Source organism: Actinosynnema sp. NPDC023587, from assembly GCF_040640215.1.
Lineage (GTDB): Bacteria > Actinomycetota > Actinomycetes > Mycobacteriales > Pseudonocardiaceae > Actinosynnema.
Window position 1 is genome coordinate 169908 of the sequence record NZ_JBFABG010000001.1, and the last position, 112639, is coordinate 282546.

Here is a 112639-nt window from a genome sequence, read left to right on the forward strand (position 1 = left end):
CCTTCACCCGCCCGGACTCCACCAGCAGCACGCAGTCCCCCGGTTCTCCCTGCCGCATGAGGTGCTCCCCGGCGGCATAGCGGACCCGCCGCCCGGATTCCACCAAGGCCTGCAAATCCGCGGTCCGCACCCGGACCGCGAATGCTTTTCCGGCCACCAAGCCACCCCCGCCCACGGCCCCACCCGCCGACGTCGCACTCCAACGCTATCGCCGCCACACAATGCACCGGACGGCCCCGGATTTCCAGTCGCCCCGTCGAGAAGTGCCCGGGTATTTCCCGAATCCGCACTATCCGGGAGAAGCGCGGCCCGGAGTCGCGCAGACTCCGGGCCAGGTCACCGTTCCCGCTTGGGCACGTAGACCCACGCGGAGCACCGGGTGCCCTTCACGGACACCTCGACCGGGCGGAACGGGACCCGGTCGAGGCCACGTTCGCCGTTGAGCACCACCCCCGCGCGGAAGCGGTCGGACACGATCACGCCGAAGTCCTCCTCGGGCGCGTCGACCAGGGCCTGCCGGAACGGCTCGGCGTCGATCAGCCGGGCCGTGCCGACCACCGGTGCGCCCGTGATGTGCGGCGGGTCGATCACGGTGGGCCCGTCGTCCACCGCGATCCGCACCCGCAGCCGGTAGCGGTCGATGAGCGGCTTGTTGACCTCGCCCAGCGCGAGGTCGAACTCGCGCAGCACGAGGTCCGACAGCACCCACGCCTTGGCGATGTCGGCACCGAACGCCAAGGTCGCGCTGTCGCCGTCCGCGCGCTGGAAACGGCGCGCGGACGCGTACAGGTTGTGGTGGTCGAGGGTGGTCAGCGCGATGTCGAGCATGTCGGTCAGCGCCTGGTCGAGGTGTCGCTGGCGACGCCTGCCGCCGGACCCCGAGTCGACCACGTCCAACCGCGCTACGGTGCAGTCGGTGGCAAGGGAAGCGTTCACGGTGCCTCGCTGGATGGGTTCGTCGCGGAAAACGTTGCCGTCACCCTTCAGGGCACGAACCGGCCCCGCCACATCCGTTGATACTTCCGGGCAACTTCCCGTACTTCTGCGTTGACAAGGCGGCTCGCCGCAGGCAGGCCAAACAGGGGATGAGCACCGAACCCTTGCGCGCGCGGGCGTCCACGACGCGCTGGTCGCGCAGGACCTTCATCCCGCGCACCACGGACAGGTCGGAGATCCCCGCGAGACCGCCCAGCTCGGCCTGGGTCAGCGGCACCAGCAGCGGACCGGTGGTCGGGTCCTCGGCGAACCCCTCGGCGGCCTGCGCCAGCGCCCGGACCAGCGCCGCGCCCGAGGACGCCTTGGTGCGCCGGGACTCGGCGGTCCGCAGCTTGGCGATCGCGAGCCGCAGCAGGTCCCGTTGAATCCTCGGGTTCGCGTCCAGGTAGGCCAGGAAGTGCCTGCCGGGGATCTTCACCACGGTCACGTCGTCGTGCGCCCGCACCGAGGCGGTGCGCAGTCCGTCCTGGAAGAAGGCGAACTCGCCGAGCAGCTCGCCCCTGCGCCGGACGGCCATGAGGCCGTGGTCCCCGCTGTGGATTGTCACGTGGCCGTGCAGCAGCACCATCACGCAGTCGCTCGGCTCCCCCTGCCGCATCAGGAAGGCCCCGGCCGGGTACCGGGCTTTGTGCCCCCGACCGACCAGGTCCTCGAATTCATCGGGACGCACTCGCGTCTCGAAGGTGTGCATACTTCGATCCGCCCCTCGCCAGAAATTCCACCCGACCCCGCCATGAATCCCGCCGCCAAGATCGATTCGATCCACCCCGAACCCGGTCGATCATTGACTCCGGAGGTGCACAGAATGCCTCGCGAACGCGCCGGATTCCAGTCATTCCCGCAAAGGGGGCTCAATGCAACGAAGACTCACAAGTATTTCGCCGTCCCGACCCGTGACGCGGAGGACGAGCACGGGGCCGGGCGCGGCGGGACGTGCCCGCGCGGGGGCGGGGCGGGCCGGCCGGCCGGCCGGCCGGGAGGCTGTGTGCCGGACCGGAGGTCGGCGTCCCAGGTGGACGGACTCGCCACTCTCGGGGCCGCACAAGCAAAAGGGACGAATCCCGGTTCGCCGGAATCCGCCCCCGATGGGTTCGTGCACGTTGTTCTCTGGTGGAGCTGAGGGGAATCGAACCCCTGACCTACTCGATGCGAACGAGTCGCGCTACCAACTGCGCTACAGCCCCAGTGTTCAGTTGTCGTTCCCGTGGTGCGGGGAGAAGCATATCAGGAGTCGGGGGGTGGTTCCGCCACCCCCCTCTACTCGCCCGAGGCCCGCCGGTACGGGAGGGCCTCCGGGCCGTCGAGCTCCACGAACACGGGGTCTTCGTCGTCCGCGTCGACCACCACGGTGCCGGGGCGGACGTGGTGCTGGAAGCGCGGCTGCGGTGCCAGACCGGTGTCCTCGAACTCCTCCTCGGCCTCCTGCCCGCCGGCGGCGGGAGGCGCGACCGGACGCCGCCGGGACTGGGCGAGCCGGGCCAGCCTGCGGGCGCGGATGTCCTCCTCGATGCGGACCTGGCGGCGCAGGTACACCAGGTACCCGACCAGGGCCAGGTCGACGGCCGCGTGGCCCCACCACACGAGCGGGTACAGCACGCCCGCGACCACGCCGGTGACCAGGGCGGCCAGCAGCAGCGCACCGACCACGCGGCGGCGGAAGGCGTACTTCGCCTGCGCCACGACGGCCGCGGTCTCCGGGTCGTAGCCGCCACGACCGGGCCGGTAGGGCCGGCGGGCGCGCTCCTCCTCGAAGTCCTCGACCTGGTCGGCGAACTCCTCGTAGTCCTCGTCGAACTCGGCATCAGGCATGGCGTCGTACTCCTCCTCCATGCTGTTCCGCGCATCGGCGCGCTTGCGCACGACCATCGGGACGAGGACGACCAACCAGGCCACGACCAGTCCCACGACGATCAGCGAGCTCGGCATCCCCGTCACCTCCCCCTGCCCCGCGGCACGCGAACTGCGTACGCCACGCTAGTCACAACAGTCACACCTGTCTCGGAGGCTCGCCGTCCGGCATACGTACCAAAGTGTGGTCTATCACCCACTTTCGGCTGAGCCGACTCGTCCGCTCGGCCCGCTGGTCAGGCGCTTCGGACGTGCCCCTGTGCGGCCAAACGGCCTACCAGTCCTTCGGGTGGTGTTTCGTCGGCGGTCATCGCGAAGCACAGGTGGTCCCGCCAGTCCCCGGCCACGTCGAGGTACCTCAGGAACAGGCCCTCTTCGCGGAAGCCGGCCTTCGCCAGCACGCGCAGGCTCGCGGTGTTCTCCGGCCGCACGGTGGCCTCCAGGCGGTGCAGCCCGGCGTCGCCGAAGCAGTGGTCCACGACCATCGCGAGGGCCGCCGTGGCCACCCCGCCGCGCGCCCGGTCGGCCGCCACCCAGTAGCCCACCCACGCCGACCGCAGCGACCCGCGCACGATGTTGCCCACGGTGATCTGCCCGGCCAGGTCGCCGTCCACGGTGATCACGAACGGCAGCGCCAGCCCGCGCCGGGCCAGCGACTTCAGCGACGACCACTGCGCGGGCCACGCCATGGCGGCGTTGCGCTCGGGCCAGCCGTCGGCCGCCGTCGGCTCCCAGTTCTCCAGGTAGGCCTGGTCGCGCAGCCGGATGCGGGACCACGTGGAGGCGTCGAACAGCTTCGGCGGGCGCAGCGCGACCAGTCCGGCCTCGACCCGCAGCGGACCGAGCCGCACGGGCCAACCGGGGTGCCTGCCGACCTCCCACGCCAGACCCGCGCCCATCGGTCCCCTCTGCCCCGTCCACACCCGGCGCGCCTGGTCGCGCACCCGCCGGACTCTTCCGGCCTTGACTCTTCTGCGTCTGACTCTTCTGCGTCTAACTCTTCTGGGCGAGGAAGCTGACCAGCACTTCCTCCCCCACGACGACGTCCGTGACGTCCTCGTCGATCATGATCAGGCAGTTCGCCTCGGCCAGCGACGCCAGCAGGTGCGAACCGGAGGTGCCCAGCGGCTGGACGAGGTACTCGCCGTTGTCGGCGTCCCGCAGGAGCTGGCCGCGCAGGTAGCCGCGCCGCCCCTTGGTCGAGGTCAGCGGCGACAGCAGCCGCGCGTTCACCGCCCGCCGGTACGGGTTGCGCTTGCCCAGCGCGGCCCGGATCAGCGGGCGCACCAGCACCTCGAAGACGACCAGCGCGCTCATCGGGTTGGCGGGCAGCAGGAACGTCGGCACCGCGTCCGGCCCGAGCCGGCCGAAGCCCTGCACCGAGCCGGGGTGCATGGCCACCCGGGTCGGGTCGACGTCGCCCAGGTCGGCCAGCGCGGCGCGCACCTCGTCGCCGATCACGCCGCCGACACCGCCCGCGACCACGACGATCTCGGAGAGCAGCAACCGGCCCTCGACCACCTCGCGCAGCCGACGCGGGTCGGTGGACTGGATGCCGACCCGGCTGACCTCCGCGCCCGCGTCCCGCGCGGCGGCGGCCAGCGCGTAGGAGTTGACGTCGTAGACCTGCCCCTGGCCGGGGGTGCGGTCGACGTCGACCAGCTCCTCCCCGACCGAGATGACCGACACCCGAGGCCGGGGGTGGACCAGCACCTTGTTGCGCCCGACCGCGGCGAGCAACCCCACCTGGGCCGCGCCGATGGTCGCGCCGCGGCGCACCGCGACGTCACCGGTCTGCACGTCCTCGCCGGTCCGCCGGACGTACCCGGCGGACGGCACGGGGCGTCGCACGGTCACCTTCGCCGGGTGCCCGTCGGTGTACCCGAGGGGCACCACGGCGTCGGCCAGCGTCGGCAGCGGCGCGCCCGTGGCCACCCGGACCGCCTGGCCCGGTTGCAGCCGTCTCGGCTGGCGCGACCCCGCCGTGATCTCGCCGACCACGGGTAGCTGCACCGGTTCGTCGTTGGCGGCCTGCACGTCCACGCTGCGCACCGCGTAGCCGTCCACCGCCGCCTGGTCGAAACCGGGCAGGGCGCGTTCCGCGACGACCTCCTCGGCGCAGAGCAGGCCCTGCGACTCGGAGATCGCCACGCGCACCGGGGCGGGCCGCACGGCGGCGGCGATCACCCTGGCGACCTGCTCGTCCACTGACCTCATGTGTTGACCCTCGTTCAGGAGTTTCCGAGGCGTTCCCGCAACCACTCCCCCAGCTCGGGCCCGTAGTCCGGGTGCTCAAGTGCGAAGTCAACCGCAGCTTTGAGGAATCCCCCCGGATTGCCCAGGTCGTGTCGCCCACCCCGGTGGACGACGACGTGCACCGGGTGGCCCTCGTCGATCAGCAGTGCGATGGCGTCGGTGAGCTGGAGCTCGCCGCCGGCACCGGGCGTGATCCGCTTGAGCGCGTCGAACACCGCCCGGTCCAGCAGGTACCGGCCGGCCGCCGCGAACGTCGACGGGGCGTCCTCGGCGGCGGGCTTCTCGACCATGCCGACGACCCGCTTGACGTCGTCGTCGCCGATCTCGCGCACGTCGAACACGCCGTACGCGGAGATCTGGTCCTTGGGGATGTCGAACGCGCACAGCACGCTCCCGCCGAACCGCTCGCGCACCGCCGCCATCCGGGACAGCACGCCGGTCGGCAGCACGAGGTCGTCCGGCAGCAGCACGGCCACCGCCTCGTCGTCGCCGGTCAGGTTGCCCTCGGCGCAGCCGACCGCGTGACCGAGGCCGAGGGCCTTGTCCTGGATCGCGGTCTCCACGTCGAGCAGGCCGGGTGCGCGCCGGACCTTCGCGACCAGGGCGGACTTGCCGCGCGCTTCGAGCGTCCGTTCCAGCTCGGGCTGCGGTCGGAAGTACTCGGCGACGGCGTCCTTGCCGGGGGAGGTGACGATCACCAGCTTCGTCGCGCCGGCCTCGGCGGCCTCGGCGGCGACCAGCTCGATCCCGGGGGTGTCCACGACCGGCAGCAGCTCCTTGGGCACCGCTTTGGTGGCGGGGAGGAAGCGCGTGCCCAACCCCGCAGCGGGCACGATTGCTGTCTGGAAGGCGCTCATGGGGAGCGAGCGTAACGGCGCGCCTAGGGTGACCTGCCATGACGTCCGATCTACGTAACCGGAAGACGACTCTGCGCACACGGTTGCGGGCCGCTCGGCGTACGGCGGACCCCGCACCGCTGTCCTCCGAGGTGCTCAGCGCGGTGCGGGCATTTGACGTCGTTCCTGGTCAGACGGTGTGCGCGTACCTGGCGATCGGGGGTGAACCGGGGTCCCTTGCGATGATCGACACGCTTAGGTCCGGGGGTTACCGGGTACTGCTGCCGATCGTCGTCGGGCCGGCCCCGCTGGAGTGGGCTTCGTACGACGGTTCGTTGCGCGCGGGACCCTACGGGTTGCGTGAGCCCGCCGGGGAGCCGCTGGGCGCGTCGGCCATCGGTTCGGCGGCGTTGGTGCTGGTACCGGCGTTGGCGGTGGATCACCGGGGCGTGCGGTTGGGGAAGGGCGGCGGGCACTACGACCGGTCGTTGCCGATGGCCACGGGACCGTTGGCGGCGGTGGTGCGCGATGAGGAGTTCGTCCCGGTCCTCCCGGCGGAACCGCACGACGTCCGGATGGACGCGGTCCTGACCCCCGGGGCGGGTGTGATCCGCCTGCCGCTGTGACGTTGACCTGTGTTGTTTGCGCCGCGTGTGCCGGCCGGCGCATCATCTTCGTTGGCACTCGCGACGGTGGAGTGCCAACTCATGGGACCCGTGGAGGGGCGAACCGTGCCTACCTACCAGTACGCCTGCACCGAGTGCGACCACCGGTTCGAAGCGGTGCAGTCCTTCTCCGACTCGGCGTTGACCCAGTGCCCGGAGTGCGAGGGCCGGTTGCGCAAGCTCTACGGAGCGGTCGGCGTGGTGTTCAAGGGCAGCGGTTTCTACCGCACCGACAGCCGCTCGTCGGCGTCCTCCTCGCCCGCGAAGAGCGAGACGACCTCCACGAAGAGCGAGACGTCGACGACCTCGTCGTCGTCCACCTCATCGTCTGATTCGTCTTCCTCGTCTTCCTCGTCTTCCTCGTCGTCGTCGTCGTCGAAGAGCAGCTCGACCCCGGCTGCGGCAGCCTCGTAGTACCCAAGTTGTCCACAGGCCCCCGAGTTGATCCACAGCTCGGGGGTTCGTGCTTCCCCCACCCCGCCAAGGTCCCTACCGTCAACCCCGTGAACCTCATGCGAAAGATCTTGGCAACGGTGTTGGCCCTGCTCGCAGTGCTGGTGGCCGCCTGGCCCGCCCCTGCCGGGACGCCCTTGGCGGTGGCCGCGCGCGACCTCGCCCCCGGCGTCCCGCTGACCTCTGCCGACCTCAGAACCATCCACTGGCCACCCGAGTTGTCCCCAGCCGGCCCGGTGACCGCGACCGAGGCGGCCGGGCGCACCCTCCTCTCGGCGGCCCGAGCCGGCGAGCCGCTGACCGACGCCCGCCTGGCGAGCCGGGACCCGGACGCGGCGTCGGTGGCCGTGCGCCTGGCGGACCCGGCGGTGGCGGGCCTGCTGCGCACGGGGAGCCGGGTGGACGTGGTGGGCGCGGAGTCGCACGTGCTGGCCGAGGACGCCTCGGTGAGCGCGGTGCGCGACGGTGAGGTCGTGGTCCTGGTGGTGAGCCGGGAAGCCGCGACGACGGTGGCCGCCGAAGCTCTGACCCAACCCGTGACGGTGACCCTGCGCTGACCCGCTCCCACCCCGGAACCCCCCCGTTCGCCCGCACGCCACCCGCCCGCTCCGGGAGCGCGCGACCGGGGCACGCTGCCACTGGACTCCGGCCTCGACAGCGAGGGCTCCGACTCCGGGCCGAAACGATCCCCGTACGCGCCACACAATCGACGAACACTCATCATGGGACCGCTCGGTGCCGGTTCGAATCGACGCTGCACCGGACCTACCGCGACCCCCGCCCGCCCCTGCCCCTCCCCTACCCCTTTTCCGCCCTGCCCTTCCGTTCTGCCCTTTTCCCGCCCCGCCTCTTTTCCCGCCCTGCCCCTGCACCGTCCCGAGGAGAACACAGTGGACTGGAAGCTCGAAGTAGTGATCGTCCCCGTCACCGACGTCGACCGCGCCAAGGAGTTCTACGCCGACAAGCTCGGCTTCCGAGTGGACACCGACCACCGCGCCGGGGACGCGTTCCGCGTCGTGCAGGTCACCCCGCCCGGTTCGGCGTGCTCGATCGTCTTCGGCAAGGGCATGGGCGAGGGCGAGCCCGGTTCGGTGAAGGGCAACCAGTTCGTCGTCGCCGACATCGAGGCCGCCGCCGCGCACCTGGACGCCAACGGCGTGCAGCACTCCGGCATCCAGCACTTCGAGCAGGGCGTCATGGCACCCGGCCTCGACCCGCAGCTCGCCGACTACGGGAGCTTCATCTTCTTCCAAGACCCGGACGGCAACACGTGGGCGGTCCAACACGTCGGCACCCGGTCCAGTTGACGGACCTCGACAACGCGATCCGGGAAACGTCAACCTGATCCGGGCAAAGGTGGCCTTGAGCCGGGAGACCAGCGGGCATGCCTCGCCCCTTCAGGCCCTGCCACCCCTGCCGTTGGCCTTCCGTTGGCCTGCGCGCGCCGCCACGGGCCGACACCGGCCCACGACCCGAACGCACAGGGGACACGCACACCGCTGTGTCACGGGAAGTCGACCAACCCGTTACCCTCCGCTAGCCCCACCCGTCCCCCCGAATGGAGGTACCCGCCGTGATCAAGGGCTTCAAAGACTTCCTCATGCGCGGCAACGTGATCGACCTCGCGGTCGCCGTCGTCATCGGCGCGGCGTTCAGCGCGATCGTCACCGCGTTCACGAACAACCTGATCAACCCGATCATCGCGCTGCTCGGCGGCAACAACGTCAACGGTCTCGCGGTCAAGCTCGGCGAGAGCGACAAGACCATCATGGACTTCGGCGCGATCATCACGGCGGTGCTCAACTTCGTGATCGTGGCGGCCGTCGTCTACTTCATCTTCGTGCTGCCCATGAACAAGATCAAGGAGCGCCGCGAGAAGGGCAAGGAACCCGGCCCCTCGGAGCCGACCGACATCGAACTGCTCAAGGAGATCCGCGACCTGCTCGCCGCTCAGCAGCGCAACGGCTGAGCCCGACCCAGCCGCTCACACCGCAAGCCGCCCGTGCCACAAGCCTCTTGCCTCACAAGACGGTCGTGTAGCGGATGGGTCGTGTAGCGGACGAGTCGCGCACCGAGCCGGTCGCACACCCAACCGGTCGAACACCCCTGCGGGGACTAGCCGTGGTGGGGTGGGCGGTTGTCGAGGTACCACTGGTCGTCACGACCAGCGGCGGTCGGTTCGTCCGGCGCTTCGGGCAGGACCTCGCCGAACACCTCGGCCAGCCGACGACGCCGCGCCGCCTCCTTCGCCGCCTCTTCGGCAGCGACGGTCGCGGCGTCGTCAACAGGCTCGCTCATGCTTCGTCGAGCCCGGAGAGCTGCTCGATGACGTAGGGCACCAGTGCGGAGAGGGTTGCCATGCCGTCCCGCACCGCCGACCGCGAACCCGCCAGGTTCACCACGAGCGTGCTGCCCGACACCCCGACGAGGCCGCGCGAGATCCCCGCGTCGACCGCGCCGGCGGCCAGACCCGAAGCCCGGAGGGCCTCGGCGATGCCCGCGATGGGCCGGTCCAGCACACCCTGCGTGGCGTCGGGTGTGACGTCGCGCGGCGACACACCGGTGCCACCGACGGTGACCACCAGGTCGACACCACCGATGACCGCGGTGTTGAGCGCGGCGCGGATACCCACGACCTCGCCCTCCACCGCGACGGTGCCGTCGACGATGAATCCAGCTTCCTCCAGCAGCTCGGTGACCAGCGGTCCCGTGCTGTCGTCGTGCTCACCGTGCGCCACCCGGTCGTCCACGATCACGACAAGGGCGCGTCCCAGGCGTTGCGCGCTGCGTTCCATGCGGATCACCGTAGCCAATCGGTGGTTCCGACGGTTCCGTGACGTCAGGCTGTCACCGACTGCTACCCATCAAGCCCCCTGCCGATCCGGAAGTCGGGGCGGGTTTTCCGGGAGCGGGAACGCCCACGCGGCCACGCGCACGCGGGGCGAGCCCCCGTACCGCACCGCTGCGCACCCCTGACGCCGCGCCTGACCCCCGAAACCGCTCCACTGGACCTCCGGGCCAGTGCACGGGCCGCCGCGCCCATCACGCGGGAGCCCTGCGGCCTCCGGGACGAGGGTGCCGTTCCCATCCCTGTCGGGCACGAGGGGTTCGGCGCAGCCCACCGCCTCGATCCGAAGCGCGGCCCGCGCTCAGGTGCACGGTGGAGTCGGGCGGTTCGATGTCGTCGAGGGGACGAGGGACGCCGCACCGAACACCGCGACGGCGGCCAGACAGGCGTTGACGGGAACGGCGCGCATACGGGGTCCCGCAATCAGGACCTGCGCGCAGGCGACCAGCGCTGCCTGGATCGGCAGCCGTTCCGGCCGGGGCCCCGTGGCCGCGCGCTGGTTGTCAGGCAGTGAACGCCTGGCGACGACGAATTCGTCGTACTGCTCAACGGCCCGGTACTCCTCCGTGCCGTCGCGGTCGGCCTCGGGCTGCCGGTACCTCTTGGCCCGCAATCGGCGCGGGCGGGCGGATGTCGACGAACGAGGAATCGGTTCGCAATGCCACAGCGAGGACGGCGTTTGTGCAATAGCCGCCCGGATTTCACCCGATCGTGCTCACGAACTCCCGTCGAGGGGCGGGTCCCAGGGGAAATGAAGTGAGGCCGCACACCGGCAGGTGAGGGGCGGCCTGCCGGAGTGCGGCCTCAGCACCGGCTCGGGGCACGCGAGCCGGGGTTCATGGGGTTACCTGATGTGGACGGGCTACCCGATCTCGACGGGCTACCCGATCTCGACGGGTTTCCGATCCCGAGGGGGTTACCTGATCTCGACGGGCTGGCTGCCGAGGGTCACCTCGGCCGTGCGGCCACCGGTCAGCGTGAGCCGCACCTTCTCGCCCGGTGCCCGGGACCGGACGGCGGCCACGACGGCGTCGGAGCTGTCGATGGCGCGGTCGCCGAACTTGGTGATCACGTCACCGGCCTTGAGGCCCGCCTGTTCGGCCGGACCGCCCGGGGTCACCTCGCGGACCTCGGCACCGCCTTCGCGGTTGTCGGTCACCTGCACGCCCAGGACGGTCTGCGTGGCCTTGCCGGTCTCGCTGAGCTCCTTGGCGGTGCGGCGGGCCTGGTCGATGGGGATGGCGAAACCGATGCCCACCGAGCCGCCCTGGGACGACTGGGTCGTGTTGGGGCTGTAGATGGCCGAGTTGATCCCGACGACCTGCCCCTTCATGTTGACCAGCGGCCCGCCGGAGTTGCCGGGGTTGATCGCCGCGTCGGTCTGGATGGCGTTCAGCACGGTCGCCTGGCTGCCGCCCCCGCCGCCGGCCCGCACCGGGCGGTTCAGCGAGCTGACGATGCCCGAGGTCACCGTGCCGTTGAGGTCGAACGGCGAGCCCACGGCCACGACCTGCTGGCCGATCCGCAGGTCGCCGGAGTTACCGAGTTCGGCGGTGGTCAGGCCGGACACGCCGTCGGCCTTCACCACGGCCACGTCCGAGGACGGGTCGCGGCCGACGATCTTGGCGTTCGCGGACCTGCCGTCCTGGAACAGGACCTTGATCGCCCCGCCGTTCGCGGCCGACTCGACCACGTGGTTGTTGGTGACGACCAGGCCGTCGGAGCTGATCACGAACCCGGAGCCGGCACCGCCGTTGAGCTGCACCTGGACCACGGTGGGCAGCACCCGCTGCGCCACCTGCTCGATGGAGCCGTCGGGAGCGTTGGCGGTCTGCTGGGCGGGCGGGCCGACGCTCAGCGCGTTGGTCACCGGCCCGGACCCGTCGGCCGCCTGGTAGCCGAGGTAGCCACCGACCCCGCCCGCGACGCCACCCACGGCGAGCACGAGCGCGGTGACTCCCGCGACGACTTTCCCGCGGCCCCGATTCCGCGGCACGGCGACCGGAGATCCGGGCGGTGCGTAATAAGGCCCCGACAGACCGGGCGTCCCGTGTAGGACGCCCGGCCCGCCCGGGACTTCCGGCTGGGCACTCCCCCAGCCGGGATGAGGTGCGCCGGAGCTGCCCTGCACAGCTCCCGGCACACCGGGGTCCGATGGCGCGGCGCTCCCCTGCGAAGCGCTCGGCGCACCGGCGGCCGGCGTCGTGGGGCTCCCCTGCGAAGCACCCGCGACACCTTCGTGCGGCACGGCGTCTCCCTGCGAAACGCCCTGCGCGCTCGTCGGGGGCACCGGACCGCCCTGCACGGTCCTGTGCTCACCGACGACCGGTTGCCCAGCACCCTGTTGCTGGAAACCGGCGTAACCGTGACCGGAGGCGGCGCTGTCGCGGGCCCAGGGGTTGGGCTGCTGCGGCTGAGGCTGCTGCGGCGGCTGCGGCTCGTTCTCGGTCATGTCCACCACTCTGGGGTGCGCGCCTGAGAGGAGCCTTAAACAGACCTGGGGATCACTTGTGAGAGTGCGAACGCCGCGACGCGCACGGCCGACCCGGCTTGTCCGGCGTTCGGCCCAGCGCCGGCTCAGGCGACGGCGTCGCGCAGCCGTTGCGCGATCTGCTCGGGGGTCGCGTCGTTGATCCACACGCCCATGCCGGACTCGGAACCGGCCAGGTACTTGAGCTTGTCGGGCGCGCGCAGCACGGAGAACACCTCCAGGTGCAGCCACGCCAGGTCGCGCCCGGTCCGCACCGGGGCCTGGTGCCACGCCGCGATGTAGGGCAGCGGGCGCTGGTAGAGGGCGTCCAGCCGGGCCAGGACCGCCAGGTAGAGGTGCGCGAAGTCGTCCCGCTCGGCGGCGGTGAGGGCGGGCAGGTCCGGCACCTGGCGGTGCGGCACCACGTGCACCTCGACCGGCCAGCGGGCGGCGGCGGGCACGTAGGCGGTCCAGTGCTCCGACGTGCCCACGACCCGTGTGCCCGCAGCGCGCTCGGCGGCCAGCACGTCACCCATCAGCGCACGGCCGTGCGCCGCGCGGTACTCGGCGGCCACGGCCAGCATCCGCTCGGTCTTCGGCGTCACGAACGGGTAGCCGTAGACCTGCCCGTGCGGGTGGCTCAGGGTCACCCCGATCTCCTCGCCCCGGTTCTCGAACGGGAAGACCTGCGCCACGCCCGGAATCGCGCCCAGCGCGGCCGTGCGGTCGGCCCACACCTCCACCACGGTCCGCACCCGCGAGGGCTCCAGCGACCCGAACGACGTGGTGTGGTCGGCGGTGAAGCACACCACCTCGCACCGGCCGCGCCCCGCCGCGCGGGCCACCATCGGCATTCCGTCCACAGTGGACGGAAGGTCCGGGACGCCTTGCGCGAACGAGGGGAAGCGGTTCTCGAACACCACCACGTCGTAGTCGGACTCGGGGATCTCGGTCGGCCTGCCCGGCGCGGACGGGCACAGCGGGCACAGGTCCGCCGGCGGCTTGTACGTCCGGGTCTGCCGGTGGGCCGCCAGCGCGACCCACTCGCCGGTCAGCGGGTCGCGGCGCACCTCGGACAGCGGTTGCGACGGCGGCAGGTCCCGGGTGTCCACCGCGGTTCGCGGCGGCGCGCCCGGGGTGTCGTCGAAGTAGATGATCTCCCGGCCGTCGGCCAGTTCCCGCACCGTGCGCTTCACGCGAGCCCGTCCTCTCCCCGGCCCGGCACGGGTGCCAGGACCAGCTCTCCGACCTGGTCCCCGAGCACGGCGCGCGCCTGGTCGGGCAGGCCCTCGTCGGTCACCAGCACGTCCGCCTCGTCGAGGTTCGCGATGGTGGAGATGCCGACGGTGCCCCACTTGGTGTGGTCGGCGACCACGACGACCCGGCCGGCCGCGTCGAGCAGGGCGCGGTCGGTCTCGCTCTCGTCGAGGTCGGGCGTGGTGAAGCCGGCCCGCTCCGCCATGCCGTGCACGCCGAGGAAGACCAGGTCCAGGTGCAGGGAGCGCAGCGCCCGCACGGCGACCGGTCCGACCAGCGCGTCGGACGGGGTGCGCACCCCGCCGGTGAGCACCACGGTCCGGTCGGTGCGCCCGCTCCGCTGGAGCACGTCGGCGACCCGGGTGGAGTTGGTGACCGCGGTCAGGTCCGGGACGTCGTCCAGGAACCGGGCCAGCGCCCGCGTGGTGGTGCCGGCGGACAGCCCGATCGCGGTGCCGGACCGGACCAGGCCCGCCGCCCGCGCGGCGATGGCCTCCTTCTCCGGCAGCCGGCGCGCGGACTTGGCCTCGAACCCGGGTTCGTCGGTGCCGCAGCCGACCACGGGCGTGGCCCCGCCGTAGACCTTCTCCACCAGCCCGCGAGCGGCCAGCACGTCGAGGTCGCGGCGCACGGTCATGTCCGAGACACCCAGCCGTCCGACCAGGTCGCTCACCCGCGCCGCCCCGGTCCGCCGGACCTCGTCCAGGATCACCGCCTGCCGTTGCCGCGCCAGCACGTCACACCTCTTCCCCGAGGGCGACCGCGCGACCGTCCGACGGCACCGTGGTCAGGCCCGATCGGCGCACTGGTCATGGCCGCCAGCCTGTCCGGACCCCACAGGCCAAGTCAACAGAGTCGAACAGAACCGATCGTTCGAGTCGGCCCGGCGGTACCGTTCGTGGACCGGGTGACCGGCGCAGCCGCCTCGTCAGCGCCGAGCTCGTGGTCAGGGACGGCCGGGGAGCCGGACCGTGAACAGCGCCCCGCCCTCGGGCGCACGGCCCGCGTAGGCCACGCCGCCGTGGCGTTCCGCCGCCTGCTTCACGATCGCCAGGCCCAGCCCCGACCCGGGCAGGGTGCGGGCCTCGGAGGAGCGGTAGAAGCGCTCGAACACGTGCGGCAGGTCGTCGTCCGCGATGCCGGGGCCGGAGTCCGCGACCTCCAGCGCCACGCTGCCGTCGCCCACCTGCCGCAGCTCCAGCCGCACCACGCCGTCGGGCGGGCTGAACTTCACCGCGTTGTCCAGCAGGTTGAGCACGGCGCGCTCCAACGCGCTGGAGTCGCCGAGCAGCGCCCACGGCTGCAACCGGACGTCGAACCGCACGTCGCCGGGAGCCCGGCGGCGGGCCCGGTCCAGCGCCCGCTCCACGACCTCGACCAGGTCCACGGGCTCGTGCACCACCTGCGGCGCGTCCTCGCGGGCCAGCTCGACCAGGTCGCCGATCAACGTGGTGAGCTCGTCGAGCTGGGCCCGCACGTCGGTGTTGATCTCCGCCTTGTCCTGGTCGGACAGCGTCGGCAGGTCGGGCCGCTCGGACGCGAGCAGCAGTTCGAGGTTGGTGCGCATGGACGTCAGCGGCGTGCGGAGCTCGTGACCCGCGTCGGCCACCAGCCGGCGCTGGCGCTCCTGGGAGTCCGCGACCGCGCCGAGCATCGCGTTGAACCGCTGGGTGAGCCGGGCCAGCTCGTCGTCGCCGGTCACCGGGATCGGCCGCAGGTCGCCGGTCATCGCCACCCGCTCGGTGGCCTCGGTCAGCCGCTGCACGGGCCGCAGGCCGGTCCGCGCCACCGCCGTGCCCGCCGCCGCCGCGACCAGCACGCCGATGCCGCTGATCACGAATAGCACCACGGACAGCTTGCCCAGGGTGGTCTCCAGCGGCTTCATCGACTGGGCGATCACCATCGCCCGGCCGTCCTCGTACTGCACCGAGATCACCCGGAACCCGCTGCGCGTGTCGCTCCACAGGTTCTCGGTCTTCTGGCCGCGCGCCACCTCCAGGTCGCCCGACGACGACGGCGGCGCGACGGTGCCCTTCGGGTAGAGCATCTGACCGTCTTCGGTGAGCAGGCCGATCCGCACGTCGCCCGCCGCGAGGAACGCGCCGGGGATCTCGGTGACGTCGGTGTTCACCCTCGGCGCGATGACCGCGGCGTCCGCGCGCTGCTTCAGGCCCAGGTCGAGCTGGCCGTCGAGGTTGCTGCTGACGGTCATGTAAGCGCCCAGCGACACCACGCCCACCACCCCGGCGACGCAGAACGCCGCCAGGAGGGTGACCCGGGCCCGCAGGGAAACGCGCTGGAACCGCCCGTTGGCGGTACTGATCACGGAGGGGTCTCCCGCAGCACGTAGCCGACGCCCCGGACGGTGTGCAGGAGGCGGGGCTCGCCCTCGGCCTCGGTCTTGCGGCGCAGGTACCCCACGTAGACCTCCAGCGCGTTGCCGGAGGTCGGGAAGTCGTAGCCCCAGACGTCCTCCAGGATGCGGCCCCGGGTCAGCACCTGCTTGGGGTGCGCCAGGAACAGCTCCAACAGGGCGAACTCGGTCCGGGTGAGGCTGATCGGGCGCTCGCCGCGGCGGACGTCCCGGGTGCCGGGGTCCAGTTCGAGGTCGGCGAACCGGAGCACCGCGCCGGCGGGCTCCTCGGCGTCCGAGACCGCCCTCCGCAGCAGCGCGCGCAGCCGGGCCAGCAGCTCCTCCAGCGCGAACGGCTTGGGCAGGTAGTCGTCCGCCCCGGCGTCGAGCCCCGACACCCGGTCGGACACCGCGTCCCGCGCGGTGAGCACCAGGATCGGCAGGTCGTCGCCGGTGCTGCGCAGCCGGCGGCAGACCTCCAACCCGTCCAGCCTGGGCATCATGACGTCGAGCACCATGGCATCGGGACGCTGGGAGACGACCGATTCGAGGGCCTGCTGACCGTCTCCGGCCAGATCCACCTGGTAGCCGTTGAACTGCAGTGAGCGGCGAAGCGACTCACGCACGGCCCGGTCGTCGTCGACAACGAGGATGCGCATGGGGATCAGTGTTGCTCCTGCTCCTGAGAGCCGCCTGAGAAGGCGGTGTGAGCTAGCCGTCAAGTTTGCGGGCGACCGGGGCGTTCCACTTCCGCCACAGCGCCAGTACGCGGACCCCGACGATCAGGACCGCCGCGACGGGCGTCACCACCCCTTCGGGGAAGCCCAGCCAGTCGCCCACCGCGACGATCACCGCGCCGCCCAGCGCCGCCACCGCGTAGATCTCCCGGCGCAGGACCAGCGGGATCTCCCGCAGCAGCACGTCGCGCAGCGCGCCGCCGCCGATGCCGGTGGTCATCCCCACCAGGCACGCGGCGTACGGGGGAGCGCCCAGCGAGAGCGCGGTGGAGGTGCCGGCGGTGACGAACAGACCCAGCCCGACCGCGTCCAACAACAACACGGACCGGCGGAGTCTGGACACCGTCGGGTGAAACCAGAAGACGATCAGCCCGGTGCCGGCCGCGACCGCCAGGTACGGCCAGTTCACCAGGTTCACCGGCGGGTGCACGCCGAGCAGCACGTCCCGCATGGTGCCGCCGCCCAGCGCCGTGGTGAGCGCGAGCACGATCACCCCGAACAGGTCCAGCCGGGCGCGCACCGCCGCCAGCGCGCCGGAGGCGGCGAAGGCGGCGATGCCGACCAGGTCGAGGACGATCAGCACGGTCGGTCCGGCGGGCGCGCGGGCGGGTCGGCGGTGGTCACGCCAGGCAGGCTAGAAGAAGTCCGCCAACCGGGGCACGCCCGGCGCGCCGACGAGCTGGTCGAGGAGCGCCGCGTCACCGGTCAGCAGACCGGCGCGGCGCAGGGCGTGGCTGTCCTGCATCCCGCTGAACCACGGCCCGAGCGCCCGCGCGTGCAGCCGCACCGCGCCGGACCCGCCCGGCTCGACGCGCACGGCCCCGTCCTCGACGACCAGCCGCTGCCGGCCCGCGTGCCACGGGGCGTGCTCGTCCACCACGTCCAGGTCGACCGCGGCGGACCGGAGCCACCGCGCGGCCGGCCAGCCGCGCGCGGCGACGGCGGCGGGCAGGTCCACCACCCGCAGCAGCCACTCGGAGGTGTTCACGGTGTGCCGGATGCCCTGGTTGGTGAGCAGCCCGGTGACCGCCGGGTCGACCACCCGCAGCGAGAGCCGGTCCAGCAGGCCGCCCCACGAGGCGAGGCCGCCGAGCAGGCCGAGCTGGGTCTCGGCGTCCCGCCCGATCAGGTCGAACACCCGCAGGCCCTCGCGGTCGCGCTCGGCGGTCAGGTAGCCGCGCACCTCGCCGTCGTGGCCGGGGACGACCGACGTGATGTCGAGCCGGCGCACGTCGGCGACGTCGATCGCGGGCGGCGACCGGTCCAGCAGGCCGTTCACGGTGGACGCCACGTCGTTGTAGCAGGCGTGCAGGCCGGCCAGGTCGTCCTCGCCGACCGGGCGGGTGGCGAGCTTCGGGCCGGGTGCCACCCGGTCGACCGTGAGGTCCAGCCACTCGAACACGCCGGCCCGCTCCCAGCCGCGCGAGCGGTAGAGCGCGGGGACGGTGGCGTAGAGCGCGGACAGCGGCTGCCCGTGCTCGCGCAGGTCGGTCAGGGCCCGGTCGAGCAGGCCGGTGGCGACGCCCCGGCCGCGCGCGTACGGGTCGACGGCGACGCCGCCGATGCCGCCCAGGGGCACCGGAGCGCCGCCGTAGTACTGGTGGAACTCGTTGATCGCCAGCGTGCCGGCCGGGCGGCCGTCGAGCTCGGCGACGAGGCCGCGCCGACCGGGGCGCAGCGGGTTGTCCTCGGACGTGCTGCCGAACGCGACCTTGCGCAGCCCGCGCACGTCGTCGGCGTCGTGGTCGGTCTGTTCCCTGATGAGCACGACGTCCTGCCTACCAGGCGAAGAACCCCCGGCCGGTCTTGCGGCCGAGTTCGCCCGCCGCGACCTTGGCGCGCAGCAGGGCGGGCGGTTCGAAGCGCGGGCCCAGCTCGGCGGCCAGGTGCTCGGCGATGGCCAGCCGCACGTCCAGGCCGACCAGGTCGGTGAGCCGCAGCGGGCCCATCGGCCAGCCGTAGCCCAGGCGCATCCCGGTGTCGATGTCCTCGGCGGAGGCGACGCCCTCGGCCAGCAGCCGGATCGCCTCCATGCCGACCGCGACGCCCAGCCGCGAGGTGGCGAACCCCGGCGAGTCGCGGACCTCGATCACGGTCTTGCCGAGCTGTTCGGCCCAGGCGCGGGTCTTCGCGAGGACGGCGGGGTCGAGCCGGTCGTGGTGGACGAGTTCGACCAGCTCCCGCACCGGGACGGGGTTGAAGAAGTGCATCCCGATCACCCGCTCGGCAGGCAGGCCCTCGGCGAGCTCGGAGATCGACAGGGAGGAGGTGTTGGACGCCAGCACGGCGTCGGGACACGCGCGCGCGGCGTTGCCCAGGACCCGGCGCTTGAGCTCGGCGTCCTCCGGGACGGCTTCGATCACCAGCTCGGCGGGCACGTCGGCCAGGTGCTCCACCAGGGTCAGCCCGCGCAGCAGCTCGTCCGGGTCGCGGTCGAGCTTGCCGCGCCCGGCCGCGACCGCGAGCGACTTCTCCACGGCCCGGCGGGCGGCGGCGACCCGGGACGCGCCGTGCTCGGCCACCACGACCTCGTGCCCGCCCGCGAGCAGCAGGTGCGCGATCCCCGCGCCCATCGTGCCGCCGCCGATCACCACCGCGATCATCCCTCGACCACTTCCGCCACGAACATGGCGACCAGGTCCGCGCCGCCGATCTCGCTCAGGTTCGCGCCGGCGGCCTGCCACTCGGGCGAGGCGAAGGCGACCTTCAGGTCCTGCTCGGACCCGAAGTACAGCTCGGCCACCAGGTGCGGCTCGGACTCGCCGAGGAAGCCGGGCACGAACACCTGGCTCACCTTGGCGACCTCGGCCCTGAGCAGACCGGGCGTGCGGCGGACGAGCGGCAGGTGGGAGGTGAGGTAGGCCTCGTCGAACCCGTCGACGTCGTCCGGTTTCCGGTACAGCGCGATGTACTTGATCATGTGACACCTTCCGTCCGGTTTCGCCGCCGGACTGTAACACCGGCACGATGGCGGGGTGCGGATCATCCTGCTGCGGCACGGGCAGAGCCTGGGCAACATCGACGAACTGGCGTACTGCCGGGTACCCGATCACGCCCTCCCCCTCACCCCGCGCGGCGAACAAGAGGCAGCCGAGGCCGGACCTCGGGTGAAAGCCCTGCTCGGCGACGGACCGGTGGCCGTGTACGTGAGCCCGTACGTGCGGACGCGGTCCACGTTGCGGGGGCTGGCGCTGGGCGGGCGGGCCGAGCGGGTGATCGCCGAGCCCCGGTTGCGGGAGCAGGACTGGGGCAACCTCCAGGACCCGGTGCGCCAGGAGGTGCTCAAGCACCAGCGGCACGCGTTCGGCCACTTCTTCTTCCGCCTGCCCAACGGCGAGTCGGGTGCCGACGTGGACGACCGGCTGGCGGGCTTCCTGGTCGACCTGGAGACCCGGATGGCCCACGACGACCACCCGTCGACGGCCCTGCTCGTCTCGCACGGCCTGACCATCCGCCTGCTGTGCCGGCGGCTGTTCGGGTGGAGCATCGAGCTGTTCGAGTCGCTGTCGAACCTGGAGACGTGCGAACACCGCGTGCTCACCCGCGAGGGCACCCGCTGGTCCCTCGACCGGCCGTTCGACCAGTGGCGCGACTCCCCGGACGGCGAGACCCAGGGCTGACCGGCCCCGGTCGCCACTCACCGTCCACTGAGGACCATCCGGCCACCACTGCCAGGAGTGACCACTGTGGACTGAGAGGATGTGTTGCTACCGCGCGGATTCGTGCCCGGCCGCCATCAGGAACGCGCGGGGGACGGCGCTGGTGCCCTCCCCCGCGCGAGACCGCCGAGCGAAGCGGTGCCGGCCGCCGCCAGCACCGCCAGCGCGGGCCAGTCCAGCACGAGATAACCCGCGGACGACACCACGAAACTGGCGTACAGGCCCCAGCACTGCACGACGGTGAGCGCCGCGCCGAGCGGCGTCGTCATCAGCGACACCACCAGCACCACCAGGGTGAGCAGGGCGAGCGCCACCAGCGGCCAGTGGCTCGACACGACGGTCGCGGCCACTCCCCCGGCGAAACCCGACGCGGACCCCGGTGCGGTTCCGATCCTCGGCATGGCGGTCTATTCAACGCCCGGTCGAAAGCCACGCCACCGCCCATCGGCGGAGTTCACCGGATCGCGTGAGGCCCGGTCGTGGGAACGAGCTCCCCGCCGGTCACCCGGGCCCGGTCGACGCCCTGTCCCGCACCCGGCCCGGAGCGCCACGGTCTGCCCTAATGCACCCCTCTTGAAGGCGTGCCGCACCAAGAGCGGTGCACCCGGCGTCCGTCCCGGTAGCCTGAGAAGGCCGTGCCGCTGGCGGACGGGCTCGCGTACCCGTCCCGCCGAGTCGGAATGGAGTGTCAGCACGAGTGGAGCAGCGAGATCCGCTGGTAGCGGTGCCCCGACCGGACCTGGAGGTCAAGGCGTTGCTGAACGCCGGCCGCCTGGCGGAGGCGAACACCCTGTTCGACCAGGTGGTGAGCCGGACCCCGCCGGGCGCGGACCGCTGGGTGCGCTCGGCGGTGCTGGTCAACCGGGCGAAGCTCGCCTGGCGGCTGGGTCGCATCCCGCTGGCGCTGGAGCTGGCCGCCGAGGGCTGGACCGACCTGGACGCCGAGCACGCCGACAGCCCCGCCGCCGCGCAGGCCATGCACGCGCTGGCGTACCTGCTGGAGGGCATCGGCAACCGGCGGGCGGCGGTGGACATGCTGCGGCTGGCCGTCCAGGTCGCGCGGCGGGCGAACGTCCCCGAGGTGCTCGGCCACAGCCTCCAGGGCCTGGGCGGCACGTTGAACTTCCGCGCCATCTCCTCCCCGCCGGAGCTCGCCCCGGGCATCTTCGCCGAGGCCCGCGACCACCTGCGGGAAGGTCTGGGGCTGGTGCACGAACCGGAGATGCGGCTCGCGCTGATGGGCGCGTACAGCCGTTCCCTGGCCGGCGTCGGGGACCTGGTCGCGGCCGAGGAGGCCGCCACCGAGACGCTGCGCCGGGCCACCGAGGTCGGTGACAAGTGGGCGCTGGCGGTGGCGGACTGGGTGCTCTCGGTGGTGCGCCGGGACCAGGGCGACCTGGTCGAGGCGCGCACGTTGGCCAGCCGCGCGGTGGCCGCCGCCGAGGCGATCAACGACACGTCGCTGCTGCTGCGGTTCTCCCTCGACCTGGCGGACATCTGCGCCCGGATGAACGACCCGGTGGGCGAGTCGGCGGCGTTGCGCTGCTCGGTGGCGGCGGGTCGGACGGCCGCCGAGACCCTCCAGGAAGGACTCGCGCAGGCGTTGGAGCAGCGCCGCGTCGCGGTGCAGGCGCAACGGCTGGCGGTGGCGGCGCAGGAGGCCGCCGCGCGCGACCCGCTGACCGGCCTGGCGAACCGGCTCGGGCTGGAGCGGGCGGCGGCCGGCCTGCTGGAGAGCACGGCCGCGCGCGGCCGGGTGCCGTGGCTGGTGCTGATCGACGTGGACTGGTTCAAAGGGGTCAACGACGACGCCGGGCACGCGGCGGGCGACGCGGCGCTGCGCGAGATCGCCCAGTTGCTGCGCCGCGAGTGCCGGGCGGACGACCTGGTGGCGCGGTGGGCGGGCGACGAGTTCGTGGTGCTGCTCGGCGACTCCGGGAGCACCGCGCACGACGTGGGCCCGACCGTGGCGGAACGCATCCGCGCGGCGGTGGACGGGCACGACTGGACCGTGGTGCTGGGCACGGTCCGGCGGCCGACGGTGAGCATCGGCGTGGCGGCCGGGCCGGCCAAGCTCGACCAGTTGTTCGCCGCCGCCGACATGGCGCTCTACCGCGCGAAGCGGCGCGGCCGGAACCGGGTCGAGGTCGAACCGGCGGTCGAGATCCCCGAAATCGTCAGCGGCGGGTGAAGGGCGAATCCGGCGACGGTGCGTGACCGAAAAGCCGGAGCGGCGGGAACCACTAATGCGTTCGCGTTGCATAACGGCGAAATGATTGCGGCGCGTAACCGGAAAGCGGGAAAGAACGGGTACCGCGCAGATTCCTGAAACATTTTCAGGTTAACCTCGGGTGCATTGTCCCACCGAGGCCCGACATTCCGACCGGAGCACCCCCGGGGCTCATCGTCCCACGGGGCACCGACAAATCCCGGGGAGCACTCCGACCGCGTCTCGGGCGGGTCCGCCGACTCAGGCGATCAGACCGCCCCGGAAGGCGACCAGGGCCGCCTGGACCCGGTTGACCGCACCGATCTTGCCCAGCACCGAGGACACGTAGCCCTTCACGGTGGCCTCGGACAGGTGCAGCGTGCCGCCGATCTCGGCATTGGACATGCCCTGTCCGATGAGGACGAGCACCTCCCGCTCGCGTTCGGACAGCGACGCCAGCAGGCGTCGGGCGGGTTCCGCCGCCCGCTCGCCGTCCGCCACCGCCGCCAGCACCCGGGCCGCCACGCCGGGGTCCAGCACGGCCCCGCCGACGGCCAGGTCGCGCACCGCGCGCACGAGCTGTTCCGGCTCGGTGTCCTTCAGCAGGAAGCCCGACGCGCCCAACCGCAGCGCCTCGGACACGTATTCGTCCACGTCGAACGTGGTGAGCATGGCGATCTTCGGCGGGTCCGGCATGGCGCGCAGCCTGCGCAGCGCCATCAACCCGTCCGAGGACCGCATCCGGATGTCGAGCAGCACGACGTGCGGGCGGTGCTGGCGGGCCAGGTCGGCCACCAGGTGCCCGTCGTCGCATTCGGCCACAACCTCGATGTCGCCGGCGCTGCTGAGGATCATGCGAAGGCCGGACCGGACGAGGTCTTCGTCGTCGGCCAGCATCACCTTGATCACGACGCCTCCCCGCGTTGGCGTTTCGTGTTCGTACTCGCTCAGCATCGCGCACGAACACGCAAGCTGACGTTAATTCACCGTTATCTCACCATGGAACAGCGCCGGAACAGCCTGTTCACAGTTGCCAGGAAATACCGGCAGTGGGCGGTGGACCCGCGCAACTTCCTGGCGCGGATGCGGCAACAGGGCGCAGGGCTTGTCGTCCGGACAGCGCGCGGCGCACTGGTCACCACGGTCGAAGCCGGCCATCGGCGGGTTGCCGCACTGGGCGCGGTCGTTTGCGTTCACGTTCACCGCGCGCGTTCACCGGTGAACGTGAACGGGCGGACCTGGCGGCACGGGTTCGGTCCGATCGGCACAGTCGCGGATGGACAGGACGGTCGATCCGGCCGGCTTGGATCGGCGGCGGTGCGTTACCGAAGCAGGACACACGGTCAACAGGCAACGAGTCGCGACCCAGGCCCGTCGACTGAATGCGAAGGTCTTTCGCGAATTCCTACCTGTGAGTAGCGTGCGGCACCCGGCTCCTTCCCGGAAGGAGCTTCGCGTCATGCGGAAACCCGCCCATCCGGAAGTCGACGACTGGCCGTGGTCACCCTGATCGCCGGCGTGCCCACTTCAGCACCGGCGCTGAGCACCCGTCCGGCGCACGCCGCCAACCAGGTGAAGAGCATGATCAAGCCGCGCGCGGACGTCACCATCATCTGCGACAAGGCGTTGGGGATACCGCACGTCTACGGCACCACCCGGTCCGGCACCGAGTTCGGCGCGGGCTACGCCGTCGCGCAGGACCGCCTGTGGCTGATGGACCTGTTCCGCCACCTCGGGCGCGGCCAGCTCAGCGGTTCGCGGGCGGTGGCGGCGAGGTGCAGAACGCGCTGGTGAAGCCGGCGACGCAGAACAAGTACGACGCGGAGGTCGGCGGCCGGGTGTGGCGGACGTTCCGAGAGTAGAACGACCCGGAGGCCGTGCTCACCCTGCGCGACGGGCAGCGCTTCCCGTACGCGTCGACGCCGACGTCCCCGCAGGGCGTGGCGTTGCCCGATGGCGGCGTGGTGACGCCGGAGAAGATTTCTGCGACCGGACGTCCACCCGACAGTCCACTGTGGATTTCCTCCCGAACTCCGCGCGGTGCGGGGATTTTTCGAGGACCGCGTGCTGCCGGTCGACCTGCTGACCAGGAAGCACGGGGTGTCGTTCGCGGGCGCGAGCATGTACGTGCAGCTCGGACGCGGACTGGACTACTCGTGGAGCGCCACCTCCGCTGGGCAGGACATCACCGACACGTACGCCGTGGAGCTGTGCGGGCCCGAAGGGAATCCCGCTTCGGCGACATCTCAGCACTACCACCACCGATCGGAATGCCAGGCCAAGGAACGGATCGAGCGCAAGAACGCGTGGAAGCCGACCGTCGCCGATCCCACGCTTGCCTGTTCATACACGTTGGCCGTGCACCGCACCAGGTACGGGCTCGTGCAGAGCCAAGCGCAGGTCGACGGCAAGCACGTGGCGTACACGTCGCTGCGCTCGACGTACCTGCACGAGGTGGACTCGATCGTCGGGTTCCAGGAGTTCAACGACCCGAACGCGATCCGCTCCGCGCAGGACTTCCAGCGCGCCGCCGAGCACGTCGAGTACACGTTCAACTGGTTCTACGCCGACGCGAAGGACACCGCGTCCTACACGCCGTTCCCACAGCATCCGAACTCGGTGAACCAGGACTACTGCATCTCGTGGAACAACAAGCAGCCACGAACGCGGCCGGCACCACTCGCCGCCCGCGAACGCCGTGGACGGCGAGGCGGACATCCGGCGGGCAAGACCTGGTTTCGTTCACCCCGACCGCCGCACGATTCGTACGAATGACCGGTATCCAACGCGCTGCGGGATACGGATACTCGCTGTACGAGCTTGAGGTCTACGCAACGTAGACCGGTCCGCAGGAAGACCCCGGTCCACCCCCAGGGACCGGGGTCTTCCGCCTTCCGGCCCCGGACCCGGTCCCTCCACTGTGGACACTTCAGTCCGGGCTCGTCGTGCTCGCCTCGCCCGTCAGGAAAGTGGCTTGATCCCGTTCTGGTGCGGGAGGCCGACCTGTTCGGCGAACTCCGTGGCGACCGTAGCGCCGCCGTAGATGCCGAGCGCTTTGGCGAGGTGCAGGCGCAGGTCCGTCCGGTGGCCGTCGGTCAGGCGCGGCAGGGCGCTCTCGAAGCTGGTCACCAGGGTTTCGGCCCAGTGCTGGTCGCGGCGCAACGAGGCGATGCGGACGAGCTCGGCCAACTGCTGCGCCAGCCCGATCGCCTGCTCCACCTGGTAACCGTTGCGGTGCAACCACCAGATGGTCGCGGTGGACAGGTCGGTCAGCACCTCGTCGCGCAGGTACCGGATCTCCGCCCGCTCCGCATCCCGTTCCGCTTGGCGGACGGTGGTCGTCTGGAGCAGCTCGATGTGCTTGCGCGCCATTTCGAGGTCGGAGTCGTCCACGCCGAGCTCGACACCTTCGGCGCGCGCCCAGACGTGCGTGCCCTCGACCTGGCGCTCAGCGGCCAGTTCGTCGCCGAGCTGGTGTTGCAGCGGGGCGTGGTGCACCAGCATGGCCCGCTCGGTGACCGCGCGAGCGCGGCTCACGATGTCGTTGATGGCGGCGCTGCGCGGCACGTTGTGCCGTGCGCCGGTGGTCAGGTCGAGCCGCCAGTGCACGGTGAAGCGAGCCCGGAAGTCCAGCCCGTACACGGCGCTGGGCAACGGCGTCTCGAACGCCTGCTGGTGCGACGAGGAAGGAGGTTCGAAGGTGAACTCCTCCGCACGCCGCACCCACCGACGACGCCACCAGGCCCCCATCGCGCCCAGGGGTCCGGGCCGGAAGTCCGGCCATGGTCTACCGCTCATGGAAAATCTTCCGCCGAGGTCCGAAGAGACGCCTCTCTCACTACCCGAACCCCTAACGGGCGGGAAGGTGACCCGCGCCACTTCCCCCCAACAGCGCAAACCCCAGACCCCTGAGCCACCCAAATCCACACGCACCGCTACCCCGCACGGCACTCAGGTGACCCACCCACCCCCGCCCCCACCGCACGGGCCCGGTACTCTCCCCGTTGCGCCCTCGTAGCTCAGGGGATAGAGCATCGGTTTCCTAAACCGTGTGTCGCAGGTTCGAATCCTGCCGGGGGCACTCACCTTTCGCCGGGTGAATCAGGCCCTGAGCAGCGGAAACGCGCTCAGGGCCTGATCTTTTCAGTCAGTCGCCGTCAGCCGGAATCCGCCCCTGCCTGCCGCCCTCCGCGAAGCCACTGCGGAACGATGTCGGCCCCTCGGAGTCGCTCCGAGGGGCCAACGTGGTCGTCAGGGCTCAGCGATGCGACTTCGCACCCTTGGGGTGGACCTTCCCTTTGACGAACTTGCCAGTCAACGTGCGACCACCAGCCAACTTGCGGACCATGCCACTGGGTTGCCGGAGAGCGGCTGCGGCAACCTTTCGCGTCTGCTCACGCCGTGAAGCGGGCGCACGCTTCTCCACCACCACCGTCTCCGCGACTACCTTCTCGATCTTCGCGAGACGTCGATCGATGCTACGTACAACTTCTTGACCAGCAGTTACGTGGGCTCCGGAGATGGCTTGCTCGATGATCTCCCTCACCAGGGCGGTGTACCGCTGCCCCTGGGCTTGAGCGAGCGACTTGAGCGCGTCTACGACATCGGATGGCAGACGTAGCGAAGTGGTCTTCATCGGCCGCGGGTCAACCCACTCACCGTGCTCCATCTCGGCAGACGTGTCATGGGTGTCGTAGTACTCCGCTAGAGCTTCAAGCTCTTCGGCCGGCCTCGGCAGGGCACTGCTCTTCGTCGTCCTCGTCGTCCTGACCTTCATCGTCACCGTGCCTTCCGCTGGAAGGTCTTCTTTTCGTCGAACGTCATGTCTCGGGCTGTCACGACGAAGGCTTCACTCTGGTCGTCAACAGCCACAACGAACAAGTAGCGCCCCGAGTAGGTACGGCCGTAGATCAAGAACTTGCCGTCTCCACCCTTCACTCGGTAGTAAGGACGCTCAAGGATGGCCTCTCGCACCTCGTCGAGTGTCACGTTGTGGCGTGCGATGTGCTCTACCGACCATGGATGGTCCTTGACGTCCCGGAACACCATCCAAGTGTAATGCGATCGCATTGCGTTGTCATCAGCACTATGCGCAACGAACTGTGACTATCTGTAGTTATAGCTGCTCCGGCAGCATGTCAGTCTTTTTGTGGATGACTCTCGTTGCTCGTCGACGCACTTCGCGTACACCTTGGGCAGCACGTCCATCGAGTGCCCACCCCTCCGCCACCTCAGTGGCCGAGACACCGCCGTTGAGCATGAGCGCCACTGCGGCGTGCTGAAGCGGGATTGCGGTGTGCGTGCACCCGGCGCACCGGGTGAGCCTGCCGGTGATGGCCGAACCCGTTGACGTGCTGGCAAAGGTGTACGGCGGCAAGCCCGCTGCCGTGGCCGGAGTGCACAACCGGGCGGCGGTGCCGAGGGGCGGATGACCGCATGCATTGGCGCGGTGGTTGCGCGACCAGGCGGGGATCGTGGTGTCGTCGGTCGTGCCCTACGAACGATCATGGCGGCGTTGGCGGACGTGGTTCCGTGGCCGTGCATTCCGGCCAACACCGACCGCGCGAGATGACGCGCACGTGCTCGACGCGGGACGGTGGCTCACTCGCAGGCGGTGCCGTCCTTGTCGTTGTCCAGGCGGTAGACGTCTGCGCCACGGACCTGGATCGGGCCGCTGACGTAGGCCGGGCCGTCGCCGCTGCCGCCGGCGCAGTCGACGTCGGACGCGATGGGCACGCAGCCGCTGTAGTTGGGGTGACACGCCGGCTCGGGCACGGCGGCCGGTGGCGGGGCGGGCGGCTCGGTCTTCGGCTGCACGGCGGGCGGCTGCGTTACCTGGGGCGGTGGTGCGGGAGCGGCGGTGGTCGTGGTCGTCGTGGCGGCAGTGGTTGTGGTGGTCGTCGTGGTGGTGGTGGTGGTTGTCGTCGTGGCGGTAGTGGTGGTTGTGGGGGCCGTGGTGGTCAGGTTTGCGGCTGTGGGGGTTGTGGGGCTGCCCGCGTTGGCGATGGCCGCGATGAACACCACGGCCGCCACGGCGGCACCGGCGATCCACGCGGGGCGGTTCTTCGCGAACGGCGACGGGCGGGCCTGCGCCGCGTAGGCCGGTACGGCGTGGGCCCCCGTGATCTGGGCTCCAGCGAGCTGGGCTCCTACGACCTGGGCTCCCGTGGCGTGGGTCGGTGCCTGCGGCGGGAACGTGGCTGTGGGCGGGTCCAGCGGGAGGGTCAGGTTGCCCTCGTGGGGCAGGCGGAGGAGGACTTCGGCACCTCGGACACCGGCCTGGATGAAGGCTTCGCACCCGGCGCGACCGCCCCGGGCCGCGAGCTGCACCAGCAGCGGCGCGTACCGCTGGGACATCAGGTGGGTGAGCTCGCCGACCCGTTGGCCGTCCAGCCGGACCTCGATGGCGCGCTCGCCGCGGTACTTGCCGGCCGAGATCGTGGTCCACGCTAATTCGACCGCCACGTGCCTGCGCATCCCCGGTGCGACCGGGTACCGGGACAGCTCGGCCTGGTGGTCCTCCTCGCGGGTCACGGTGACCGCGGTTTCGGAGCCCAGCATCACCAGGCCATGGGACGAGTTCTCGATCACGGCGTGCTCCAGACGCTCAGGACGTGTGGTCTGAGCATCGGCCGACCGGGGGATGACCGTTACGCCGCCGGACACGAAGCGGTAACGACGGGCGTGACGGCACGGTGGAATCCGGCGGCAGGAAGCCAAAAGGCCCCCGGACGTCTCCGGGGGCCTTTCGAGACTGAGCGGGACGGCCGTCGCCGTCTCCCTCGGCGCGACGCCGGGACTGCTGCCGATGGCAGGGTCTGGCGCGATCGGTGACCGGGCCGCGCGGCAGTCAGATCAGCCGACGCGCCACAGGGCGGGCACGTTCGGCGGCTCCCAGCCGGGCTGGGCGGTGTGCGCTTGGAGGCACACGTAGCTGACGCCGCCGTAGGTCACTGCCGTGCCCGCGGTGTAGCCGCTGCCCGCCGCCCACGTGCCACCAGGGGGAACCGTGGTGGTCGTCGTGGGACCGGTCGGCTTGGTCGTGGTCGACGTCGGCCGGGTGGTGCTCGTCGACTGCTGGATGTTGAGCACGAAGTCGTACTGACCTTCGCGGCCCTGCCCGACGTTGCGCATCGTCATGAGGAGGCGCGGGTCGTAGATGGTGTCCGTGTTGTTGCGCGGCTCACCGGGGAAGTACAGCTGCGTGGTCAGCACGCGACCACCGGGGGCCTGCGCCTTGACGTGGATGTGCCGGGTGCGGCCGGGGTACAGGCCGGGCACGATCGTGGTCAGGGTGAACTTGCCCGACGCGTCGGTGAACTGGTGGCCGCGGAACTTGAAGCCGGTGTTGTCGTACACACCGTTGTTGTCCGCCTGCCAGAAGTCCAGGAGCACGTTCGCGATCGGCTGGCAGCGCAGCCCGAACACGTAACCGGTGACCGTCAGGCGGGTGCCGACCGTGCCCGCGTCGACCAGCGACGAGCGCTGCGGCGAGTTCGGCTTGAAGTACGGCCCCTCGGTCTGCGCCGGCGTCGGGTCGTCGCCGTCGTCGCACTGGGGGGTCGGTTCGAGCTGTCCGCCCGTGCTGGGGATCGTGCGTGCCAGAGCGGGCACACCCATCAGCGCGGCGGGCACCGCGACGCCGGCCGCGAGGGCGGCGCGCAGGACCGGCCTGCGGCTGAAGCTCCGGGAATCGGGTGATTCCTCGGTCGTGCTCTGGTCGCCGTCCATAGGCGTATTCATGCCTGCTCCTCGTGGGGGATGGGCGGTCTCGGGAATTCATAACGAACCTATGGAGACGCTCCGGCGCGGACGATGGACTGGGACGGTGGGTCGTGGTGTATCTCGTGGTCGGTCATAACTGTGAACGGCGTCACCCCCTGCCGGAGTGCGCACATCGCCGGTGCGCCGGAAGTCCCCGGGGCTCACCCCGGTCTCCCGGCGGAAGAACCGGCAGAAGTACGCGGGATCGGCGAAGCCCACCCGGCCCGCGATCTGCCGCACGGTGAGGTCCGTCCGGGCCAGCAGCCGCTTCGCCTCGCTGGCCCGCGCCTCGCGGACGAGTTCCGAGGGCGTCCGGCCGGTCGCGGCCTTGACCGCCTCGGTGAGGTAGCCGGGGGTGACGCCGATCCGCTCCGCGTACGCCCGCACGGACCACAGGTCGACGTCGGGACGGCCCGCGAGGCGGGCGAACTCCTCGGCCACCGCGCCGGTCCGGGCGGGCGGCGACGCGCTCGGCGTCTCCGGCAGCCGGGCCGCGCGCACGATCAGCACGTGCAGCAGGGACCGCAACACGGACTCGACGCCCTCGGCGCGCTCCCGGTACTCCTCGTCCAGTTCGCGGACCAGCTTCACCAGGCCGGCGTGGGTGGCGTCCTCCAGGGTGAGCCAGGGCCGTTCGCTCAACCGCCGCAGCAGCTCCCGGTCCCCCGGGTGGTCGATCAGGAAGTCGTCGGTGAACAGGATGACGAAGCCTTCCAGCTCCCGCGTGTCCACCCAGTGGTGCACCTGCCCCGGCGCGATGGCGCACAGGTGGGGCGGTCGCAGCTCCCAGCGGGCCAGGTCCACGACGTGGGTGCCGACGCCGCCGGTGACGAGCACGATCTCGTGGAACGTGTGCCGGTGCGGGAAGTTCGCGCTCGACATCGGCCCGATCGAGTCGAAGGTGCCGATGGCGAACGGCAGGGCGTTGGGCACCGGCACCTCCAACCGGTGCATCGGCAGCTCACCCACCCGGGGCGTCTGGCAGGGCGTCCCCGGTAACACGGTGGTGCCACGCATTTTTCGTCCTTTCGCCACCGGACCGAAGGTCCAGACCAATCGTTGGTGAAAACACGATGGCATGACGGAGGCCCACGGGGAACACAACGGGGGCAGCGGGTATCTCCGTGCCTGGTGGGGTGTCCGGTTGCCGGACGGCGACCGTCTCGAAATGCGCGCACCGGGCGTGAAGGTTGTTCACCTCACCCCCGGCGCACCGGTTCAGCCCCCCATCCGCCGGCGCAGCTCGGCGATCAGCTCCTCGTCGCTCAACTGGCCGGGATCGGGCCTCGTCCGGCGCAACGCGGCCTCCTCCCGGGTGATCAGCCCGGCCGCCACCATCACCTCCAGCGGACCGGCGTCGAACAGGGCCGCGATGGCCCGCGCCGACTCCAGGGACGCCTTGCCGCCGCGCTTCCAGTCGCTCAGCCGGCTGCGGTCGACCCCCGCGCCGCGCGCCAGGTCGCCGGTCGTCAGACCCCGGTTGGCGAGGTTCTCCTCCAGGTAGGTCCACCAGGCCGACGGGCCGTTCTCGGGTTCGGTCATGCACGCCATGTTAGTCGCGTGCACGCAACGTTCGCAACGCACCCCAAACCCCTCCGACCTCGCCCGGAGAACAGGACGGCCGCCGCGTCCACGCAACCGCACTAGGGTTGTGCACACATGACAGACGTCCGGTGCGCACACATCACAGCGGAGGCGGCGATGCCGAAGACCATCAGGCTCCGCGCGCAGGCCTTCGCCAAGGCCGCGCGACTGGCGGGGTTCCACTCGGACTACGCGCTGGCCAAGGCCATGGAGGTGAACCGCTCCACGGTGGCCCGGGTGCTCAACGGGGAGCTCCAGCCGGGCCCGGCGTTCATCGGCGGCGCGCTCGCCGCGCTGACCCCCATGCAGTTCGACGACCTCTTCGAGGTGGTGTCGCGGACGGACCGGGATGACTGAACGTCACCCCGGGGCCGGCGATTCGGCGGTAGTCGCGAGTACCCCCACCGGGGGAGACTGCGTGATCATCAGAGACGGATCGGCGGCGTGACCCGAGGTGACCGGCGGCCGGTGCACGACGATCGGCCGACGCCCGCGCGGCGGACCGGGAAGGACGGCGGCAGGTGAGCGAGCAGGGCAGGCGGTTGCTGCGGGACGTGCTGCGGGCGCGGCACGTCCTCGGCCACGACGTCCCGGACCCCGGGCCGCCGAACGGACCACTGCCGCTGGAGGACGCCGACGACGTGCGGCGGTGGTTCGCCGAGCACCGGGACGACGTGGTCGCCGCGATCCGGGTCGGCGACGACACGGCGGTCGAGCTGCTGGCCCACGCGTGGCACGCGCTGCCGGCGGACGTCGACGGGCGCTGGCCGCTGGAGCTCTACGACCGCGCCGCGCCGCTGGCCGCCGCGCTGCCCGCGTCCGGACCGCTGGCGGCGGCGTTCCGGGCGGGCGCGGAGGTGTTGCGGGGCCGTGGGTCGCTGCGCCCGGCCGCCGCGCTGGGGATGCGCGAACTGGCCGTCTGGCGGCACCTGGACGACCCGGAGCCGACCGTGGACGCCCTGCACGCCCTGGCCGCCACCTACCGCGCCCAGGGCCGGTTGCACCGGGTCGTCGGTTGCGCGGACGAGGTGCTGGAACTGCGCGTGCGCCACGGCGACCAGGACGCCGTCGCCCGCGCGCTGACCGACCTGGGCTCGCTGATGATCGAGGCGGACCGGCTGGGCACCGCGGTCAACTACCTGACCCGGGCGGTCAAGGCGTGCGAGGGCGGGGGGCCCGTCCCGGACCGGGCCCGCGCGCAGGTGCTGCTCGGCCGCGCGCTGTGGCTGTCCGGCGACGAGGGCGCGGGCCGTCGGTGGCTGCGCCGGGTGCTGCCCGACCTGGCCGACGACGACGCGCGCGCGGTCCGGGAGCTGCTCGACCTGCCCGTCGGCGCGCCGCCCGGGTCGGTTCCGGAGCAGGGCCACCAGGAGCGGGGTCAGCGGGCCGAGCGCGGGCTTCGCCCCTGACGTGCACCGGGGTCGCGGGTCAGGGCAGCGCGGTGGTGTCCGGGTTGTCCACGAGCAGGCGCAGCACGTCCCGGCACACGAACACCCGCCGGTAGTCGCGCGAGTCCCACGGGACGAGGATTCCGCGCTCCACCAGCCGGCGGGTGAGGTCGGTGGCGGCCTTCGTGGTCACCTGGTGGCGCTCGCGCAGCGCCCGGTGGTCGACCACGGGGAAGCCGATCAGGTCGGCCGCCACCTCGGGCAGCACGCCGGTGCGCGGCAGCAGCCGGGCGTACCGCTCGGCGAGGTCCGCCAGCAGGCCGACCAGCCGTAGCTGCGCCAAGGCCTGGTCGCGGACCGCGCACGCGAAGAACTCGACCCAGGGGTGCACCGACCCGGTGTCGACCACCGCGCGGATCTCCTCCTGGTACTCCGGCAGCGCGTCGTCCAGCCACACCGACAACGGCAGGAGCTGGTCGCGCAGCAGCCCGGCGCGCACCACCTCCAGCACCGAGAACGCGCGGGCGACGTGCCCGCTGACGGACGAGAACGGTTGCAGCACTTCGAGTTGGTAGTGCGCGAGCGCGATCTTGGCGATCCTCGGCTGCTCGCGCTCCTCGCGCACCCACGTGGACCACTGCTCCAGGTGCGCCACGAGGTGCGCGTTGGGCGCGGTGAGCAGGTACGCGCGTTCGCGGTTCACGCCGAGCACGCCCGGTTCGCGGCGCAGCACGTCGCGCGGGGCCGCGTCGGGGCGGCCGACCGTGATCGCGGCCAGCCGGCCGAGCAGGTCGGCGTCCACCGCGCCACCCCGCCGGACGTGCTCGGTGCCGTGGTCGTAGGCGGCCAGGTGGGGTGCGAGCAGCTGCACCGGCGCGGACCGGTCGGTCGGCGGCGGGCCGTGCGCGGCGACGAGGTCGGCGGCGAACGCCTCGCGCAGCCCGATCACCGTCCCGGTCAGGCCGGCGGACGCCGCCGCGTCGCGGACCTGGGTGGCGCGGACCAGGCCCGGCCGGACGCGGAGCCGGTCAGCGGCCTCGTCCAGCCGGCCCAGGGCGTGCTCGGCCTCGGCCACCAAGCGGTAGGTCACCGCCGGCAGCGGCAGGTGGGACGGCAACGGGGGCGGCAGGTACGCGCCTTCGCGCCGGAGGTGCTCGGGGATGCCCGGGAGCTCGGGGACCGGAGCCCACTGCCCTGGCGGCAGGGGTGGGGCGTTCATGGCGAGCAGCATCTACCAAGTGAAGTGAATGCGCAATACGCTTCACCTGCTCAATCACGATCAATGGACGGAATTCCGGCGGGCTTCCGTTCAGGCCGGTCGGTACTATTCCTCGACAGCTCGGTTATCGCCCTGACGGACCACCCGGTCGTACCGCCGAGGACATTCCGCAGAGCTGCGGCCGACCATTCGAGGCCCCTTGTGCCGGACTGTGCCGAGGACGACGAGGGGCGGCCTCGCTGCGCGAAGACCCTTGTCCCCTCGGCTGGTCCTCCGCTCGCTGCCCGACCGGACGCGCCCGCGGGCTCCATTCGGCCCCTCCCCGCACCGTTGCCGAACTGCGTGACCGAGGTCACTCATTACCTCTGGGTACGACTCGTACCAGCGACGTCGCCGACGGCACCGACATATTCCGCAGGTCTTTGTTCACAGTCGGGAGAAATACCTCGAAAAGCCAGGTGAGCGGCTGTTAACGTCGTTTCGGACGCCACCCGCCAGGCGTCGTTACGGTCGAATCCGACATTCTGGGGAGAACTGCCATGACGAAGCTCGCCCGTGTCCTGACCACCGCCGCAGCGGCTGCCGCGGCCACCCTCTCGCTCGGCGCGGGTGCCGCGCAGGCCGCCGCCGACCCGGTCTACCTGATCACCACGGATTCCTCGACCTGCCACCAGATCGGCACGAACGGCGTCGCCGGCAACGTGTTCGTCAGCTACGAGTGCCGGAGCGGCGTGGCCGGCTACAGCGTGCTGGTGCAGCCGACCCACGCCACGTTCTCCAGCGTCTACCTCGCCACGCTGTCGTCCGCGCAGTGCAACACCCTGGGCAACAACGGTGTGAGCGGTGGCGTCTGGTCGTCCTTCAACTGCCAGCTCGGCGTGGCCGGCTACAGCGCGCAGGTCACCAACTGAATCACCGGTCGCGCCCCGGGCACCTCTCGTGCCCGGGGCGCGACCGCGCGCGTCGGGTCCACCGAGGGGCGCTTCGCCGGCGGTGCGCGCTGCTCGGCGTGAGTGGAGCGGAGTCGGGGCTCAAAAGCGTTGGCACAGGCCGGTTCCCGCGTGGCGCGGAGCGACCGGGGGGTGGCCGGCGCGAAGGTCGGATGCGGCCGACCTTCGCGCCAGAGGCGACGAACACGGAGTTCCGCTTTGAGCGTCACGGAACCGGCAACAGGCGCGGAGCCGGTTCCCGCTGCGTCTCCAGGTCAGGTTCGTCGGCGAGGGACACGTGCCGCCCCTCATCCCGTTCCGGAGAACGGGCCGTCGGTTCAGGCGATCCGGTCGTCGGGCAGTTCGAGCAGCTCGTCGAGCACGCTCGTCGCCGGCCCGCGCCGTCGCCAGGAAAATCTGGTGGGGGACAACACATTCATCTCGTCGGCCGGCATCCGCATCGCCACCACGTCGTCCTCGGTGTGCAGGCGGACGACGTCGATCACCGCGTCGTGCGCGCGGACGCCGACCACCGCCGCGAGCTCGCCCCGCGCGTCCCGGGGGTGGAGGAACTGGAAACCGCGCTCGATCAGTTGGCGCAGTTGGAACGAGGTCCGCACCGCGACGTCAGCCGGCGAGGTCATCGAATTCCCCGTCCCTGGCACCGGCCACGAAGGCCGCGATCTCCGCTCGGGTGTAGACGAGAGCGGGACCGTCCGGGAACCGGGAGTTGCGCATCGCGATCTCGCCGTTCTCCAGCGCGGCGAGTTCGACGCAGTTGCCATAAGCTCCGCTGCGCGCGCTCTTGCGCCAGGTCACGTCCGGCAGCTTGGCCGCGGACATGCCGTTGCGGGCCTTGAAGGCCATCGACATCACCTACCCCACGCGACGGGATGCATCTGCACGTGCATCTGGCTGTGCACGGACCGTAGCACTCCGTGAAGCACGGGTAAATGCACGTGCAGATGCAGACGGCGAATCTCCCCCGGACGGAGGAGTGCTACAGGGCCGCTCGGACCTTCAACAGCATCTGCCTACTGCGGTCCGGCGTCTCCGCGTCGACGGTCAACCGGTCGAAAACCCGGCTGTAGACCTCAAGTTCTTCCAGTTTGTCCAGGTAGAGCGCGCCGGCCAGGTGTTCGAGGTAGACGATGTCCGGCAAATCGGGTTCGCCGAACCGGAGCATCGTGAAGGGGCCTTCCGCCGCGTAGCCGCTCAACTGGTACGGCACGATCTGGAGGGTGATCGGCGCTTCCTTGGTCACGGAGAGCAAGTAGTCGATCTGGTCGAGCAGCACCTGACGCCCGCCGATCGGGCGGTGCAGCACCGATTCGTCGATCACCGCCCACAGTCGTGGGGCACCGGGCCGGAACATCACCTTCTGCCGCTGCATCCGCAGCGAGACCCGGCGCTTCACCGGCGGTCCGGCCAGCTCGGGCCGGCCGTGGCTGGCGATCGCCATCGCGTACGCCTCGGTCTGGAGCAACCCCGGCACGAACTGCGTTTCGTAGGTCAGGATGCGGGACGCCGCCTCCTCCAGGCCGACGTAGTCCTGGAACCAGTCCGGCATCAGGTCGGTGTACCGGTGCCACCAGCCGGGCGCGTTCGACCGGCGGACCATCGCGAGGAACTTGTCCCGCGCGTCCGCGTCCGTCATCCCGTACATGGTCAGCAGGTCCGAGACGTCGCGCTCCTTCAGCCCGACCCGGCCCAGCTCCATCCGGCTGATCTTCGACTCCGAGCCCCGGATCGCGTAGCCGGCGTCCGCGCGGCTGATCTCCGCGCCCTCCCGCAACCTGCGGAGCTGCGAGCCGAGCACGATGCGGAGCGCGGTGGGGCCGCTGTCCCGCTCGGCGGCCGAACCCTCGGGGTCACCAGTGGCCATCGCTGATCCTCCCGATCGTTCTCACTCGTGCGAAGCCCGTCCACCCGAACAGCGGTTGCGCCCGGACGGCGCGAAATCGCATCGTCACTGAACGTACACCGCTGATCTTCCTCCGTCCGCCGCACACCGCCCACTCACACGTTGAGCCCAAGCGCTTACGCTGAGTGCGCTGTGTCGCGGTGCACCACCACCGCCCTCTCCCCTCCCCACTGCGAGGTCACCAATGCCGGGACCGTCCTCGGACATCGCCGCCCCCGTCTACATCGACACCACCAAAGCCAGCATTGCCAGGGTCTACGACGCTTTCCTCAACGGCAAGGACAACTACGAGATCGACCGGGAGGTGCTGCGCCGGGTCCAGCAGGTCGCGCCGGAGGCCGCCACCCTCGCGGTCGACAACCGGTCGTTCCTCATCCGCGCCACGCGGTTCGTGGCCAGCCAGACCGGCATCACCCAGTTCTTGGACTGCGGTTCCGGCCTGCCCACCGCCGAGAACACCCACCAGGTGGCGCAACGCATCCAGCCGGACGCCCGGGTGGTCTACGTCGACAACGACCCGGTGGTGCTGGCCCACGGCCGCGCGCTGCTGGAGGAGAACGACCAGACCCACTTCTCCGCGGCGGACATCTTCAACCCCCGGCAGATCCTCCAGGACCCGGTGGTGCGCAAGCACATCGACTTCAGCCAGCCGCTGGCGCTGTTCCAGCTCGGTACGCTGCACCACTACACCGGCACGTCACCGACGCCGACCGAGATCATGGCCGAGTACATCGAGGCGCTGCCGTCGGGTTCCTTCGTGGCGATCAGCCACTTCATGGACCCGGAAACCGAGGAGCACTCGGCGATCGCGCGCCGGATGGAGGAGACCTTCCTCCACTCCCCCATGGGTTCCGGCCGGTTCGCCACCCGCTCGGAGCTGCTCGGCTTCTTCGACGGCCTGGAGCTGGTGGACCCCGGCCTGGTGATCTGCGCGGACTGGTGGCCGGACGGCCCCCGGCTGCGGAAGCTCGACGCGGTGTCCTACTGCATCGCGGGAGCGGTCGCCCGCAAGCCGTAGCGGTCGCCACGAGGGGCGGTGGCCCCGCGTCGAGCGTCGTGCCATGTGCGGATGGCACGACGCCCCCGCAAGACCCGCCGACCTTCCGTCCACAGTGGACTGCCGATATACCCGGGGACGCCACCGCGTCGCGGCAGCGCCCCGGACCTCACCGGGTGAGGAAGTCGACCAGGACCGGAGCGGTGACGTCGGCCTTCACCATGTGCGTCTGGCCGTCGAGCACCTTCAGCTCCCCGTCGGGCAGCGCCGACGCCAGGAACGCCTGGGAGTTGCGCAGCCACTCCGGGCTCTTGCCGCCCGCGATGACCAGCCCCGGTGCCGTCGCCCCGGCCCACCGATCGGCGGCCGGCACGACCCCGCGCTGGAGCTCCCCCACCACCGCCAGGTCGTGGGACAGCGTGTGCGCCACGCCCTTCAGCTTCTTCCACATCGGCAGGACCGGCATCAGCGCGACGAAGAGGCCGGGCGTGCCGACGAACTTCATGAACATCTTCACCGCGTCGCCCGGACGGCCGTCGGCCACCGCGCGGCTCGTCCGCTGCCGGAAGTCGGCGGGCAGCGGGTCCCGCGTGCCGTCCACGATCATCGGCGACTCGTAGACCGCGAACCGGTCTGCGGCGACGCCCCGGTGCACCGCCTCGGCGACCAGCGCGCCGCCGGACGACATGCCGAACAGGTGCGCCCGACCGCCCGCCGCCCCGATCAGCGCGGCGATGTCCTCGACCTCCCGCGCCACGTCGTACGGCCCGGTGTCGCCGCTCTCGCCGCGACCGCGCCGGTCGTAGGTATAGACCGTGAAGTCCGGCGCGAGTTCCCGCGCCAACCGCGCGGCGGGGCCGAACCGCCGGTAGCACATCGCACCGTCCACGATGATCAGCGCGGGCCCGGCACCCGTCCTGGTGTAGGCGATGGTGGTGCCGTCGGCGGACGTGACCTGTCCCATGTTCGTGCTTCTCCCTCAGATCTCGGCGCGCAGCTTCAGCGCGATCGCGGACACCCAGAGCCAACTCACCACGGCCACCGCGTACAGCAGCACCGTTCCCCACTCCGAACCCAGGAACGCCACGGGCACCACCGACAGCACACCGGTCGCCGCGCAGTACCACGACCACCCGCCGTGGAACCGCCGGGCGAACACGAAGCACGCCGCGACCAGCGCCGGGAACGCCGCGAAGAACGCCACGCCGTGCAAGGTCCCGTGCCACGACAGGACTTCCGGCGGCCCGTCCGGCGCGCCGACCGGGAACCCGAACGCCGGGTCGGCCACGAACACGCCGCCGCCGACCATCCCGATCGCGAAGATCCCCAGCAGGACCGGGCCCCCCGTGCCGCCGCGCTGCCCGGCGAGTGCGCGCCGCACCCCGAAGGCCATGGCCAGGAACAGCAGTCCGGTGAGGACGAAGTTCGCGATCTGCACCCAGCCGCCCTCGCCGAGGGAGAGGAAGCTGAACGGGTGCCGCGCCAGGTCGAAGCCGTCCCGGGTGAACGCCTGGGCGAACCCGGTGACCAGGTACAGCGGCCCGGCGAGCGCCCCGCAGCCCAGCAGCAGCCCGGTGACGCCGGTACGCGAACCGGTGCGCGGCCCGGGGGCCGGCGCGGTCATGACAACCCGCCCAGCCAGGAGGACCAGGAGCGCTCGTCGCGACCGTCGTCGGTGAAGACGTGGTGCATCGCGATCAGCCCCCCGTTGAAGCCCTGGAAGAACCGGTACATCGCGTCGGGCGTGCGAATCCCGACCGTCTGCGCGTTGGCGTAGTAGACGACGCCGGGGATGCCGTCGACCGCCACCGCGTCGCCGCGTCGCGGTGCGTCCGCCAGGCCCAGCTCGCGGTGCAGCGCGGTCCACAGCGCGGGCCAATCCCGGACCGGCGGGCCGAACGCGGTCACCGGGCGCGCGGTGCGGCCGGTGAAGTGCTCCAGGTACTCGACCAGGGTGCGCCGGAACATCGTGCCGCCGGCCAGCATCGCCTCGAACTCGTCGTGCCAGTCGTCGCCGGGCAGGAACCCGCTGGTGACCACGCGGAGCACGGTGCTGCCCCGCTCCCGGCCCTCGACCAGGAACTCGTAGGCCAGGAACCGGCCGTCGGGCTCCCGTTCGCCGCCGAAGGCCAGGTGCCGGCCCGGTTCCCACGCGGTGACGCCCTGCCGGGGCTCGTAGTGGCCGAACGCGCCCTTGACCGCGACGCCGGCCTCGACCTCGTTGCTGCCCATGAACCACGAGTCGATGCCGGGCCCGGTGGCGATGGCCTCCCAGACCTGCTCGGGCGTGACGCCCGCCAGTTCGACCTCGTCGGTCTCCTCGAACGCGTGCCCCATCAGGACTCCTTCGGAATGCTGGGGTGCACGGCGACGACGACGCGGTGCGCCCGTCCACCCCCGGTCGTCTCGTCGTGGTACTTCGCGACCAGCCCGGTCACCGCCGCCGCCAGTTCCTCGGCGAAGGCCGCCCGGTCCGTCGCGGTGGCGAACCGGACCTCGCCGTCGAGGGCGAAGGTCGCCACCCTCCGGCCCGCCTTGGCGGACCCGGTGAGCAGGTTGCCCACGTCGCGCACCAGCCGCGCCGCCACCGCGAGCAGCCACCGCGCCGAGAGCCGGTCCGGTGACCGCTCCGGGTCGGGCTGCACGGCGGCCAGCGCCATCGGCGAGATCACGTAGGACGCCGCCGTGGCGCGCATGACCCGTTCGGTCATGTTGCCCTTACGGCGCTCCTCGGCGAGCTCGACCAGGCCGTGCCGCTCCAGCGCGCGCAGGTGGTAGTTGACCTTCTGCCGGGGCAGCCCCACCTTGGCCGCCAGCGTGGTCGCCGAACCCGGCTCGACCAGCTCGGCCAGCAGCCGGGCCCGCACCGGGTCCAGCGTCACCTCGGCCGTGGCCGGGTCTTCGATCACCGCTACGTCAAGCACGGGGCAACCCTCGCACCGACGAATTATTTTGTCAAGACAACTCGATTTGTCGGTGAGGACGGCGCGGGCCGCGTGGTCAGCGTTCGGTGCGGGGTCGGTCAGCGCGGTCGGCGAAGGTCGGCGCATGGTGGAAGCACAGGTCAAGCGGAGTTGGTGGCGGCGGCATTGGGTGCTGCCGCTGGGGGTCCTGGTCGCCGCGTTCGTGGCGTTCTCGCTGCCGAGGTACCTGACGCTCGACCCCGCGCGGACCCGGGTGCCCCAGCCCGGCGACCACACCTGGCACTACCCGTTCCTGGTCGGGCACGTGGTGTTCGGGTCGATCGCGATCCTGGCCTGCGTGCTCCAGATCTGGCCGTGGCTGCGGCGGGAGCACCCCGTCTGGCACCGGCGCGCCGGCCGCGCCTACGTGTTCGCGGGCGTGCTGCCCGCCGGCGTGCTCGGCGTGGCGATCGGCGCGGTCAGCCCGTTCGGCCCGGTGAACCAGGCCGGCAACGTCCTGATGGGGCTGCTCTGGCTCGGTTTCACGATCACCGGCCTCCGGATGGCGCGACAGCGGCGCTACGCCGACCACCGGCGCTGGATGTTACGCAGCACCGCGCTCACCCTGTCGATCATCAGCAACCGGTTCTGGGCGGCCGGGCTGGGGCTCGTCCTGCCCGACCGGCTGGACACCACCTTCGGCGGCAGCGAAGTCGCCCTGCTCCAGGCCATCGCGGGCACCTCCGCGTGGCTGGGCTGGGTGCTGCCCCTGCTGGCCGTCGAGTGGTGGCTCGACCGCAGCCGGCCGGGGCGGCGTCAGCCGGTGAAGAGCCCCGGCAGGCCCGGGGTGGACGGCTGAGACTCGAAGTCCAGCAACTGCCGCTTGCGGGCGATCCCGCCGCCGTAGCCGGTCAGGTCGCCGCCGGAACCGACCACCCGGTGGCACGGCACGATGATGCCGATCGGGTTGTGCCCGTTGGCCAGGCCGACCGCCCGCGCGGCGGTCGGCCGGCCGAGGGCCACGGCCACCTGGCCGTACGACCTCGTCTCCCCGAACGGGATCGAGCGCAGCGCCGTCCACACCGAGCGCTGGAACGGCGTGCCCAGCAGGTCCAGCGGCACGTCGAACGCGGTCCGCGCACCCGCGAAGTACTCCGCCAACTGCTCGACCACGTCGCCGAACAGCGAAGCGTCCCGCGCCCCGAAGCTCTCCTCGGCCGGCCGGTACCGCTGCTCCGTCATGTACAGCCCGGACAGCACGCCGTCCCGGGCCACCAACGTCAACAGCCCCACCGGGCTGTCGACCACCGTGTGCGCCACCACCGCGAAGTTCCTCTCAGGCCGGCAACCGGTTGACCGCGTGGTCCCCGGTCGCCCACAGGTATTGGACCGCGTACGCCCGCCAGGGACGCCACGCGCGTGCTCGGGCGACCAGCGCGCCCGGTGTGTCCGGCATCCCCGACGCCCGCGCGGCGACCCGCACGCCGAGGTCGCCGGGGATGAACGCGTCGGGGTCTCCCAGTGCGCGCATCGCGATCATCTCGACGGTCCACGGCCCGAACCCCGGCAGCGCGTGCAGCTCGGCGCGCGCCTTCGCCCAGTCCGCGCCGACCCCGAGGTCGACCGCGCCGGAGGCCAACGCGCCCACCAGCGCCGAGAACGCCGCCTTGCGCGCTTTCGGCATGGCCAGCACCGCCGGGTCGAGCGACAGCAGCTCCTCGGGCGTGGGGAACAGGTGGGTCAGGCCGACGTCGGTGATCGGCGTGCCCGCCGCCGCCACGATCCGCCCCGCGTGCGTCCGCGCCGCCGCCGTGGACACCTGCTGGCCCAGCACCGCCCGCACGGCGAACTCCGCCGGGTCGGGGGTGCCCGGCACCCGGCGGCCGGGGTCCTCGTCGACCACGGCGCGCAGGTCCGGGTCGGTCCGCAGCCGGTCGTCCACCGCGACCGGGTCGGCGTCCAGGTCGAGCATCCGCCGGCACCGGGCGATGGCGATCGACAGGTCCCGCAGGTCGGTCAGCGCCAACCGGCACGCCACGTGGTCGGGCTGCGGGCTCAACGCCACCACGGCGTGCCCGTGCGGCAGCCGCAACGTTCGCCGGTACGCGCCGTCCCGCCACTCCTCCACCCCCGGCACGGCGGTCGCCGCGAGGTGCCCGAAGAGGTTGTCCGGGCACAGCGGCGCGCGGAACGGCAGGCGCAGCGACAGCACGCCGGGCGTGTCCACCACGGTCCGCCGCCGCGTCCGCAGGTCCGTGGGCGAGAGGGCGAACACCGAGCGCACGGTCTCGTTGAACGCCCGGATGCTGGCGAAGCCGGCCGCCAGCGCCACCTCGGCCATCGGCAGGGTGGTCGTCTCGATCAGCAGCCGCGCGGTCTGCGCCCGCTGCGCGCGGGCCAGCGCGAGGGGTCCCGCGCCGAGTTCCGCGAGCAGTTGGCGTTCGACCTGGCGGACGCTGTAGCCGAGCCGGGCGGCCAGTCCCGGGACGCCCTCCCGGTCGACCACCCCGTCCGCGATCAAGCGCATGGCCTTGGCCACCGAGTCGGCGCGGTGGTTCCACAACGGGGAACCCGGACTGGCGTCGGGTCGACACCGCTTGCACGCCCGGAATCCCGCTTGTTGGGCCGCCGCCGCGCTCGGGTAGAACCGCATGTTCTCGACCTTGGGCGGGGCCACCGGACAACTCGGGCGGCAATAGATGCGCGTGGTCAGGACGGCGGTGAAGAACCACCCGTCGAACCGCGCGTCTTTGGACCGCACGGCCCGCACGCACCGTTCCGCGTCTTCGTGCACGTGATCCAGCATCGGTCAACGCCAGGCCGTTGGCCGGCGGAAATTCGACATCGAGGGGTCTCCCGGTCAGGTCGCACAGCGCTGTGCCGACCCCGTCCGGGCGGGCGGCGGGACGGCGGGCGGGAGCCGGCCTCACCTCGGCCCGATCCCGGCCGTGCCCGTCGAGCACGGTCCGCGGGATCGGGCAGGCCCGCACCGCACCGGCCCTCACGGGCCGTGACCGGCACGGGACCGGTCACACCGCGGTCGAACCCGGCCGACGTGGCAGGTCGCCGCGCCGTTCCACCGACCCGGCCGGCTCGGAGCACGCCGCTGAGAAGACCCCCAGGACCCCTCAGCGGCGGGCGGTGCGGCTCGTGCGCCGGTGGCCGGCGAACCCACTCGGACCGGTCCCTCCGCACAACCCGACGACCTCGGCGGAACGTCCTGGGCAGCTTGGCAGCGCGAGTCGTTAGGGTGGACCGCCTGGTGCTCCACCGGTCGACAAACGACCTGTTCACGCGCTCACATCCGGTTTTCCGGTCCGGAAGGCCGGACCCGAGGAGGTCAGCCGCGAATGGCTGGTTCTGGTCAGGGGTCGGGGCCCCGCGCCATTTTCGCCGAGCGGTTCGCGCTGCTCTACGCGGAGGCCGGCGACCCTCCCCTGAAGCGGGTGACCGAGTCGGTGGGGCGCGCCCGGCGGACCGACGAGCGGGGCCGCCCGGTCCGCGCGACGGCGCAGCGGGTCAGCGACTGGCGGCGGGGCCGCAACGTGCCCGCCCGGTTCTCGGCACTCTCGGTAGTCCTCGAAGTCCTCATCGGCGAGGCCCGCAAGACCCGGCCGCAGCCGCCGGCGGCCGGTTTGTACGACCTGCGGGCGTGGCGCGCGCTGTGGGAGGAGGCGCTGTCCAGCCCGGCCACCGCGCCCGACGACGAGGAGCCGCCGAGCTCCGACGAGATCGGCGTCTGCCCCTACCGGGGCCTGGCCGCCTTCCAGCCCGAGGACTCGTCCTGGTTCTTCGGCCGGGAGCGCAGCACGGCCGCGCTGGTGTCCCGGTTGAGCGCGTCCGCCGATTCCGGTGGAATAGTCGTGCTGGTCGGCGCGTCGGGTGCCGGTAAATCGTCCCTCGTCCGCGCCGGGGTGATTCCGGCCATTCGCGCCGGCGCTGTGGCGGTACCCGGCTCGGAACGCTGGCCGGCCATCGTGGTGACACCGGGGGCGGACCCGGTGAAAGAACTGGTGCGCCAAATCCCGGAATTGTCCGAGGCGCTCGGGAGAACGCTGGAGGAAATCGCCCACCACCACCCCCCGGACGGTCCGGAGACGTTCCTCGGGCAGGCGTCGCCGGCGGTGCCGCGGTTCGCGGCGCAGATCCGGGCCGCGTTCGCCGACCACGCGGCCCGGCACGGCGGCGAGCGCGTGGTGGTCGTGGTGGACCAGTTCGAGGAAGCCTTCACGCTGTGCGGTGACGAGACCCTGGTCCAGGTGTTCGTGCAGGCCCTGCACGTGGCGTGCACGCCCGCCGGGCCCGGTGACGTCCCGCCCGCCGTGGTCGTGCTGGGGGTCCGGGCCGACTTCTACGGCCGCTGCCTGGCCTTCCCGGAGCTGGCCGACGCGCTCCAGGAGCGCCAGATGGTGCTCGGCCCGATGACGTCCGCCGAGCTGCGCGAGGCCGTGTCGCGCCCGGCCAAGGCGGCGGGCCTGCAACTGGAGCCGGGGCTGATCGAGCTGATGTTGCGCGACCTCGGCGTGCGCAGCGGGCGGGCGCAGGGCCGGACCGGCCAGGGCGCATACGACGCGGGCGCGCTGCCGCTGCTCTCGCACGCCCTGCTGGCCACCTGGCAGCGCCGCGCCGGCGGCAAGCTCACCATCTCCGGCTACCGCGCGGCGGGCGGCATCCAGGGCGCGGTCGCGGCGACCGCCGAGCGCGCGTGGGCCGACCTCGCCCCGGACGCCCAACTGGCCGCCCGCCCGCTGCTGCTGCGCCTGGTCCGGGTCGGCGAGGACACCCAGGACACCCGCCGCCGGTCCACCCGGCACGAGCTGGTCGACCAGGCCGCGAACCGGGCGGCCGGCGAGGAGGCGCTGGAGGTGCTGGCCCGCGCCCGGCTGGTCACCCTGGACGCGGGTTCGGTGGAGATCACCCACGAGGCGCTGCTCCAGGCGTGGCCCCGGCTGCGGAGCTGGATCGACCAGGACCGGGAGGGCCAGTTGCTGCGCCAGCGGCTGGAGGAGGACTCGGCGACCTGGGCCACCCAGGAGCGCGACCCGTCGCTGCTCTACCGGGGCGCGCGGCTGGAGACCGCCCGGCACTGGGCGGACGCGGCCGGTCCGGGCGGCCTCACGGGGGTGGCGCAGGACTTCCTGTCGGTGTCCACGCAACACCGCCGGCGCGCGCTGTGGGGCCGGCGCAGCGCGGTGGTGGTCGTCGTGGTGCTGGCGATCATCGCCGCCACGGCGGCCGTGCTCGCCGTGCGGCAGCGCGACGACGCGGTGTTCCGGCAGGTCGTCGCGGAGGCCGACCGGCTCCAGGAGACCGACCCGTCGCTGTCGGCGCAGCTCGACCTGGTCGCGCAGCGGATCCGACCGGACGACCAGGAGGTCTACACCCGCATCCTGTCCACCCAGGGCACGCCGCTGGCCACCCAGCTCGTCGGCCACGAGGGCGCGGTCTACCTGACCTCGTTCTCCGCCGACGGCGACACCCTGGCCACCGCGTCCTACGACTCCACCGTGCGGCTGTGGGACCTGCGCGACCGCGACAACCCCAAGCCGCTGGGCCCGCCGCTGCGCGGGCACCGGAGCTGGGTGAGCTCGGCGGTGTTCAGCCCGGACGGCGGCACCCTGGCCACGGCCGGCGACGACGGCACGGTCCGGCTGTGGGACGTCGCCGACCCGAGCCGCCCGCGCGCCCTCGGCCAACCCCTGGTCGGCGACCACGGCACCGTCTACCTGGTCGCGTTCACGCCGGACAGCAAGACCCTGGTGACCGCCAACGAGGACCACACCGCCCAGTTGTGGGACGTCACCACGCCGGCCGCGCCGAGCCCGCTGGGCGCGCCGCTGGGCCTGCACTCCGGCCAGGTGCGGTCGGTGGCGTTCAGCCCGGACGGCCGGGTGCTCGCGGTCGGCGGCGACGACCGGACCGTGGTCCTGTGGGACGTCGCGGACCGCACCCGGCCCCAACCGCTGGGCCCGCCGCTGGCCGGGTTCGACGGGATCGTCCGGTCGGTGGCGTTCAGCCCCGACGGCCGGGTGCTGGCCACCGGCAGCGACGACCGCACCATCCGGCTGTGGGACGTGGCCGACCCGGCGGCGGCGCGACCGCTCGGCCGTCCGCTGACCGACCACGACGGCCCGGTCTGGTCGGTGGCGTTCAACCGGGGCGGTCGGGTGCTGGCCAGTGGCAGCAGCGATGGCACGGCCCGGCTGTGGAACGTGACCGACCCGGTCCACCCGCTGGCCATCGGCCAGCCGCTGACCGGGCGCAACGGCACCATCTACGCGGTGGCGTTCAGCCCGGACGGGTACCGGCTGGCCACCGGCAGCCAGGACACCGCGGTGCGGCTGTGGTCGCTGCCCAAGACGGTGCTGATCGGCCACTCCGGGCGGACCGTCGGCCCGGTGTTCACCCCGGACGGGCGGCGCATGGTCACCGGCAGCCGCGACCGGACCATCCGGGTGTGGGACCTGGCGGACCCGCACGAGCCGCACAGCGCCGCGTCGGCGCGGACCGACGACGACGCGGGCGTGTGGGGGCTGGCGATCAGCCCGGACGGCCGGACGCTGGCCAGCGTCAGCGACAAGGCCGTCCGGCTGTGGGACCTGTCCGACCCCGGCCGGGTGCGCCCGCTGGGCGGACCGCTGGAGCTGCGCACCCGGTACAGCGCCCCGGTGGCGTTCAGCCCGGACGGCAGGGTGCTGGTCACCGGGTCGAACGACGATTCGGTGCAGTTGTGGGACCTCACCGACCGGGACCGGCCCCGGCCGCTCGGCGGACCGCTGGTCGGGCACAGCGGGTACGTGCACTTCGCGGTGTTCACGCCGGACGGGAAGTCGTTGATCACCGGGAGCGCGGACCAGACGGTGCGGCTGTGGAACGTGTCCGACCCGGCGGCGGCGCAGCCGCTCGGCCACCCGCTGGGCGGGCACGCGGGCGCGGTGCGGGCGGGCGCGGTCAGCCCGGACGGGACCGTGCTGGCGACCGCCGGCGACGACAAGTCGATCCGGCTGTGGGACCTGTCCGCGCCGTCCCGGGTCCGCCCGATCGGCACGCCGATGACCGGGCACGTGGAGGCGGCCGTGACGATCGCGTTCAGCCCGGACGGGAGGACGCTGGCCAGCGGCGGGGACGACCGGGCGGTCCGGCTGTGGGACGTGCGCGACCTGCTCCGCCCGCACCCGCTGGGGCAGGCGCTGACCGGGCACGACGCCGGGTTGCAGGACGTCCGCTTCACGCCGGACGGGCGGATGGTCGCCTCCACCGGCCTGGACGGCACGGTCCGGCTGTGGGACCTGGACCAGCAGCGCGCGATCGGCCGGGTCTGCGCGAAGACCAAGGGCGTGCTGCCGGAGGAGCTGTGGCGCAAGCACCTGCCCCAGTTGGACTACGAACCGGTGTGCCCGTAGGGGGTCCGAACCGTTGACGGCGGCCGACGTCCGCGATCGGCCCCCCGGGCGCTTCCCGCCGTGGACTTCCCGCGGATCGTGGCTAGGTTCCAGTTCATGCGTTTACTCGGCCGGGTGGGCAGCCCGCAGGCGGTGCTGGCGGTGCTCACCGCGATCACCGGCGTCTACATGGGGCTCGTGGTGTGGGGGAACGTCACCGACTACGAGACCAACCGCGCGTTCGTCCAGCACGTGTTCGCGATGGACACGACCTTCCGCTCCCCCGGCACGATGTACCGGGCCGTCACCGACCAGACCGCCGTCACCGCCGCGTACGCCCTGATCATCGCCTGGGAGGCGCTGACCGCCGCCGTGCTGCTGGCCGCGCTGGTGGCGTGGCTGCGCGGCCGGGCGGCGGCCCGAGCGCTGTCGGCGGTCGGCTGGGTCATGCAGGTGCTGCTGTTCGGCGGCGGGTTCATCGTGGTCGGCGGCGAGTGGTTCCTGATGTGGCAGTCGGCGGAGTGGAACGGGCTGACCGCCGCGTTCCAGAACTTCGTGATCGCCTCGGTCGGGCTCATCCTGGCCCGGCTGTCCACAAAGGACGCGTGACCACCGGCGGCGGTGGCCGCCCGGTCAGCCGAGGATCTGGCGGAGCTGGTCGAGCAGCTCGGCCCGGCTGGTGCAGCCCAGGCGCTGCCGGATTCGCGCCACGTGGTGCTCGACGGTCTTGGCCGAGATGAACAGCCGGTCGCCGACCTGCCGGTAGGTCGACCCGCCGATCACCAGCTCGGCCACCTGGCGCTCGCGGTCGCTGAGCTTGCCCGCGTCACCGAGCCTGCCGGTCTCGACGGGCTCGGCGGCCGGTTCGGCGGGCTTGCGCGTCGCACCGGCCGGGCGGCCCTGCAACAGCCGCGCGCAGTCCAGCAGGCGCACCATGGCCTGCCGGTCGGAGGTCCTTATCGCCGCCTGGCCGGCCAGGCGCGCGGCGTCCCACCACTGGCCGACGGCGTGCAGGCCGCGAGCCGCGCTCTCCACCCGGTCCGCGTCGACCTTGCCCGCGAGCACGTCCAGCCAGCTCTCCGCGGCCGTCGACACGAGGGCGCTGTACCGGCCGCTGGGCGCGCACGCGGCCAGCGCCGCCGCGTGCTCCTCGGCGGCCGACGTCTCCTCGGCGATGATCGCCGCGTGCAGCAGGCTCCAGTGCAGCGGCACCGCCCACAGCGGCGGATCTCCCAGCCGCCGCACCAGGTCCCGGGCCGCGCCCAGGTGCGGCGTGAGCCGGTGCTGGTCGCGCAGCCGGGCCGCCGCGGCGGCGAACTCGCCCAGCGGCAGGAACGTGTAGAGGTCCACCGGGTGCCGCAGCACCGCTTCGCAAGCCTGCTCCCAGGTCCGCTTCAACGTCGCCAGGTCGCTGGTGCGCCGGGCGACGCCGACCTCCAGGGCCACCGCGAAGATCCAGTCCCGGGGTTCCAGCGGCCGGCCCGCCCTGCGCAGCGAGATCAGGGTTTCCCTGGCCTGCACCAGGTTCCCCCGGACCATCGCGATCCACGCCCGCAGCAGCCCGTGCCGGACGGTCATCAGCGTGCCGCCCAACGACGTGGCCAGCGCCCGGTCCAGCACCGACTCGGCCACCGCGAGCTCACCGCTGTGCAGCGCCACCAGCCCGGCCAGCGCGGCGGGCGTGTCCGGCAGCAGCACCGCCCGGCCGGCCGGTTCCAGCAGGCCGACCGCGCGGACCAGGGTGGACAGCGCGGTGGTCGGCGTGTCGCCGATCGACTCCAGGACCCCGTGCGCCATCAGCGACGCGCCGCCGTCGAGCAGGGTGGGCGGCGCGACCGGCAGCGGCCCGGCCGGCACCCGCCCGGTGCCGACCTGGCCGACCACCGCGAACGCCGTGGACGTGGCGCTGGGCGACCAGCGGTGCAGCTCGGTGCTGCGGGCGAGCTGGCCCCGGTGCGCCAGCGCGATCGCGGCGACCTCGGCCGCCGCGCCCCGGTGCGCCCGGTCCCCGGCCGAGAGCACCCGGTCGGCCAGCCGCAGCGCGGCGTCCAGGTCACCGGACAGGGCCGACGCGGCGGCCTGCCGCACCGCCACCTCGTCGTCCGGCGTGCCGACCGCGGCGAGCAGCCGGGCGGACAGCGCCGGGTCGGTGGGCAGCGCTTCCCTGGCCGCCGCCTGGAAGGCCTCGGCCGCGGCGGGTCCGCCGACGCCGGTGCCGAGCAGCGGTCGCACCAGGTGCAGCACCGGACCGCCGGACCGCATCTCCAGCTCGGCCAGCCGCTGCCGCACGGCGATCCGCCGGTCGGTGCGGCTCAGCGCCGCCACGGCGGTCCGCGCGATCGGCAGCAGCGTGCCGTCCGGGGCGAGCAGCCCGGTGGCCCGGCCCGCCTCGATCACCTCGCCCACGGCGTCGGAGTCCTTGTCCAGCAACGCTCCCAGCAGGTCGAGCCGGAGCGCCGCACCGGCCTCGGCGGCGAGCAGGAACTTCTGCACGGCCGGTTCCAGCCAGTCCAGGTCGGCCCGGAACGACGCGATCACCTCGGCCGGCACCTCGGCGGTGGTCACCCCGGCCAGCCGGGCCACGAACCGGGGCACCCCGCCGGTCTGCCGGTGCACGAAGTCCGCCAGCCCGCGCCCGGCGGCGGGCAGCACGGCCCGCACCTGCTCGCGGGTGAACGCCGCGGGCATCAGCGGCGGGCGCACCCGGCCGAGCGCCTCGGCCAGCGCCGCCAGCGCCCGCGACCGGGGCCACGGCCGGTAGGCGACGACGACCCGGGCGTCCCCCCGCTCGACGAGGGCCCGGAGGGACCCCAGCTCCGCGTCGCCGAGCAGGTGGGCGTCGTCCACGATCGTGGCCGCCACCCCCGCCTCCCGGTAGGCCCGCTCGACCTCCCGCAGCACGGTGGTCTTCCCGTACCCGCCGGGCGCGAGCACGCCCAGCCGGAGCACGGCGTCGGGTGCGGCGGCGATCTCCGCCGGCACCCGGCCGGCCGGGTCGGACAGCAGCGGGCGTTCGGTGGTCATGCGCGGGCTCAACGGCCGTCCTCGGCTGGGTCGCGGTCACGGGACCGCCCGGTGGCCGCCAGCCCGCGCACGACGCGCTTCACGGAGCGCCGTTCCGGCAGGTCCAGCGGCGTGATGTCGATCGGGGGGCGGGGCGGCGGGGCGGTGAACTCCTCGTCGGCGGGGGAGGTGGACCCGCCGACCGGGAAGCGCAGCAGCGGGTCGTCGTCGCGCACCAGCACCGACGTCTCGCTCGGCTCGGGCTCGTCCGGGCCGAGCAGCAGGTGCCGCCCGGCCAGCGCCGCGCCCTTGACCGCCGACGTCTCCGGCGCGGCCTCGAACACCACCCGGCCGGGCAGCAGCGACGAGATGAGCGGGATGCGCGCACTGCCGCCGACCAGCGCGGTCACCTCCAGCGGGGTGCCGCCGACCACCCGCTCGAACACGGCCACGGCGTGCTCGACGTCCGGCCGGATCAGCTCCTCGAACCGGGCCCGGGTCAGCGGCACCTCCACCACGCCGGACGGCAGGTGCACCGGGATGGCCGTCTCGACCGCGCCGGACAGCACCCGCTTGGCGGCCTCGCAGTCCCGGCGCAGCCGGGCGTGCAGACCCCGGGTACGCGGGTCGTCCGGGTCGAGTTCGGTGAACGGCCGCCCGAGCACCGTGCGGACGTGCTCGAACACCAGGTCGTCGAAGTCCGCGCCGGCCGCCTGGTCCACCCCCTCGGTCCGGGCCACCAGGTCGAACGGGGGCCGCACCACGGCCGCGCCGAACGCGTGGCTGCCCAGGTCGAACACGCCGACCGGGCCGCGCCCGAAGGACGCGGCGGCGGCCAGCGGTTCGGCCAGCAGGGTGACGTCCGGCAGGCCGACCGCGTGCAGAGCGCGGTGCGCGAGACCCTTGGCGTGCGGGCCCCACCCCGCCGGGTGCGCCAGCACGATCCGCGCGGCGGGTTCACCCTCGCGGTCGGCGACCTGGCCGGCCACCCACATCACCAGCAGGGCGGTCAGCTCCTCGGCCGGGTACCGCTCGGAGCCGAGCGCGACCGGCACGTCGTCGCCGACCCGGCGGGCGAAACCGGTGGCCGTCCAGCGCGGGTCGCCCGGCTCGCCCACGGCGAACGCGCCGTCGGCGGTGAGCTGCAACGACGACGCGACCCCGCCGCCGGGCCCGCCGAGCCCGACGAGCTCGGGCTCGGCCCGCCCGGCCCCGCCGAGCCGGCACACGGCGGCGGCGGTGCGGGTGGTGCCCACGTCGACCCCGAGGACGTACGGCAACTCGGAGCCTCCTCCACTCGACCGGTCGCGGTAACGGGTCCCAGTACGTACACGGGGCTACCGAGGAGTCACAAGCAGATCCCCTAATCCCCTAGGGAGTGAACGAGAACCACACCATCGTGGTTGCGGGATCTACTGGGAGTAATCCCCGATGGCGGCACATCCCCCGCTCACTACCTTGATCGTCATGGCCGGACCCACCCCTGCCGGTCCTGCCCACCTCGACCGATTCGACCAGGAGACACCCATCATGGGCACCAGCCCCGCCACGCTGCACGACTTCGTCCTCGACCTGCTGGGCAACCCCGCCCGGTTGGCCGACTTCCAGGCCGACGCCGAGGGGACCCTGGCCGACGCGGGCCTGGGCGACATCAGCGCCCTGGACGTGCAGGAGGTCCTGCCGCTGGTCCTCGACTACGTGCCCGCCGGGAGCCTGCCCGCCCTCGACGGCTCGGTGCTCAACGACCTCCCGCTGGACGCGGTGGACGCCCCCGGTGCCATCGGCCAGCTCCAGGCCGTCACCCAGCAGCTCTCCTTCGCCGGCGTGTCCGGCACGTCCGACGTGAACCTGGCGGCGGCGGGCGCGCTGAGCGCCGACGCCAACGGCCTGGAGATCTTCGGCGGCCTCGCCGGCTGGGGCCTGGTCGACACCGTCGCCTCCGCCGACGCGTCCGTGGCGGGTGACTTCTCGGCGGTCGGCGACGTGGCGCACACCCTGGACGACGCGCTGCCCACCACCCCGGTCAGCGACCTGGCCGGCACGACGTCCGGTTCCCTCGACCTCGCCCAGGCGGGCGGGGTCACCGGCGCGCTGCCCGGCGCGGACGGCCTGACCAGCCCGGTGTTCGGCACGGTCGACTCGCTCACCGGCGTGGTCGACGGCGTGACCGGCGGCCTCGCCGGCGACCTGACCCACGGCGCGCTCGACGTCGGCCACCTGGGCAACACCCTGAACGTGGACGGCCTGGGCGCGCTGCCCGAGCGCGAGCTGGGCCCGGAGACCGTGGTCGACACGGTCGAGGACTCGGCGGGCCGGCTGTCGCACGGCACGGGCGTGAGCGACATCACCGACCACGTGGGCGCGATCGACGTGCCGCTGCTGGGCGCGGGCCTCGACGACGTGCCGCTCCTCGGTGGTGGCGACATCAGCGACTCCCTGTTCTAGACCGCTGCCGATCGGCGCGGTCCGCGGGAGCGGTTGTGCCCGACCCCGGTCCCGGGGGCCTGCGGGCCGGGTCGGGCGTGGCGAGAGGGCCGGTGCCGTCCGAATGGACAGCACCGGCCCTCTTTCACCTCACCGAGTGAATACAGCAGACTCTTCCGGGTGATGTCCGCACCCTGGCTCGACGTGCTCGACGACACGATCCGGTCCTGCGCCGCCCACAACCGGCCCGACCTGGCCGAACGGCTGCGCGAGACGCGGAGCCGGCGGCTCGACCCCAAGCTGCGGGTGCTCGTCCTCGGCGAGCCCAGGCAGGGCAAGAGCCAACTGGTCAACGCGATGGTCAACGCGCCGGTGTGCGCGGTCGGCGACGACGTGACCACCGCCGTGCCGACGTTCGTGCAGCACGCCGAAACCCCCCACGCCGCCCTGGTCCGCACCCTGGCGAACACGCCCACCGAGCGCATCCCGGTGCCGCTCGACCAGCTCGCCGACCAGGTCAGCGCGGGCCGCACCGGCGAACTGCTCAGGGCCGAGGTCGGCATCCCGCGAGCCCTGCTCACGTCCGGCCTGGTGCTGATCGACACGCCGGGCGTCGGCGACCTGCGCCCCGCGCACACCGCCAGCACGTTCGCCGCGCTGCTCCAGGCCGACGCCGTGCTGATGGTCTCCGACGCCACCGCCGAGCTCACCGCGTCCGAGATCGAGCTCCTCAAGCAGGTCATGGCGTCGTGCCCGAACGTCACCGTGGTGCTGACCAAGATCGACATCGCGGCGCAGTGGCGGCGCGTGGTCGAGCGCAACCGGGCCCACCTGGCCCGCGCGGGCGTGGCGGCCAAGCTGATCCCGGTGTCCGCCGCGCTCCGGCTGCGCGCCGCGAAGACCGGCGACAAGGCGCTCAACGCCGAGTCCGGCTTCCCCGAGCTGCTGGCGTGCGTGCAGCAGGACATCGTCGCCGCCGCCGACGTGCTGGCCCGCCGCACGGTCGCGGTGACCGCCGCGTCCGCGATCAGGCAACTGGTCGCGCCGGTCCGCGAGGAGCTCACCGACCAGGGGCCGCAGACCACCATCGCCAAGCTGAACGAGGCCCAGCGGCGGATCGACGAGCTGCGCCGCCGGTCCGCGCGCTGGCAGACCGTGCTGTCCGACGAGATGGCCGACCTGGTGTCGGACCTGGAGTACGACCTCCGCGACCGGACCCGGCGAATCCTGCGCGAGGTGGACAAGACCTTCGAGACGGCCGACCCGGCGCGCGGCTGGCCGGCGTTCGAGGACTGGCTGGAGGACAACCTCACCGAGGCCGCCGCGACCAACTTCACCTGGCTGCTGGACCGGTCCGCGTGGGTCGCCGAGAAGGTCGCGCGCAGCTTCCCGGTGCACCTGGACGACCTGCGGCCGGACTCGGTGCTCCCGGCCGACGTGCTGGAGCGGGTGTCCAAGATGGACAAACCGGTGATCGAGCGGTTCAGCGTGGGCCAGAAGCTGTTCACCGGCCTGCGCGGCTCGTACGGCGGGGTGCTGATGTTCGGCCTGGTGACCAGCCTCGCCGGGATGCCGCTGATCAACGTGATCTCGCTGGGCGCGGGCGCGCTGTTCGGCGGCAAGTCCATCATGGACGAGAGCGACCAGCGGCTCAAGCGCAGGCAGGCCGCCGCCCGGACCGCCGCGCAACGGCACGTGGACGACTTCTTCATCAAGTTCAACAAGGACTTCCGGGACGCCGCCCGCACCATCCAGCGCGGCCTGCGCGGCCACTTCAGCACCCTCGCCGACGACCTCCAGGAGACCCTGCTCGAATCGGCCCGCAGCGCGCGCCGCGCCGTGCAGGACGACGCCACCGAGCGGGAGCGCCGGGCCCGCGAGGCCAAGCGCGAGCTCGACCGGCTCGTCCAGCTCTACCAGCGGGTCCAGGCGATCGCGGGCAGCGCGCCGCCGCTGGGGATCAGCGCGTGACGCTCGCCGACGAGGTCTGGGCGCTGCTGGAGGAGGCGTTGGCGGTCTACCGGGACAGCCCGCGCGCCGTGGCGTGGCTGCGCGGCCACCAGGCGCGGTTCGCCGAACCGGTCCGGGTGGCGGTGGCGGGCGCGCCGCGCGCCGGCAAGTCGACCGTGGCGAACGCGCTGATCGGCGAGGAGTTCGTGCCCACCGGCACGTTCACCTGGTACCGGGACGGCGGGCGACCGCGCGCCTCGGTCGGACCGCACGAGGTGCCGATCGCCCGCCGGGACGGCCGCGCGTTCGTGGACGCGGGCGAGGCCGACCGGGTCGACGTGGAGTGGCCGTCCCGGTCGCTGCGCGAGCTGACGCTGATCGACACGCCGGCGGGCGCGCCGGTCGAGCAGGTGTACGGCGAAGCGGACGCGGTGCTGTACCTGACCCGGCACGTGCACAGCACGGACCTGCGCTACCTGCGGACCGCGCACGACCACCCGGTGGCGCGGGCCGCGCCGGTGAACACGGTGCTGGTGCTGGCCCGCGCCGACGAGATCGGCGGCGGCCGGATCGACGCGCTGTCCTCGGCCAAGCAGATCGCCCGCCGCTACCGGCGCGAGGCACAGGTGAAACCGCTGTGCCAGAACGTGATCGCGGTAGCCGGCCTGCTCGCCGTGGCGGCCCGCACGCTGCGCCCGGACGAGTTCGCCGCGCTGGCGTCCCTGGCGTCGCTGGCCCGCACCGAGCTGGACGACCACCTGCTGTCGGCGGACAGGTTCGTCGGCGAGGACTTCCCGGTGCGGCTGGACCCGGCGGTCCGGCGCGGGCTGGTGGACCGGTTCGGCATCTTCGGCGTGCGCCTCACGACCACGCTGATCCGCCAGGGTTTCGACACCCAGGTGAGGTTGACCGGGCAACTGGTGCAGCGCAGCGGGCTGGGCGAGCTGCGCGAGTCGATCGGGGCGTACTTCGGCGAGCGGCAGGACGTGCTGAAGTCGCGATCCGCGCTGCTGGGGCTGGACGTGGTGCTGCGCAACGAACCCCGGCCGGGGTCGGCCGGGTTGGCGGCGGGCGTGGAGCGGGTCCTGGCTTCGGCCCACGACTTCCGCGAGCTGCGGTTGCTCGCGGCGTTGCAGAGCGGGCGGGCCACGCTGCCCGGTGAGCTGGCCGGCGAGGCGACCCGGCTGGTGGGCGGGCTGGGGACGACCGTGCCGGCGCGCTTGGGCGTGGAGTACCAGCCCACGGACGCGGAGCTGCGGCAGGAGGTGCTGGAGACGGTGGGGCGGTGGCGGGAGCAGGCGGCGAATCCCGCGTACGACCAGACCCAGCGCCGAGCGGCGGCCGTGGTCGTCCGTAGCTGCGAAGCGATGCTCGTCGGGTTGGGTTGAGCGCGGGGCGGGTGCGGTGCGCGGCGGGGCTGGGCGGTGCGGTGCGCGGTGGGGCGGGGAGAGCGGGCGCGAAGAGCGTCCTCGCCGGACGGGCAGACCGCCAAGGATGACAAGGGAGTTGGCGTCGTGCCATCCCCGTACGGCCTGGTCAAAGACAACCACAGGCGTCAAGGGGGTCTTGCCGGCGTCGGGGTTGGTGGTGCGGTCTATCCCCTTGACACCTGCGGTTCCCTGCGGGCAGGCCATACGGGGATGACACGCAGCCGGCGGGGGTGCGTTGCGCACGCGGTGCGGGGTGCCCGCGTCCAGGGGGAAGTAGCGCTCGTCCAGGGGGCTCCGGGTGCGGCCACCAGGTCGATCGGCTCTACCGCGATGGCGGCGACCTCCAGGTCCGGTGCGGTCACGGCGGCCTCCAGCGCCAGCGCCAGGTCGAGGCCACCGCTCCGCGCGTCCGCGATCCGTGGCGGAAGGCGCACACCGATTCCGGCGCGCCGGGCAGGCGGTCGAACAGCCGGGTGGCCAGGTGCCGCGCCAGCGCTTTGACCTGGCTCGTCATCGACGATACCGATCGGACTCATCGCGAGGGGTCGTTGAATTCGATGCCTCGGCTGTTGGAGGCTGAGCTCATGACAGACGTGCTGCGCTACACCGCCTTCTCCACGGACCCGGAGGGCGGCAACCCGGCCGGCGTGGTCCTCGACGCCGCCGGACTCACCGACGCCGGGATGCTGGCGATCGCGGCGGAGGTGGGGTACTCCGAGACGGCGTTCGTCTTCCCGCACGACGAACCCGACTCGTACCACGTGCGCTACTACAGCCCCGAGGTCGAAGTTCCGTTCTGCGGGCACGCCACGGTGGCCACCGCCGTGGCCATGGACCACGTCGGCACGCTGGCGTTCCACACGCTCTCGGGCGAGGTCGTGGTGGACACCGACGGCAGGACCGCGACGCTGACCAGCGTCCCGACGACGTCCAAGCCGGTGGGCACCGAGGACCTGGACCGGGCCCTGGGCGCGCTGGGCTGGGGGCACGACGAGCTGGACCCGCGCTACCCGGCGCGCTGGGCGTTCGGCGGGGCGTGGCACCTCGTGCTGGCGGCGAAGACCCGGGAACGGCTGGCGGACCTCGACTACGACTTCGACGGCCTGCGTGACCTGCTGACGCGCAACGAGGCCGTCACAGCACACCTGGTCTTCGAGCGCGAAGAGGACGTGTTCGACGCCCGCGACCCGTTCCCCGTGGGCGGGGTGGTGGAGGACGCGGCGACGGGGGCGGCGGCGTTGGCCTTCGGCGGGTACCTGAGGTCGATCGGACGGGTTCCCGGACCGCGCACGCTGACCATCCACCAGGGCGACGACATGGGTCGCCCCAGCGTCCTGAGCGTCGACGTGCGCCCCGACGGGGATCGGGTGAGGGTCACGGGAGCCGCCGTCCCCCTCTAGGTCGTACGGGTGGTCAGGTGCGGTCCAGCACGACCACGGGGATCTCGCGGTCGGTCTTCTCCTGGTAGCCCTCGTAGTCGGGCCACACCTCGTTCATGAGCTTCCACAGCGCGGCGCGCTCGTCGCCGGTGGCGGTCCGGGCCGTGGCGGTGAACTCGTCCGCGCCCACCCGGACGTCGACCGCCGGGTTGTCCGCCAGGTTCTTGTACCAGGCCGGGTGGTCCGGCGCGCCGCCGTTGGAAGCCACCACGACGTAGGCGTCGCCGTGCGGTTGGTAGATCAACGCGGTGCGGCGGGGTTGTCCGGACTTTCGGCCAGTTGTCGTAAGCAGCAGCGTGTAGACGCCGGAGCGCCACTCGTGGCCCTGCGTGCCACCGGATTCGACGTAGTTGCGGATGTGCTCGTTCACCCAGCCGACGGGGCTGTCCACTACTGCCATGGTCCTGAAACTACCGAGAACGCGGCGGGGCCGCCGGTCGCTACTCCGCAGTCACGACCGGCGGCCCGCAACGGGGTGGGGACGTCCGCCTCGCACCCCCTCGGCCAGTCACCGGCTCCCCGGCGTGTCCCGACACTTCCGCCCGCGTAAACGGTGTTCGGGTCGCACGACCACGTCCGCGACGGGACGTGGCTCAGGACGGGACGGCCAAAGCTGGGTGGTGCCCACACTCAGTAGATCTGGCTGGCGCGCATGGCTTCCTCTCCACTTCACGGGGACTTCGCCAACTATGGCGGCCGTGAGGGGTGGCGGCTCATTCAAAAGGGGGATAGAAGAGCGTTATGCCCGAGCTTGAACTCCGCCACCTCCGCGCGGTGTGCGCGATCTCCGACGAGGGAAGTCTCACCAAGGCCGCGATCAGGCTGGGCCTGACGCAACCCGCGATGAGCGCCCAGCTCCGGACGGTCGAGCGCATCGTGGGCGGGCAGCTTTTTGATCGCACCCCGGGCGGCAGTGTCGCGACGGACCTGGGCAAACAGGTCGTCGGCACGGCCCGGCTGGTGCTCGACGAAGTGGAACAACTGGTCAGCCTGGCGAAGGAGAAGACCCGCGACGGAACACCCGGACCACTCCGGGTGGGCGGTGTGCCCACCCTGTTCTTCGGCCACTTCGTGGAGGAGTTGCGCCGGACCATCCCCTGCTCGGAAGTCCGCACGCAGATCGCCCCCGGTGGCTCCGACCTGCTGGAGCAGTTGGTCAGCGGCCAGGTGCACCTGGGCCTGATCGACCGGTTCGAGGGCATGGAACGCCGTGAGCTGCGCGGCCTGGAGATCCGGCGGTTGATCGCCGAGCCGCAGTTCGTCGCCCTGCCCGACTGGGACCCCCTGGGCGAGCAGGACGAGGTCGACCTGGCCCTGCTGGCCGACCGCGACTGGGTCGCGCCGCCGGACGAACTGGTCGGCAACCGGCTCCAGATCTTCAGCGTGTGCGCCGACGCGGGGTTCACGCCCCGGCTGACGCACCACGTCAACGAGGCGTCCAGTGCCCGCAGCCTGGTCGCCAAGGGCGCGGTGTCGTTCGCGCTCCCGCAGTCGCGCAGCGGCGACGGGATCGTCATCAAGCCGCTGCGCGGGGCACCGCTCGTGGTGGACCTGATGCTGGCCACCCGCCGCGAGGGTCCCGCCGCCGGACGGGCCCACGACGTGTTCGCCTGCGCGGCCCGCGCCTACCACGCGGTGCTGCCCCGCAACCCCGGTTACGCCAAGTGGTGGGCGGACAACCCGCGGGCCCACCCGGAAATCGACGCCGCGCTGATCCTGGCGGGCGACCGGTAACCGGCCTGGTCCGGGACGAGGAACTCCGGGGGTCCGCTTCACGCGACCCCGGAGTTCCCTCTTCACCGGCTCAGCCGAGGGCGGCCCGCACGCCGCGTCGAGAACGTGTGACAGCTCACCACCGCACCTCCGATCTGGATCGGTCCACCTGGACGGAGAAGTCGGGTGATCGGCCGTCCGAGGCCGCAGAGATCGGAGGTCTGGCTCGTCGGCTAGTCCAACACCAGGTGAATTTCGGGTGAGCTTTGCCAGAATGGCCTCATGTCGCACTCCTTCACCGACGATACCCACCCGGCCGAGCCCTACCCGGGCGCTCGGCCGGGACACTGCTTCGTGCACCTCGACGGCGCGGGCTGGCCGGTCACCCCGGACCCGGCCGCCGACTCCGGGTGGCGGGTCGCGCCCGACGGCCGAGATCTCGACGACTGGCTCGCCGACCACGGCGAGCCACCCCTGGCGGCCCGGATGCCGGTGCTCGCCTACGGCTCCAACGCCAACCCCGCCAAGGTCACCTGGCTCCGCGAGGAACTCGGCCTGACCGGCCCCGCCGTCGTGCTGCGGGCCCGCTGCGAGGGCTTCTCGGCGGTCTGGGCCGCCGGGCTCCGCAAGACCGACGGGCAGCGCCCGGCGACGCTGGCCGCCGCGCCCGGCGTGGCGGAGGAGCACGCGGTGTGGTTCGCCACCGCCGACCAGCTCCGCGTCCTGGACCGCTGCGAGGGTCGCGGCCTGCGCTACCGGCTCGTGCGCGTGCACACCGGCGAGGTCACCCTGTTCGACGGCGCGCGGGTGGACTCCGTGCTCGCCTACACCGGCGCGGGCACCCGCCGGATGCCCCTGCTCTCCGGTGGCCGTCCGGTGCGCTGCGCGGACGTCGACCAGCGCGGCGCGGGCGCGCTCGGCGGCCGTCCCGCCGAGACCGACGGCCTGGACGTCACCCCCGTGCACGGCGAACCGTCGCCGGACGACTGGCCCGACCGGTTGTTCGCCTACGGCACCCTCCAGCCCGGCACGACCGCCTGGCACCTGGTGCGCCCGCACGTGACCGGCGAGCCGGAGCCCGCGCGGCTGCCCGGCACCCTGCTCGACACCGGCCGGGGCTACCCGGCGCTGCGACCCGGCGACGGACCCGGCGTGCCGGGGCACGTGCTGCGCCTGCGCTCGCCCGAGGACGCCCTGCCCGCGCTGGACGAGTACGAGGGCCCGGACTACCGGCGGGTCCGGGTGACCATGCCCGACGGCCGGGTGTGCTGGACCTACCTGTGGACCGCCGGGGTCGACGGGCTGCCGCCGCTCCCGGGCGGTTGGGTCGAAAAGCGACTGTGATGCGCCCGATACGGTGAATTCCTGTCGGACCGGGCGACCGTTCCGCCGAATGGGTACGTCCTGGTGATAGGACCACGACCCAGGAGGTGGACATGAGGCGACTCGTCGTGTGCGGCGCTCTGGTGCTGCTCGGCTCGGCGTGCGGCAGTCCCCAGCAGGCCGCCGACACCTCGGCGCTCCCGACCACGCTCTCGACGAGCGGCACCGCACCGGGCAGCGGCAGCGTCGCGCCCGTGCCGCCGACCTCGCCCGTCGAGGCCGCGCCGGTGTCCACCCGGTGCACGTCGGCGGCGCTGACCGGCGAGGTCGGCTCGGTGGACCCGGCCGCCGGCAACCGGCACGCCACGTTCAAGGTGACCAACAACGGCCCCGCGACGTGCACCCTGAACGGCTACAGCGGGTTCCAGTTGCTCGACGGGTCCGGGCAGCCGGTGCCGACGAACCTCCAGCGCAACGAGGACCCGGGTCCCGCGCCGATCACCCTGGACCCCGGCGCGAGCGCGGCGGCGAACCTGCGCTGGACCGTCGTGCCGACCGGTGACGAGCCCGTGGACGGCCCGTGCGAGCCGGAGGCGGCCAAGGCCGCCGCCATCCCGCCGGACGAGACCGAGCCGATGACCGTGGCCTGGACCTACGGCCCGGTGTGCGGCGGGGGGAAGATCGAGATCAGCGCGTTCTACGCTGCCTAGGTGATCCAGACGAACGTGCCCGGCCACGCCGGGGAAATCGCTGTCCGCACCTGGCCCAACCTGGAGGCGACCTGGCTCGCCGTCCTGGTGCACGGGTACGGGGAGCACAGCGGCCGGTACGGGCACGTCGCGGAGCGGCTGGTCGAGGCGGGCGCGCTGGTCGTCGCACCGGATCACGTCGGGCACGGCGGGTCCGAGGGCGAGCGCGCGTTGCTCCCGTCGTTGGACGACGTGGTCACGGACGTGGGCGCGGCGATCGAGTCCGCCGCCGTGGACCTGCCCGTGGTGCTGATCGGGCACTCCTTCGGCGGCCTGGTCGCGACCCGGTACGCCCAGCGGCACCGGGTGGCGGCGCTGGTGCTGTCCGCGCCGGTGCTCGGCACCTGGGAGGGGCTGGACGTGCTGGGCCTGGCCGAGCTCCCGGACGTGTCGCTCGACCCCGCGCTGCTGTCCCGCGACGCCGAGGTGGGCAAGGCGTACGCGGCCGATCCGCTGGTCTGGCACGGGCCGTTCAAGAGGCCGACGCTGGAGGCCGTGGAACGGGCCCTGGAGGAGGCGAACTACGGGCCGACGCTGGAGAGCCTGCCCACGCTGTGGCTGCACGGCGAGGCGGACGAGCTGGTGCCGCTGGCGGACACCCGGACCGGCACGGACCGGATTCGCGGCCTGCTGTTCGAGGAGCGGGTGTACCCCGGCGCGCGGCACGAGGTGTTCAACGAGACCAACCGGGACGAGGTGCTGGACGACGTGGTCGCGTTCGTGCGGCGGGTGCTCGACCGGTAGCGGGACCGGGCGCGCGGGCAGCGGGTGGGCCCGCCGGGCCGGACCCCCGTCCCACAACGGCTCCCGGGCGGGAACCGTTGCGGGAGCGGCGGGTGTGAGCGGTCCTCACCAAGTCTGGTCGGTGGGGCGCACCAGGATCTCGTTGACGGCGACGTGGTCCGGCCGGCTCACCGCGTACAGCACGGCGTCGGCCACGTCCTCCGGCCGGAGCTGGCGCAGTTCGGCGATCCGCTGCTCGACGGCCTCCCGGCCCGCCGGATCGGTGATGTGCTCGCGCAACTCGGTCTCCACCACGCCCGGCTCGACCACGACCACCCGCACGCCGCGCCGGGTGACCTCCTGCCGCAGCGACTCGCTGAACGCGTTCAGCCCCGCCTTGGTGGCGTTGTAGACGCCGGTCCCGGCCCGCACCACCCGCGCGGCCGTGGACGACACCTGGACCACCGCGCCGCGCCGCTCCAGCAGGTGCGGGAGCGCCGCGTGGGTCAGGAACATGACGCCGAGGAGGTTCGTCGACACCATCCGCGTCCAGTCGGTGGTGTCCGCGCCCTCGATGTCACCCAGCAGCATCACGCCGGCGTTGTTCACCAGCACGTCGAGCCCGCCGAACACCTCGACGGTCCGCTCGACGGCGGCCCGGCACGCGGCCTCGTCCGTCACGTCGAGTTCCAGCGCGAGCACCTCGACCCCGTCGCCGGCCAGGCGCTCCTCCAACGCCGCCAACCGGTCCACCCGCCGCGCGGCCACCACGACCGACGCCCCCGCGCGCCCCAGCGCCACGGCCGTCGCCTCGCCGATGCCCGACGACGCCCCGGTGACCAGTGCGGTCCTGCCCTGAAGGTTGTTCGACATGGCTCCAGCAAACACGCTGGAGCGTGCTCCAGGTCAAGCGGCGACCTGCGCGACGCCTCCCGGTCCTCGACACTGGGCCGAGCCGGGGAAGACGCGGCGTGGGCGTTCGTGGACAATTTCCCCGCGATGGTGGGAGAAGACCTGGAGTTGTTGATCACGGTGGTGGTCGCGGCCGACGACGAGCGGCAGGCGCGGGCGGCCTGCGCCGGCCTGCTTCGGCGGGTCGGCGGTCAGGTCGTGCAGGCGGGCGACTGCTCCGACGAGGAGCCCGGCTGCTGGTCGGTGACCGTCAGCCGGGCCAGTGGCGAGCGCGCGACGCAGAACGTGGCGGGCGCGCTGGCCAGGGCCGTGCGGACGTTCGTGCGGTCGCTGGGCGAGGAGTTCCCGGTGCCCCCGGTGGCCTGCGAGCCGCCGACCGCGTGGACGGTGCTGGACGAGCCGGACCTCCTGGGCGGGTTGGTGCCGGGCGCGGAGCGGTTGCTCGTGGAGGCGTGGGCGGGCGGCGACCCGCAGCGCCGGGACGCCGTGCCCGAACCCGTGGCGGGGGTTGCCGCCGAGCCCGAAGCGGGTACCCGCATGCTGTTGCGGGTGGACGTCGCGACGGACCGGTCCGCCGGTGCGGAGTGGCAGGCGCGGGCGGTAGCCAGCCGGGTGGCGCGAAGTGGCAAGATCACCCGAGTGGCTCCACATGGGCATCTACTGAGCGTGCACGTCGATCTCGGATCGAGCGTCAATTCGCCCACGGTCGCGCTACTCGACGCGGTGTCGTCATTGGGCCGTTCGGGGTGGACGTCCGTGGAGTGGGCCGGCGAATCCGCGACGACGCGCTGGTCAGCAGTACCCGTCCCAGCAGCCGGGATCGCCGCGATGGAACTCAGCGCCACCCCGGCCTCGGCATTCGTGTGGACGGTGCCCGACTGAGATCAGAATGACTAATCCGATCGAGTGGATTTCCTCTACCACCCGGTCAGCCGATCTTGCTTGTGAAACGTGCGACTTTCGGTACTACTTTCAACTACAGGAACTCCAGCGTTGTAGGAGGGGTCGGGAACCGACATGGCCAGCATCGAAGAGGTTCGCGCCGCGATCGCCCAGGCCGTCGAAAAGGCCACCCAGAGCCAGCAGGCCCTGCAACAGGCAGCCGACCTGGCCGAGGACGCCCAGGCGCTGCTCAGCACCGCCACCCAGGGCAGCGTCCAGGGCGACGTGGAACAGGCCAACGGGCAATTCGCCGAAGTGGTGAGCGGGGTGACCGATCTCCAGAAGTTCCTCGGTGCCGGCATTTCGCAGGCCGAAAGCATCAACAGCCGGCTGTGAACACGTGACGTCGGTCGCCGAGGTCCGACTCGCGCTCGAACAGAGCTGCGAGTTCCTCCGTGATGCCTACCGGAGCGTCCGGGAGGCGCAAGCCGCCCTGGACGAGGCGGTCGACCTCCTCGTCGAGGCGAGCGCCAACCACCACGAGTCCCTGGTCCCCGCCGGGTTCGTCAAGGCCCGGGAGCGGTTCGCCGACGAACTCGACCTGATCGTCGGCAGCCTGGACCTGGTCCAGCGGCTCGCCGTGGAGCTGTGACGTGATCAAGCGCGACGAGCGCCGGAGGCGGATCGAGGACTCCTTCGAGGAGTTCCGGAGGGCGGTCGCGGCCGTCCTCGGGAACGCCTCGCGGGAGCTCCGCCAACTCGCGGACGACCGCGCGCGCGACATGTTCGAGGTGGTGCTGCGGGGCGAGGGCGTGGATCGGGCCCTCGCCGACCCGGTGCTGGCCAAGGCGTTGCGGAAGGAGAAGTTCCAGCAGCAGTTGGCCCGCACGCTGATCGACCGCGTCGAGGCGTTCCGCGAGTGGTCCGAGGGCGGGCCCGCCCAGTTGACCGCCCTGGTGAACGCCGTCGCGCCCGGTCCGGCGTCGTGGCCGCCGGAGGCGTGGCTGGGCCGGCCGGGCGCGGCCGACGGCAGCGACGGCGTGCCGGAGCTGTGGCGGATCGGCACGGGCGTGGTGCGCGGCGCGCCGGAACCGCAGTCGTTCCCGGTCGCGGTGCCCCTGCTGGACCACTCGCACCTGCACGTCACGTCGGTCCCGGACAGCCGGGGCGCGGCCGACGCGCTGGTGGAGAACCTGTTGCTGCGGCTGGTCAGCTACTTCCAGCCCGGACTGGTGCACATCCACGTCTGGGACGTCAACCAGCTCACCGGCTCGCTGCCCGGCCTGTACCCGCTGACCCGCGCGGGCCTGCTCACCGTGCACGACCCGGCGCGGCTGCACGAGCTGCTCGACGAGCTGTCCGACCACATCCGCCGGGTGCACACCGGCGTGCTGGTGGAGGGGCACCAGTCGGTGCGCGCGGTCGGCGGCCGGCGCACCGAGCCGTGGCGGGTGGCGGTGCTGTTCGGCAACCGGCAGGCGCTCAAGGAGGAGCACCAGCAGCAACTGCAACGCGTGGCGCGCAACGGTTTGGCCTGCGGCGTGCAGTTGATCATCGTGGACATCCCGGTCACCGTGAACTCGCCGATCGAGACCGTGGCGATCGCCGCCGACCACACCGCGACGTGCACCATGACCGGCAAGCAGGTGACGGTCGCGCTCGACGCGCAGTTCCCGCAGAACCAGGTCCCCCAGGCGTGCGCGGAGATCGCCAAGAAGCGCGAGGAGCGCCGCACGCGGCTGAGCACGTTCGCGGACCTGCTGCCGGAGTCGCTGTGGCGGGAGAGCTCGGCGGCGGGCGTGCTCGCCCCGGTCGGCTACCACGAGGGCGAGCCGGTGCACGTGGGGCTGGGCGACACCTCGCCGCACGCGCTGATCGGCGGCCCGAGCGGGTCGGGCAAGACGAACTTCCTGTACGCGATGCTGGGCAGCCTGGCCGCCCGCTACCACCCGGACGAGCTGGAGCTGTACCTCCTCGACTTCAAGGAGGGCGTGTCGTTCGCGCAGTTCGCGCCGGGCCGCAAGGACCCGACGTGGCTGCCGCACGCCCGGCTGGTCGGCGTGAACGTCAACACCGACCGCGAGTTCGGCGTGGCGCTGCTGCGGTTCCTGGCCGACGAGATGCGCCGGCGCGCGGACGCGGCCAAGCGGCACGAGGTCACCAAGCTGGAGCAACTGCGCGAGGAGGACCCGGACGGCCACTGGCCGAGGATCGTCGCCGTGGTGGACGAGTTCCAGTACCTGTTCGGCGAACGCGACCAGGTCACCGCGCAGGCCACCCAGTTGCTGGAGGACGTGGCCCGGCGCGGCCGTTCGCAGGGCATCCACCTGGTGCTGTCCAGCCAGGACGTCTCGGGCATCGAGGGCTTCTGGGGCAAGTCGGCGATCTTCGAGCAGTTCACCGTGCGCATCGCGCTGCCCAAGGCGCGCCGGGTGCTGGCCGAGCCGCAGAACGACGCCGCGGTGGAGCTGCCGCGCTGGCACGCGGTGGTCAACCACGAGTCGGGCGTGCGGCCGGGCAACGAGATCGCCCGCATCCCGGACGCCACCGGCCGGGGCACGTTCGACCGGCTCCAGGCGGAACTGCACGACCGCCGCCCGGCCGGGTTGTCCGAGCCGATCCTGTTCGACGGCAGCAAGGTGCCCGACCTCCGAACGCTGCCGGACTTCCAGGCCCTGCGGCCGGCGGACGGCAACCCGACCGTGCTGCTGGGCCAGGTCATCGACGTGGCGGGCAGCGCGGCCAAGGTGCGCTTCGCCCGCACCCCGGGCCGGAACATCGCGGTGATCGGCTCGATCCCGGAGGAGGCGGCGGGCGTGCTCGCCGGTGCCGCGCTGTCCCTCGCGCGGCAGCACGAACCGGGTCAGGCGGTGTTCAGCCTGGCGTGCCTGGCCGAGGACGCGTTGCCGCACGCGGAACTGCTGCACAAGCAGCTCCAGAACGCGGGCCACACCGCCAGCCTGACGGGATTGTCGGGCGAGAACGACAACATTCGCCTCCTGCTCGACAAGACCGCTGAGGGGCTCAACGAGTCCATCAAGGGCGAGAACACAACACAGCTTCTCCCCCACTACCTGGTGGTGTACGCCGTCGACGGCGCGCACACCCTGCTGGAGCAGAAGAATCCCACCACACGGGCGTCCGGAGTGGACAGTCTGCGCACGGTGCTCAAGCACGGTCCGGAGAACCGAACCCACCTGCTCGGCTGGTGGCGCGGTCCGCAGCGGCTGAAGAACAGCCTGCCGCCCGGCGTGTACGACGACATCGGCGCGTGGCTGGCGTTCGACGTCCAGGGCAAGGAACTGCTGTCGTTCGGGCCGGAGCAGGTCATGGCGTGGTCACCCCGACCACGCCGGGGTTTGTTCTTCGACAGGTTCGAGCATTCCCGTCCGCAGGTGGTCATCCCGTTCGACACCGGGGAGGATTCATGATCAGCCACGCATCGGTGGTGCCCGCGCAGCGCAGTGGCGTCGCCGGGTCGGAGGTGGTCACGGTCTCCGCGGTGGAGCGGTACAAGGAGATCGTCGGGCTGGCCGGCGCGGCGGTCGAGAAGATGCGCGACCAGGACCGCGACCGGGTGCGCGAGCTGCTGGAGCGCCTGGCGGCCTCGCAGGACCGGGTGGCGGAGCTGATCGAGCAGGAGAAGCTGAGCCAGGTCGGCGTGCGCCTGCTGTGGGAGGCGGCGGTCGACGCGCTCTGGGAGGAGCGCTGGATGACGATGAAGCCGATCCCGGAGCCGGACGAATCGGTGCCGGCCCGCGACCAGCGCGACTACTTCACCGCGATGGACGTGGCGTACCAGACGCTGGAGGACGCGCTCCAGCGGCGAGGGCTCCTGCGCCGCAGGAGTTCCTAGCCGCCGGCGGCACCAGGTCGGGATGCCGCCGGCCGGCGGGCGGTGGTCGGTGCGGCGGCGGGCGGTGGGGTGGCAGCGGGTGCGACGGCCCGGTCATCCGGTACCGGACCGCCGCACCCGCCTACCGACACCGTGCTGGACCGCGCAAGGCCGGTCAAAGCCCCTCGCCCGCACAGCGCACCGCCGTTGGGCCACCCGGCACCCCGTCCGCCGGAGCCGGGACGCTCCGTGAGCACCCGGGCCCGCCGCTGGGCCGGGGAGGTGAACGGTCAGAACGTCCAGGACAGCGACACGGTCGGCTCGGTCTCCGCTCCCGTGCGGGCGTAGGTCGCCAACGCCGCCGCGTTGTCCGGCTCGGTGGCCGTGAACGCGCCGAAGCACCCGCGCTCGCGGGCCAGCAGCAGCAACGCTTCCACCAGCGCCGTCCCGATCCCCCGCCGCTGGAACCCGTCCTCGACCCCGAGTTCGTAGAGGAACATCTCGGTGCCCTTGTCCGGATGGGTGGTCTCGACGCCCGTCACGAACCCCGCCGCGCGCCCGTCCGCGTACGCGACCAGCAGGTGGTTGCCGCGCTCGCCCAGGAACCGCCGGGTGGCGTCCTCCAGCGGCGGGTCGTCGAACAGGTGCCCGATCGACGCCACGGCGTCGTACGAGGTGATGCGCCGGATCTCCACGCCGGCGAGGGTAGACCGTCGGAGATGATGCCGTCATGCGTGTTCTGCGGAACCCGGACGAGGTGGCGGCGGCGAACCCGGACCCGCTCGTCCGCTGGGCGGCCCAGTGCGTCCTGCCCGGTCGGGGCGGGGTGGCGTGGGCGCACGGCGACGCGGTGGGCGTGCTCGCGCCGAAGCTCAGCCGGCACGACCGGCTGGTGCTGGCCGGGTCGGTGGACGGCGTCGCGGCGATCCTGCGCGCCCGCGCCCGCCCCGGCGTGCGCCCCCTGGTGCTCGGCGAGGTGGCGGCCCGGCTGCCGGAGCACCCGGTGCGGGCCGCGTTCGGCTGGATGGAGCGCACCGGCGCGCTCGACGCCCCCGAACCGCCCTGGCTGGACGCCACCGCCTGGGACGACGTGGAATCGCTGCTGCGCAAGGCGAATCCGCACTCCTACGCCTGGCCGTACGAGCCGGGTCCGCGCCGGTGGGCCGGTGTCCGCGCCGAGGACGGCGCGCTCGCCGCCGTCGGCGCGGACGCGTGGTCGGCACCGGGGGTCGGGTTCGTCGCCGGCGTCGCCACCCACCCCGACCACCGCGGCCGGGGCCTGTCCACCCGGATCTGCGCGGCGCTGACCGGCGCGCTGCTCCGCGAGGAGGGCACCTGCGCGTTGATGGTGGACGCGGGGAACCGGGCCGCGATCACGGTCTACCGGCGGTTGGGCTACACCTACCGGGGCGTGTGCTCACTGGGCGACGCAGGTCACACCGGCCGGCCGGAACACCCCGCCGGCGCGCCGGGGTTGACGGAGGCATGACCGCACCGAGCACCGCGCAGGAGATCCGACTGGCGTCCCGCCCGCAGGGCGTGCCGACGCCGGAGAACTTCGAACTCGTCGCGGTGCCGGTCGAGCCGCCCGGTGAGGGCCAGGTCCTGGTGCGCAACCTGGTGATGAGCGTGGACCCGTACATGCGCGGCCGGATGAACGACGCCAAGTCCTACGTCGCGCCGTTCGAGGTCGGCAAGGCGCTGGAGGGCGGCGCGGTCGGCGAGGTCGTCGTGTCGAACGCGCCGGGCTTCGCGGTCGGGGACAAGGTCCTGCACGGCCTGGGCTGGCGCGAGTACGCCACGGTGGCCGCCGAGCACGTCGTGAAGGTGGACCCGGAGCGCGCGCCGCTGGGCGCGTACCTGGGCGTGCTGGGCATGCCCGGTCTCACCGCGTACGCGGGCCTGGTGGACGTGGCGGGCCTCAAGGAGGGCGACGCCGTGTTCGTGTCCGGCGCGGCGGGCGCGGTCGGCCAGGTCGCGGGCCAGGTGGCGAAGCTGCGCGGCGCGCGGCGGGTCGTCGGCAGCGCGGGCACCGACGCCAAGGTGGCGTACCTGGTCGACGAACTGGGCTTCGACGCGGCCTTCAACTACAAGGACGCCCCGGTGACCGAGCAGCTCGCAGCGGCAGCGCCGGACGGGATCGACGTGTTCTTCGACAATGTCGGCGGCGACCACCTGGAAGCCGCGATCGCCTCGTTCAACCCCCACGGCCGCGCGGCGCTGTGCGGTGCGATCTCGGTCTACAACGCGACCACGCCCCAGCCCGGCCCGCGCAACCTCGGTCTCGCGGTCGGCAAGCGCCTGACGCTGCGCGGTTTCCTGGTCCGCGACCACGCGCACCTCCAGGAGCGGTTCGTGCGCGAGGTCGGCGGCTGGATCGCCGAGGGCCGGTTGCGCTACACCGAGACCACCACCGAGGGCGGCCTGGCGAAGGCACCCGGGGCGTTCCTGGGGATGCTGCGCGGCGACAACACCGGCAAGGCCCTCGTCACGTTCTGAGCCGGCGGGAGGTCCAGCCCCCGTCGGGCACCAGTTCGCCGGCCGCCGCGACCACCCGGCCCCCGTGCACTACCAGGGTGCGCGGCGCGCGGTCCATCACCGCCGCCGTCACGGTGTCGCCGGGCACCACGACCAGGTCGGCCGGCGACCCCTCGGTGAGGCCGTGCGGCCGGCCGACGACCGACGCGCCGCCCCTGGTCGTGATGTCCGCGCACATCTCGACCAGGGCGTCCTGCCGGAAACCGCTGCGGTAGGCCAGTTGCCAGGTCCGGTCGAGCATGTCGCCGTTGCCGTAGGGCGACCAGTAGTCGCGCGTCCCGTCCTGCCCCAGCCCCAGCCGCACGCCGGCCCGCCGCAACTCGCGCAGCGGCAGCGGTTCCCGCGCGCCGGGCGCGACCGTGGTCACCGCCACGTCGTGCTCCGCGAGCAGCCCGATCAGCTCGCGCTGCCGCTCGGCGTCCACGGAGGACAGCGCGAAGGCGTGGCTGACGGTGACCTCGCCGCGCATGTCCAGCGCGGCGACCCGCTCGCAGATCAGCTCGATCTGGAACGCGCCCAGCGACCCGGCGTCGTGCAGGTGCACGTCCACCCCGCGTTGGTGCTTGTCGGCCAGTCCGAAGACGACGTCCAGGTGCCCCACCGGGTCGCGGTCGTAGCCCGCCGGGTCGAGGCCGCCGACCAGGTCCGCGCCCGCCCGCAGCGCGGCTTCCAGCAGGTCGGCGGTGCCCTTCTCGCGCAGGATGCCGCACTGCGGGAACGCCACGACCTCCACGGTCGCGCGCCGGGCGTGCGCCTCGCGGGCGGCCAGCACGCCCTCCAGCTTGTCCAGCCCGGAGTCCACGTCGACCTGCGCGTGGCTGCGCACGATCGTCGCGCCGGCCGCGATGGTCAGCCCCAGGGTGTGCGTGGCGCGCTCGGCCACGCCGCGTTCCGCCGAGCGCCAGTTGCGCCGGTCGTCGTCGATCAGCTCGGCCAGGCCCGGCCCGGCGCTGTGCGGCCGGAACGGCAGGCCGAGCCGGGTCGAGTCGAGGTGCGCGTGGACGTCCGCGAAGGACGGCAGCAGCACCCCGCCCCCACCGTCCACGACGGACACCCCCGGCGGGGCCGCCAGGCCGACGCCGAAGGAGGCCACCAGCCCGTCAGCGCACAGGACGTCCACGGCGGGCGCGTCGGTGCTGGTGGGCCACGGCCGCACGGAACGGATCAGCAGGTCACCGGTCACGGACGTGAAACTAGCCCGGACGGGAGGAGCCTGCCAGGGTTGAGCACGCCGGTCGGGTCCGGCGTCCGCCTGACCGACGCCGGCACGTCCACCTCCCGCCGCCCACGCCGGACCTCGGGCGCGGCCGGTCGTCGCCCGCGCCGCCGGTTCGGCATCTCGTCGACGGGCAAGACGAAGGGGACCCCCTGCCCAGGAGGTCCCCTTCGGTCCGCACTACCTCGTCACTCGCCGATGATCGTCACTCGCCGATGATCGGCTTGGCCGCCTTCGGCGGCTCCTCGATCAGCGGCTCGCCTTCCAGCCGCACCTTGCGCTGGTGGTCCTTGCCGTCGCCCTGACCGGGCTGACCGGCCATGGGGGCCATCATGCCGCCCGCGCCCATGCCGCCACGGCCCGCGCCACCGGCACCGCCGGCACCACCGCCCGCGGCACCCGCCGCACCAGCGCCCGCGCCCGCTGCCAGCACGCCGGACGAACCGCCTGCCTGGAGCGTCTGGCCGGAGCCCGCGCCACCGGCACCGGCACCGCCGCCGCCCGCGAACCCGCCACCGCCGCCACCGGCGAAGCCGCCGCCGCCACCACCGAGACCAGCACCGCCACCGCCGACACCAGCGCCACCGCCACCGGCCGTGTGCGGCAGGTCGCTCGACGTGAACGGCTTGACCGTCGGGATGGGCGGCGTGGTGCCCGCCGTGCCGGTCGCGTGCGTGGTGTCGCGCGACGCCGCCGGGTACGTGATCGGGTTGACCTTCGGCGGCAACTGCGACGAGCCGCCACCGGCCGGCACCCACCGGCCCGGCTCCCAGTGGCCGCCCGCGTTCGGGCCGCCGCTGCCGGAACCGCCGCTGCCGCCGGCGCTGCCGCCGGGCATCGGCGGCCGGCTCACCACGGGGCCACCCGTGGACACGCCGCCGCCGGTGCCACCGGGGTAGGTGACGCCGTCGGGGTTGCCGACGCTCCCGGCCGGCGTCGGCGGCCGGCTGACCACCGGGCCGGCGTTCGGGGAACCGCTGGTGCCGGTGTTGCCACCGCCGCCGCTCGCGCCGCTGCCCGGCGTGTACCGGTCACGCGCGTTGCGGTCCACGTTCGCCAACTGCTCCTGGGTGAGCCCGAGGCCGCCGGCGGAGTTGCGCGGACCGGCACCGCCCGAGCCGCCCTTGTTGGCGTGCGTCATGGAGGTGATCGCCTGGAGGATCTGCTTGGCGGTCGACGCGATCGACTGCACCGACTTCACCAGGTCGATCAGCTTCTTGAGCGAGTCACCGAGCTTCTTCAGGAAGTCCATCAGCTTCTTGGCGTAGTTCACGGCCATCGTCACGATGTCCGAGATCGCCGCCCCGATGGCCGCGCCGAAGGTCAGGAAGGACGCCGCCAGCCACTGGATGATCTTCATGACCATGTCCGACACGGCCTGGCTGATCAGGTCCATGATGGTCTTGCGGACCGTCGCGACCAGCTCGCCCGCGCCCTTGGCCGCGCCGGAGATGCCCTTCACGGCCTTGGCCAGGGTCTCCAGGCCGCTGGAGTGCTTCTTGCTCGCCTCGCGGTAGCCGTCGGCCGAGCGGCCCTTCCAGCCCTTGGTCTCCTGCTCGGAGGTGCGCCGGTAGTCCGCGACGATGCCCTCGATCTGCTTGGCCGCCGAGGCCCAGCTATCGGACATCTTCTGGATCTGCTCCGGGCTGCCCAGCAGCGCGTCGAACGGCTCCTTCAGGAAGCTGACGTGCTGGATGGCCCAACTGAAGCCCGCCGACAGGAAGCCCGACAGCGGGTTCGTGGACAGGCCGACGATGCTCATGGCCGTGTTGGCGATGCCGAGGCCCGCCTGCACCCAGTCGCCCCGCTCGACCGCCGACACGGTCCCCTGCACGTCGGTGATCAGGAACGACGGGTCGCGCTGCTGGGTGCTCGCCTGCGTGCTCATCCGCGCGCCTTTCCGGTGAACCCGAACGCGTTGTCGAGGTCGACGTTCTCGTAGAGGTCGGCGACCTCCTTGAGACCCTGGGCCATGTCGGCGATGGTCTCGGTGGCCTGGCCGAGGATGTCCTGCGAGACACCGGCGGTCTTCAGCAGGAAGGAGGCCAGGAACGACGCGAACGCGCCGAACGCGTCGGTCGACAGCGACGGGTCGGCGGTGTTGGTCGCCGAGAGCATCCGCTGCGTCAACTGGTCGACCGTGCCGGCGTGCGCCCGGATCTCCTCCGGGCTCACGTTGAACGACACGAACATGGACATCTACCCCCTGCTCAGGCCATCACGTCTGGTGGGTTGGTGAAGTAATCGTCGTCGGGCCTGGTGTCTCGACGCTGGATCTCCGGCTCCGGTTCCACCGCGTCGGTCCCGTCACCCGAATAGCCGTTGGGCATGTTCGCCTTGACGAAGTCCAGCGCCGGACCGTCCCCGACGAAGTCGGTCATGATCTGCACGACCTGGCCGGCGGCGGCGCGCTGCGCGTTGCCGATGGCCGTCATGATCGCCCCGGAGATCCGCTCCGGGTCCTCCCCCCGCAGCGCGGGCCGCAGGATCAGGTTGGTCACCGCGCCGGACGCGTTGACCGTGACGGTGATCAGCCCGTCCGAGGACGTGGCGCTGCCGCCGACCTCACCGAGTTGGTTCTTCGCCTGCTCGGCGTTCTGCTTGGCCTGCTCGATCTTCTGGCCGTACTGCGCGAGCCACTCGTCCGGCTCCTTCGGCTCCATAGAGTCACCCCTCCAGGCAACGGGGCTTTGCGGCCCACGACACATTCGACCGGTCGACGTTCGATTCGGTTCCCGGCTGCGTATCGTTTCACCGAATCGTGATTTCCGGGCGAGCCCGGTGTGGATACCGCCGAACGGCCTATTGTGTGAAATGTTTACTTGCCGATCTGTTGGGTTTTCGCAACACTTCGTAACATGAGTCCGGCACGCCGGGGGCCCGAGCAGCGGATCCACAACCGGATCCAGGTGCTGCGGGTCGAACGGGGGATGAGCAGAGTGGGGCTGGCACAGGCGGTGGAGGTCAACCCGCAGACGATCGGCGCGCTGGAGCGGGGCGACCACTACCCCAGCCTGGACCTGGCGATGAGGATCTGCGAGGTGTTCGGGCTGCCGGTGGAGGCGGTCTTCGGACGGCAGCCGTTCGAACCGCTGTCGACCCAGGTCTACCGGGGCTGACGCGGGTCCGCGCAGTCGAGGCGACAGAGAGGAACGACCGTGGCACAGCGGGTGCTGGAGATCGACCGGATCTCCAAGCGCTACGGCGAGGTCGTCGCGTTGCACGACATGGCGTTCGAGGTGCGGGCGGGCGAGCTGTTCGGGTTCGTCGGCAGCAACGGCGCGGGCAAGACCACGACCATGAGGATCGCCCTCGGCGTGCTCGCGGCCGACTCGGGCGAGGTGCGCTGGAACGGCGCGCCGATCACGCTGGAGACCCGCAGGCGCATCGGCTACATGCCCGAGGAACGCGGCCTGTACCCGAAGATGAAGGTGCTCGACCAGCTCGTGTACCTGGCGGAGCTGCACGGCATGGCCACCAACGACGCGCACCGCTCGGCGGAGAACTGGATCGCCCGGCTCGGGCTGCGCGACCGGCGGAACGACGAGGTGCAGAAGCTCAGCCTGGGCAACCAGCAGCGCGTGCAGCTCGCGGCGGCGCTGGTGCACGAGCCCGACGTGCTGGTGCTGGACGAGCCCTTCTCGGGCCTGGACCCGGTCGCGGTGGACGTGATGAGCCAGGTGTTGCGGGAGAAGGCTTCGGCCGGCGTGCCCGTGGTGTTCTCCAGCCACCAACTGGACCTGGTGGAGCGGCTGTGCGACCGGGTCGGCATCGTGCGCAACGGCTCGCTGGTCGCGTGCGGCACGGTCGACGAGCTGCGCGCCGGCGGGGCCGTGCAACTCGTCGTCGACGCGCCGGGCGCGCGGCCGGGCTGGGCCGACGCCGTGGACGGCGTGCGGGTGGTGGCGGTGGACGGTGCGCGGACGGTGCTGGAACTCGCGCCGGGCGCGGACGACCAGGCGGTGCTGCACGCCGCGCTGGCCACCGGGCCGGTGCACGAGTTCACCCGGCGGCGACCCTCGCTGACCGAACTGTTCCGCAGCGTGGTGACCGAGGAGCGCGTGGCATGAGCGACCTGACCCCGAGGCGGGCGGTGTTCCTGGTCGCCCGCCGGGAGTTCCTGACCAAGGTGCGCGCCAAGTCGTTCCTCGTGGGCACGCTGGCGATCATCGCCGTGATGGCCGGCTACGTGCTGTTCCAGACGGTGCTGCTCGCCCGGTCCGACCGCGACACCGTCGCCCTGGCCGGCCAGGCCACCGTGCTGACCGAGCCGCTCGTGCGGACCGCGAAGTCACTCGGCCGCGAGGTCGAGGTGATCGACGCGCCCGACGCGGCCGACGCCGAGCAGCGGGTGCGGGCGGGCGAGCTGGACGTGCTGGTGACCGGCGCGCCGGACGCGCTGCGGGTCGTGGTGAAGGACCGGCTGGACAACGCGCTGCGCAACTCGATCGACCTGATCGTGAAGCAGCAGGTGCTCAACGCCCAACTGGCCGAGGCGGGCCTGGACCCGGTCGGCGTGGCCCGGACCGTCGACGCGGCGAAGGTCGACGTGGTGACGCTGGAGCCGAGCGACGACCAGCGCGGCGAGCGGATGGTGATCGGGTTGGTGATCGCCGCGCTGCTGTACTACTCGCTGCTGGTGTACGGGACGATGGTCGCGCAGGGCGTGGTGGAGGAGAAGTCCAGCCGCGTCGTGGAGATCCTGCTGTCGACCCTGCGGCCGTGGCAACTGCTGCTGGGCAAGGTGATCGGGCTGGGATTGGTCGGCCTGGTGCAACTGCTGATCATCGGCGGGGTCGGCGTGGTCGTGTCGTCGGTGACGGGTCTGGTGGACGTGACCGGCATGGCGGGCGGGGCGCTGGCCGTGGGGGTGCTCTGGTACCTGCTCGGGTTCTTCCTGTACGCGACGGTGTACGCGGCGGCGGCGTCCCTGGTGCCGCGCCAGGAAGAACTCCAGTCCGTGTTGACGCCGATCAGCATGGTGATCGTGATCGTGTTCGTGGTCGGGATCAACCTGATGATCCAGGACGCGTCGAGCACGCTGGTGGCGGTGCTGTCGATGCTTCCCCCGTTCGCCCCGATCCTGATGCCGGGCCGCATGGCCATGGGCGTCGCGCCGCTGTGGCAGGTGGCGGTGGCCCTGGTCTTGGCGATGGTCGCGGTAGCGGCGATCACCTGGCTGGGCGGCAAGGTCTACGCGAACGCCGTCCTCCGCACAGGCTCCCGCGTCAAGCTGCGAGACGTCCTGCGGTAACTCCCACCCACCCTCGACCCTTCAACCCGATTCCCGACCCCGGCCCTTCAACCCCGACCCCTGACCCCGGCCCCGCCCTCCCCCGCCGAGTCCGCCCCCTCGCCGCCCCACTGCCCCATCGCCCGTTGCCCCACGCTCCACCGCCCGCCGCCCACGCCCCACCGGTCGTCAGCTCCTACGCCGCTCATCAGCTCCCCCAACGCTGATCAGTTCTCACGCACTGCCGGGCGTGCTCGCCGCAGACCAGCTCGCCTCAGACAGCTAGCCGGCCACCAGCTCACAGCCGGCCAACCAGTTCGCGGCGGGCGGACGGCTGGCAACACCGCCCCAAGATGCCCAGCTTGATCGCGCCGCGCTCGTCGGCGTTGTGCCCGAAGGCGGCTTGGCCGTCAGCTCCCACTCCGCATCGGTGCCCGCTCGCGGCATCCACACAAGCACCCAGCGTCTCGGCACTCCGCTCGGCGATGCCTGAGCCTTCCGACGCGCGGCAGACCTCCTCAGTCCGGAACGCTCACCCACCCGCAGGCCGCAGCCCCCGTGCACGGCATGGCACTGCACTGCACCGCACGGCACGGCGGACGGCGGACGGCGGCGAGCAGCCGTCGGCGGTGACCGGCAGCGGCTGGCGGGCACCGGCGGGCGGGCAGTCGGCGTACCGGCGGGCGGCGGACCGTCCGGCCGGGGTATCGGCTAACCGACCAATCGAGTGTGGCGGTGCAGTGGCGTTCGGGATCAAGGGGGCATGTGGCGCTGTGACGGGTAGGAGGAACGAGTCGGGGGGACGAGTTGAAAGGGCGGTTGGCGGGACGCGTTGAAAGGGCGGGTTGGTGTGGCGGGTTGGCGGGGTTCGCGGGGTTCCAAAATCAAACCGAGTATCGGAAACGGTGTTTCCGTACCAGATCTACGAAGGATCACCCGACCGCGTGACGTCTGGTGCGAACTGCTGTCCCGCACCGCACCACCACGCGGCTACCGCCACTCTCCGCACGCCAAGCTGTTGCACCGCAAGCAATTCGCTACCCGCTGCCCTACCGCTACTACTTGATCGCAGCGTACCGCGCCAAAGCGACTTGGCGTTCGTGCGCGTGATCCACGATCGGGTCGTGCGGCTGGTGCACCGCCTTTCCCTCCACCCCTCGCAGCTCCGGCACGTACCGACGCACGTAGTCGCCGTCCGGGTCGAACTTCTGGCCCTGCGTCACCGGGTTGAACACCCTGAAGTACGGCGACGCGTCCGTGCCCGTGCCCGCCGCCCACTGCCAACCGTGCTGGTTCGAGGCCAGGTCGCCGTCCACCAGGTGTTTCATGAAGTGCCTCGCCCCCCACCACCACGGCAGGTGCAGGTCCTTCACCAGGAAGCTCGCCACCACCATCCGCACCCGGTTGTGCATCCACCCCTCGGCCAGCAACTGGCGCATCCCCGCGTCCACGAACGGGTAGCCGGTCTCGCCCGCGCACCACGCCTCGAACCTCGTCCGGTCCAGGTCCAGTTCCATCGCGTCGAAGCGCCGGTCGAGGTTCCGGCGGGCCGATTCCGGTTGGTGCCACAGCACGTCCGCGTAGAAGTCACGCCACGCCAACTCGTTGCGGTACGCCCGGGAACCCTCGTCGTCACCCAGGTCCGCCAGCAACGTCCTCGGGTGCACGACCCCCCACCTCAGGTACGCCGACATCCGACTGGTGCGATCGAGGTCCGGCCGGTCGCGGTCGCGGTGGTAGTCGGGCAGGCGTTCGTCCCGGAACTTCTCCCACTGCGGGGCGTAGTCGTCGATCGGCTCGACGTCGGGCAGCTCCTCCGAGTCCGCCGGTTCGATCCAGTCCACTGTGGACTCGTCACTGCCCGCCGGGCCGCGCCACCCGTGTTCCCGCCACCCCTTGGAGAACGGCGTGAACACCCGGTACGGCGAGCCGTCCGATTTGCGCACCCGGCCCGGTGTCACCGCGTACGGCGAGCCGACGCGCACCAGCTCGACCTTCCGCTCCACGGCCGCGTCCCGTTCCCGCCCGTACGGGCCGGCGTCGGCCGACACGTGAACCGTCGACGCCCCAACGGATTCCGCCACCGCCGGCACCACGTCGACCGGATCGCCGGACACGACCATGAGCCGCCCGCCGAGCCGCTCGTCCAGCGCCCGCAGGCAGCGGAACAGGAAGCGCACCCTCGGTTGCCCCGCCACGGACAGCAGGCGGGGGTCCAGGACGAACAGGGCCAGGCCGCGTCGGGCGCGTTCCGCTGCCGCCAACAGCGCGGGGTGGTCGTCTACCCGGAGATCACGCCGGAACCAGACGACGGTCGAGGAATCCACACGCCGAACCCTAGGAGCGCGCCCGCCGGCCCGCACGACGGAGAGAACGAGATGAGTAGGACGGGTGAGCCAGGCGGCCAAGCGGAAATTGCGGAGAGGGTGAGGGGGACGACGAAGGCCCGCGCCCCTGGTGGGCACGGGCCTTGGACGGTCGATGTCGACGGTGGCCGATGTCGACGGTGGCCGAGGTCGACGGTGGGTCGAAGTTCGACGGTGGCCGGTGGCCGGTGGTCGTCGGTGTTCGACGACGATCGGCTTCCGGGTGTTGTCAGCGCTGGTCGAGCGGCACGAAGTCGCGTTCCGGGGAGCCGACGTAGATCTGCCTCGGGCGGCCGATCTTGGTGGCCGGGTCCTGGATCATCTCGCGCCAGTGGGCGATCCAGCCGGGGAGCCGGCCGAGCGCGAAGAGCACCGTGAAGAACTTCGTCGGGAAGCCCATCGCGCGGTAGATCAGGCCGGTGTAGAAGTCGACGTTCGGGTACAGCTTGCGCTCGACGAAGTAGTCGTCGGCGAGCGCCGTCTCCTCCAGCTTCTTGGCGATGTCCAGGAGCTGGTCGTCGGCACCGAGCTTGCCGAGGATCTCGTCGGCGGTCTTCTTGATGATCGCGGCGCGCGGGTCGTAGTTCTTGTAGACCCGGTGGCCGAAGCCCATCAGGCGGACGCCGTCCTCCTTGTTCTTCACCTTGCGCACGAACGACTCGACGTCGCCGCCCTCGTTCTTGATCTTCTCCAGCATCTCCAGCACCGCGCTGTTCGCGCCGCCGTGCAGCGGGCCGAACAGGGCGTTGATGCCGGCGGAGATGGAGGCGAACAGGTTGGCCTCGGACGAGCCGACCAGGCGCACGGTGGAGGTGGAGCAGTTCTGCTCGTGGTCGGCGTGCAGCACGAACAGCAGGTCGAGCGCGCGGACCAGGTCCGGGTCCACGTCGTACGGCTCGGCCGGGAAGCCGAAGGTCATCCGCAGGAAGTTCTCCACCAGGCCGAGGGAGTTGTCCGGGTAGAGGAAGGGCTGGCCGACCGACTTCTTGTACGCGTAGGCCGCGATGGTCGGCACCTTCGCCAGCAGGCGGATCGTGGAGATCTCGACCTGGTTGGCGTCGAACGGGCTCAGGCTGTCCTGGTAGAACGTGGACAGCGCGGACACCGCGGAGGACAGCACGGGCATCGGGTGCGCGTCGCGGGGGAAGCCGTCGAAGAACCGTTTCAGGTCTTCGTGCAGCAGGGTGTGTCGGCTGATCTTGGACGAGAACTCGTCCAGTTGCGCCTGCGTCGGCAGCTCGCCGTAGATGAGCAGGTAGCTGACCTCGATGAAGTTCGAGCGCTGGGCGAGCTGTTCGATCGGGTAGCCGCGGTAGCGCAGGATGCCCGCGTCACCGTCGATGTAGGTGATCTCGGACGAGCAGGACGCGGTGTTGACGAATCCGCTGTCCAGGGTGACCAGGCCGGTGGTGGCCAGGAGCTTGCCGAGATCGATACCGGGCGCACCTTCGGTGGCCGGTACCACCTTCATCTCGTGCTCTCCGCCCTGATGGCGCAGCGCGACGGTACGGGTGTCGTTCGGCGCAGTCGTCGCGTCGGGCATTCAGAGTCCCTCTCACGCTAGGCGGGGTGGCCTCGTGCGGGTTCTCGCACGCGCGTGCACGCGGACGCGAGGCGTCCCGCACCGCAGCACCACCCCGTTGGGGTCCTGTCAGTTGTGCCACGCTAGTCGGCGGCCAACCCGCTCCACAGCCGCGGCATGAACCGATTCTGCGAGATGGGACCGGCATCACACGGGATGCACGGAAGGCTAGCGTGCATCCCCCACCGTAGCCGTTTTGCCGCGTTTCTCCACCTCACGGGGTGTGAGAGCTAGGTCATCCCCAGTTCGCGTTTGAATGGCGGTTCCGCTCCGGTCCGGGAACAGGTAACGGCCGCCGCCGCGCCGGCGAACGTCAGCGCCTCCACCCATTTTCCGCTGTCCATGCCGCGCACGGCCTCGGTGGACAACGCGTCGTGGTCGTGCAGCCACGCGAGCAGTGCTCCTTGGACGGTGTCGCCTGCCCCGATCGTGTCCACGACGTTCACCGGGGCGGGTGGGACGCTCATCACTTCGCCACTACCGGTCAGCACGGCCATTCCGTCACCGCCGCGAGTGAGCACGACGGCGGCGGGGCCCGCGCTCTGCCAGTCGCGGACGACGTCGAGCACCTCGCCCTCGGTCGCCTCGGGGTCCAGTTCGGCGAGCCAGCGCACGTCGTCCACGGACACCTTGAGCAGACCCACGTGCGCGAGCCACGAGTCGTACCGCTCGCGGTAGCCGACGGGGTCGTGGATGAGGCCGGCGCGGATGTTCGGGTCGAGCACGGTCAGCGCGCCGCGCTCGGCCTCGCGCCACAGCACCCGCTCGTAGGTGCTCGCACCGGGTTCCAGGACCAGCGACAACGTGCCGAACGACACGGCGCGCACGTCGGCGGGCAGCGGGCCGGGATCGGTGACCTGCCGGTCGGCGGTGCCCTCGACGTAGAACGAGTACCGCGCGGACCCGTCGTCGGAGAGGCCCACGACGGCGAGCGTGGTCGGTTCGGTGCCGCGCTGGACGAGGTCGGTGCGCACGTTCGCGGCGTGCAGCCGGTCCAGCAGGCGGTCGCCGAACAGGTCGGTGGACACCCGGGACAGGAAGCCGACCGGGGCGTCGAGCCGCCCGGCGGCCACGGCGACGTTGTAGGGCCCGCCGCCCGGCCTGGGGGCGAGCGTGCCCTGTGCCGTGGGCACCAGGTCGACCAGTGCTTCACCGGCGACGACGATCACGCCTGGCTCCGTTCTCTGCGCAGCCCGTCGAGCAGCAGCTCGGCCAGCGCGGTGAACGCCTCCGCGTCGGACACCCCGGCGCGGCGGGTCAGCACGCCGGTCTGGATGCCCTCGATGAGCAGTCCGGCCATTTCCGCGATCAGCGTCGCATGGACTTCCCGGAAAACACCGTCCTTGACGCCTTCCTGGATGAACGAGCGGATGCGCTCGGCGGCGGCGCGGGCATTGCGCTCGTAGGTGGTCCGGGTGGGTGCGAACGCGGACACGTCGGCGATGAACTGCGCGGACGCCCGGCGCAGTTCCTCGGCCGCGCCGGCGAGGTAGGTGCCGACGCGGGCGCGCACGTCCGCCGTTTCGGAGACGCGCTGCTCGATCCGGTGGGCCGCCCCCTTGAAGTACCGGCCGACGACGCGGACGGCCAGTTGCTCCTTGCTGGCGGCGAGCGCGTACAGGGTGGACTTGGAGCAGTGCAGGCGGGCCGCGAGGTCGTCCAGCGTGAAGTGCGCGAAGCCCTCGGCGAGCACCAGCGATTCCAGCCTGCCGAGCAGGTCGACCTGCCGGGGCGTGAGCGGCCGGCGCGCGATCGAGGTCATGGAAAGACTCTGCCACAACGCCTGGCTACAGTACTGGCGTACGTCCTACAGTACTCCTGACAGTACAGCTCCAGTCGATTCGACGGCCTGTCCGTCACGGAGGTCGAAGATGCCCGCCGAACGCCTGCTGCCCACCACCGAGGCCGAGGACCTGCTCGCCCTGGTCCGCGAGATCGCCCGCGACGAGCTGAAGCCGCACGCGGCGGAAGCCGAGGAGCACGCGCGCTTCCCGCGCGACCGGTTCCGGCTCCTCGGCAGGAGCGGCCTGCTGGGCCTGCCCTACCCCGAGCGCTTCGGCGGCGGCGAGCAGCCCTACGAGGTGTACCTCCAGGCGTTGGAGGAGATCGCCTCGGCGTGGATGTCGGTCGGTGTCGGGCTTTCCGTGCACGTGATGTCCACCTACGCGCTGGCGACGTTCGGCACGGACGCGCAGAAGGAGCGCCACCTCCCGGAGATCCTCGAAGGCGAGCTGCTCGGCGGCTACGCGCTGTCGGAGTCGCACGCGGGCTCCGACGCGGGCGCGCTGTCCACGCGGGCCGTGCGCACCGGCGACGACTACATCGTCAACGGCACCAAAGCGTGGATCACGCACGCCGGTGCGGCGGACTTCTACACGCTCATGGCCCGCACGGCGGACACCGGAGGCAAAGGCGTCAGCTGCTTCCTCGCCCCCGGCCACGCCGAGGGCCTGACCGCCGCGCAGCCGGAGCGCAAGATGGGCCTCACCGGCTCGATCACCGCGCAGCTCCGGTTCGAGGACGTGACGGTCGAGGGCGACCGGCTGATCGCCGCCGAGGGCGACGGCCTGAAGATCGCACTGTCCGCTTTGGACTCCGGCCGGCTCGGGATCTCCGCCTGTGCCGTGGGTCTGGCGCAGGCGGCGCTGGACGAGGCGGTGGCGTACGCGAAGCAGCGCACCCAGTTCGGCCGCGCGATCATCGACTTCCAGGGACTGGAGTTCCTGCTGGCGGACATGGCGGCGGCGGTCGAGTCGGCGCGCGCCACCTACCTCTCGGCGGCCCGCCGCCGGGATCGCGGGCTGCCGTTCACCCGGCAGGCGGCGATCGCGAAGCTGGTGTGCACGGACGCGGCCATGAAGGTCACCACGGACGCCGTGCAGGTGCTCGGCGGGGCCGGCTACACCCGGGACTTCCCGGTGGAGCGGTACATGCGGGAAGCCAAGGTGTTGCAGATCTTCGAGGGCACCAACCAGATCCAGCGCGTGGTGATCGGTCGCGAACTGCGCCGGTGACCGGAACGGGAACCGGAGTCGCGGCAGGGGATGGGGTCGGGGATGGGGTCGGGACGGCCGGTGCGGGTTCGTCCCGGCCGTCCCGGACCAGCGCCGTCCCGGACCAGCGCCGTCCCTGACCAGCGCCGTCCCGGTCTCGACGGGCTGCCCGGAGACCGGGACGACGTGGCCGTCCGTGATCACGACGTTCGTGGTCGGCGACGCCGGACCTAGCCCAGGGGCCGCAAACCCCACCGCCCGGACCACGAGCCGCCCGGCTCCACCCACAGCAGGTCGACGCCCGAGTTGAGCGCGTCCGGCGGGCACGTCATCGGCTCGACCGCGACCGCACGGCCCCGACCGGGGTAGTCGCCGGGCGTGTAGACCTGCACCCACTTGAAGTCCGGGTCCGCCCACAGCTCGACCGCGCCGCCCGGTCCGCGCAGGACGTGCCGCACGACCCCGTCGACCGGCTCGCACCCGCCGAAGGGCGTGTCCAGCTCGACGCCCTCCAGCAGGCGCGCGACCCGGAAGTCGGTGTCGCCCTCGACCGGCACGGCCGGGCCGGACGGGTTCATGGTCTCGGGGTCCAGCGGCAGCACGGTCGTGGCCGCGAGCGACAGCGACGTCTCGTCGGTCTCCGACGTGCCGGCGCGCGGGTACGGGTGCGTGCCCACGCCGAACGGCGTCCGCGCGGTGCCGACGTTGCGCACGGCGTGCGTCACGGTGAGCCCGTCGTCGTCGACCGCGTACGTGATGGTGGTGCGCAGCTCCACGGGCCAGCCGGGCCCGCTGACCGGGACCTCCAGCGTCACCGACGACTCGGCCTGCTCCGCGACGGCCCACGCGACCCGCCGCACCAGGCCGTGGATCGCGTTCCCGCGCGCGGGCTCGGTGATCTCCAACTGCTGCGGTCGCCCGTCGAGGGACCACCGCCCGCCGGCCGTCCGGTTGGGCCACGGCACGAGCACCGCGCCGCTGCCCATCGGCGGTTCGTCGTCGTAGGTCTCGGCGTACGGCACACCACCGACCTCGAAAGACTTGAGTCCCGCACCGTTCGGGGTGATGACGGCGCGCGTCGCGCCGTGGGCGATTTCGACCATGGTGGCCATCCTCGCACCGCCGACCCGTCGTGCGCCGATCAAGACGCTCGACATTACTAGACCAGTCTGTATATTTCACGCCATGGCACGTCGTACCGACACCCGTGAGCGCGTGGTCCGCAGCGCGGCGCGGCTGTTCCACGCGCAGGGCTACCACGCCACCGGCCTCAACCAGGTGCTCGCCGAGGGCGGTGCGCCGAAGGGCTCGCTGTACTTCCACTTCCCCGGCGGCAAGGAGCAGCTCGCCGCCGAGGCGGTGGCGCTGGCCGGCGCGGAGCTGTGCGCGGAGCTGCGGGCCGTGCTGGCGGCGACGCCGGACCCGGCCGAGGCGCTGGACCAGGTGCTGCGGCTGCTCGGGGAACGGCTGGTGGCGTCGGACTTCACCTGCGGCTGCCCGATTTCCGGGGTCGCGCTGGACGCGAGCGCGGAGAGCGAGCCGATCCGCGCGGCGTGCGTCGAGGTGTACGACTCCTGGCAGCGGGTCGTCGCCGACCACCTCGACCGCACCGACGCGGACGACCTCGCCGTGGTGGTGCTGGCCGCCGTCGAAGGCGCGGTGCTGCTCGCCCGCACCCGCCGCGACCTCGCGCCGCTGCACGCCGTCGGCGCGCGGCTCGGCCTCCTGCTGGGAAGGAACGCCCGATGAAGGTCCACCACCTCAACTGCGGCACCATGCGGCCGTTTGGCGGGGCGCTGATCGACGGCAGGCGGGTCGACGGCAGGAAGTCCGTGTTCCGGGCGGCCACGCTGGTCTGCCACGTCCTCCTGCTGGAGACCGACGACGGGCTGGTCCTGGTCGACAGCGGACTGGGCGTGGACGACGTCCGCACGCCCGGTCCGACGCTGGCCCGGCACTGGCGGCTGCTGTCCCGGCCGGTGCTCGACGAGCGGGAAACCGCGCTGCGGCAGGTGGAGGCGCTGGGCTACCGGGCGCGGGACGTGCGGCACGTCGTGCTCACCCACCTCGACCTCGACCACGGCGGCGGGCTGCGGGACTTCCCGCACGCCCGGGTGCACGTCCTGGCCGAGGAGCTCGACGCGGCGCTGAGCCCCGGGAAGAAGGCCGGCGACCGCACCCGCTACCCGGACGCGCAGTGGGCGCACGGCCCGGAGTGGGTCACCCACGAACCGCACGGCGAGCCGTGGTTCGGGTTCGACGGCGTCCGCGAGTTCCGCCCGGACGTCCTGCTGGTGCCGCTGATCGGGCACACCAGGGGGCACACCGGCGTCGCCGTCAGGACCGGGGACCGCTGGCTGCTGCACGCCGGCGACGCGTACTTCCACCACAGCGAGCCGACCGCCGAGCCGCACTGCCCGCCGGGCCTGACGTTCCTCCAGGGCCGCATGGACACCGTCCGCGAGCTGCGACTGTCCAATCAGGACAGGCTGCGCGAGCTCGTCGGGCGGCACGGCGACCGGGTGGACGTGTTCTGCGCGCACGACGCGGTGGAACTGGAGCGCCACCAGCACCGCGCCGCGCGGTGACCGCACCGGCCGCTACTCGGCCAACTTCCCGGCGTCGAACTCGACCTTGCCGTGCACCAGCCGGTTGATCAGCCACAGCACCAACCCGGCGGCCAGCAGGTAGAGCGCGATCAGGTAGTCGTCGGCCGGCCGGCCGGACAGCGGGCTGGCCAGGTAGGCGCAGGTGAGCGCGCCCAGCACCGGTACCCAGGTGGGTGCGCGGAAGTGCCGGTGGTCGGCCTTCTCCTTGCGCAGCACCAGGACCGCGACGTTGACGATCGTGAACACGACGAGCAGCAGCAACGCGGTGGTGCCGCCGAGCTTCGCGATGTCGGCGGTGGAGACCAGGATGATCGCGACACCGCTGGTGAAGATGATCGAGATCCACGGCGTGCGGCGGAACGGGTGCACCGCGCCGAAGACCTTCGGGATGATCCGCTCCCGCGACATGCCGTAGATCAGCCGGCTCGCCATCAGCATGTTGATCAGCGCCGAGTTGATCACGGCGAACAGGCCGATCAGCGAGAACACCCACAGCGGGAAGCCGGGCGCGCCCACCCGCACCACGAGCAGCAGGGCGGAACTGCCGGACGCGGCCAACTCGTCGGCCGGGATCAGCAGCGACGACGTGATCGCCACCAGGACGTAGACCACGGCGGCGATCACCATGCCCCACAGCATCGCGCGCGGAAAGATGCGCACCGGGTCGCGGCACTCCTCGGCCATGTTCACCGAGTCCTCGAACCCGACCATCGCGAAGAACGCCAGCGCGGTCGCCGAGGTGATGGCGACGAGCATCGACTGGTCGGGCGCGGGGTCGACCTGGGTGAGCCGGCCCGCGTCGCCGTCGCCGGCCAGCACCGCGTACCCGCCGATCCCGATGATGATCACCAGGCCGGACAGCTCGATGCAGGTCAGCACGACGTTGGCCTTGACGGACTCGGACACGCCCCGGAAGTTGACCAACGCCAACCCGAGGATGAACAGGATCGCGACCAGGGACGCGGACACCGTGAACGTGTCGGAGAAGAACTCCTCGATGACGGACTGGAGGTAGGTGCGCCCGAACGCCAGCGCGGCGGACGACGCGGACGTGATGCCGGAGCTCATGACGGCGAAGGCCACCATGAAGGTCAGGAACTGGATCTTGAACGCGCGGTTGGCGTAGAGGGCCGCGCCCGCCGCGCGCGGGTACTTGCCGACGAGTTCGAGGTAGCTGAACGCGGTCAGGAAGGCCACGGCGAACGCGATCAGGAAGGGCAGCCAGAGCGCGCCGCCGATCTTGCCGGCGACGTTGCCGGTCAGTGCGTAGATGCCGGTGCCGAGGATGTCACCGACGACGAAGAACAACAGCAACTTCGGGCCGATGGCCCTCTTCAGTTCCGGTTGCGCCGGTGCGCTCGTCGCTTCCGCCATGCCGGAGGAGTGTGCCGGATCACCGGGGGCTCCGGATAGCCGTGCGGCGCGGTCCTGGGCGACCCTTGACGTTCCGGCGTGGTGCGCGCGGACCGGTTCCGGCGCGGCCGGCGGTCGAAGGCGGGCGCGGTCAGGTCGTGGGCGCGGTCAGGTCGTGGGCGAGGTCTGGTCGGGGGCGGGGGTGAACCGGTAGCGCCACACCGCCGGGAGGGCCAGCGCCGCCGCCACCGTCGCGACCACCACGGCCACCCCACCCCACGCCGTGGCCGCACCCGGCCCGATCAGCGCGCCGGTCGTCCCGTGCAGCAGGTCCGCCAACCGGGGACCACCGGCCACCACCACGACGAACACGCCCTGCATCCGCCCGCGCATCTCGTCCTCGGCCGCCGTCTGGAGGATCGCGCTGCGGAACACCATGCTGATCATGTCCGCCGCGCCGCCGATGGCCAGGAACACCACCGCGAGCCACAGCGCGTCCGACATCCCGAACCCGACCATCGCCAGGCCCCAGGCGATGATCGCCACCACGGTCCCCACCCCGTGCCGGGACACCCGCGAGGTCCACCCCGAGGTCAGGCCGAACACCATCGCCCCCAACGGGATCGCCGCGAACAGCCACCCCAGCGCGAGCCCGCCGCCCGGCGGGTCGCCGTAGGTCACCTCGGCCATCTCCGGGAACAGCGCGCGCGGCATCCCGAAGACCATGGCGATGATGTCCAGCAGGAACGACGCCAGCAGGATCTTCTGCAACGCCAGGTACCGGAACCCCGCGACCACGTCGGAGAGGCCGGCCCGGCGCACCACGCCGTCCAGCGGCGGCATCGGGGGCAGCTTCCACACCGCCCAGATGGTCGCCGTCAACGCGATGGCGTCCACCAGGTACAGGGTGGGCAGGCCGACCACGGGCATCAGCGCACCCGCCAGCATCGGGCCGAACACCCCGCCGAACATCATCACCGTCGCGCCGAGCGCGACCGCCGCCGGCACCTGGTCCTCCGGCACCAGCCTGGCGATCGACGCCGAGCGCGCGGGGGCGTTGGCCGCGAAGAACACCTGCTGCAACCCCAGCAGCACGATGACCAGCCACACGTTCCGGGCGTCGAACGCGGCCTGCAACCAGAGCAGCACCGACGTGACCGCGATCCCGCTGTTGGTGAGGACCAGCAGCTTCCGCCGGTCCACGACGTCGGCGACCGCGCCGCCCCACAGCCCGAACACCAGCAGCGGCACCAGCGCGACGCCGGCGGCCACGCCCACCCACCCGGACGAGCCGGTGATGTCGTAGACCTGCTTGGGCACCGCGACGGCGGTCAACTGGCTGCCGACGGCGGTGACGACGGTCGACAGCCACAGCCTGCGGTAGGCGGGAGTCCGGAGTGGGCGGGTGTCGATCGCCACCTTGCCGAGCAGACGCTTCACTCCGGTTAGCGTACGACAACTAACGACCGCTTCACCGAGACGTGGACCACTGCCCACGCCCCGGGCGCGCTCGGCGGGGTGCCCGGCGACCACCGCACCGCGAGGTCACGGGGACCGGGCACCTGCCGCCGGTGGCGCTAGGGGGCGATGCGCTGGACGTCCCAGCCGTCGCGGCCGAGGCGGAAGCGGAGGCGGTCGTGCATCCGGTCGCGGCGGCCCTGCCAGAACTCGACCTCTTCGGGCCGGATGCGCCAGCCGCCCCAGTGCGGCGGGACCGGTACCCGCTCCGCGTCGGCGAACTGGCGCTCGATCTTGTTCAGCGCGCTCTCCAGCGTGGCGCGGCCGGACACCACGCGGGACTGGGGCGACGCCCACGCGCCGACCTGCGAACCGCGCGGGCGGCTCGCCCAGTAGCGGGCGGTCTCCTCGGGGCCGACCTTCTCCACCGTGCCGCGCACGTGCGCCTGGCGCTGCATCGCGAACCACGGGAAGGTCGCGGACGCGTAGCGGGTGGCCATCAGGTCGTGGCTCTTGGTGGACGTGTAATTGGTGAAGAACACCAGTCCCCGCGCGTCCAGGCCCTTGGCCAGCACGGTCCGCGACGACGGCCGGCCCTCGGGGTCCGAGGTCGCCAGCACCATCGCGTTGGGCTCCGAAAGACCCGCACCGGCCGCCTGGTCCAGCCAGATCTGCAACTGCTCGTGCCACGAGGCGGCGAGGTCTTCCTCGGTGAGCGAACCCTGCTCGTAGGACACCCGCATCGACGGCAACGCGATGTTCGTCGTCTCCGACATCCTGACCTCCAGAGCACGTTCTACCTGGCAAAGGCGCTCTTGGCACCAACGATCCCGCGACCGTACGGGTTTCCGGGCGCGCGCGAAACCGCCTGCGCGGTGATGAGGACCACCCGGCCGTGACCGACGGTGGAAGGCCGTTTTTCGGAATCGAGTACGAGATCGAGTCAGAAGGTCACCCGATCCGGGAAAGTTCCCCCGGGAACCGTCCGGGGCGCACTGCACCGTTACTCCGCCGGCGGCCGGAACGGGGGTGCGAATGCCCCGAATGCCCCGAATGCCAACAGAACGAGGGACCACCACTCGTGTGACGGAGGCCGCCTCCACCGGGCCGCGGCCAACCGGGGGAAGGGCGTGCAGGACACTTCCCGCCGGGCAACCGGAGTGGCGCACGCCACGTCCTCAAAGGTGGACGGGAATTCCGTCCACGATTCTCGGGGGAGAGTGCGATGAGAAGATTAGTGGGAGTTGTCGCGGTCGGCGCGGCCCTGCTGGGCACCGCCGGAACGGCCACCGCCCAGAGCGGTGCCGGGGCCCCGTCGGGGCACCACGCCGCCGCGACGTGCGAGTCGGTCGACCTCGGCATCGCGTTCGGCCGGGTGGAGGGTGCGGCCGGCACCGTCTACCGGGAGGTGCTGCTCACCAACCGGGGCCTCGCCCCGTGCGTGACGCGGGGGTTCCCCGGCGTGTCCTATGTGGACTCCTCGGGTGACCAGGTCGGCCCGGCGGCGGACCGCGACGGCGCGCGCGGGCCGCAGGTCACCCTGGCGCACGGCGCGACCGCCGTGGCCGTGGTCGGGTCGGCCAACGTCGACAACTTCGACCCGGCGGTCTGCCGGAAGACCCCGGTGTGGGGCCTCAGGGTGTTCCCGCCGGACGCGACCGCGCCGCTGTACCTGCCGCTGACCGGCCAGTACGGCTGCGCGGGCACCGTGCGCCACCTGAAGGTCACCAGCCTCGGCTGAGCCCGCCCCCGGCGGGCGTCGGCCGCCCCGGTCCACGAGGTCGACGCCCGTCGTCGGCGGTCCGCGTCGTTCAGGCGTTCGGCGCGGTTCAGGCGATCGGGTCGCGTTCCCGGCGGTCGGGTCGAAGCTGGTGATGAGCGCCACGTGCGGGTTCACGCGCGCCAACCGTGGCGCTGCCACGTGGAATACCGCTTACGGGGTGGGAAATCGCGACCACGGGGGCGTCAATTTTCTGAATCGGTTCCTGAATCGTGACCGACGCCACGGATTGGCGTCGTTGCCAGGGGGTCCGCGGGGGAGCAAGGTTTTGCCGATCTCTTGAGCCTCGCGGACAAGGAGCGCACAGCGTGGTGCAGCAAACCGAGCAGGACGGCTTCCGACCGGGACTGGAGGGCGTGGTCGCCTTCCGCACCGAGATCGCCGAGCCCGATCGCGACGGTGGCGCGCTGCGCTACCGCGGGGTCGACATCGAGGACCTGGCCGGCAAGATCACCTTCGGCCACGTGTGGGCGTTGCTGGTCGACGGCCGGTTCGGGCCGGGCCTGCCGCCCGCCGAACCGTTCCCGATCCCGGTGCACACCGGTGACGTGCGGGTCGACGTGCAGGCCGCGCTGGCCATGGTCGCGCCGATCTGGGGCTACCGGCCGCTGCTGGACATCAGCGACGAGGAAGCCCGCGCGCAGCTCGCCCGCACCTCGGTGACGGCGCTGTCGTACGCGGCGCAGTCCGCGCGCGGCACCGGCCGGCCGGCGGTGCCGCAGCGGCGCGTCGACGAGTGCCGCACGATCACCGAGCGGTTCCTCACCCGGTGGCGCGGCGAACCCGACCCGGTGCACGTGAAGGCCCTGGACGCCTACTGGGTGTCGGCGGCCGAGCACGGCCTCAACGCGTCCACGTTCACCGCGCGGGTGATCGCCTCGACCGGCGCGGACGTCGCGGCGTCGATGTCCGGTGCGATCGGCGCGATGTCCGGTCCGCTGCACGGCGGCGCGCCGGCCCGGGTGCTGCCGATGATCGAGGAGGTCGAGCGGACCGGCGACGCGCGGGCCGTGGTGTCCGGCATCCTCGACCGGGGCGAGCGGCTGATGGGCTTCGGGCACCGGGTGTACCGGGCCGAGGACCCGCGCGCCCGCGTGCTGCGGCGCACCTGCGAGGAGCTCGGCGCGACCCGCTACGAGGTCGCGGCGGCGCTGGAGCAGGCCGCGCTGGCCGAGCTGCGCGAACGCCGGCCGGATCGCGCGATCGAGACCAACGTGGAGTTCTGGGCGGCGGTGATCCTGGACTTCGCCCAGGTCCCGCCGCACATGATGCCCGCAATGTTCACCTGCGCCCGGACCGCCGGGTGGTCGGCGCACATCCTGGAGCAGAAGCGCACCGGCCGGCTGGTGCGGCCGTCCGCGTCCTACCTCGGTCCCGGGCCGCGCACGCCGGCCGAGGTCGAGGGCTGGGACGAGATCGCCTGACCCCCGCCGACCCGCGACCGGTGGGCGCGGGTCGGCGGGGTGGTGGTCCACCGAAGGGTGGACGCCGTCCACCGGTCGGTGGACCGGCGGTGTCCGTCGACCGGTCGTCCCGCGCGGACCCCTTGCCGTAGAACGATTTGCGGCATGAACGCGATAAGAGTCAGGGGCTTGCGGAAGTCCTACGGCGACTACCCCGCCGTGGCCGGCGTCGACCTCGACGTCGCCACCGGCGAGGTGTTCGCGCTGCTCGGCCCGAACGGGGCGGGCAAGAGCACCACCGTGGAGATCCTCGAAGGGCTGCGCCGGCGCGACGCGGGCGAGGTGTCCGTGCTGGGCGTCGACCCCGCCACCGCGCCCCGCGCCTGGCGGTCCGCCATCGGGATCGTGCGGCAGACCGCGACCGACCTGGCGGAGACCACGGTGGTCGAGGCGGTCCGGCACTTCACCGGCTACTACCCCGACCCGCGCGACCCGGACGAGGTGGTCGAGCTCGTCGGCCTCACCGACCAGCGCGACGTGCGGGCGGGCCGGTTGTCCGGTGGTCAGCGCCGGCGGCTCGACGTGGCGCTCGGCATCGTCGGGCGGCCCCGGCTGCTGTTCCTGGACGAGCCGACCACCGGGTTCGACCCGGAGGCGCGCCGGCGGTTCTGGGAGCTGGTCCGGCTGCTCGCCCGCGAGGGCTCCACGATCCTGCTCACCACCCACTACCTCGACGAGGTCGAGGCGCTGGCCGACCGGCTCGCCGTGGTCGACGCGGGCCGGGTCGTCGCCGAGGGCACGCCCGCCACGCTCGGCGGACGCCACCTGGCGCAGGCCGTCGTGAGCTGGGTCGACGCCGCCGGCCCGCGGTCGCACCGCACCGACCGGCCCGCCGCGCTGGTCGGCCGGATCGGCGAGGTGCCCGAGCTGACCGTCACCCGCCCCTCGCTGGAGGACGTCTACCTGGAGCTGATCGGACGATGAGCACCCTCGACACCGGGCTCTCCCGCGGGCGCTTCGAGCTGCGCCGGTTCTTCCGCGACCGGGACGGCGTGGTGTTCACCTTCGCGCTGCCCGCGTTCATCCTGCTGCTGCTCGGCAACATCTTCAGCGGCGACCTGCCGGGCACGGACGTCACCATGGGCCAGGTCTACGCGGCCGGGCTGATCGGCGCGGGCATCATCTCCACGTCGTTCATCACGCTCGGCGTGGGCGTGGCCGAGGACCGCTCGAACGGGACGCTGAAGCGCCTCCAGGGCACGCCGATGGCCCCGGCCGCGTACTTCGTCGGCAAGATCGCGCTGGTCCTCGTGCTCAGCCTGGCCGAGGTGGCGCTGATGTTCGCGGTCGGCGTCGGCGTGTTCGACGTCGAGCTGCCGTCGGACCCCGCCCGCTGGGTGACGTTCTCCTGGGTGTTCGTGCTCGGGGTCGTGTCGTGCTCGCTGCTGGGCATCGCGGCGAGCTCGCTGGCCCGCACGGCGAGCAGCGCGCCCGCCGTGATGAACCTCCCCTACATCGGGCTCCAGTTCATCTCGGGCGTGTTCATCCACCTGCCGCTGCTGCCCCAGCCGATGGTGGTGGTGAGCTCGTTCTTCCCGCTCAAGTGGGTCGCGCAGGGGTTCCGCTCGGTGCTGCTGCCGGACAGCATGGCGATCCAGGAGGCCGCCGGGACGTGGGAGCACGGGAGGATCGCGCTGGTGCTGGGCGCGTGGTGCGTGATCGGGTTCGTGCTGTGCGTGGTCGGTTTCCGGTGGACCGGTGAACGCAGGGGCGGCTGACCTCCCGCGCGGTGGGCGGGGCCCGGGTGCGGTGCTCGTCCGTCCTGTCCGTCCTGTCCGGTGTGGAGCGCTCCGGCCGGTCGCGGGAGGACTGTCCACTGTGGAGTGCGGGGCCCGCACCGGCGGTGACCGGCGGCGACGGCGGCCCGGGGGCAGCGCCGGCGTCGGCCGGACGGCCTGGTCAGGCCGGGCGGAGCGGGAACCGGTGGCCGGCGGGACGTGAGCAGCGACACCCGGTTGTCACGTCCGGGCCATCCGGCTGCCACACTGGTGGCCCCGGCAACGGAGCCGGTCACCCCTCCCCCGGTACCCGGAGGCTCCGCGATGACCCAGACCGCCGACCCGACCACCCTGGTCCTGCCCCCCGAACTGCGGCCGTCCGACGGCCGGTTCGGCTGCGGGCCGTCCAAGGTCCGCCCGGAGGCCCTCGCCGCCCTGGCGTCCGAGGGTGCCGCGCTGATGGGCACCTCCCACCGGCAGAAGCCGGTGAAGTCCCTGGTCGGCTCGGTCCGCTCGGGTCTGCGCGACCTGTTCTCGCTGCCCGAGGGCTACGAGGTCGTGCTCGGCAACGGCGGCACCACCGCGTTCTGGGACGCCGCCGCGTTCGGCCTGGTCCGCGAGCGCGCGCAGCACTTCACCTACGGCGAGTTCTCCTCGAAGTTCGCCAAGGTCACCTCCGACGCCCCGTTCCTGGGTGACTCGATCGTGGTCAAGGCCGACCCCGGCTCGGCCCCCGAGATCACCTACGCCGAGGGTGCCGACCTGGTCGGCTGGGCGCACAACGAGACCTCCACCGGCGTGGCGGTCCCGGTGTCCCGCCCGGCGGGCTCGGACGGCGCGCTGGTCGCGATCGACGCCACCTCCGGCGCGGGCGGCCTGCCGGTGGACGCCGAGGACTTCGACGTCTACTACTTCGCGCCGCAGAAGTCCTTCGCCTCGGACGGCGGCCTGTGGATCGCCCTCATGTCGCCGGCCGCGCTGGAGCGGGTCGCCGAGATCGGCGCGTCGGGCCGCTGGGTGCCGGAGTTCCTGTCGCTGACCACCGCGCTGGACAACTCCACCAAGGACCAGACGTACAACACGCCGTCGCTGGCCACCCTGTTCCTGCTGGACGACCAGATCAAGTGGCTCCTGGGCAACGGCGGCCTGCCGTGGGCCGTGGACCGCACCGCCGACTCGTCCTCGCGGCTGTACTCGTGGGCCGAGTCGACCTCGTACACCTCGCCCTACGTGGCGGACCCGGCGTACCGGTCGCAGGTCGTCGGCACCGTCGACTTCGACGACTCGGTCGACGCGGCCGTCGTGGCCAAGGTGCTCCGCGCGAACGGCGTCGTGGACGTCGAGCCCTACCGCAAGCTCGGCCGCAACCAGTTGCGCGTGGCCATGTTCCCGGCGGTCGAACCGGCCGACGTGACCACGCTGACCAAGGCCGTCGACTGGGTGGTCTCCCAGCTCTGACGTGCGCTTCGGCCCGACACGGGGGCCTTTCGCCTGGTTCCGGCCTGGTGGGAGGCCCCCGTTCGCGTTCCCGAAGTGGTAGAGGTGGGGAAGTGGCCGCCGAGGTGAACCTCGCGGTAACAGACGTGCGAACACGAGCGACATACGGCAAGATCACGTGAAGATATCGATAGATGCGGCGAGCCTCCCCCGTCAAGGCGGCACGCCGGATTACCGTCGGCACCTTGGCGAGGTGAAGTCACACGGGAGGCCATGATGCGAGCGCTGCGGGTCATCGGGCTCGAAGACGACGGCAAGTCCGTCATCCTCGAAGACCCGGATCGCGGCGAGCGCTTCGTGCTCCCCGCCGACGAACGGCTGCGCGCCGCCGCGCGCGGCGACCTCACCCGACTCGGCCAGATCGAGATCGAGGTGGAGAGCCAGATGCGCCCCCGGGAGATCCAGGCGCGCATCCGCGCCGGCGAGTCGGTCGACCAGGTCGCCTCGGCGGCCGGCATCCCGACCCACCGGGTCGAGCGGTACGCCTACCCCGTGCTGCTGGAGCGCTCCCGCACGGCCGACCTGGCCCAGCGCGCCCACCCGGTGCGCGAGGACGGTCCGGACGTGCAGACGCTCGGCGAGGTGGTGGCGCACTCGTTCGGCCTGCGCGGCCAGGAGTACGCCGACGTGAGCTGGGATTCGTGGCGCGGCGAGGACGGCCGCTGGGTGGTGCAGCTCCACTGGACGGCGGGCCGCTCGGACAACCTGGCGCACTGGGCGTTCCACCCCGGCGCGCAGGGCGGCACGGTGACCGCGCTGGACGACGGGGCCGTCGAGCTGATGGACCCGAACCCCAACCGCACGCTGCGCACCGTCCGCCCGGTCACCCAACTGGCGCGGCAGGCCCTGAGCCTGGAGAAGGAGGCGGAGCCGGAGATCCTCGCCCGCGAGGAGCCGACCCCGCCGCCGGTCCAGGCCCCGGAGGTCAAGCCCGAGCCGAAGCCGGAACCCGAGCCCGCGCCGATCGCCGAGGAACCCCCGGCACCCCCTCCGCAGCAGCAGCCGAGCCCGGCCGCGAAGAAGGAGCCGCCGAAGCGCGGCAAGAAGAACCACCCGATCGTCCCGTCGTGGGAAGACGTCCTGCTGGGCGTCCGCTCGAACCGCGGCTGAACGTCCGACGACGTGCAGGGCCCCCGCCGGCTTGGCGGGGGCCCTGCACGTTGACCGGGTGTTCGCGCAGGGGCGTTGAGCAGGGATTTCGCGCGGTGGCCGGGTCCGGGCGCGGGGCGGGCCGTTTGTCCGGGGGTCGCGGTGGGTAATCGTCGTCCATGCTGGGGCGAGTGGTGGTGGGCGCGGCGATCGGGGCCGGGCTGGGAGCCGCCTGGTGGGGAGTGCGGGAGTTCATCGCCTCCGGGGCCGTGTGCACCAAGGACAACTGGAACTGCCTGGCCATGGGGCTCTTCGCGATCCCGGTCAGCCTGGTGGTCGGCGTGCTGCTCGGGTGGTTCGCGCTCACGCTCCTGCGGTTCGAACGACCGCTGGCGATGGCCGCCGTCGGGATGGCGTTCGCCGCCGTGCTGACGCTGACGACCGTGTGGATCTCGATCCCGGCGAGCGGCGTCCTGGCCGGCGCGCTGGGGTTCGCGCTGGCCGCGCCGGTGACCGCGCGGCACGCGGTCCGCCACGACGCCCGCCGTGGCTGACGCCCCGCGCCGCACCGCCGGCGGCTTCGCGTTCCAGGTGCTGCTGCGCGTCGTCGTCTCGGCGGTGGTCGGCGCGGCGCTGCTGACCGCGTGGATCTGGGCGTACCGGAGCGGCCTGCTGGACCGGGTGGTCGACGACCCGGCGCTGAGCGACTTCCTGCTGCTGGTCGTGGTCGGCCTGCCGGTCGCGCTGGTGTTCAGCTCGCTGCTGGCCGGGCCGGTGCTGTGGGCGTTGCGGGTGCGCCCGGTGTGGCCGGTCGTGCTGGCCGGACCGGTGCTGCTGGGTCTCGCCTACTACTCCGGGCTGCCCGACCGGTTCACCGCGCTCGGCGACAAGTGGACCGTGCTCGTCCTGATGGCCGGTGCCGGCTACGGGCTCGCCGGCCTGGTGACCGTCCCCGCGATGTTCCGGCAGAAGTAGCCGCCGGGCTCACGGGGCCGGTACCGCGTCGAGGGACTCCACCGGCCACCCCTCGTGCTCGCACCAGTCCTCGGCTTCCGCGCGGGTGATCGGCGTGGCGTGGTCCGCCCGGCCGCCGACGGTGTCCCACCCGTCGGGGGCCAGCACGTTCAGCCGTCCGCCGCGCACCGCGAGCAACCGACCGCGCGGAAACGCCATGGTCGGCGCGGTGCGCAGGTAGCGCACGTCCATCTTGACCTCCACCTTTGTCGAGCGTGCATGGTCCACGACGGGAAATGAGGATGCTCGCGGGGGGCTGGGTTCGTACCGTGGAGCCGAACCTGAGGGGGACGACAGAAGTGACTGAGCAGGCGGAGTCACCATCCAACACCGTTGCTCGACGCGTATCCACCGCCGCCACCGTGCGCCGGCTGTGGCCGTACTTCCGGCCGGTGCGCTTCCAGATGATCGCCAGCATGGCCGCTGCCCTGCTGGCCATGCTGTGCGGTCTCGGCATACCGCTCATCACCCAGCGCATCGTGGACGGCCCCATCGCCGACCGCGACCTGGGCGCGCTGCCGCCCATGGTCGGGCTGGTGCTCGCCCTGGGGCTCGCCGAGGCGGGCTTCTTCTTCGCGCGCCGGCGGTTCATCGCGCGCCCGGCGTCCGACGTCGAAGCGCGGATGCGCGCCGGGATGTACCACCACCTGCAAGAACTGCCCGTCTCGTTCCACGACCGGTGGCAGTCGGGGCAGTTGCTCTCGCGCGCCACGACCGACCTGAACACGGTCCGCCGGTTCGTCGCGTTCGTCATCACGTTCCTCGTGGTGAACACGCTGGTCGTGCTGATCGGGCTGGGCGTGCTGTTCTGGCTGTCACCGGTCCTGGGCACGATCGTGCTGACCTGCACCCTGCCACTGGTGGCGCTGTCCTACCTGTTCGAGTCGAAGTTCAAGGTGGTCGCGCGCCGGGCCCAGGACCAGGCCGGTGACCTGACGACGGTGGTCGAGGAGTCGGTGCTCGGCATCCGGGTGCTCAAGGCGTTCGGCCGCGGCCCGCACCTGACCAGGCGGTTCCTGCGCCAGGCGCGGGACCTGCGGGAGACCGAGCTGGCCAAGGTGCGGATCTTCGCCCTGCTGTGGGCGGTGCTGATCGTGCTGCCCGAGCTGGCCATCGCCGGGCAGCTCGCGTTCGGCGCGGTGGGCATCGCGGACGGCTCGGTCAGCGCGGGCACGCTGGTCGCGGCGGTCGCGGTCAGCGCGTACCTGCGCTGGCCCATCGACTCGATCGGCTGGCTGCTGGCGGAGACGAACCAGACCGCGTCGGCGACCGAGCGGTACTTCGAGGTGATGGACGCGCGGGTGACGATCACCTCGCCGGAGGCGGTGACGCCGCTGCCGGAGCGGGTGCGCGGGCACGTGCGGTTCGAGGACGTGCACTTCGCGCACGCGCCCGGGAGCCGGGAGGTGCTGCGCGGCATCGACCTGGACATCCGGCCGGGCGAGACGGTGGCGCTGGTCGGCGCGACCGGCTCCGGCAAGACCACGGTCACCGCGCTGGTGCCCCGGCTGGCGGACGTGACCGCCGGGCGGGTGACCGTCGACGGCGTGGACGTGCGGGACCTGGACCTGGCCGAGTTGCGCCGGGTGGTCGGCGTGGCGTTCGAGGAGCCGATCCTGTTCTCGGCGAGCGTGACCGAGAACATCGCGCTGGGCAGTGCGGACGTGGGCGAAGAGCGGGTGCGCGAAGCCCTGCGGGTGGCGCGGGCCGAGGAGTTCGTGGACGCGCTGCCGTGGGGGCTCGACACCCGGATCGGCGAGCAGGGGCTGTCGCTGTCCGGTGGCCAGCGCCAGCGGCTCGCGCTGGCGCGCGCGGTCGTGGGGCACCCGGCGGTGCTCGTGCTGGACGACCCGCTGTCCGCGCTGGACGTGCACACCGAGGCCGAGGTGGAAGCGGCGCTGCGGCGCGTGCTGCACGGGGTGACGGCGCTGGTCGTCGCGCACCGGCCGAGCACGGTGCAACTCGCCGACCGGGTGGCGATGCTCGTGGACGGTCGGATCACGGCGATCGGCACCCACCGGGAACTGCTGGCGGACAACGAGGGGTATCGCCACCTCCTGTCCACCATGGACGACGAGGAGGTGGTGGTGTGAGCACCGGAACGGTCGGTTCGGGCGTCGCGGGACCGGGGTCCGGGGGGACCGGCGAGGTCGGCGAGGAGAAGTGGCGCGGGGTCGCCGCGGAGGACGTCGAGGAGCTCGACCACTCGACCGGGGTGAAGCTCAAGGCCCGGTCGCGGCGGCTGCTCGGGTCGATGCTGCGCCCGCACTCCCGCGCGGCGGTGCTCGCGCTGGTCATCGTGATCGCGGAGAACGTGGTCAACCTGGCGGGGCCGCTGCTGATCGCGGCGGCCATCGACCGCGGCGTGCCGGCGGCCCTGGACGGGCGGCCGGACGTGCTCATGTGGTGCGTGGGCGGGTACGTCGGGGCGGCGCTGGGCGCGACGGTGCTGCGCTGGGCCTTCGTCCGGCTGTCCGGGCGGATCGGCCAGGACCTGCTGCTGGACCTGCGGGAGCGGATCTTCCGGCACGTCCAGCGGCTGTCGGTGTCGTTCCACGAGAAGTACACCTCGGGCAAGGTCATCTCGCGGCTGACCAGCGACGTGGACTCGTTGCAGGACCTGCTGGAGCAGGGTCTCGACGGGTTCTTCACGTCGATGCTGTCGGTGGTCGGCATCTCGGTCGTGATGCTCGCGCTGGACCCGCCGCTGGCCTTCGCGGTGCTGTTCGGGTTCCTGCCGCTGCTGCTGCTCATCCGGTGGTTCCAGCGCCGGTCGGCGCGGGCGTACCGGGGCACCCGCGGTGCGATCGCGAAGATCATCGTGCAGTTCGTGGAAACCATGAACGGCATCCGCGCGGTGCAGGCGTTCCGCCGGGAGGACCGCAACGAGAAGATCACGGGCGAGCTGAACGCCAAGTTCCGCGACGCCAACACCGACGCGTTCAAGGTGGTGGCCGCGTTCACCTCGCTGGTGCGGGTGATCGGCAACGTGTCGCTGGCGGTGATCCTGGCCTGGGGTGCGTTCCGGGTCGCGGACGGGCAGTTGGAACTGGGCGTGCTGGCGGCGTTCACGCTGTACGTGCGGCGGTTCTACGACCCGTTCGACGAGATCGCGATGTTCGCCAACTCCTACGCGTCGGCCACGGCGGCGCTGGAGAAGATCTCCGGCCTGCTGGAGGAGGTGCCGGCCGTGCCGGAGCCCGACGACCCGGTGCCGCTGCGGGACGTGCACGGGCGGATCGCGTTCGACGGGGTGGAGTTCCGGTACTCGGAGGCCACGCCGGTGGTGCTGCCGCCGTTCGACCTGACCGTGCCGGCCGGGCAGACGGTGGCCCTGGTGGGCGCGACCGGAGCGGGCAAGTCGACGTTGGCGAAGCTGGTCGGGCGGTTCTACGACCCGTCGAGCGGGTCGGTCCTGCTGGACGGGGTGGACCTGCGCTCGGTGGCGGACGCCGACCTGCGGCGGGCCGTGGTGATGGTGACCCAGGAGAACTTCCTGTTCGACGGGTCGGTGGCGGACAACATCGCGCTGGGGCGGCCCACGGCCACCCGGGCGGAGGTGGAGGACGCGGCCCGCGCCGTCGGTGCGCACGATTTCATCGCGGCGCTGCCCGAAGGGTACGACACGGACGTGCGCAAACGCGGTGGCCGGCTGTCGGCGGGGCAGCGGCAGGTGGTGGCGTTCGCGCGGGCGTTCCTGGCCGACCCGGCGGTGCTGGTGCTGGACGAGGCCACGTCGAGCCTGGACGTGCCGTCGGAGCGGTTGGTGCAGGGGGCGCTGGAGACCGTGCTCGCCTCGCGGACGGCGTTCATCATCGCGCACCGGCTGTCGACCGTGATGATCGCGGACCGGGTGCTGGTGCTCGACGGTGGTCGGGTGGTGGAGGACGGCACGCCCGAGGAGCTGATCGGCGGACGTGGGCAGTTCGCCGCGCTGCACACGGCCTGGCGTGACTCGCTGGCGTGATCCGCTGTGAGGAGGGGTGGGTCTGCGGGGTCAGAGGAGGGTCGTGATCAGCGAGAACCACGCGATCAGGACGCCGCCGACGACGCCGTAGGCCACCCAGCGCCAGACCGGCACGTTCCGGGCCAGCCACACGGACGGGGCGATGCCGCCGACCACCAGGACGTTCGCCAGCAGCGCGAGCCACTGGCTGGTCTCGCCCAGGCCCAGCGACAGGGTGACGACCATGAACGTCACCACGGCGGCGGTGAACACGCTGACCGTCAGACCGGTGCCCCAGGGGGTCTTCTCCCGGGGCACCGGTTCCGGTTCGGGTTCCGGGTCCGCTTCGGGTTCCGGATTCGCTCCGGGCGCGGGCTCCGGATCGGCGGCCGGGGCCTCGACGACGTGCCGCTCGCCGGTCACCGGGTCGGTGTACTCGACGGACGTGCCCATGTCGGCGGCCACCCGGCCCGCCAACTGCCGCCCGCGTCGCGCGATGAGCGCGCCCGGGGTGTCGGCGGTCGAGGGGGCGTCGGTGGGATCGGTCGGCTGGGCACCCGCCGGATCAGCCGACGGGGCATCGGTGGGACCGGTCGACGAGGTGTCCGCGCGCAGGACGGCTTCGGCGACCTTCGCCCACTCGTGCAGCGCGTCGGCCAGGCCGGCACCCAGGGGCAGCGTGTGGGGGTCCACCTCCCGCACGCCCGCGTCGTCGTGGCCCGCCAGCACGGCGCGGCCGTCCTGGACCCGCAATTCCACGAATCTCCTCCTCCGGGATGGTGAGTCGACCGTAGTCGGTCTGGCGATCAGGCAGAAGCTTTCCGAAAGACGGGTCGTGGCGGGGCTTCGGGGCGGCTAGGAGATCGCGTAGAAGGCGATGGCACCGGCGGCGGCGACGTTGAGCGAGTCGACGCCCGTCGCCATGGGGATGCGCACGGCCACGTCCGCCGCCGCGATGGCCTCCTCGGTGAGGCCGGGGCCTTCGGACCCGAGCAGGACGGCGGTCCGCCCCGATCTCAGGTCGAGGTCCGCCAGGTTCGTCGCGGAGGGCCGGGGGGTGAGTGCGGCAACGGTGAAACCGTTGCGGCGCACCATGTCCAATCCTTGAGCGAGGTCGGGCAGATGGGCGAACGGGACGCGGAGCACGTGGCCCATCGAGACGCGGACGCTTCGGCGGTACAGGGGATCACTGCACCCCGGACCGAGCAGGACGCCGCCGATGCCCAGGGCGGCGGCGTTGCGGAACAGCGAGCCGAGGTTCTCGTGGTCGCCGACGCCCTCCAGGACGGCGAGGGTGGTCGCCGAACGGGCCAGGTGTTCCGCCGAGGGCCGGGGGGCGCGGTCGGCGACGGCCAGCACGCCCCGGTTGAGGTGGAAACCGACCACCTCGGCCATGACCTCGGCGGACGTGACGTAGGCGGGGGCGGGCAGCGCACCGAGCGCCTCGACCCGGCGGCGCACGCCGAGGAGCGCGCGGACCGGGTAGGGCGAGGCCAGGAGCCGTTCCACCACCACGACGCCCTCGGCGATCACCAGGCCCCGGCCGCCGGGGCGGTCGGGGCGGCGGTCGGCGGTCGAGAGGTCCCGGAAGTCGTCCAGTCGCGGGTCCGCCGGGTCCTCGATCTCGATCACACCGGGCAGTGTCCCATTCCCGACAGGTGAACACCCCTCGTAGTCCAGAGGGCCGAATCGCGAGCCTCCTACCAGCGCATTCTCGCTGATTGTTACCTGAAGGTAACAGAGAGCACCGATTTGGGCGCTGGCGGGCGGGTGGTTGCTGTGTCACGGTGGGCCTCCGCTGAGCCCGCCGGAACAGCCCGACCGATTGGGAGGCGGCATGGGTAGCAAGGTGTCCAGTCGGACGTTCACCAGGGAAGACCGCCAGCGCTACCGCGAGCGGGTCCAGCGGTGCCTGGACGCCCTGGGGACGATGCTGGCCGAGGGCAGCTTCTCCTTCCCCCGCCAGCAGATGGGGCTGGAGATCGAGCTGAACCTGGTCGACGACGACTGCCGGCCCGCGATGGCCAACGCCGAGGTGCTGGAGAAGATCGGCGACCCGTCGTTCACGCTGGAACTGGGGCAGCACAACCTGGAGGTCAACGTCCCGCCCCGGGAACTGGCCGGGGACGAGACGCTGGACCTGGAGAAGGAGCTGCGCGAAACCCTGTCGTCGGCGGACGACAAGGCGCACGACGCCGGCGCGTCGATCGTGATGATCGGGGTGCTGCCCACGTTGCGGCACGAGCACTTCGACCGGCGGTGGCTGTCCCACTCCCCGCGCTACGGCCTGCTCAACGACCAGATCTTCGCCGAGCGGGGCGAGGAGACGGTGCTGTCGATGGAGGGCTCGCCGATGCCCGACTCGTCCGCCGAGAAGTTGTTGAGCTACGCGGAATCCATCGTCCCCGAAGCGGCCTGCACGTCGGTCCAGCTCCACCTCCAGGTCGCGCCGGACGACTTCGCGGCGCACTGGAACGCGGCCCAGGCGCTGGCCGGGGTGCAGGTGGCGATCGCGGCCAACTCGCCGTTCCTGCTGGGGCGGGCGCTGTGGCACGAGACGCGGATTCCGCTGTTCCTCCAGGCCACCGACACGCGGACGGTCGAACTGCGCAACCAGGGCGTCCGGCCCCGGGTGTGGTTCGGGGAGCGGTGGATCACCTCGATCTTCGACCTGTTCGAGGAGAACGTGCGGTACTTCCCCGCGCTGTTGCCGGAGACCGGCGACGAGGACCCGTTGGACGTGCTGGGCGCGGGCGGCACCCCGTCGTTGACCGAACTGCGGCTGCACAACGGAACCGTGTGGCGGTGGAACCGGCCGGTCTACGACGTGGTGGACGGCGTGCCCCACCTGCGGGTGGAGAACCGGGTGCTGCCGGCGGGCCCGACGGTGCTGGACACGATGGCCAACGCGGCGTTCTTCTACGGGGCCCAGCGGGCGTTGACCACGATGGAACGTCCGCTGTGGACCCAGATGTCGTTCCACGCGGCGGAGGAGAACCTCTACGCCGGCTCGCGGCACGGGATGGGCGCGCAGCTCTACTGGCCCGGGATCGGGTGGGTGCCGCCGGACGAGCTGGTGCTCCGCCGCCTGCTGCCGCTGGCCCACGAGGGGTTGCGGGCGTGCGGTGTCTCCGATCCCGCCCGGGAGCGGTACCTCGGGGTGATCGAGGCCCGGTGCCTGTCCCGGCGCACCGGATCGCAGTGGCAGCGGGACACGGTGGTGGCGCTGGAGGCTCGCGGTGCTTCGCGGGAGGACGCGTTGAGCGCGATGTTGGCCCGGTACGTGGAGCTGATGCACGGCGGTGAGCCGGTGCACACGTGGCCGGTGGAGGGATAGCGATTCGCCGGTAATGCGGTGGATCGTCGGGTCATCCCCGTACGGGCCGGTCGGCGACGACCACGGCGGTGTCGTACGGGGATGACCCGACTTTTCAGGTGCTGTTGTGCGGTGCTGTTCGCGTCAGCGTCTGCGGCCGGATTTCAAGGGTGCCACGTCCGCTCCGTCGTGGGAGCTGCGGCATTCTTCCGGGGTTACCGCTTCCACCGCGAGGGTGAGCATTCCCTTGACGCCGGTGTAGATGGATTCACCGGCCGAGGCCAGGGAGGTGTGCACCCGGTTCGAGTCGGAGAAGTCGCGCTCGTCCTTGCTGCGCTTCTTGCCCGCTTCTTCGGGTTTCGTGGCGCTGCGGAGGTTGATCTCCAGCCACGCGGCCACCTCCGCCGGGGTGGTCAGGACCTCTTCCGGGGTGCGTTCCAGGCGCTCCTGCCTTGGCGAGGCGTGGTCCAGGGACGTGTGTTCGACGTAGGCGTGCCAGTGCGTGTTGCGCAGTGACCACGTCTGCTCGACCGGCCAGTCCTCCTCGGTGCCCATGGGGTCATCTTGCCAGGGTCCGCACGTCCGGCGGGGGGTCTACCCCCACCGCGTCGGCCGTTCTCCCGGTGATCGCCCGCCCAGGGGGTGGCCGGACCCGGGAGAGCGGGGTTTCCAGTCCGCTGTGGACGCCTGGGCGGTCCTTCGACCCGGCGTCGCGGCGGACGCCCGCTCTCGCCCGCTCGCGGATGGCCGAACTCGTCGCGGGTCCGCACGCGCGTTCGGCGAAGTCGGCCGCGCCGGTCCGTCCCGCCAGGTGGTCGTGGAGCGACTCTCCCGGGTGGACGGAGGCGGTCGCGGTGCCCTCGTGGGGTGCGGGTTCCCCCGAACGGGGTGGATCTGCGCACGCCGTCGGCGCTCCCGAACTGTGCGGTGACCTGCGGGGACAGCGAATCCACCGCTATGAGCACGGTCCTCGGAGCGAACGCCGGGGACGCCTTGTGAACGGTCGGCGCGGGCGCATTCCCGATCGTGGGAAAAAAACTTGTGATCACCACCCCGGTTTCGGGCCGGGGCTATTGCAAGTAGATTGCACGTACTTGAGCGTTGCAACGAGGGGATAGTCATGGCCCAGTACGTGCTGCCGGATCTCGACTACGACTACGCCGCTCTCGAACCGGCGATCATCGGTGAGATCAACGAGCTGCACCACAGCAAGCACCACGCCGCCTACGTCAAGGGTGCCAACGACACGATCGACCAGATCGCCGAGGCGCGCGACAAGGACTCCTTCGGCTCGATCGTGGGCCTGGAGACGACGTTGGCGTTCCACCTGGCCGGCCACGCGCTGCACCAGGTGTGGTGGAAGAACCTGTCGCCCAACGGCGGCGACAAGCCCGTCGGCGAGCTCGCGGCGGCCGTGGACGAGCACTTCGGCTCGTTCGACAAGCTGCGCGCGCAGCTCGGTGCCGCCGCGTCGACCATCCAGGGCTCCGGGTGGGGCATCCTCGCGTGGGAGCCGGTCGGTCAGCGGCTGATCACCCAGCAGCTCAAGGACCACCACTCGAACCTGTCGATCGCGACCACGCCGCTGCTGGTGTTCGACATCTGGGAGCACGCGTACTACCTCCAGTACCGCAACCTCAAGGCGGACTACATCTCCGCCCTGTGGAACGTCGTGAACTGGGATGACGTGAACGCGCGCTTCGAGGCCGCCCGCGCCGGCCAGAACGGGCTCCTGCTGCCCGCGCAGTAGTCCCGCGCAGTAGTCCCGCTCCGGGAGTGCGGCGGTGGGACGCTCCGACGACCTCACCGCCGGTACGACGAGGCCCCGCCACCCGGCGGTACGACCGGGAGGCGGGGCCTCGTCTGTTCCCGAACTGACTGCCGCTCCCACCACGAAGCGACGAGACTTAGGTTAGCCTAACTTCGCTTCCAGGGGAAGTCCGACCTGCCGAATCTCGCGCCGTCGACCGTTTCCGCAGTTCGGAGGCCCGAGCGGCCGGTCGGAGTCGCTAGGGTCGGACGCGGCGGCGCAGGCCGAAGCGGTGGGTGGGGAGGGTCAGGCCGCCCCGCCTGGCCAGGACCAGCCCGCCCACGACGGCCGCCAGGATGGACACGACACCGCCCGCCACGAGGGGGGCGCGGGCCGTGAAGTGCTCGGCCAGCCAGCCCATGACGGGGCCGCCCACCGGGTTCCCGCCCAGGAACACCAGCATGTACAGGCCCATCACCCGGCCCCGCATGTCCGGGCTGACGGCCAGTTGCACGGTGGCGTTGGCGGTGGTCGTGAAGGTCATCATGGCGATGCCCACCGGGATCAGGACCACGCCCACGAGCAGCAGCGAGGGCATCAGGCCGGCCGCGATCTCCAGGACGCCGAACGCCAGCGCGCCCAGGATGAGCAGGCGCAACCTGGGTTTGCCCTTGGCGCTGCGGCGGGCGGCCAGGGTCGCGCCGGCCAGGGTGCCCACCGCGAGCATGGTGGACAGCAGGCCGTAGGCGCTCGCGTCGCCGCCGAAGGTGTTGCGGGCGATCACCGCCAGGGTCACGTAGAAGTTCAGGCCGAACGTGCTGATGAAGAAGACCAGGCAGAGGAGGATCACCAGGTCCGGCCGGCCCCGCACGTAGCGCAGGCCCTCGCGCAACTGGCCCTTCTCGCGGGGCACCGGGTCGCCCCGGTGCAGCTCCGCCGGGTTCATCAGCAGCAGGCCCGCGATCACGCCGATGAAGCTGACCGCGTTGATCAGGAACACCCAGCCGGTGCCCACGAAGATGATCAGCCCGCCGGCCACCGCCGGGCCGACCATGCGGGCCAGGTTGAACGTCATCGAGTTGAGCGCCACGGCGTTGGTGAGCTGGTCCCGGCCGACCATCTCGACCACGAACGACTGGCGGACCGGGGTCTCCACCGCCGACACCGCGCCCAGCAGGAGGCACAGGAGGTAGACGTGCCACAGCTCGGCCACGCCGGTGACGTCCAGGACGCCCAGCACCAGGGCGCACAGGCCCAGCCCGGTTTCCAGGAACAGCAGCAGCCTGCGCTTGTCCAGGCGGTCCGCGAGGACGCCCGCCCAGAGGGACAGGAAGAGGGTGGGTGCGAACTGGAGGGCCGCGGCGATGCCCAGGGCGACCGGGGAGCCGTCGGACAGCTCCAGCACCAGCCAGTCCTGCGCGACCCGCTGCATCCACAGGCCCACCAGGGACACGACCTGGCCGGACGCGTAGAGGCGGTAGTTGCGCACGCGCAGCGAGCCGAACATCCGGCGCTTGGCCGGCGGGGGTGGCGCTGCGCCGCGATCGGTCCGATCGGTCTCCGCACCACCCGCGTACGCCGGCACCCGCTACTGCCCCGCCATCCTGTCGATGATCTCGGCGGCGCGCGAGAGCACGCCCCGTTCCTCCGGTGTCAGCTCGGCCAGCCGCTTGTCCAGCCACGCCTCGCGGGCCGACACCTCGTCGTTGATGTACCCCATGCCCGACTCGCTCAACTCCACGATGGCCTGCCGGCCGTCGGTGGGGTGCGGTCGCCGGGTCGCGAAGCCGTACTCCTCCAGCGCCGCGATCACCCTCGTCATCGACGGGGGCTGGACGCCTTCCTTCGCGGCCAGCTCGCCCGGCGTCAGCGGTCCGCTCTTGTGCAGGGTGGACAGCGCGGACACCTGGGTGAGCGAGATCGCGGAGTTGATCCGCTGGGCGCGCAGCCTGCGCGTGAGCCGGACCACGGCCAGCCTCAGCCGGCTCGCCAGCCCTTCCTCCGCGTCGACTTCCGCCACGTAGTTAGCATACCTCACGATCTCGCACCCGTCGTGGACCCCCGCCCGGTCAGCTCCCCAGGGCCGCCTGGATGGGCCCGATGGCGAAGTAGACGACGAACGCCGAGGCCACCACCCACATCAGTGGGTGCACCTCGCGGGCGCGCCCGGTCATCGCCCGCAACAGCACGTAGCTCACGAAACCCGCGCCGATCCCGTTGGCGATCGAGTAGGTGAACGGCATGACCACGATCGTCAGGAACGCGGGCAGCGCCACCGCGAAGTCGCCGAAGTCGATCTCCCTGACCTGGGAGATCATCAGCGCGCCGACGATCACCAACACCGGGGCCGCCGCCTCGACCGGGACGACCGCGTACAGCGGCGTCAGGAACATCGCGGCCAGGAACAGCAGGCCGGTCACGACGTTGGCCAGCCCGGTCCGCGCGCCCTCCGCGATCCCCGCCGCCGACTCGACGAACACCGTGCTGGACGAGGAGGACGACACCCCGCCCGCGACCGCGCCGACGCCGTCCACGAACAGCGCCCTGCTCACGCCCGGCAACTGCCCGTCCTGGCCGATCAGGCCCGCTTCCTTGCCGAGCCCGGTCATCGTGCCGACGGTGTCGAAGAAGTCCGTGAGGACCAGCGTGAACACCACGAGCGCGGCGGTCAGCGCCGGCACCCGGGTCCACGCGCCGAACGACACCTCGCCCAGCAGCGACAGGTCCGGCAGCCCGAGCACCTGCTCCGGCAGGGCGGGGTAGCCGAGGTTCCAGCCCCTCGGGTCCACGCCCCGCGACGGCCCGGCCCCGACCAGCGCCTCGATCGCGATGGACAGCACGGTCGCGCCGAGCACGCCGATCAGGATCGCGCCCTTCACCCGGCGCGCCACCAGGATGCCGGTGACCACCAGCCCGACCACGAACACCAGCGTCGGCCAGGACGCGATCGACCCGTTGATGCCCAGGCCGACCGGGACGGTCGTGCCGGCGGCGTCCGGGACCCGCCGCACGAACCCGGCGTCGACCAGGCCGATGAAGCAGATGAACAGCCCGATGCCGACCGCGATCGCCGCCTTGAGCTCCTTCGGCACCGCGTTGAACACCGCCGTGCGCACGCCCGTGACGACGAGCAGGAGGACGACCAGGCCGTTCACCACGACCAGGCCCATGGCCTCCGGCCAGGTCATCTTCGGCACGATCGAGACGGCCACGAACGAGTTGATGCCCAGGCCGGTGGCCAGCGCGAACGGGTAGTTGGCGACGAGTCCGAACAGGATGGTCATCACCCCCGCGCACAGCGCGGTGACGGCGGCGACCTGCGACACGGGCAGGATCGCGCCGAGGACGTCCTTCTTCGCCGACGGGTCGTCCGCCGCGAAGCTGCCCAGGATGAGCGGGTTCAGCACGACGATGTAGGCCATCGTCACGAACGTGACCACGCCGCCGCGCACCTCGCGCCCGACCGTGGAGCCGCGTTCGGAGATCTTGAAGTAACCGTCGAGCCCGGTGGCCATGCCGTGCTCCCCTTCCCGTGGGTGTTCCGCCGGGGCGAGCGTGCCGCACCCGTGTTTCCGGCGGGTAGCCTGCCCGACGTGGCCGAACAGACCCAATCGCCGCCCGCCCCGCCCGCGCTGCCGGCGCGCCTGGCCGACCCGGTGCCCGCGATCGCGGCGGGGACCGCGCTGTGGTTCCTCGTCTTCCTGGTGGTGCTGGTGTTCTTCCGGGAGCAGACGACGCTGCTGTGGACCTGCCTGTCCGGGGGCGTGCTGGGGTTCATCGGCTACGGCGTCTTCCGGTGGCAGCGATCGGCGGCCCGGAGGGGTTCGCGCACCGCCCAGCAGGGGCTGGTCGACTAGCCGGTGGACGACGGCCCACGCGCGGGTGACCGGGTCCACGACCACGGGCCGTCCCGATCGCGGTCAGCGCGCCGGTGATCTTCGCGCGGCCCGCCGACCGCCGGCTGGTCGACGGGACCTCGGGGGCGGTGCCCGTCTCCGAGGTCCCGTCGGCCATGCGCGGTCCTGGAGCGCCGGCGCGGCGGTGCGGTACCGCCGGTTCAGCCGAGCAGGACGGTCGGGGTCGGGTCGGCGATCAGGGCCGCGAACGTGTGGCGGTCCGCCCACCGCCCGGTCGACCAGGCCAGCGCCCGCGCCAGGCCCTCCGGGGTGTCGGCCGCGTGCGGGACCTCGCCCGCCACCCACCACGACACCTCGTGCCGCTCGTCCTCGAACTCCACCACCAGTTCGTCGTGCACGACCACCGGCGTCGTCGGCAGCTCCACGCCCAGCAGGTCGCAGGCCAGCCGCACCGCGCCCAGCTCCGACCACACCACCTCGTCGCCGTCGCCCTCGACCTCGCCGGTGATCTCCTCGGACGCGAGCGGCAGCGCCAGCAGCTCGGCCAGCACCTCCGCCGACCCCTCGGCGGCCAGCACCTGCGTCCCGGGCAGCACGCCGAGCAGCCACGGCAGGTCGAGCACCACGACGTCGTCGGCCACCACGGCCTCGCCGGACAGCACCCGCACCCGGTCCGGCGGCTCGACGCTCACCGAGTCGGCCACCTCGGCCAGCGCCGCGTGCACCCGCAGCACCAGCGCGTCGGCGAGCGCGCGCGACGGGTCGCCCAGCCGGGCCAGCAGGTCGGTGACGTCGTCCTCG

114 protein-coding genes and 2 tRNA genes (2 of these 116 only partly in view) are annotated in these 112639 nt (G+C 72.2%); 51 read left to right on the top strand and 65 right to left on the bottom strand.

All coding sequences use genetic code 11. The annotated features are described in order from the left end of the window. From AB0G01_RS00820 to AB0G01_RS00855, 8 genes are all read right to left on the bottom strand, one after another. Positions 1–157, bottom strand: partial view of a Crp/Fnr family transcriptional regulator gene (locus AB0G01_RS00820; protein ID WP_360937966.1) — the beginning only. It extends 566 nt beyond the left edge of the window; only the first 157 of its 723 coding nucleotides appear in the window; its start codon is at positions 155–157; its stop codon lies beyond the left edge, outside the window. Between the two features lie 179 nt (positions 158–336). Beyond that, a complete protein-coding gene (locus tag AB0G01_RS00825) occupies positions 337–936 on the bottom strand; it encodes a hypothetical protein (RefSeq protein ID WP_360937969.1) in 600 nt (199 codons plus the stop codon). 40 nt (positions 937–976) lie between these two features. Continuing rightward, a complete protein-coding gene (locus AB0G01_RS00830) occupies positions 977–1666 on the bottom strand; it encodes a Crp/Fnr family transcriptional regulator (protein ID WP_360937972.1) in 690 nt (229 codons plus the stop codon). Positions 1667–2104: 438 nt separating this feature from the next. Further along, positions 2105–2180: transfer RNA gene (locus tag AB0G01_RS00835), tRNA-Ala, on the bottom strand. 73 nt (positions 2181–2253) lie between these two features. Continuing rightward, positions 2254–2922 (bottom strand): gephyrin-like molybdotransferase receptor GlpR, encoded by a 669-nt coding sequence (glpR, locus tag AB0G01_RS00840; protein ID WP_360937975.1) that lies wholly within the window; start codon positions 2920–2922, stop codon positions 2254–2256. A gap of 158 nt (positions 2923–3080) precedes the next feature. After that, positions 3081–3743, bottom strand: coding sequence for a GNAT family protein (locus AB0G01_RS00845; RefSeq protein WP_360939823.1), 663 nt, complete (start codon positions 3741–3743; stop codon positions 3081–3083). A gap of 94 nt (positions 3744–3837) precedes the next feature. Continuing rightward, positions 3838–5061, bottom strand: coding sequence for a gephyrin-like molybdotransferase Glp (gene glp, locus AB0G01_RS00850; protein ID WP_360937978.1), 1224 nt, complete (start codon positions 5059–5061; stop codon positions 3838–3840). Between the two features lie 14 nt (positions 5062–5075). Next, complete coding sequence (locus AB0G01_RS00855; protein ID WP_360937981.1) at positions 5076–5957, bottom strand: UTP--glucose-1-phosphate uridylyltransferase; 882 nt, start codon at positions 5955–5957, stop codon at positions 5076–5078. A gap of 38 nt (positions 5958–5995) precedes the next feature. Between AB0G01_RS00855 and AB0G01_RS00860 the strand changes: the two genes are divergently transcribed. The 5 genes from AB0G01_RS00860 to mscL all read left to right on the top strand — a co-directional run bounded on the left by AB0G01_RS00860 (position 5996) and on the right by mscL (position 9023). Next, a complete protein-coding gene (locus AB0G01_RS00860) occupies positions 5996–6562 on the top strand; it encodes a 5-formyltetrahydrofolate cyclo-ligase (protein WP_360937983.1) in 567 nt (188 codons plus the stop codon). Positions 6563–6667: 105 nt separating this feature from the next. Continuing rightward, positions 6668–7015: an FmdB family zinc ribbon protein gene (locus AB0G01_RS00865; RefSeq protein ID WP_360937985.1), complete on the top strand. Its 348-nt coding sequence runs from the start codon at positions 6668–6670 to the stop codon at positions 7013–7015. 98 nt (positions 7016–7113) lie between these two features. Continuing rightward, positions 7114–7611 (top strand): SAF domain-containing protein, encoded by a 498-nt coding sequence (locus tag AB0G01_RS00870; RefSeq protein WP_360939825.1) that lies wholly within the window; start codon positions 7114–7116, stop codon positions 7609–7611. A gap of 333 nt (positions 7612–7944) precedes the next feature. After that, positions 7945–8361: a glyoxalase superfamily protein gene (locus AB0G01_RS00875; RefSeq protein ID WP_360937987.1), complete on the top strand. Its 417-nt coding sequence runs from the start codon at positions 7945–7947 to the stop codon at positions 8359–8361. A gap of 266 nt (positions 8362–8627) precedes the next feature. Continuing rightward, the gene (gene mscL, locus AB0G01_RS00880) at positions 8628–9023 is read left to right on the top strand and encodes a large conductance mechanosensitive channel protein MscL (RefSeq protein ID WP_360937989.1); all 396 of its coding nucleotides are present in this window, start codon (positions 8628–8630) and stop codon (positions 9021–9023) included. Positions 9024–9169: 146 nt separating this feature from the next. Here the strand turns inward: mscL and AB0G01_RS00885 are convergent, their stop codons facing one another. The 11 genes from AB0G01_RS00885 to AB0G01_RS00935 all read right to left on the bottom strand — a co-directional run bounded on the left by AB0G01_RS00885 (position 9170) and on the right by AB0G01_RS00935 (position 19639). Next, complete coding sequence (locus tag AB0G01_RS00885; RefSeq protein ID WP_360937991.1) at positions 9170–9352, bottom strand: hypothetical protein; 183 nt, start codon at positions 9350–9352, stop codon at positions 9170–9172. Continuing rightward, positions 9349–9849, bottom strand: coding sequence for a molybdenum cofactor biosynthesis protein B (locus tag AB0G01_RS00890; RefSeq protein WP_015098113.1), 501 nt, complete (start codon positions 9847–9849; stop codon positions 9349–9351). The genes AB0G01_RS00885 and AB0G01_RS00890 overlap by 4 nt, the downstream gene beginning before the upstream one ends. 969 nt (positions 9850–10818) lie before the next feature. Further along, positions 10819–12150 carry a trypsin-like peptidase domain-containing protein gene (locus AB0G01_RS00895; protein WP_360939827.1) on the bottom strand — a complete coding sequence of 444 codons (1332 nt, stop codon included), beginning with the start codon at positions 12148–12150 and terminating at the stop codon, positions 10819–10821. A gap of 329 nt (positions 12151–12479) precedes the next feature. Continuing rightward, positions 12480–13568 (bottom strand): galactose-1-phosphate uridylyltransferase, encoded by a 1089-nt coding sequence (gene galT, locus AB0G01_RS00900; RefSeq protein ID WP_360937993.1) that lies wholly within the window; start codon positions 13566–13568, stop codon positions 12480–12482. Continuing rightward, entirely contained in the window at positions 13565–14365 is an 801-nt protein-coding gene (locus AB0G01_RS00905; RefSeq protein WP_360937996.1) for a DeoR/GlpR family DNA-binding transcription regulator, read from the bottom strand. The genes galT and AB0G01_RS00905 overlap by 4 nt, the downstream gene beginning before the upstream one ends. Before the next feature lie 210 nt (positions 14366–14575). Then, positions 14576–15955 (bottom strand): HAMP domain-containing sensor histidine kinase, encoded by a 1380-nt coding sequence (locus AB0G01_RS00910; protein ID WP_360937999.1) that lies wholly within the window; start codon positions 15953–15955, stop codon positions 14576–14578. Then, positions 15952–16641 carry a response regulator transcription factor gene (locus tag AB0G01_RS00915; protein ID WP_041311805.1) on the bottom strand — a complete coding sequence of 230 codons (690 nt, stop codon included), beginning with the start codon at positions 16639–16641 and terminating at the stop codon, positions 15952–15954. The genes AB0G01_RS00910 and AB0G01_RS00915 overlap by 4 nt, the downstream gene beginning before the upstream one ends. A 52-nt stretch (positions 16642–16693) precedes the next feature. After that, entirely contained in the window at positions 16694–17302 is a 609-nt protein-coding gene (locus tag AB0G01_RS00920) for a trimeric intracellular cation channel family protein (protein ID WP_360938002.1), read from the bottom strand. Between the two features lie 51 nt (positions 17303–17353). Further along, positions 17354–18487, bottom strand: a complete 1134-nt coding sequence (locus AB0G01_RS00925; RefSeq protein WP_360938005.1) for a GNAT family N-acetyltransferase — start codon at positions 18485–18487, stop codon at positions 17354–17356. A gap of 10 nt (positions 18488–18497) precedes the next feature. Further along, entirely contained in the window at positions 18498–19322 is an 825-nt protein-coding gene (locus AB0G01_RS00930; protein ID WP_360938008.1) for a 3-hydroxyacyl-CoA dehydrogenase family protein, read from the bottom strand. After that, the gene (locus AB0G01_RS00935; protein ID WP_360938011.1) at positions 19319–19639 is read right to left on the bottom strand and encodes an EthD family reductase; all 321 of its coding nucleotides are present in this window, start codon (positions 19637–19639) and stop codon (positions 19319–19321) included. Before AB0G01_RS00935 ends, AB0G01_RS00930 begins: the two co-directional genes overlap by 4 nt. A 55-nt stretch (positions 19640–19694) precedes the next feature. Between AB0G01_RS00935 and AB0G01_RS00940 the strand changes: the two genes are divergently transcribed. Then, positions 19695–20339, top strand: a complete 645-nt coding sequence (locus tag AB0G01_RS00940; protein ID WP_360938014.1) for a histidine phosphatase family protein — start codon at positions 19695–19697, stop codon at positions 20337–20339. Between the two features lie 116 nt (positions 20340–20455). On the opposite strand, the gene AB0G01_RS00945 is transcribed toward AB0G01_RS00940, so the two are convergent. Further along, on the bottom strand, positions 20456–20779 hold the full coding sequence (locus tag AB0G01_RS00945; RefSeq protein WP_360938017.1) for a hypothetical protein: 324 nt from the start codon (positions 20777–20779) through the stop codon (positions 20456–20458). A 296-nt stretch (positions 20780–21075) separates the two neighbouring features. On the opposite strand from AB0G01_RS00945, the gene AB0G01_RS00950 reads away from it, so the two are divergent. Next, the gene (locus AB0G01_RS00950) at positions 21076–22569 is read left to right on the top strand and encodes a diguanylate cyclase (protein ID WP_360938020.1); all 1494 of its coding nucleotides are present in this window, start codon (positions 21076–21078) and stop codon (positions 22567–22569) included. A gap of 279 nt (positions 22570–22848) precedes the next feature. On the opposite strand, the gene AB0G01_RS00955 is transcribed toward AB0G01_RS00950, so the two are convergent. Continuing rightward, the gene (locus AB0G01_RS00955) at positions 22849–23496 is read right to left on the bottom strand and encodes a response regulator transcription factor (RefSeq protein ID WP_360938024.1); all 648 of its coding nucleotides are present in this window, start codon (positions 23494–23496) and stop codon (positions 22849–22851) included. A 588-nt stretch (positions 23497–24084) separates the two neighbouring features. Between AB0G01_RS00955 and AB0G01_RS00960 the strand changes: the two genes are divergently transcribed. Further along, positions 24085–24381, top strand: coding sequence for a penicillin acylase family protein (locus AB0G01_RS00960; protein ID WP_360938027.1), 297 nt, complete (start codon positions 24085–24087; stop codon positions 24379–24381). 246 nt (positions 24382–24627) lie between these two features. Continuing rightward, positions 24628–25362, top strand: coding sequence for a penicillin acylase family protein (locus tag AB0G01_RS00965; protein ID WP_360938030.1), 735 nt, complete (start codon positions 24628–24630; stop codon positions 25360–25362). Between the two features lie 186 nt (positions 25363–25548). Here AB0G01_RS00965 and AB0G01_RS00970 read toward each other — a convergent pair whose 3' ends face one another. After that, on the bottom strand, positions 25549–26385 hold the full coding sequence (locus AB0G01_RS00970) for a hypothetical protein (RefSeq protein ID WP_360938033.1): 837 nt from the start codon (positions 26383–26385) through the stop codon (positions 25549–25551). A 210-nt stretch (positions 26386–26595) separates the two neighbouring features. On the opposite strand from AB0G01_RS00970, the gene AB0G01_RS00975 reads away from it, so the two are divergent. Then, positions 26596–26668, top strand: a tRNA-Arg gene (locus AB0G01_RS00975). 177 nt (positions 26669–26845) lie between these two features. Here AB0G01_RS00975 and AB0G01_RS00980 read toward each other — a convergent pair. The 6 genes from AB0G01_RS00980 to AB0G01_RS01005 form a co-directional block, all read right to left on the bottom strand. After that, complete coding sequence (locus AB0G01_RS00980; protein WP_360938036.1) at positions 26846–27370, bottom strand: hypothetical protein; 525 nt, start codon at positions 27368–27370, stop codon at positions 26846–26848. Further along, on the bottom strand, positions 27367–27633 hold the full coding sequence (locus tag AB0G01_RS00985) for a hypothetical protein (RefSeq protein ID WP_360938039.1): 267 nt from the start codon (positions 27631–27633) through the stop codon (positions 27367–27369). The genes AB0G01_RS00980 and AB0G01_RS00985 overlap by 4 nt, the downstream gene beginning before the upstream one ends. 555 nt (positions 27634–28188) lie before the next feature. Beyond that, complete coding sequence (locus AB0G01_RS00990; RefSeq protein ID WP_360938042.1) at positions 28189–29178, bottom strand: hypothetical protein; 990 nt, start codon at positions 29176–29178, stop codon at positions 28189–28191. 264 nt (positions 29179–29442) lie between these two features. Then, on the bottom strand, positions 29443–30318 hold the full coding sequence (locus AB0G01_RS00995; RefSeq protein ID WP_360939829.1) for a carbohydrate-binding protein: 876 nt from the start codon (positions 30316–30318) through the stop codon (positions 29443–29445). A gap of 48 nt (positions 30319–30366) precedes the next feature. After that, positions 30367–31368, bottom strand: coding sequence for an AraC family transcriptional regulator (locus AB0G01_RS01000; RefSeq protein WP_360938045.1), 1002 nt, complete (start codon positions 31366–31368; stop codon positions 30367–30369). A 201-nt stretch (positions 31369–31569) separates the two neighbouring features. Further along, on the bottom strand, positions 31570–31893 hold the full coding sequence (locus AB0G01_RS01005) for a helix-turn-helix transcriptional regulator (RefSeq protein WP_360938048.1): 324 nt from the start codon (positions 31891–31893) through the stop codon (positions 31570–31572). Between the two features lie 159 nt (positions 31894–32052). Between AB0G01_RS01005 and AB0G01_RS01010 the strand changes: the two genes are divergently transcribed. Continuing rightward, positions 32053–32292 (top strand): transcriptional regulator, encoded by a 240-nt coding sequence (locus tag AB0G01_RS01010; RefSeq protein ID WP_360938051.1) that lies wholly within the window; start codon positions 32053–32055, stop codon positions 32290–32292. 164 nt (positions 32293–32456) lie between these two features. After that, the gene (locus AB0G01_RS01015; protein ID WP_360938053.1) at positions 32457–33344 is read left to right on the top strand and encodes a tetratricopeptide repeat protein; all 888 of its coding nucleotides are present in this window, start codon (positions 32457–32459) and stop codon (positions 33342–33344) included. A 19-nt stretch (positions 33345–33363) separates the two neighbouring features. Here AB0G01_RS01015 and AB0G01_RS01020 read toward each other — a convergent pair whose 3' ends face one another. Next, a complete protein-coding gene (locus tag AB0G01_RS01020; protein ID WP_360938056.1) occupies positions 33364–34542 on the bottom strand; it encodes a hypothetical protein in 1179 nt (392 codons plus the stop codon). Positions 34543–35081: 539 nt separating this feature from the next. Here AB0G01_RS01020 and AB0G01_RS01025 point away from each other — a divergent pair. Then, positions 35082–35453, top strand: coding sequence for a hypothetical protein (locus AB0G01_RS01025; protein ID WP_360938059.1), 372 nt, complete (start codon positions 35082–35084; stop codon positions 35451–35453). 356 nt (positions 35454–35809) lie between these two features. Here AB0G01_RS01025 and AB0G01_RS01030 read toward each other — a convergent pair whose 3' ends face one another. The 3 genes from AB0G01_RS01030 to AB0G01_RS01040 all read right to left on the bottom strand — a co-directional run bounded on the left by AB0G01_RS01030 (position 35810) and on the right by AB0G01_RS01040 (position 37356). Beyond that, positions 35810–36115 carry a hypothetical protein gene (locus AB0G01_RS01030; protein ID WP_360938062.1) on the bottom strand — a complete coding sequence of 102 codons (306 nt, stop codon included), beginning with the start codon at positions 36113–36115 and terminating at the stop codon, positions 35810–35812. Then, positions 36099–36338 carry a DUF397 domain-containing protein gene (locus AB0G01_RS01035; protein WP_360938065.1) on the bottom strand — a complete coding sequence of 80 codons (240 nt, stop codon included), beginning with the start codon at positions 36336–36338 and terminating at the stop codon, positions 36099–36101. The genes AB0G01_RS01030 and AB0G01_RS01035 overlap by 17 nt, the downstream gene beginning before the upstream one ends. Before the next feature lie 133 nt (positions 36339–36471). Then, positions 36472–37356 carry a helix-turn-helix transcriptional regulator gene (locus tag AB0G01_RS01040; protein ID WP_360938068.1) on the bottom strand — a complete coding sequence of 295 codons (885 nt, stop codon included), beginning with the start codon at positions 37354–37356 and terminating at the stop codon, positions 36472–36474. 223 nt (positions 37357–37579) lie between these two features. Between AB0G01_RS01040 and AB0G01_RS01045 the strand changes: the two genes are divergently transcribed. Continuing rightward, positions 37580–38413 carry an SAM-dependent methyltransferase gene (locus AB0G01_RS01045; protein WP_360938071.1) on the top strand — a complete coding sequence of 278 codons (834 nt, stop codon included), beginning with the start codon at positions 37580–37582 and terminating at the stop codon, positions 38411–38413. A 148-nt stretch (positions 38414–38561) separates the two neighbouring features. Here the strand turns inward: AB0G01_RS01045 and AB0G01_RS01050 are convergent, their stop codons facing one another. From AB0G01_RS01050 to AB0G01_RS01065, 4 genes are read right to left on the bottom strand one after another with little or no spacing between them, the layout of a single operon-like run. Next, entirely contained in the window at positions 38562–39356 is a 795-nt protein-coding gene (locus tag AB0G01_RS01050) for an alpha/beta hydrolase (protein ID WP_360938074.1), read from the bottom strand. A 15-nt stretch (positions 39357–39371) separates the two neighbouring features. Next, positions 39372–40016, bottom strand: a complete 645-nt coding sequence (locus AB0G01_RS01055) for a DUF998 domain-containing protein (protein WP_360938077.1) — start codon at positions 40014–40016, stop codon at positions 39372–39374. Beyond that, positions 40013–40729 (bottom strand): SRPBCC domain-containing protein, encoded by a 717-nt coding sequence (locus AB0G01_RS01060; RefSeq protein WP_360938080.1) that lies wholly within the window; start codon positions 40727–40729, stop codon positions 40013–40015. Before AB0G01_RS01060 ends, AB0G01_RS01055 begins: the two co-directional genes overlap by 4 nt. Continuing rightward, on the bottom strand, positions 40729–41316 hold the full coding sequence (locus tag AB0G01_RS01065; RefSeq protein ID WP_360938083.1) for a helix-turn-helix domain-containing protein: 588 nt from the start codon (positions 41314–41316) through the stop codon (positions 40729–40731). Before AB0G01_RS01065 ends, AB0G01_RS01060 begins: the two co-directional genes overlap by 1 nt. A 124-nt stretch (positions 41317–41440) precedes the next feature. On the opposite strand from AB0G01_RS01065, the gene AB0G01_RS01070 reads away from it, so the two are divergent. Next, entirely contained in the window at positions 41441–42154 is a 714-nt protein-coding gene (locus AB0G01_RS01070) for a DUF2306 domain-containing protein (RefSeq protein WP_360938086.1), read from the top strand. On the opposite strand, the gene AB0G01_RS01075 is transcribed toward AB0G01_RS01070, so the two are convergent. Both AB0G01_RS01075 and AB0G01_RS01080 read right to left on the bottom strand, forming a co-directional pair. Next, entirely contained in the window at positions 42112–42618 is a 507-nt protein-coding gene (locus AB0G01_RS01075) for a methylated-DNA--[protein]-cysteine S-methyltransferase (protein ID WP_360938089.1), read from the bottom strand. The genes AB0G01_RS01070 and AB0G01_RS01075 overlap by 43 nt on opposite strands. Before the next feature lie 13 nt (positions 42619–42631). Further along, a complete protein-coding gene (locus AB0G01_RS01080) occupies positions 42632–44089 on the bottom strand; it encodes an AlkA N-terminal domain-containing protein (protein ID WP_360939831.1) in 1458 nt (485 codons plus the stop codon). A 556-nt stretch (positions 44090–44645) separates the two neighbouring features. Here AB0G01_RS01080 and AB0G01_RS01085 point away from each other — a divergent pair. Then, positions 44646–48698: a WD40 repeat domain-containing protein gene (locus tag AB0G01_RS01085; protein ID WP_360938092.1), complete on the top strand. Its 4053-nt coding sequence runs from the start codon at positions 44646–44648 to the stop codon at positions 48696–48698. 96 nt (positions 48699–48794) lie between these two features. Next, the gene (locus AB0G01_RS01090; protein WP_360938095.1) at positions 48795–49286 is read left to right on the top strand and encodes a DUF2165 domain-containing protein; all 492 of its coding nucleotides are present in this window, start codon (positions 48795–48797) and stop codon (positions 49284–49286) included. 24 nt (positions 49287–49310) lie between these two features. On the opposite strand, the gene AB0G01_RS01095 is transcribed toward AB0G01_RS01090, so the two are convergent. Together AB0G01_RS01095 and AB0G01_RS01100 are read right to left on the bottom strand one after the other, a co-directional pair. Further along, the gene (locus AB0G01_RS01095; protein ID WP_360938098.1) at positions 49311–51701 is read right to left on the bottom strand and encodes a helix-turn-helix transcriptional regulator; all 2391 of its coding nucleotides are present in this window, start codon (positions 51699–51701) and stop codon (positions 49311–49313) included. An 8-nt stretch (positions 51702–51709) separates the two neighbouring features. Continuing rightward, entirely contained in the window at positions 51710–52960 is a 1251-nt protein-coding gene (locus AB0G01_RS01100) for an Hsp70 family protein (RefSeq protein ID WP_360938101.1), read from the bottom strand. Positions 52961–53210: 250 nt separating this feature from the next. Between AB0G01_RS01100 and AB0G01_RS01105 the strand changes: the two genes are divergently transcribed. The 3 genes from AB0G01_RS01105 to AB0G01_RS01115 all read left to right on the top strand — a co-directional run bounded on the left by AB0G01_RS01105 (position 53211) and on the right by AB0G01_RS01115 (position 57442). Then, on the top strand, positions 53211–54125 hold the full coding sequence (locus AB0G01_RS01105) for an IniB N-terminal domain-containing protein (protein WP_360938104.1): 915 nt from the start codon (positions 53211–53213) through the stop codon (positions 54123–54125). Between the two features lie 162 nt (positions 54126–54287). Beyond that, positions 54288–56075 carry a dynamin family protein gene (locus AB0G01_RS01110; protein ID WP_360938107.1) on the top strand — a complete coding sequence of 596 codons (1788 nt, stop codon included), beginning with the start codon at positions 54288–54290 and terminating at the stop codon, positions 56073–56075. Further along, positions 56072–57442, top strand: a complete 1371-nt coding sequence (locus tag AB0G01_RS01115; protein WP_360938110.1) for a hypothetical protein — start codon at positions 56072–56074, stop codon at positions 57440–57442. The genes AB0G01_RS01110 and AB0G01_RS01115 overlap by 4 nt, the downstream gene beginning before the upstream one ends. A gap of 400 nt (positions 57443–57842) precedes the next feature. On the opposite strand, the gene AB0G01_RS01120 is transcribed toward AB0G01_RS01115, so the two are convergent. Next, positions 57843–57998, bottom strand: a complete 156-nt coding sequence (locus AB0G01_RS01120) for a hypothetical protein (protein WP_360938113.1) — start codon at positions 57996–57998, stop codon at positions 57843–57845. Positions 57999–58068: 70 nt separating this feature from the next. Between AB0G01_RS01120 and AB0G01_RS01125 the strand changes: the two genes are divergently transcribed. Then, the gene (locus tag AB0G01_RS01125) at positions 58069–58884 is read left to right on the top strand and encodes a PhzF family phenazine biosynthesis protein (RefSeq protein ID WP_360938116.1); all 816 of its coding nucleotides are present in this window, start codon (positions 58069–58071) and stop codon (positions 58882–58884) included. Between the two features lie 13 nt (positions 58885–58897). Here the strand turns inward: AB0G01_RS01125 and AB0G01_RS01130 are convergent, their stop codons facing one another. Continuing rightward, positions 58898–59323: a nitroreductase family deazaflavin-dependent oxidoreductase gene (locus tag AB0G01_RS01130; RefSeq protein WP_360938118.1), complete on the bottom strand. Its 426-nt coding sequence runs from the start codon at positions 59321–59323 to the stop codon at positions 58898–58900. A gap of 341 nt (positions 59324–59664) precedes the next feature. Between AB0G01_RS01130 and AB0G01_RS01135 the strand changes: the two genes are divergently transcribed. From AB0G01_RS01135 to AB0G01_RS01150, 4 genes are all read left to right on the top strand, one after another. Further along, positions 59665–60657: a LysR family transcriptional regulator gene (locus tag AB0G01_RS01135; RefSeq protein WP_360938121.1), complete on the top strand. Its 993-nt coding sequence runs from the start codon at positions 59665–59667 to the stop codon at positions 60655–60657. Between the two features lie 261 nt (positions 60658–60918). Continuing rightward, positions 60919–61980 carry a gamma-glutamylcyclotransferase gene (locus AB0G01_RS01140; protein ID WP_360938124.1) on the top strand — a complete coding sequence of 354 codons (1062 nt, stop codon included), beginning with the start codon at positions 60919–60921 and terminating at the stop codon, positions 61978–61980. Positions 61981–62072: 92 nt separating this feature from the next. Further along, positions 62073–62669 carry a DUF4232 domain-containing protein gene (locus AB0G01_RS01145; RefSeq protein ID WP_360938127.1) on the top strand — a complete coding sequence of 199 codons (597 nt, stop codon included), beginning with the start codon at positions 62073–62075 and terminating at the stop codon, positions 62667–62669. Continuing rightward, on the top strand, positions 62670–63452 hold the full coding sequence (locus AB0G01_RS01150) for a lysophospholipase (RefSeq protein WP_360938130.1): 783 nt from the start codon (positions 62670–62672) through the stop codon (positions 63450–63452). Positions 63453–63557: 105 nt separating this feature from the next. Here AB0G01_RS01150 and AB0G01_RS01155 read toward each other — a convergent pair whose 3' ends face one another. Beyond that, a complete protein-coding gene (locus AB0G01_RS01155) occupies positions 63558–64304 on the bottom strand; it encodes an SDR family NAD(P)-dependent oxidoreductase (RefSeq protein ID WP_360938133.1) in 747 nt (248 codons plus the stop codon). Between the two features lie 126 nt (positions 64305–64430). Here AB0G01_RS01155 and AB0G01_RS01160 point away from each other — a divergent pair, with 126 nt between their 5' ends. From AB0G01_RS01160 to AB0G01_RS01180, 5 genes are all read left to right on the top strand, one after another. After that, positions 64431–65225: a hypothetical protein gene (locus tag AB0G01_RS01160; protein ID WP_360938136.1), complete on the top strand. Its 795-nt coding sequence runs from the start codon at positions 64431–64433 to the stop codon at positions 65223–65225. A 135-nt stretch (positions 65226–65360) separates the two neighbouring features. Beyond that, positions 65361–65621, top strand: coding sequence for a hypothetical protein (locus AB0G01_RS01165; RefSeq protein WP_360938139.1), 261 nt, complete (start codon positions 65361–65363; stop codon positions 65619–65621). A 4-nt stretch (positions 65622–65625) separates the two neighbouring features. Next, complete coding sequence (locus tag AB0G01_RS01170) at positions 65626–65877, top strand: hypothetical protein (protein WP_360938142.1); 252 nt, start codon at positions 65626–65628, stop codon at positions 65875–65877. A 1-nt stretch (position 65878) separates the two neighbouring features. Continuing rightward, positions 65879–68656 carry an FtsK/SpoIIIE domain-containing protein gene (locus tag AB0G01_RS01175; protein WP_360938145.1) on the top strand — a complete coding sequence of 926 codons (2778 nt, stop codon included), beginning with the start codon at positions 65879–65881 and terminating at the stop codon, positions 68654–68656. Next, positions 68653–69081 carry a hypothetical protein gene (locus AB0G01_RS01180; protein WP_360938148.1) on the top strand — a complete coding sequence of 143 codons (429 nt, stop codon included), beginning with the start codon at positions 68653–68655 and terminating at the stop codon, positions 69079–69081. The genes AB0G01_RS01175 and AB0G01_RS01180 overlap by 4 nt, the downstream gene beginning before the upstream one ends. A 269-nt stretch (positions 69082–69350) precedes the next feature. Here the strand turns inward: AB0G01_RS01180 and AB0G01_RS01185 are convergent, their stop codons facing one another. Next, on the bottom strand, positions 69351–69755 hold the full coding sequence (locus AB0G01_RS01185) for a GNAT family N-acetyltransferase (protein WP_360938151.1): 405 nt from the start codon (positions 69753–69755) through the stop codon (positions 69351–69353). A gap of 35 nt (positions 69756–69790) precedes the next feature. Between AB0G01_RS01185 and AB0G01_RS01190 the strand changes: the two genes are divergently transcribed. Beyond that, positions 69791–70549: a GNAT family N-acetyltransferase gene (locus tag AB0G01_RS01190; RefSeq protein WP_360938154.1), complete on the top strand. Its 759-nt coding sequence runs from the start codon at positions 69791–69793 to the stop codon at positions 70547–70549. Continuing rightward, positions 70546–71559: an NADP-dependent oxidoreductase gene (locus AB0G01_RS01195; RefSeq protein WP_360938157.1), complete on the top strand. Its 1014-nt coding sequence runs from the start codon at positions 70546–70548 to the stop codon at positions 71557–71559. The genes AB0G01_RS01190 and AB0G01_RS01195 overlap by 4 nt, the downstream gene beginning before the upstream one ends. On the opposite strand, the gene AB0G01_RS01200 is transcribed toward AB0G01_RS01195, so the two are convergent. The 4 genes from AB0G01_RS01200 to AB0G01_RS01215 all read right to left on the bottom strand — a co-directional run bounded on the left by AB0G01_RS01200 (position 71549) and on the right by AB0G01_RS01215 (position 75477). Next, positions 71549–72781, bottom strand: a complete 1233-nt coding sequence (locus AB0G01_RS01200; protein WP_360938160.1) for an amidohydrolase — start codon at positions 72779–72781, stop codon at positions 71549–71551. The two genes, AB0G01_RS01195 and AB0G01_RS01200, sit on opposite strands and share 11 nt — an antisense overlap. Positions 72782–73019: 238 nt before the next feature. After that, positions 73020–74702: a hypothetical protein gene (locus AB0G01_RS01205; RefSeq protein ID WP_360938163.1), complete on the bottom strand. Its 1683-nt coding sequence runs from the start codon at positions 74700–74702 to the stop codon at positions 73020–73022. Then, positions 74699–75013: a type VII secretion target gene (locus AB0G01_RS01210; protein WP_360938166.1), complete on the bottom strand. Its 315-nt coding sequence runs from the start codon at positions 75011–75013 to the stop codon at positions 74699–74701. Before AB0G01_RS01210 ends, AB0G01_RS01205 begins: the two co-directional genes overlap by 4 nt. A gap of 11 nt (positions 75014–75024) precedes the next feature. Then, the gene (locus AB0G01_RS01215; RefSeq protein ID WP_360938169.1) at positions 75025–75477 is read right to left on the bottom strand and encodes a YbaB/EbfC family nucleoid-associated protein; all 453 of its coding nucleotides are present in this window, start codon (positions 75475–75477) and stop codon (positions 75025–75027) included. A 195-nt stretch (positions 75478–75672) separates the two neighbouring features. On the opposite strand from AB0G01_RS01215, the gene AB0G01_RS01220 reads away from it, so the two are divergent. Genes AB0G01_RS01220 through AB0G01_RS01230 form a run of 3 tightly spaced genes read left to right on the top strand, consistent with a single transcriptional unit; the run spans position 75673 to position 78068 of the window. Further along, the gene (locus AB0G01_RS01220; protein ID WP_360938172.1) at positions 75673–75933 is read left to right on the top strand and encodes a helix-turn-helix transcriptional regulator; all 261 of its coding nucleotides are present in this window, start codon (positions 75673–75675) and stop codon (positions 75931–75933) included. Between the two features lie 39 nt (positions 75934–75972). Beyond that, a complete protein-coding gene (locus tag AB0G01_RS01225; protein ID WP_360938175.1) occupies positions 75973–76884 on the top strand; it encodes an ATP-binding cassette domain-containing protein in 912 nt (303 codons plus the stop codon). Beyond that, positions 76881–78068, top strand: coding sequence for an ABC transporter permease (locus AB0G01_RS01230; protein ID WP_360938178.1), 1188 nt, complete (start codon positions 76881–76883; stop codon positions 78066–78068). The genes AB0G01_RS01225 and AB0G01_RS01230 overlap by 4 nt, the downstream gene beginning before the upstream one ends. Positions 78069–78345: 277 nt before the next feature. Here AB0G01_RS01230 and AB0G01_RS01235 read toward each other — a convergent pair whose 3' ends face one another. The 5 genes from AB0G01_RS01235 to AB0G01_RS01255 all read right to left on the bottom strand — a co-directional run bounded on the left by AB0G01_RS01235 (position 78346) and on the right by AB0G01_RS01255 (position 83757). Further along, positions 78346–78468, bottom strand: coding sequence for a hypothetical protein (locus AB0G01_RS01235; RefSeq protein ID WP_360938181.1), 123 nt, complete (start codon positions 78466–78468; stop codon positions 78346–78348). A 637-nt stretch (positions 78469–79105) separates the two neighbouring features. Then, the gene (locus AB0G01_RS01240; protein WP_360938184.1) at positions 79106–80374 is read right to left on the bottom strand and encodes a deoxyribodipyrimidine photo-lyase; all 1269 of its coding nucleotides are present in this window, start codon (positions 80372–80374) and stop codon (positions 79106–79108) included. A 268-nt stretch (positions 80375–80642) separates the two neighbouring features. After that, positions 80643–81956, bottom strand: a complete 1314-nt coding sequence (locus AB0G01_RS01245) for a citrate synthase (protein WP_360938187.1) — start codon at positions 81954–81956, stop codon at positions 80643–80645. A 269-nt stretch (positions 81957–82225) separates the two neighbouring features. Beyond that, complete coding sequence (locus AB0G01_RS01250) at positions 82226–83164, bottom strand: carbohydrate kinase (protein ID WP_360938190.1); 939 nt, start codon at positions 83162–83164, stop codon at positions 82226–82228. Beyond that, positions 83161–83757, bottom strand: a complete 597-nt coding sequence (locus AB0G01_RS01255) for a TetR/AcrR family transcriptional regulator (RefSeq protein ID WP_360938193.1) — start codon at positions 83755–83757, stop codon at positions 83161–83163. Before AB0G01_RS01255 ends, AB0G01_RS01250 begins: the two co-directional genes overlap by 4 nt. A 109-nt stretch (positions 83758–83866) precedes the next feature. Here AB0G01_RS01255 and AB0G01_RS01260 point away from each other — a divergent pair, with 109 nt between their 5' ends. Then, positions 83867–85009, top strand: a complete 1143-nt coding sequence (locus AB0G01_RS01260) for an acyl-CoA dehydrogenase family protein (protein WP_360938196.1) — start codon at positions 83867–83869, stop codon at positions 85007–85009. A gap of 209 nt (positions 85010–85218) precedes the next feature. Here AB0G01_RS01260 and AB0G01_RS01265 read toward each other — a convergent pair whose 3' ends face one another. Further along, on the bottom strand, positions 85219–86091 hold the full coding sequence (locus tag AB0G01_RS01265; protein ID WP_360938199.1) for an aldose 1-epimerase family protein: 873 nt from the start codon (positions 86089–86091) through the stop codon (positions 85219–85221). Between the two features lie 82 nt (positions 86092–86173). Here AB0G01_RS01265 and AB0G01_RS01270 point away from each other — a divergent pair, with 82 nt between their 5' ends. After that, the gene (locus AB0G01_RS01270) at positions 86174–86737 is read left to right on the top strand and encodes a TetR/AcrR family transcriptional regulator (protein ID WP_360938202.1); all 564 of its coding nucleotides are present in this window, start codon (positions 86174–86176) and stop codon (positions 86735–86737) included. Beyond that, positions 86734–87576, top strand: a complete 843-nt coding sequence (locus AB0G01_RS01275) for an MBL fold metallo-hydrolase (RefSeq protein ID WP_360938205.1) — start codon at positions 86734–86736, stop codon at positions 87574–87576. The genes AB0G01_RS01270 and AB0G01_RS01275 overlap by 4 nt, the downstream gene beginning before the upstream one ends. Before the next feature lie 12 nt (positions 87577–87588). Here the strand turns inward: AB0G01_RS01275 and AB0G01_RS01280 are convergent, their stop codons facing one another. From AB0G01_RS01280 to pdxH, 3 genes are all read right to left on the bottom strand, one after another. Beyond that, entirely contained in the window at positions 87589–88971 is a 1383-nt protein-coding gene (locus AB0G01_RS01280; protein WP_360938208.1) for an APC family permease, read from the bottom strand. A 147-nt stretch (positions 88972–89118) separates the two neighbouring features. Next, positions 89119–90390 (bottom strand): MFS transporter, encoded by a 1272-nt coding sequence (locus tag AB0G01_RS01285; RefSeq protein ID WP_360938211.1) that lies wholly within the window; start codon positions 90388–90390, stop codon positions 89119–89121. A gap of 137 nt (positions 90391–90527) precedes the next feature. Beyond that, a complete protein-coding gene (gene pdxH, locus AB0G01_RS01290; RefSeq protein ID WP_360938214.1) occupies positions 90528–91184 on the bottom strand; it encodes a pyridoxamine 5'-phosphate oxidase in 657 nt (218 codons plus the stop codon). Between the two features lie 449 nt (positions 91185–91633). Between pdxH and AB0G01_RS01295 the strand changes: the two genes are divergently transcribed. From AB0G01_RS01295 to AB0G01_RS01330, 8 genes are all read left to right on the top strand, one after another. Beyond that, a complete protein-coding gene (locus tag AB0G01_RS01295) occupies positions 91634–92149 on the top strand; it encodes a DUF4232 domain-containing protein (protein WP_360938217.1) in 516 nt (171 codons plus the stop codon). Between the two features lie 347 nt (positions 92150–92496). Further along, positions 92497–93612 carry a citrate synthase 2 gene (locus tag AB0G01_RS01300; RefSeq protein ID WP_360938220.1) on the top strand — a complete coding sequence of 372 codons (1116 nt, stop codon included), beginning with the start codon at positions 92497–92499 and terminating at the stop codon, positions 93610–93612. A gap of 144 nt (positions 93613–93756) precedes the next feature. Then, positions 93757–94575 (top strand): ABC transporter ATP-binding protein, encoded by an 819-nt coding sequence (locus AB0G01_RS01305; RefSeq protein ID WP_360938223.1) that lies wholly within the window; start codon positions 93757–93759, stop codon positions 94573–94575. Beyond that, on the top strand, positions 94572–95369 hold the full coding sequence (locus AB0G01_RS01310; RefSeq protein WP_360938226.1) for an ABC transporter permease: 798 nt from the start codon (positions 94572–94574) through the stop codon (positions 95367–95369). The genes AB0G01_RS01305 and AB0G01_RS01310 overlap by 4 nt, the downstream gene beginning before the upstream one ends. Positions 95370–95693: 324 nt before the next feature. Next, positions 95694–96827, top strand: coding sequence for a phosphoserine transaminase (gene serC / locus AB0G01_RS01315; protein ID WP_360938229.1), 1134 nt, complete (start codon positions 95694–95696; stop codon positions 96825–96827). Positions 96828–97082: 255 nt separating this feature from the next. Next, positions 97083–97976: a septation protein SepH gene (gene sepH, locus AB0G01_RS01320; RefSeq protein ID WP_360938232.1), complete on the top strand. Its 894-nt coding sequence runs from the start codon at positions 97083–97085 to the stop codon at positions 97974–97976. Positions 97977–98134: 158 nt separating this feature from the next. Next, positions 98135–98509 (top strand): hypothetical protein, encoded by a 375-nt coding sequence (locus AB0G01_RS01325; protein WP_360938235.1) that lies wholly within the window; start codon positions 98135–98137, stop codon positions 98507–98509. Continuing rightward, on the top strand, positions 98502–98930 hold the full coding sequence (locus tag AB0G01_RS01330; protein ID WP_360938238.1) for a hypothetical protein: 429 nt from the start codon (positions 98502–98504) through the stop codon (positions 98928–98930). Before AB0G01_RS01325 ends, AB0G01_RS01330 begins: the two co-directional genes overlap by 8 nt. A 9-nt stretch (positions 98931–98939) precedes the next feature. Here AB0G01_RS01330 and AB0G01_RS01335 read toward each other — a convergent pair whose 3' ends face one another. Continuing rightward, a complete protein-coding gene (locus AB0G01_RS01335; RefSeq protein ID WP_360938241.1) occupies positions 98940–99173 on the bottom strand; it encodes a hypothetical protein in 234 nt (77 codons plus the stop codon). 158 nt (positions 99174–99331) lie between these two features. On the opposite strand from AB0G01_RS01335, the gene AB0G01_RS01340 reads away from it, so the two are divergent. Continuing rightward, positions 99332–101062, top strand: a complete 1731-nt coding sequence (locus tag AB0G01_RS01340) for an ABC transporter ATP-binding protein (protein ID WP_360938244.1) — start codon at positions 99332–99334, stop codon at positions 101060–101062. Next, positions 101059–102936 carry an ABC transporter ATP-binding protein gene (locus AB0G01_RS01345; protein WP_360938247.1) on the top strand — a complete coding sequence of 626 codons (1878 nt, stop codon included), beginning with the start codon at positions 101059–101061 and terminating at the stop codon, positions 102934–102936. Before AB0G01_RS01340 ends, AB0G01_RS01345 begins: the two co-directional genes overlap by 4 nt. 30 nt (positions 102937–102966) lie before the next feature. Here the strand turns inward: AB0G01_RS01345 and AB0G01_RS01350 are convergent, their stop codons facing one another. Beyond that, positions 102967–103674, bottom strand: a complete 708-nt coding sequence (locus AB0G01_RS01350) for a DUF2537 domain-containing protein (RefSeq protein WP_360938250.1) — start codon at positions 103672–103674, stop codon at positions 102967–102969. A gap of 96 nt (positions 103675–103770) precedes the next feature. Next, a complete protein-coding gene (locus tag AB0G01_RS01355; protein ID WP_360939832.1) occupies positions 103771–104556 on the bottom strand; it encodes an RNA methyltransferase in 786 nt (261 codons plus the stop codon). Positions 104557–104752: 196 nt separating this feature from the next. Between AB0G01_RS01355 and AB0G01_RS01360 the strand changes: the two genes are divergently transcribed. Next, complete coding sequence (locus AB0G01_RS01360; RefSeq protein WP_360938253.1) at positions 104753–106252, top strand: glutamate-cysteine ligase family protein; 1500 nt, start codon at positions 104753–104755, stop codon at positions 106250–106252. 123 nt (positions 106253–106375) lie between these two features. On the opposite strand, the gene AB0G01_RS01365 is transcribed toward AB0G01_RS01360, so the two are convergent. Continuing rightward, a complete protein-coding gene (locus tag AB0G01_RS01365; RefSeq protein WP_360938256.1) occupies positions 106376–106786 on the bottom strand; it encodes a hypothetical protein in 411 nt (136 codons plus the stop codon). A 565-nt stretch (positions 106787–107351) separates the two neighbouring features. Between AB0G01_RS01365 and AB0G01_RS01370 the strand changes: the two genes are divergently transcribed. Then, entirely contained in the window at positions 107352–107981 is a 630-nt protein-coding gene (locus AB0G01_RS01370; protein ID WP_015097982.1) for a superoxide dismutase, read from the top strand. Positions 107982–108240: 259 nt separating this feature from the next. Here the strand turns inward: AB0G01_RS01370 and AB0G01_RS01375 are convergent, their stop codons facing one another. The 3 genes from AB0G01_RS01375 to AB0G01_RS01385 are packed head-to-tail and all read right to left on the bottom strand — an operon-like array spanning position 108241 to position 111496. Continuing rightward, positions 108241–109566, bottom strand: a complete 1326-nt coding sequence (locus AB0G01_RS01375; RefSeq protein ID WP_360938260.1) for an MFS transporter — start codon at positions 109564–109566, stop codon at positions 108241–108243. 3 nt (positions 109567–109569) lie between these two features. Next, on the bottom strand, positions 109570–110001 hold the full coding sequence (locus AB0G01_RS01380) for a MarR family transcriptional regulator (protein ID WP_360938263.1): 432 nt from the start codon (positions 109999–110001) through the stop codon (positions 109570–109572). Positions 110002–110050: 49 nt separating this feature from the next. Further along, positions 110051–111496 carry an NCS2 family permease gene (locus AB0G01_RS01385; RefSeq protein ID WP_360938266.1) on the bottom strand — a complete coding sequence of 482 codons (1446 nt, stop codon included), beginning with the start codon at positions 111494–111496 and terminating at the stop codon, positions 110051–110053. A 78-nt stretch (positions 111497–111574) separates the two neighbouring features. Here AB0G01_RS01385 and AB0G01_RS01390 point away from each other — a divergent pair, with 78 nt between their 5' ends. Next, a complete protein-coding gene (locus tag AB0G01_RS01390) occupies positions 111575–111838 on the top strand; it encodes a DUF2530 domain-containing protein (RefSeq protein WP_360938269.1) in 264 nt (87 codons plus the stop codon). 200 nt (positions 111839–112038) lie between these two features. On the opposite strand, the gene AB0G01_RS01395 is transcribed toward AB0G01_RS01390, so the two are convergent. After that, positions 112039–112639, bottom strand: the 3' end of a protein-coding gene (locus AB0G01_RS01395) for a hypothetical protein (RefSeq protein WP_360938272.1). 2228 nt of this gene lie beyond the right edge of the window; 601 of the gene's 2829 nt are visible here — the last part of the coding sequence; the start codon falls outside the window, past its right edge; its stop codon occupies positions 112039–112041.

Bases quoted from the DNA above. Each gene is read 5' to 3' on its own strand.
- AB0G01_RS01215 (WP_360938169.1), bottom strand. From the start codon at position 75,477: ATGGAGCCGAAGGAGCCGGACGAGTGGCTCGCGCAGTACGGCCAGAAG.
- AB0G01_RS01245 (WP_360938187.1), bottom strand. From the start codon at position 81,956: ATGCCCGACGCGACGACTGCGCCGAACGACACCCGTACCGTCGCGCTG.
- AB0G01_RS01055 (WP_360938077.1), bottom strand. From the start codon at position 40,016: ATGACCGCGCCGGCCCCCGGGCCGCGCACCGGTTCGCGTACCGGCGTC.
- AB0G01_RS01255 (WP_360938193.1), bottom strand. From the start codon at position 83,757: ATGACCTCGATCGCGCGCCGGCCGCTCACGCCCCGGCAGGTCGACCTG.
- glpR (WP_360937975.1), bottom strand. From the start codon at position 2,922: ATGCCGAGCTCGCTGATCGTCGTGGGACTGGTCGTGGCCTGGTTGGTC.
- AB0G01_RS01265 (WP_360938199.1), bottom strand. From the start codon at position 86,091: ATGGTCGAAATCGCCCACGGCGCGACGCGCGCCGTCATCACCCCGAAC.
- AB0G01_RS01125 (WP_360938116.1), top strand. From the start codon at position 58,069: ATGACAGACGTGCTGCGCTACACCGCCTTCTCCACGGACCCGGAGGGC.
- AB0G01_RS01260 (WP_360938196.1), top strand. From the start codon at position 83,867: ATGCCCGCCGAACGCCTGCTGCCCACCACCGAGGCCGAGGACCTGCTC.
- AB0G01_RS01220 (WP_360938172.1), top strand. From the start codon at position 75,673: ATGAGTCCGGCACGCCGGGGGCCCGAGCAGCGGATCCACAACCGGATC.
- AB0G01_RS01145 (WP_360938127.1), top strand. From the start codon at position 62,073: ATGAGGCGACTCGTCGTGTGCGGCGCTCTGGTGCTGCTCGGCTCGGCG.
- AB0G01_RS01180 (WP_360938148.1), top strand. From the start codon at position 68,653: ATGATCAGCCACGCATCGGTGGTGCCCGCGCAGCGCAGTGGCGTCGCC.
- AB0G01_RS01275 (WP_360938205.1), top strand. From the start codon at position 86,734: ATGAAGGTCCACCACCTCAACTGCGGCACCATGCGGCCGTTTGGCGGG.
- AB0G01_RS01085 (WP_360938092.1), top strand. From the start codon at position 44,646: ATGGCTGGTTCTGGTCAGGGGTCGGGGCCCCGCGCCATTTTCGCCGAG.
- AB0G01_RS01360 (WP_360938253.1), top strand. From the start codon at position 104,753: ATGGGTAGCAAGGTGTCCAGTCGGACGTTCACCAGGGAAGACCGCCAG.
- AB0G01_RS00855 (WP_360937981.1), bottom strand. From the start codon at position 5,957: ATGAGCGCCTTCCAGACAGCAATCGTGCCCGCTGCGGGGTTGGGCACG.
- AB0G01_RS00860 (WP_360937983.1), top strand. From the start codon at position 5,996: ATGACGTCCGATCTACGTAACCGGAAGACGACTCTGCGCACACGGTTG.
- sepH (WP_360938232.1), top strand. From the start codon at position 97,083: ATGCGAGCGCTGCGGGTCATCGGGCTCGAAGACGACGGCAAGTCCGTC.
- AB0G01_RS01110 (WP_360938107.1), top strand. From the start codon at position 54,288: ATGTCCGCACCCTGGCTCGACGTGCTCGACGACACGATCCGGTCCTGC.
- AB0G01_RS00970 (WP_360938033.1), bottom strand. From the start codon at position 26,385: ATGAGCGGTAGACCATGGCCGGACTTCCGGCCCGGACCCCTGGGCGCG.
- AB0G01_RS01060 (WP_360938080.1), bottom strand. From the start codon at position 40,729: ATGGGGCACGCGTTCGAGGAGACCGACGAGGTCGAACTGGCGGGCGTC.
- AB0G01_RS01135 (WP_360938121.1), top strand. From the start codon at position 59,665: ATGCCCGAGCTTGAACTCCGCCACCTCCGCGCGGTGTGCGCGATCTCC.
- AB0G01_RS01095 (WP_360938098.1), bottom strand. From the start codon at position 51,701: ATGACCACCGAACGCCCGCTGCTGTCCGACCCGGCCGGCCGGGTGCCG.
- AB0G01_RS01305 (WP_360938223.1), top strand. From the start codon at position 93,757: ATGAACGCGATAAGAGTCAGGGGCTTGCGGAAGTCCTACGGCGACTAC.
- AB0G01_RS00890 (WP_015098113.1), bottom strand. From the start codon at position 9,849: ATGGAACGCAGCGCGCAACGCCTGGGACGCGCCCTTGTCGTGATCGTG.
- AB0G01_RS01155 (WP_360938133.1), bottom strand. From the start codon at position 64,304: ATGTCGAACAACCTTCAGGGCAGGACCGCACTGGTCACCGGGGCGTCG.
- AB0G01_RS01210 (WP_360938166.1), bottom strand. From the start codon at position 75,013: ATGTCCATGTTCGTGTCGTTCAACGTGAGCCCGGAGGAGATCCGGGCG.
- AB0G01_RS01190 (WP_360938154.1), top strand. From the start codon at position 69,791: ATGCGTGTTCTGCGGAACCCGGACGAGGTGGCGGCGGCGAACCCGGAC.
- AB0G01_RS01040 (WP_360938068.1), bottom strand. From the start codon at position 37,356: ATGGCCACTGGTGACCCCGAGGGTTCGGCCGCCGAGCGGGACAGCGGC.
- AB0G01_RS01295 (WP_360938217.1), top strand. From the start codon at position 91,634: ATGAGAAGATTAGTGGGAGTTGTCGCGGTCGGCGCGGCCCTGCTGGGC.
- AB0G01_RS00915 (WP_041311805.1), bottom strand. From the start codon at position 16,641: ATGCGCATCCTCGTTGTCGACGACGACCGGGCCGTGCGTGAGTCGCTT.
- AB0G01_RS01000 (WP_360938045.1), bottom strand. From the start codon at position 31,368: ATGCGTGGCACCACCGTGTTACCGGGGACGCCCTGCCAGACGCCCCGG.
- AB0G01_RS01270 (WP_360938202.1), top strand. From the start codon at position 86,174: ATGGCACGTCGTACCGACACCCGTGAGCGCGTGGTCCGCAGCGCGGCG.
- serC (WP_360938229.1), top strand. From the start codon at position 95,694: ATGACCCAGACCGCCGACCCGACCACCCTGGTCCTGCCCCCCGAACTG.
- glp (WP_360937978.1), bottom strand. From the start codon at position 5,061: ATGAGGTCAGTGGACGAGCAGGTCGCCAGGGTGATCGCCGCCGCCGTG.
- AB0G01_RS00845 (WP_360939823.1), bottom strand. From the start codon at position 3,743: ATGGGCGCGGGTCTGGCGTGGGAGGTCGGCAGGCACCCCGGTTGGCCC.
- AB0G01_RS01070 (WP_360938086.1), top strand. From the start codon at position 41,441: ATGGTGGAAGCACAGGTCAAGCGGAGTTGGTGGCGGCGGCATTGGGTG.
- AB0G01_RS01045 (WP_360938071.1), top strand. From the start codon at position 37,580: ATGCCGGGACCGTCCTCGGACATCGCCGCCCCCGTCTACATCGACACC.
- AB0G01_RS00930 (WP_360938008.1), bottom strand. From the start codon at position 19,322: ATGATCGCGGTGGTGATCGGCGGCGGCACGATGGGCGCGGGGATCGCG.
- AB0G01_RS01105 (WP_360938104.1), top strand. From the start codon at position 53,211: ATGGGCACCAGCCCCGCCACGCTGCACGACTTCGTCCTCGACCTGCTG.
- AB0G01_RS01230 (WP_360938178.1), top strand. From the start codon at position 76,881: ATGAGCGACCTGACCCCGAGGCGGGCGGTGTTCCTGGTCGCCCGCCGG.
- AB0G01_RS01325 (WP_360938235.1), top strand. From the start codon at position 98,135: ATGCTGGGGCGAGTGGTGGTGGGCGCGGCGATCGGGGCCGGGCTGGGA.
- AB0G01_RS01365 (WP_360938256.1), bottom strand. From the start codon at position 106,786: ATGGGCACCGAGGAGGACTGGCCGGTCGAGCAGACGTGGTCACTGCGC.
- AB0G01_RS01030 (WP_360938062.1), bottom strand. From the start codon at position 36,115: ATGACCTCGCCGGCTGACGTCGCGGTGCGGACCTCGTTCCAACTGCGC.
- pdxH (WP_360938214.1), bottom strand. From the start codon at position 91,184: ATGTCGGAGACGACGAACATCGCGTTGCCGTCGATGCGGGTGTCCTAC.
- AB0G01_RS01020 (WP_360938056.1), bottom strand. From the start codon at position 34,542: ATGAACGCCCCACCCCTGCCGCCAGGGCAGTGGGCTCCGGTCCCCGAG.
- AB0G01_RS01280 (WP_360938208.1), bottom strand. From the start codon at position 88,971: ATGGCGGAAGCGACGAGCGCACCGGCGCAACCGGAACTGAAGAGGGCC.
- AB0G01_RS01025 (WP_360938059.1), top strand. From the start codon at position 35,082: ATGACGAAGCTCGCCCGTGTCCTGACCACCGCCGCAGCGGCTGCCGCG.
- AB0G01_RS00870 (WP_360939825.1), top strand. From the start codon at position 7,114: ATGCGAAAGATCTTGGCAACGGTGTTGGCCCTGCTCGCAGTGCTGGTG.
- AB0G01_RS01370 (WP_015097982.1), top strand. From the start codon at position 107,352: ATGGCCCAGTACGTGCTGCCGGATCTCGACTACGACTACGCCGCTCTC.
- AB0G01_RS01140 (WP_360938124.1), top strand. From the start codon at position 60,919: ATGTCGCACTCCTTCACCGACGATACCCACCCGGCCGAGCCCTACCCG.
- AB0G01_RS01165 (WP_360938139.1), top strand. From the start codon at position 65,361: ATGGCCAGCATCGAAGAGGTTCGCGCCGCGATCGCCCAGGCCGTCGAA.
- AB0G01_RS01130 (WP_360938118.1), bottom strand. From the start codon at position 59,323: ATGGCAGTAGTGGACAGCCCCGTCGGCTGGGTGAACGAGCACATCCGC.
- AB0G01_RS00995 (WP_360939829.1), bottom strand. From the start codon at position 30,318: ATGGACGGCGACCAGAGCACGACCGAGGAATCACCCGATTCCCGGAGC.
- AB0G01_RS01195 (WP_360938157.1), top strand. From the start codon at position 70,546: ATGACCGCACCGAGCACCGCGCAGGAGATCCGACTGGCGTCCCGCCCG.
- AB0G01_RS01010 (WP_360938051.1), top strand. From the start codon at position 32,053: ATGCCGAAGACCATCAGGCTCCGCGCGCAGGCCTTCGCCAAGGCCGCG.
- AB0G01_RS01385 (WP_360938266.1), bottom strand. From the start codon at position 111,496: ATGGCCACCGGGCTCGACGGTTACTTCAAGATCTCCGAACGCGGCTCC.
- AB0G01_RS01090 (WP_360938095.1), top strand. From the start codon at position 48,795: ATGCGTTTACTCGGCCGGGTGGGCAGCCCGCAGGCGGTGCTGGCGGTG.
- AB0G01_RS00885 (WP_360937991.1), bottom strand. From the start codon at position 9,352: ATGAGCGAGCCTGTTGACGACGCCGCGACCGTCGCTGCCGAAGAGGCG.
- AB0G01_RS00945 (WP_360938017.1), bottom strand. From the start codon at position 20,779: ATGCCGAGGATCGGAACCGCACCGGGGTCCGCGTCGGGTTTCGCCGGG.
- AB0G01_RS01005 (WP_360938048.1), bottom strand. From the start codon at position 31,893: ATGACCGAACCCGAGAACGGCCCGTCGGCCTGGTGGACCTACCTGGAG.
- AB0G01_RS01160 (WP_360938136.1), top strand. From the start codon at position 64,431: ATGGTGGGAGAAGACCTGGAGTTGTTGATCACGGTGGTGGTCGCGGCC.
- AB0G01_RS01205 (WP_360938163.1), bottom strand. From the start codon at position 74,702: ATGAGCACGCAGGCGAGCACCCAGCAGCGCGACCCGTCGTTCCTGATC.
- AB0G01_RS01050 (WP_360938074.1), bottom strand. From the start codon at position 39,356: ATGGGACAGGTCACGTCCGCCGACGGCACCACCATCGCCTACACCAGG.
- AB0G01_RS01035 (WP_360938065.1), bottom strand. From the start codon at position 36,338: ATGGCCTTCAAGGCCCGCAACGGCATGTCCGCGGCCAAGCTGCCGGAC.
- AB0G01_RS00935 (WP_360938011.1), bottom strand. From the start codon at position 19,639: ATGATCAAGTACATCGCGCTGTACCGGAAACCGGACGACGTCGACGGG.
- AB0G01_RS01310 (WP_360938226.1), top strand. From the start codon at position 94,572: ATGAGCACCCTCGACACCGGGCTCTCCCGCGGGCGCTTCGAGCTGCGC.
- AB0G01_RS01120 (WP_360938113.1), bottom strand. From the start codon at position 57,998: ATGACGAGCCAGGTCAAAGCGCTGGCGCGGCACCTGGCCACCCGGCTG.